Here is a 113834-nt window from a genome sequence, read left to right on the forward strand (position 1 = left end):
CCCCGGAACCACCCTACACGAGGAAACTCATGTCACCCGCAAACCAGTATTTGCCGATCTATTCATAGTATGTAGATATCCAAATTAGCGTACATAATGTACTCTGTTTTCCTCATAGCGGTCTTCCTGCGGTCGCTCCTCCGCCGGATAGCCACATGGAATCAGCGCAAACGGATTTAATCCGGAAGGTATACCAAGCACTTTTCTGACCGCCTCCATACGTCCTGCATTCGGTGAAATTCCCATCCATACAGCGCCAAGTCCCTGTGCATCTGCCTCTAACAACAGATTTTCAACTGCTGCACTTAAGTCAATGTTAAAATATTCTGGTGCGATTCCCTCCGACCGGAAGCATGGAACAAAGATAACCGGTGCCTCCGCTGCACATTTTGCATATGGTGATGCCTCTGAAAGTGCTTTTATGACATCCTGATTCGTTACCACATAAAACTCCCACGGCTGCTGATTGCATGCGGACGGTGCTGCCATCGCTGCCCTTAATAGTTTTTCGATCTTTTCCTGCTCTACATCCTTTGCCTGATATTTTCTCACACTGATTCTGTGAAATATGCTGTTCATTCTTATTTCTCCCATCCTTTAAAAATCATATCTGACCACTGCACAGTTTTCCACACCAAATGCAGCATACTCTTCATTTGTCATTTCATAAAAATAGGACTGCACCACCCGCGCAATTCCATTATGTGCCACGAGGATATAAGTCTTGTCGGAAGCAGTCACCTCATCTAACAGATTATAGATGCGCTGTGCCAGATGAAGCATCGACTCACCACCCGCGTAACGGTTTATAAACTGTTTTTTAGCCTCTTTAAATTCTTTTCCATCTCTCGGTGTAGATTCATATCTGCCAAAATTCTGCTCTTTCAGCCGCGCTTCCTCTCTTGCAGGAATCCCGGTAATTTCCGAAATGTGAAGTGCTGTATCTTTCGCCCTGATAAGCGGGGAATACAGGATTTCGTCTGCCATGATCCCCTGTTCTAAAATCTTTTTTCCTGTCTCGATCGCCTGTTTATGTCCAAGATCTGTGAGTGCAATATCCGTTGCTCCACAGATCTTATTTTCCACATTCCATATTGTCTGTCCATGGCGGACAAAATAAACCTGTCCCATTTTTATCTCCATTCTTGCGCTGTCCTCCAGCGCATCTTACGTTTGTGCGTAAGCACAAATCTTGTGTATGAAAATGTATTTTACACATTATATCCATGCATAGTCGCCGCCTGTCACAGCAAGTGAAAGAAGTGTATCCATCCGTTCAACCTCTTCGGCTCCTTTTACAACCTGGATCAATTTCGCACTTTCTGCTGCCACCGGCATTTCCTCATCCGGTCCGACCTCCATATCCGGTTCCTCCCCGCAATAAGGACATACAAGCTGTGGTCCTATCTGTAATGACAAAAACCTGTTTCCGCATTCTTTACATTCATAATATCCGCACATCTGCGTGCCATCCGGTACATAATACATTGTCTGATCCTCCATATCTGCCTACATCTCTTTCGTGGCTTTTTGTATTTCTTCCTCTGTAGCTTTCAAAAGTTTTCTTGCCTGTTCAACGGTTCCTCCGTTTTTAAGATAGTCTTTAATAATTCCAAGACGCCCCTCCGACTGTCCTTCTTTTCTCCCCTCTTTGATGCCTTCTTCCAATCCTTCTTCCCTTGCTTCTTCCTTCCAGACCTTTACAGCTTCATCCATATTAAATTCTGTTGCAAACATACCCACTACCTCCGATCCCAAATAAGTTAACTGATCTGTAAGAACTCCTTCTTTGATGCATTCCCGCACTGCGATATCTATCGCCTCTTTCAATTCACTTCCATTTTTACATAAGTGCTTAATTTTATCAACAAAATAACTGTATCCACTTAATAATTTTGTCTGCTGCAATAATTTAGAGTTCTTTCCGTAGTTAATATTATAGACTTTTACTTTCAGATCAATATTAACTTCCACGCCTTCCGGGAACGCATCTGACAAGTGCATTTCCCAGTATTCTTTCTGATTACGGTCTCCATTGTAAAATACCACAAACTCCGGTGCATCCAGTTCTATCCGGCGTTCTTTGTATACGGCATTTGTTGTCATCATCTGATTGTATGTCCTACCCAGATACATCAGAAAACGCAGCGGCATATTTTCATTCAGTGTAGACTGATGTTCCGTCAAAACAATCACACGTTTTTTTCTGACGCGAAATGCCAGATCATTTTTCATCTGTCTTGTAAATACATCTTCAATGGTACAGTCTTCTATCTCGCTTTCATCTGTCAGACAATCATCAAATAATGCATTATACAACTCCAGCATACCCGCTTTTTCTTTGAACAGATACCGGAAAAAAGTATCCTTATACTTTGTATTGGCATACGTTTTGTCTGCAGCGTTACCTGCAGACACCCCATTCATATTTTCACTCATATATTCTTCTCCTGATTGTACGCTAAAATAACCCCATTTACAAATTTAAAATCATGATTCAACATACACCTACCGAAAAATGTAAGTGCAGTTTAACATCATATTTTACATTTGGCAAACAAAAACGTCATTTTGTACAAAAATTTTAAAGTTAAAGTATACAGTGTGCACAAAAATGTGTCATTCAAACTATACAGTATACAAAAATGGGCGATAACACACACCGTTCTGTGTATTTCGCCCGTTACACTCCTTCTTCCGTTTATCCCCATAAATTACACAGGTAAATCAGAAATGTCGGAGACAAAACCCCCTCGTCCATTCCAAGCTGCATAATCTTCATAATTTCCTCATTTCCATGTAAAAACCTCCGAACCACAAATGCTATCATCGCATTTCTTGTTTCCAAATCCACATCATACTTTATAGAATATAAAATCAGCAAGTGGGATGATACCAGATTGCACAATACGCATGCAAGATAATTTTTCAGTAATTTTCTTTCCTTCTGCGGTGCAAAAGCAGTCCGCATCCAATTATAGACAAGCATGTTTTCCCACTGCTGTTCATCTTCCTGTGCCGTCCATTTTTCTCTGGCACGGTTCCATTCCTCAAACGTACATTCCCGGTTCAAATGCAATAACTGCCATATCTTATCACAAGTGCCAAATTTATCTGCAAACATTGTTCCAAGGATAATTTTTTCATAGGCATTCACTGTTCCACACAATGACTGAAACTGCTGCTCGCGGTTGACCTCCATATCCTTTATTCCCTCATACATTGCCTGATAAAATGACGGATTAAAAAAGTGCGTTATCTGCGCTTCTACCGCTTTAAAATCCTGCTGTCCTATCTGTGAACTCATTTTTTCTATCGTATAAGCCCCATAAAATTCACGAAACCATAGTGGCAGTTCTGTATTCCGTATAAAATCTGTAACTGCTTCCCTTACTGCAAGATTGATTTTCATTACATCATTATATATTGGAATATTTTCCATATTAAGATCAGGATCACGCTCTGATATAAAAGTTAACTTGTCCTTTACTTCAAACAATAACTGCACTGCTTTCGGGCAGCCGAGAAATATATATTTTTCATCCGTATCATATGAACGGACTGTTTCTCTTGGAAATACCACACAGGTACGACATAATTTTTCTGCTCCTTTATCCAATACAATTTTGCACAACTGGTCTTCATCCAGCATCGGGCACATACCATCCGTCTCCCGCAAATTTACTACACTGCCTTGCAGATTTTGATCATATTTTACACATTTTTTTGCAAATCTCCCAATCTCGCCGCCCATCATCCTGTAATCTTTTAATGTTTTCTCATCTATTACGATTGACCATCCCCCACAGCAGGTCAGTGGACACTCTGCTCCCATACAGGAAAACTCATCGTAAAACGTTGCCTTTAACAGGTTCATTTTTAACTCCTTTTCTACGAAAAATGCCCCGGAGCGTAACGCCCCAGGACATCTTTACATTGCATATAATAATTACCGTTTTGCTGAAATTACTGTAATAAGGAGAGTACACCCTGTGTAGACTGGTTCGCCTGTGCAAGCATAGACTGACCTGCCTGTGCAAGAATGTTGTTCTTGGAGTACTCAACCATCTCTTCTGCCATATCTGTATCACGGATACGGGACTCTGCAGTCTGGGTATTCTCTGCTGCTGTATCAAGGTTGCTGATGGTGTGCTCCAGACGGTTCTGGATCGCACCCATTCTACCACGCTGTGCAGATACTTTCTTGATTGCTGCATCAATGGTATCAGTTGCTTTCTGTGCGCCAGCCTGTGTGCTTAAATCAACTTTGTTGCCATCTACGCCAAGTGCTCTTGCACTCATGTCATCGATAGAGAAACTCATGGTCTGACCTTCATTTGCACCAATCTGCAAGGTAATGCCAGCACCAGAAGATACACTGTCATAACCAGCTTGCCCCCACATAGCATCTGTACTTCCAAGACCAGCTCCGGTGGTGCCAGCACCCATTGTAATATCAGTCACAGTTGATGCGCCACTGGTTGCAAATAAAGTATTTGGCTCATCTGGTGTATTTCCACTTAATTTAACATCAAAGTCGAATCCTGCCGTTTTAAGAACATCCTCTAAATCTTCTGCCGTATATTCTTTGCCTGCTGCAAGATGAATTGTATATTCACCTGCTGTTACCGCATTTGCTCCATCAATTTCAATTGCTGTATTTGTCTCTACTTCTTCTTTGCCTGCTGCCTTATCAAATTTGAGTTTAAATACAGTATCATTGAACTCTGCTCCATACTTATTTGCCGTAAATGAAATTGTATCTGCACCAACAAATCCAGTTACTGTTCCTGCATCAGATACTGCCTTCACACCACCGGCTGTTACAGTTCCGGCAGTTGTGTCTGCATCTGCATTAAAAATACCATTCTTTAAAGATACTTTCACTTCAGCCGGTGCACCCGTTGCAGAACTGTCTTCCTGTTTTGCATTTGCGATCAAGTCATCAATTTCGTCCTGTGTATATACCTTATTTTTCGAAAGATTTAAAGTTAATGTCTTTCCATCAGCAGCCCAGATAGCAGTCTCCTGACCTGCCTTTGTTGTTGTGGCAGCTGCTGTTGCTACTTTAATACCTTTCACGTTAGATGTTACAAGTGCACCGTCTAATGTTGCATCTACAACACCAAACTTCGGACCTGACCCGGTTGAAGATGTACTTCCACTCTGAGAACCATCCAGCAGCTTCATCGTGTTGAACTCTGTTGTCTCAGAAATTCTTGTCAGCTCTTCCTGTAACTGGGAAACCTCGTTCTGTACTGCCTCGCGGTCGTCATCTGTCTCTGTACCGTTGGCTGCCTGTACGGATAACTCTCTCATTCTCTGTAAGATAGAGTGGGATTCATTTAATGCGCCCTCAGCGGTCTGGATTAAAGAGATACCATCCTGTGCATTGTCAGATGCTTTATTTAAACCGCGGATCTGGCTTCTCATCTTCTCAGAAATAGAAAGTCCTGCTGCATCATCTGCTGCACGGTTGATCTTGTAACCAGAAGATAACTTCTCGGATGATTTTGCCTGCATTCCTGTTGTAACGCCTAAATTTCTGTTCGCATTCATTGCGGACATATTGTGCTGTACTACCATTGCCATAATATTTACCTCCGTGTGATAAAAAATGTGTCCTGCCGTTACCCGGCATCCGGGAATCCTTTCCCTTTTTTTCCGTGATATGCGGAAATATTTCTTGATTTTTAAGACATACGTCTTAAAAAGATTTATAATAAGCCCGACCCCTAGGTTAGCCTGACCTTATTACCAAGCATTACTTTGCATTGCTATGCCTTGCCTGTTACCTGCCCTCGCCCGCTCTGCTGTGGCGTTCCCTCATCAGAATTGCAGCAATCTCTTTCTGTGCCTGTTCCGAAATGCCCTGTTCCTTATAGTAGTGAGTGCGGTTGCTTTTTCTTTCTGCAGAACTACGCGCAATATTCATCTCTCTCGGCGCATCTACCAGAAGATGAATGTTATTTGCAGAACCGCCGGAAAAAACGACCCTGATGTTTTCACCGATGTCAATATAGTCACCGGGCTTTAACGTTAACTTGAGCATAAAATCTGTTTTCCTCCCTGATTATCTGTTTCTCCCTGAATGCAACATTCCATATAAAATGTTGCGTTTACAGGCTTGCGGTATTTTCCGCAGAAAGGAGTCATTATGGGTACAACACAACCGATCCGTGACAAGGACGAACTAAAAAATTTCATTGCATATTACGAGGCTGCACATCCGAATATCCGCAATTATACGATGATCATTCTTGGACTCTACACCGCATTGCGCATCAGTGATGTATTGAATTTAAAATGGAAAGATGTGTATTATTTTGAGAAAGACTGTTTCTTAGATCATCTTCTGATCCATGAACAGAAAACAGGAAAGGTCAATGAGATTGCCTTAAATTCACATGTTATCAAGGCACTGGACTGTTACCGGAAAACAAGAAAACCTGACGCAGAGGATTATATTTTTTCAAAACAGACTAATCCCACGCAGCCACTCTGCCGCTCCCAGGCATATCGTATTGTACGCAGAGCAGCGGACGAAACCTTATGTGAAACGCATATCAGCTGTCATTCGCTCCGTAAGACGTTCGGTTATCATGCATGGAAACAGGGAATTTCGCCGGTTCTTCTGATGGATCTGTATAATCATTCTTCGTTTTATATCACAAAGCGTTATCTGGGAATTTCTCAGGACGAGCGGGACAGTATTTTTCATACCATTAATTTCTGAACAGATTTAAAAAAATTTAGATTTTGGGGTTAAGTTTCTTTTTGTTATGCCGAAATAATAATTGTAAATAAAAAACGCAACATTTTATATGAAATGTTGCGTTTTTTATTTATTATGGCATAACTTTAAATTTATTATGTGTTATTGTTTGAATTATCAGACTTTGTTATAATTTTTTAAATAAAAAAGTGGATCAACTGGTCAAAGGAGTCATAGATCTTATGAAAGAAAATATTGCAACCATCCCTTTAATCAAAGCATTCAACGCCAAAGACGAATGCCCTTTCTGCAATTTAGAGCGCGAAGCCGAGCAGCATGCGGTCTCATTTATTTTAGGTTCCGCCTATATGGAGGATGATATCCGTGAAAAAACAGATGCAACCGGATTCTGCCGCCATCACTTTAAAATGATGTACGATTACGGCAATCGACTTGGAAATGCATTGATCTTAAGCACGCATTTGAAGAAACTGAATCAGGAACTCGCAAAAGAAATGTCCGATTTTGCCCCAGGCAAATCAAGTCTGTTAAAACGCATGAAACGCACAGACGCAACCGCAGAGCATGAACCGCAGACCGCGCTTGGCGCATGGATCTCCAAAAAGACGACGGACTGCTATGTCTGCGATCATTTCCGCAAAATCTATGGCAGATATCTGGATACCTTTTTCGACCTGTATCTGAAAAATGAAGAATTCCGCCAGCTTTTTGAAGAGGGCAAAGGATTTTGCCTGCCTCATTTCGGGGATCTGATCGAGACTGCGGAAAACAAATTGAACGATGCGCAGAAAAGGGAATTCTACCCGAAGGCATTTGCACTGATGCAGGAAAATATGGAACGCCTGCAAAAAGAAGTTGCATGGTTTGTAGAAAAAAATGACTACCGGAACAAAGATAAAGACTGGGGAAATTCCGCTGACAGCATTCAGCGAGGCATGCAGAAATGTGCCGGCGGCTATCCGGCAGATGAAGTGTTCCGGGCAAAGTTGTAAAATGAGGTCTTTTTGATTCATGGAACATAATTTCCAATAAATCAAAAAAAGCATAATGGTTCAGGTGAAAAACATTTCTCGTCTTCCCTGAATCATTATGCCTTTTTCCCTAGAACGGAAGTCCTCCAAGACCACCCATGCCGCCGGTGATTTTTGACATGGAATCCGAAGAGAACTCTTCTAACTGACGAAGTGCCTCATTGGTTGCCGCCATGATCAGATCCTCTAACATCTCGATGTCATCCGGATCAACTACTTCCTCGGATAATTTTACTTTTGTAATCTCTCTCTTACCGGAAACAGTAACTTCAACAGCTCCACCACCTGCTGCTGCTGTAATCTCTTTTTCTTCTAATTCTTTCTGTGCCTCTTCCATCTGACGCTGCATTTTCTGCGCCTGTTTCATAAGGTTGTTCATGTTGCCCGGCATACCGCCCGGGAAACCGCCTCTTTTTGCCATGTGAATCCTCCTTGTTTTGCGGAGCAAAATGCGACTGCCTATGCAGGAGCAGAGGATTTTACTCCTAAAAATCGTCTTCTTCTATTTCAAAATTAATCAACTGGCGCAAATCAGGGTATATTTCCCCGCTTGGCGTGCCAGTGTCATTTAATTTTACCAGAATCTCTACCTCTTTGCCAAGTCTTTCTGCAACTGCTGCCCGAAATTCATCCTGACAGTTGGAACGGTTCTCTTCTATATAAGTATACGCGTTGGCATCCTCAAATGCCAGTATCAGCGTACTGCCCTCTCCTAATGTCGGAACTGCTTTTTTGAGATAGGTTCTTGTAATTCCTGTCAGCTGTGATAAAATGCCGCTCCAGCTGCTCATGACCTGCTTAATATCTTCAGGGATTGCCTTGGGAAGTTCCTTTTTTTTTAACACTTCCGATGCGGCAGAAGAACCTGTTGTCCCCGCAGCCATCTCACCGGATGTCTGCGTCACTACAACGCCCTTCTCCAGCTTTTTTTCGAGACTGTCCACGCGGTCGATCAGTGAACCATAATCTTTTTCCATCTCTGGTTTACATAATTTAATCACTGCAATCTCGATCAGAATACGTTTCTGCACTGCATAACGGATCTGATTACTTAATTCCGAAAAAATACGGATGTAACGCATAAGAATATCCGTATCGACCATCTGCGCCTCTTCTTTTAACAGAGCAAGGTTTTCCGTTGAAATATCGAGCACATCCTCCATATCATCCGAGCTCTGCACAAGCATGAGATTCCTCAGATACCAGGTAAAGTCATTGACAAACTGCCCTAATTCCCTGCCCTCAATGACCATCTCATCGATCACACCGATCGCACCGGTCACATTTTTCTCTAAAATCTGGCGGAGCAGTCTGCTGAAAATCTCGGTATCAACCGCACCAAGTGTCTCAAGCACCTTGTCGTAAGTAAGATCCTGACCAAGATAAAAAGCAATACACTGATCTAACAGACTAAGCGCATCGCGCATGGAGCCGTCCGCTGCTTTTGCGATATAGCGGATCGCGCGCTCCTCCACTGTGACATGTTCTTTCTCCATCAGCTCCATCAGTCTCGCTGAAATCGTTTCGATGGAAATACGTCTGAAATCATATCTCTGGCACCGTGATAGAATCGTAATCGGAATCTTATGAGCCTCCGTCGTTGCAAGAATAAAGATCACATATGACGGCGGTTCTTCGAGTGTCTTTAACAGTGCATTAAACGCACCTATGGAAAGCATATGAACCTCATCGATGATGTAGACTTTGTATTTTCCTTCCGTCGGGCGGTATTCCACCTCCTCACGGATCTGACGGATATTATCCACACCGTTATTCGACGCCGCATCGATCTCTATCACATTCATGGAGTTGCCCGCTGCAATCGCCTTACAGGTCGGACACTCTCCACATGGGCTGCCGTCTACGGGATGCTCACAGTTAACCGCTTTTGCAAATATCTTTGCAATGGTGGTCTTACCGGTTCCCCTCGTTCCACAAAACAGATATGCATGCCCGATTCTGTCTGCTTTGATCTGATTTTTTAATGTTGTAACAATGTGTTCCTGTCCTTTGACGTCCTCAAACTCCTGCGGACGGAACTTTCGATATAATGCTGTATATGACATCTTAATCCCCGAAACTGATTCCGATCCGTTTTGCCTCTTTGATCATCTGGCAATCCGGATCTACTGTTTTTAATTTGCCTGCCACTTCACCTAATGGCACGCGCTTTGTCTTTCCATTGATCATGGCGATCATATTGCCGTAATCCTCATCCATAATAGCCTGTGCTGCTGCGGAACCAAGTCTGGTGCAGAGTACACGGTCATAAGGGCATGGACTTCCACCCCTTTGTGTATGTCCCGGAACAGTCACACGTACTTCCACTCCTGTTTCCTTAAAAATCTGGTCTGCAATCTCATAGGAAACGGACGGATATTTGCGTTTTGCCACTTTCTCTTTGTATTCTTTCTTGGATAATGCCGCGTCCTCCTTGGAAATTGCTCCCTCTGCAACTGCAAGGATAGTAAATCCTTTTCCTGCCTTGGTACGCTTATTGATCGCTGCAATCACTTTTTCAATATCATATGGGATCTCCGGCAGCAAAATGATATCTGCACCACCGGCAACCCCTGCATAAAGAGTCAGCCAGCCAACTTTATGTCCCATAACTTCCACGATAAATACACGGTTATGTGAAGCTGCTGTTGTGTGGATACAGTCGATCGCATCTGTTGCAATATTGATCGCACTCTGAAATCCGAATGTAACATCTGTTCCATAAATATCGTTATCAATAGTCTTCGGAAGATGAATCACGTTTAAACCTTCCTCGCGGAGCAGATTCGCTGTTTTCTCTGTCCCATTACCGCCTAAGATAACCAGACAGTCAAGTCTTAATTTATAATAGGTAGATTTCATAGCTTCTACTTTATCTAATCCATTTGCATCCGGAACGCGCATCTGTTTAAACGGCTGTCTCGAAGATCCGAGGATCGTTCCTCCTTTGGTAAGGATTCCTGAGAAATCCGCTGATGTCAGTAATCTGTAATCTCCGTAGATCAATCCTTTATAACCATTTAAGAAACCGTAAATCTCCAGCTCATCTACGTTTTCACTCAATCCTTTTACCACACCACGCATTGCTGCATTTAATGCCTGGCAATCCCCACCGCTTGTCAACATACCGATTCTCTTCATCTGCGTTTCCTCCTGTATACCCATATTTGCATTGCACAATTTTTACATGTGCAGACTCTGTGTCTTTCGCTCTATTTAAAATATTACCCTTTTCACAGATATTTTGCAATATTTCTGGCAAAATCAAATATCTAAAAATATATTTTTTGACTATACTAAAATTAAATTGTATTATGGATGTATAAGAATCTGCCGAAAAGGAGGTACACGCCATGCCATTATCAAAAGAAAACACTTTTACAACCAAATATATCTATTCCCTTCCAGAAGGGAAACGCGCAGAGCTGATCGATGGTGTTATTTATGATATGCCACCTCCAAACAGACTGCATCAGGAACTTGTGATGAATTTATCAGCAGAAATTCGTGATTATATCAAAAAAAATAATGGTTCCTGCAAAGTCTATCCGGCACCATTTGCCGTTTTTCTGAATCAGGACGATAAAACTTACGTTGAACCGGATATCAGCGTTATTTGTGACAAATCAAAACTTGACGACCGTGGGTGTAACGGTGCACCGGACTGGATCATTGAGATTGCATCTTCCAGCACAAAGCGCCTCGATTTTGGAATAAAATTATTCAAATACCGTTCTGCCGGAGTCCGTGAATACTGGATTGTAAATCCGCTCACCAAAACAGTAAACGTGTTTGATTTGGAAAAAGAGGAATTAAGTGACCAGTACAATTTTGACGATGATATACAGGTATGTATTTATGATGATCTGACAATTAATATTACAGAGTTGCTGAAATAAGAAAGCATTCTGCTTAAAGCAAAATAGCCGGAAAGCCTTGATTTTACTGCAAAATCTCGACTTTCCGGCTGTTTTATTTCATCGGGGTAACAGGATTTGAACCTGCGACCTCACGGCCCCCAGCCGTGCGCGCTACCAAACTACGCCATACCCCGCAAATAACGATCCTATATTAATATATGAAGCCGTCAGAGATTCAGTATACCATATTTACATGTTTTTTTAAAGTTTGAAATGAATTTTGTATTTTTTTTATTGTTTTTACGCTTTTTTTATTTTCTGGTAGAAAAAAAATTCAGATTGTGTTAAGATTTAACCTTGCAAAAAGACTATCTATTGACATTTTTTTGCAATCAACAAATAATGATATGAATTTATATATCATAGAATTTGGAGGCTGATTTTATGAAAAAGTTACTTGCTCTTTGTGGAAGCATCGCAACTATGCTGCTTTTCACACCGCTAACGATTCTCGCAGCAGAATCCGGCGAAAGCAGTACTGCAACCGTTCCGGTATGGCTTTGTATCCCATTTGCCGGTCTGTTACTCTGTATCGCAGTACTTCCGCTTGTAAAACCGGAATGGTGGGAGAAAAACCAGCCGCTTGCCGTAGCTGCTTGGTCCCTGTTATTTATTATTCCATTTGCAGTGACCTATAGTGCCGGCGATGCGGTCGAAACAGTACTTGAGTGTATTTTAAACGATTACCTGACTTTTATCGTCCTGTTATTTGGTCTGTTCTGTGTTGCCGGTAACATCACTTTAGAAGGCGATCTCGCAGGTTCCCCGCGTGTCAACGTAATCTTCCTTGCAATCGGTACCTTACTTTCCAGCTGTATCGGTACAACGGGTGCCAGTATGTTAATGGTACGTCCGATGATCAAGATGAACTCCTGGCGTCAGCACAAGAGTCACATTATGGTATTCTTCATTTTCCTGATCTCGAATATGGGAGGATGCTTAACCCCAATCGGTGATCCGCCACTTTTAATGGGATTTATGCGTGGTGTTCCGTTCTTCTGGAGCATGCATCTGTTCCTGACTTTAATCTTTAATATGGTAATTTTACTGACTGTATTTTATCTCTTAGACCGTCACAATTACCGCAAAGATATCGCAAACGGCAGAAAACCGGATATCAGCAAAGCCGGTACTACTTTAAAAATCGATGGTCTGCACAACATCATCTTCCTGGTTATGATCGTTGCTGCCGTTATTTTAAGCGGAACACTTCCAAACCTTGCCGCATTTCAGGATGCAGCCGGAAATGTACGTGGTATCCGTATATTCCGTGAAGTAACTCTTGGTTTTCCTTCTATTATTGAGGTTGCCATCATCCTGCTTGCCGCTTTACTTTCCTTTAAAACAACAGACCCGCAGATCCGTACCAGCAACCACTTTACCTGGGGTGCGATCAAAGAAGTTGCCGTTCTCTTCATCGGTATTTTTATTACCATGCAGCCGGCGCTGATGCTTCTTAAATCCATGGGACCGGAGCTTGGTCTTTCCAAACCATTTGAAATGTTCTGGGCAACCGGTGCACTTTCCAGTTTCCTTGATAACACACCGACCTATCTGGTATTCCTGACAACCGCAGGTACACTTGGTTTTACGCAGGGCATTGCAACTACAGTCGGAACAATTCCGGTCAAGATGCTCACTGCGATCTCCTGTGGTGCCGTATTTATGGGTGCAAACACTTATATCGGAAATGCACCAAACTTTATGGTAAAATCCATCTCTGACGAGAACGGTGTGCGCATGCCATCGTTCTTCGGATACTTATTATGGTCAATCGTATTTTTAGTTCCGGTGTTTATCATTGACACTCTGGTATTCTTTTTATAAAGGGGGGATTTCACAATGGAAAATAATATCGAAACATCACGGGCACTTGCTACCCGCATTTATGATCTCGACAGTGAAGTTTACCGTCTGATAGGTTCTTCCCTTGGACGCACTTTTACCGGCGACAAAGAAACAAGCATTCGTAACCTGACAACCCTGATCTCCACACACCCGCAGGGACACCTGCTCCGCAGTGAGATTGCTTTAATCGGTAATATGGCACGTACGATCCGCAATAAAGAAGACCGCAGCCGTATGATGCATGAATACAATGAAATTTTACATCAGATTGCAGAACTGCCGGAAAGTTTTGGTTCGGTTGATATCCTTGACCAGAATCTTGCTTCCTTAAATACATCCAACCTGCACCAGAAATTTTCCAAAGACGATCATCTGATCATCTGTATCGGAAGAACACACGGAAGTGCCGGTACTGATATCGGTTTTGCACTTGCAGATGCATTAAAGATCAACTACTATGATGTTGAGATTTTCAACCGCGTATTAGAGCGTTTAGAGGCAGAAAAAGATTCCGTTACAGACCGCGACAGTTTTACAGCCAAACTTGATAAAGTAGCTAAACACGATACCAACGCCAAGCGTTTCTTAAAAGATTTCAGCCGTTATCACGGTCTGCCAAAAAAAGATGCAGTATTTTTCAATCAGAGTGATCTGATCGTGGAAATGGCAAAAAAAGAAGACTTTATCGTAATGGGACGCTGTGCAGATGTGATTCTGACAAACAACCGCATCCCACACATCAGTATCTTCATCACCGCTCCGTTTGAACAGCGTGTGCACCGTATGATGGAGGTAAACAATCTTCCACTCAGGGAAGCCGTTCGCCGTTTGAAAAAGATTGATAAAGGACATGAGCAGTACTATCATTTTTATACCGGACGTAAATGGGGCGATGCCGTAAACTATGATCTTTGTATCAACAGTGCATGCTACGGTATCGAAGAATCCGTAGAACTGATTGAGCGTATGATCGACAGACATCCTGAAAAATAATACCTAAAAACAAGAGACATATTGCAAAAACCAATTAAGGTAACTGCGATATGTCTCTTTTTTATATTTTATGTATATTTTCCTTTTATTTTACATATAATTTATAATTGTGCAACAAATTTACTGTTTTCCACTATTATACACTCTTATCCACATTATCCACAGAGTTATCCACTTATTATCTAAATTTTCATTTTTATTTTATATATTGTCGCACAATTTTTATTTGCCTGTATATCTAGGTTTTTCAATCTATAACTTCTCATACAACACGTTTATTGAGCCATTTTCCCCGCTTATACCGTATTACAAACAGGAGTGAACGGAACACCCAGTCCACATACATTCCGATCCATACACCAAGAACTCCCATTTTTAACGTACCCGCAAAGAAATAACTGCTTGCAACTCGGAATACCCACATGGAAAATACGCTGACCTCCATGGTATATTTTGCATCTCCCGCAGCACGCAGGACATTCGGCAATGCAAAACTTAATGGCCAGATCAGCATGGCACAAATGGAAAATGTCCGCAGAAGCTGCACTGTAATCGTAAATGCCTCCCCGGAAAGAGAAAAACAGCCAACCAATGGCCGAACCAGGATCAATAACGTAATGTCCGTCAGACACATGCCGCCATATGCAAGTCCCAGCAGTTTTTTACTGTACCGTTTTGCCTGTTCTTTTTCCCCTGCACCGATACATCGTCCGATTACTGTGACCATTGCAAGCCCGATGGCAATTCCCGGAATATTTGCAAAGCCTGCGATGCTGTTTGCTACGGCATTTGCTGCGATCGCAGCCGTTCCAAATGTTGCAGTCAGGCTTGATACTAAAAGTTTGCCGATCTGAAACATTCCATTTTCAATACCACTTGGAATACCGATCTTAAGAATTTTCCCGATCACGTCTTTCTTTGGACGCATACATCCCGGTGTCGTGATGCAGAGCGGATTATCTTTTTTCGACAACAACACTACCATAACAAGTGCAGATACCATTCGTGCGATCAGTGTCGCAAGCGCCGCACCTGTCACACCGATTCCAAACCCATAGATCAAAATCGCATTGCCTCCGATATTGATCACGTTCATAACAAGGCTTGTATACATGCTGATCTTACTATTCCCTATGCTTCGAAACAGTGCTGCTCCTGCATTATACACGCCGAGGAACGGATAAGATATCGCAGAGATCAGAAAATAAATCTGAGCTGCGTCCATAACATCTGCTTCGATCTGTCCGAAAATTGCACGCAATAAAAAACGGTGCAGAAACAGTACCAGTATCATCACAGTACCAGATGATGTGAGCATGATAAACATCAACTGACCCGCCGAAAGTTTTGCTTTCTCCGGCATTTTTTTACCGAGATACTGGCTGCACACAACAGCTCCACCGGTCGCAAGCGCCGACAATATCTGGATCAACAGCACACTGATACTGTCTACAAGCGATACGCCCGAAACCGCAGCTTCCCCGCAGGATGACACCATTAAAGTATCAAACAGACCAATGCTGAGTGCCAGCATCTGTTCAATGATCAGTGGTATGATCAGTTTTTTTAAATCTTCTCTTGTAAAAAGCGGCTGCTCCATATTTCTCCTCATTTCCTGCATATAAAAATCTTATTTTAAAATTTATCCCCATGCAAAACGTGGCACAGCTTACGCCATGCCACGTTACTCTCTCGTCATACTGACATTTTATTTAAAATATACTGTTATGCACTGGATTGATTCATGCCAACAGTTTCTTACACATTATCTTATGCAAGTGCTGCTGTAATGATAGCCATAGAATAAACTTCTGCTGCATTACATCCACGGGACAAATCGTTGATCGGAGCATTTAATCCAAGTAAGATCGGTCCATAAGCCTCGAAGTTACCAAGACGCTGTGCAATCTTGTATCCGATATTTCCTGCATTGATATCCGGGAAGATAAATGTGTTTGCATGACCTGCAACCGGATTACCCGGGCATTTAGTACGTGCTACACGCGGAGAAACTGCTGCGTCGAACTGAAGTTCTCCTTCAATTGGAAGATCCGGGTATTTTGCTTTTGCTTTGCTTGCTGCGTTGCGCATTTTGTCTACATCCTCACCTTTACCGGAACCGAGTGTAGAGTAGCTTAAGAATGCAACCTTAGGATCAACACCGAAAATCTTCGCACACTGTGCTGTCTCACCTGCGATCTCAACTAACTCATCCTCTGTCGGATGAATATTGATCGCACAGTCACCCATTGCAAGAACTTCGTTCTCACCGGTAGCTGCAGGACGAACCATGATAAAACAGGAAGATACGATTGTATTGCCCGGTTTTGTTTTGATCAGCTGTAATGCCGGACGTACAGTATCTGCTGTTGAATAAGTAGCTCCACCAAGAAGTGCATCAGCAACGCCCATTTTTACAAGCATTGTTCCGAAGTAGTTTGCCTGGGAAAGGATACCTTTTGCCTGCTCCGGTGTCACACCTTTACTCTTACGAAGTTCGCAGAATAAAGAAATCATCTCATCCATTCTGTCGTAGTTAGCCGGATCAATGATCTCTGCTCCACGGATATTAAAACCGCTCTCCTCAGCCTCTACAGCGATTTTCTCCGGGTCACCGATTAAGATCGGATGAAGGAATGTTCCTGCTAACAGACGGGAAGCAGCTTCTAAAATACGAGGATCATCGCCTTCTGTAAATACGATTTTCTTAGGATCTTTTTTTAAGATGTCGATCAGTTGTCCAAATCCAAACATGATTATTTCCTCACTTTTTATATAATGTAATTGGCGCTCTCTACCAGCGCGTGTCATGTTTTCATTATATAGCAGTTTTTTTGAAATTCAATATTTGTATTCAAATAAATGCAGTTTTATTTGACATATTCTCTCAATTTTGATATACTGTCAGTATCTTTGTGAAAAAATTAACGTAAATTGTATTTTTCTTCATACAAAAAGGTACCGCAGATCAGATTATGACCTGCGGTACCTTTTATTTATCACATGAAAACCCGTTTACTCTTCACTGTCTGCGGATTCTCTCTCCTTTTTATTTCCTGCATTTCGGATTGCCCCAAAAAGTTCCGGCACATGCTGCTCTTTATCCGGTTTTGTTGCAAGCATGAATCTGCGGAAGAAAAATAATATTCCAATGCTGACAACCGAAAGCAGATCTTCCAGTGCTGATGTTTTCTGCACGATCATATGGCGCGCGATCAAAAAGATCAACACTTCCATGATATTCTGGGAACTCGGTTTGCAGAGCATCTTGATAAACTCCAACCCGATCACCACATCAAAAACGGCATCAAGAAAGATAAGAAACGCTTCCGCGTCCGTCCGGTTCTGCCAGTATAATAAGAGTTCCGGAAAAAGATTAAGTGTTGCAATGACCACACCGATCACGGCAACTAATGCTATGATGAGTTCTAAACCTTCACTTACCTGATACAGTCCTTTTCTGAGTTTATCCACTGTTATTCCTTTCAACTATCAAAATCAATCCAATCAATGCACGCTCTGCGAACATTCCGATTGTCATAAATTAAAACCGAGCGCCTCCCATCGAATCCAGACCACAGACGTTACCTCCACAGTTAACTCGGCCCAGGCACCCTTACGGCACACAAGAGCTTCTGCTTAGGGCTGCTCCATTCCTGACCTGACCCGGTTCACAGATTCCTGTTGCGTAAGACCCAAACTTCAACGCCACTTATGAAGGGCAGCTCCACAATCTGACAACCCTCCGTTCGGCATCACCCCAGCTATAGCGGATTGCTGGTTCAGGGTACCGCTACCACCCCGGCTGCTCGGAGATTTAAGTATAGCCTATTTTGCCCTGTATTGTCAAGACAGATACAGCTCTTTGGACTTCTTTTTCTGGCGAAGTTCCTTGAAAAATGTGGAAAGCATTTCCGAACACTCTTCTCCTAACACTCCTTTTTCAATCTCGACCTGATGGTTGAACTGCTGCATCTGAAGCAGATTTAGCACCGAACCGGCACATCCCGCCTTCGGATTCATGCTTCCGATCACCACTTTTTTCATCCGGCTCTGAACGATCGCCCCTGCACACATCTGGCACGGCTCTAACGTCACATACATCGTACAGTCCTCTAACCGCCAGTCTCCCGTTTTCCTGCTTGCCTTCCGTATGGCAGTCAGTTCCGCATGTGCTAACGTATTGCCTTCTGTATTTCTTCTGTTATACCCGCGTGCAATGATCTTATCATCCTGCACGATCACGCAGCCGATCGGTACTTCATCTAAGGCGTATGCTTTCCTTGCCTGCCGGATCGCCGCTTTCATGTATTTTTCATCCTGATTCATGGACAGTTTCCCCAAAATGTTATACTATATAATATGCAGTATTTTACCGCACTTTTTCATTTTTGTCGAGAAGGGAGCACCTTGCATGCAGCGAAAAAACGCTTCTTTAAAATATGAATTTGAGACAGAGCGCCTGTTCCTAAAAGTCCTGACTCCAAACTACGCCAATGCAGTCTTAAATTTCCAAAACCGCAACCGCGAAAGTTTTGAAGCCTATGAACCGGCTAGACTGGATAATTTTTATACTGCATCCTACCAGCAGGCTGTTTTGAAATGTGAATGGGATCTCGCCCTGAAACAGCAGTGCATCCGTTTCTATGTTTTCCGGAAAGAAGATCCCCTGACGATCATCGGAACCGTATGCCTTCATGACATCCGCTTTGCCGCATATTCCTGTACAGAAATTGGCTATAAATTTGACGCAGCATTTCGTCACATGGGGTATGCCACAGAAGCTGTCAAAGGTGCTATGCGTCTTGCCTTTTATGATCTCCATCTTCACCGCGTGTTTGCTCGCGTTATGCCGGAAAATAAAGCATCCATATATCTTTTAGAATCAATTGGTTTCCAATACGAAGGTGTAGAACGCGGCTGCTTTCTCATTCAGAACCGCTGGGAAGACCATCTGCGCTACGCATACCTCAACCCATCTGATGAAAGCTAAGGATTATTTACTTATAATTATTCCTCTATAAAACGATACCAGCAGCCAAACCGGTTTTCCACCTGCTCCGGCATAAATTCCGGAAACCCAAAGATGATCGCCATAACACGCTCCTGATTCTGATAAATTCCAGGCACTCCGAGAAACCATTTATCTTCGTTATCTTCTTCTATTTTTCCAAGCACAAGATATCTGTAATTAAAAAATCCATGCAGCAAAAAACTATTATTTCCAAGATACCAGTATTTCCTCGGAAGCTCTCTGATATCCTTTAATTCAATTTTAATGCAGGTAATATTCTTTTCTGAAAAAGGCATGCTTGCCGGATGACTTTTTAAAAACTGTTCCCAGATATCCTTCCACTGGTACTGTGGGAAGAAATTACGGGCTGGAAGTTCGGTTGCTCTGAGTTCATTGTCAGATTCCCTGTCAAATTGGGCGGTCTGAATTTTATTTTCCTGTTGTTTTTTCATATTGTCCTGCACAGGTGTTTTGCCTGCTTCTGGTTTATTTTCTGTTTCTGATATGATATTTTCTGTTTCATACAGATTTTTTTCTACATGTTGTTTTTTTTCTGCACGTATGTTTTCTCTTGCATGCATATTTTCTTTTACATGCATATTTTCTTCTGCATACATATTTTCTTCTACATGCAGACTTTCTTCTGCATATATATTTTCTTCCGTCTGCTCTGCCTTCCACTCTATGAAGTGTTCCATATCCACAGTAAGTGGCTCTCCCTCTGTCCATCGGCTCATAAAAATACGTCCATCTTCACTGCACAAAAAAATTCCTTCCATCTCAAAAAAGCTAAGCAATGATGTCGGTATATGTGCTGTTTTCATAATTACGCTAAAATCCCCTGCACCATTACGGACATCCATTTCTCCAATCAGGCTTCCTTCTATCCCACTGCCCTGTTTACGGAACAAATAAATCTTACAATGAGTCTGTGCCGCATAGACACCCCGCAGATGGATTTCTAATCTGCATTCTTCTCCACGCAGCTCGATTCGGGCAAATCCTGTATTTCCTGCTTTTTTTGTATTTTCATAGGCATATATATATGTAATAAACCGTTTCATTCCCGCCATAGGCACTCTCTGTTACTTTTTTTCTATTTATATGCTGATTTTTCTGTTCTATGTCAAATTATACTGTTGACTTTTTTTATTAATTATCATATGATAATTTTAGTAACAATTACTATTATCAAGAAAGGATGGTATTATGCTGAAACGAAGTAAGCAGCGGGAATCCATCAAGAAGTTTTTAATCTCGCGTTATGACCACCCTACCGCAGAGACCGTCTATATGAATATCAAGGAAGAATTTCCGAATATCAGCCTTGGCACGGTATACCGCAATCTCTCATTGCTTGCAGATATCGGTGAGATCCAGAAGCTGTCTACAGGAATCGGACCTGATCGTTTTGACGGTAATCCAAAACCACATTACCATTTTATCTGTAAAGAATGTGGAAGCGTTCTGGATCTTAATGTAACAGGACTGGATCATATCAATGTTCTTGCCGCACAGGACTTTGACGGCGAGATTGAAGGACATGTAACATATTTTTATGGAAAATGCCCTTCCTGCAAAGGCAAAATACAGACTTCCTGATTGTTTTCCCTCAAAAACTTCAAAAATGACGCAAAAATAGTCTTGACAAAAAGAAGTTTTTCATTTAAAATCAGTAATAGTTACTGATATCAATTTAAAGCACACAGTAATAGATTTCAAATAAGCGGGGAAATCTATTACAGCAGACAAATAACATTTTTCAAAGAAAAGGAGATTAAAATTATGGCAAAGTATGTATGTACAGTATGTGGTTATGTTTATGAAGGCGATGCAGCTCCGGAGATCTGCCCGGTATGTAAAGCTCCAGCTGAGAAGTTCAAATTGCAGGAAGGTGAGAAAGTATGGGCTGCTGAGCACGTAGTTGGTGTTGCAAAAGGAGTAAGTGAGGATATCGTATCCGATTTAAGAGCAAACTTCGAGGGTGAGTGCTCTGAGGTTGGTATGTATCTTGCAATGGCTCGTGTTGCTTACCGTGAAGGTTATCCGGAAGTTGGTTCCTACTATGAAAAAGCTGCATGGGAAGAAGCAGAACACGCTGCTAAGTTTGCAGAGCTGCTCGGTGAAGTTGTAACAGACAGCACCAAGAAGAACCTTCAGATGAGAGTTGACGCTGAGAACGGCGCAACAGCAGGAAAAACTGATCTTGCAAAACGTGCAAAAGCTGCAAACCTTGATGCAATCCATGATACCGTTCATGAGATGGCTCGTGACGAGGCTCGTCATGGTAAAGCATTTGAAGGACTGTTGAACAGATACTTCGGTTAATCTTTAAACCGCATAGACAATAAGCATTTCATAGGATAGACAGTTGTCAGCTGTCTATCCTTTTCGTTTGAAAATCAATATATATACTTTATGCCGGTTCCCCAAGTATGATCCGTATCAGGTTTTTATCCAGCATGATCGTCCGGTTCCACGGATTCACAATAATTCCCTTTGCCTCTTCTGCGGCAAGTACCGCGCGGAATGCCTGCTCTATCCCCGTTAAAAATGTGGACATCACGCTGCCGCTTCCCTTTAATTCTTCCTCAAAACTGGTAAATGCCGCCCACCAGCTATTGCCGTCCGGCGTCTGAACTGCCTGTATCTGCATCTGGCCGCCACCCGTCGGCGGTTCCACCGCTATGATAAACTGACCGCCCTCTTTCATGCGTCTGCGTATCACTGTCAGGGTATGCGCTAACATCTCTTCGCTTGCCTTCTGCTGCAGTGCCGCGACTGCGGTTTCTATTTTCTCATTTCCCTGTAATCCCCCATCGATTTTATTGTTATCCATAAAAGCTCCATTTCTATATGTAAAAAATTTTATTTTTTATACTATTGCCACTTGATTCAACTGATTATTTTACAACCACTTTTGTTTTATCTGTTTCATAAGCTGCTCTCCCTTTTCCCTACATATTATACCCTCCAATTTTCCTTTTCACAATCTGCTTTTCGCCGCACAGGGACAAAGAGTCACTTGCGAGTTACTGTTCACAGGCAGGCATTTTCTGAACTGAAAATGCCATATGATACAGTGGTGGCAGCAGATTTTGCCAATTTGGAATACGAAGCATCGGCAAAATCCGTTACTGGAACGAGGTACGAGTGAACAGTAACACTTGCGCCTCTTTCGCGCCCGGGCGGTGCTGTTTACAGCAAACTTCTTCTCCGCGAGGTGCGCATCCCGCCCGGAGGGCTTTTTCATTCATAGGACGTAATTTCCTATGAATGAAAAAAGCATGGCATCCCTCTGGACAACCATGCTTTTGGGTTATTGTTTGCACCTGTAGTGCAACTTCCAACAATTACAGTTCTTCGATTTTTTCTTTTGTTTCTTTCTCTGCCGACTCGGCAAATCCGAGCACAACCTTAAACAGATCTCCATCCACATACAGACGGAATGTGCCACCCATAAGATCCATCAGACTGTTTGCAATGGAAAGTCCAAGTCCGCTTCCTTCCGTATTTCTGGATTCATCGCCTCTCACAAAACGCTCCATCAGTTCTTCGCTGCTGATATTGAGCGGGTATTTTGAAGTATTGCGGAAGGTGATGGACACCTGTGCCTCTTTTACCTCAAGGTTGATGTAGACACGCGTTCCGTTCTGGGCATATTTGCAGATATTATTCATCAGATTATCGATAACACGCCAGAAATGTCTGCTGTCTGCCATAATATAGACTGGTGTATCCGGCTTTTCGATCACAAGATCAAGTCCTGCAGCTTTTGTCTTTTCCTCAAATTCCCCGACGGTCTGCGTCATAAATATTCCGGCTTCCAACTTTTCCAAATGTACCGGAAGGTTTCCGGTAGATGCCTTTGATGCCTCGATCAGATCCTCGATCAATTTCTTTAAACGTCCCGACTGACGATCTAATACCTCTAAATATTCCTGCGCTGTCTCGTTGTGCAGATCTTCTTTTTCCAACAGATCAACGTAATTGATGATAGATGTCAGCGGTGTCTTGATATCGTGGGAAACATTTGTGATCAGTTCTGTCTTAAACCGTTCACTCTTCATCCTCTCCTCGATCGCATGCGTCATGCCATCACTGATGTGATTGATCTGCTCTCCCTGTTCCTTAAATATACCGGTCATATGCTTTGTACCGATCTGATAGCCCGGCTCGCCGCCAGCAATTTTTTCCGTTCCGGTTTTTAACTGATTTAACTGTACACAGTACCACAGAATGAGTGGATATAAAATCAGTTTTTCCACCAGCCAGAGAAAGAAAGCAATGCCTGTATTCAAAAACATGAGCACTGCAATTCCTTCAAGAAACGCAAGCACCAGCATGACTAAAATCACTTTCCATAAAAATCCGATATTTTCCCATATCATATGAAAAAATTTTCTGATTTTGCTGCAGATCTGGTAACACAGAGTATGTCTCCACCATTTTCCAAGTTTTACCCGCACTGCAAAACTCAATAAAAACAGTAACAGCAGCCATCCCATACAAAGACTTGCAATCGCAGTCACAAACAGGATAAATGGCAGATACATAATATCTATATTTGCCAGAAACATAAATGCCACGTAAAATATAAATACCTCTGCCAGCACAATAAGTACTGCAAAAACATCAAACCACATGTGATCCCAGACGGTCGTAACAATCTTATCTGTCCCCTTACGGTGTCCCGCTGCGCACATCAGAAATACAAACGCTGCAACTCCGATGATAAAACTGAAAAACATCACAACCAGCGCTGTATAGCGCATGCTGTATACAAAATCCAGCAGGGTATTTGCCTGTACATACCAGTCTGTGCTGTTCTTGTCTATTCCCACATTTTGCGGAAGAAGTACGATCAACTGATAAGTGATTTTTGGTGTCTTCTGCCCCATATTTACCCAGAGTGTATAATTACCATCCAGATAATAATCACCATATGTTGTATAAGAAATATCTGCATTTTCCGCGTTTTTTTCAGAGGAATCTACCCGGTCAATCTCATCCATGGATATCCCACGAACACCGTCTAACAGCAGATAATCCCAGTTTTTCACATCCCACTGTGTGCCATCAAGCATATCAAATGTGATATATTCCTGATCCAGCACATCCATTTTAATCGGTTCTTCTGTGGATTCTGCTGCAACTTTTTCGTTTTCCTTTACATCTGTAATTGCTTCTTCCGTTGACTCTGCAGAAACATACTCACCTGACACATCCGTGATGGAGGATTCTGTAGATTCTGCTATATCATACTCTCCTGTCCCATCTGTCATAAACCCGCTGTCTGTTGTCTGTGTCTGCTCATTCCAGTACATTTTTTTCTCTGCATCATAAGTAAAAATCAGATTGCCGGATTTTTCTGATTCCACCTCGATCTGCTGCACCGGGTAATACTCATTTCCTGCCAGATATACAAAAATGCCTTTCGCTTCATCATAACAGATCCGGTCCGCATAAATGCTGACATATGAATTATCCCCGGAATACATGAGTTCCACACCGCCGCCGGTCAGGAAATTTCCATTTGTATAAACGATCTGATCCTCATCCGACAGCTCCACACTGTTCGTATATACATCATCTATGCTTATCTTATCGGAAAAATTGCGGACTGCATACGATTTCTCATCGTTTAAGTCGATTCCGTCCAAGCTCTCTGCCTTGATAATTCCATATTTAAAATACGGACTTGTATCCATACCTTCTGTCCGCTCTCTCCTTAGATCATCGATTGCAGACAACCCATATTGAAAGGATACCTGTTCAAACCACTGCTTTCTTATATCATCTTTTGAATTGTTATAAACACCTTCCTCTATCATAAAAACTGAGCCTGCCGCACCAAATATAAAACAAAGTGCACTTGCACTCAGCACGATCCAGGCAATGATCTTTGCCATGATCGAACCTTTCCACTTTTCCACTTTTTACACCTGTCCTTCCATTTTATAACCACGTCCCCACACAACTTTCAGATACCGCGGCTCTGCCGGATTATATTCTACTTTTTCCCGCAGATGTCTGATATGTACTGCTACGGTATTCTCTGTTCCGTATGGATTGTCCTGCCATACCTGCTCGTAAATCTGATTCGGGGAAAACACCTCTCCGGGATGCTCCATCAGAAGTTTTAAAATATCGTATTCCGTGCGCGTCAGCGAGATTTTTTCGCCATCAAGCGACACCTCTTTGCTGCGGTCGTCAAGTTCGATCCCGCCAATTGAGAGAACATCTTTTTTGACAGCTCCGCCTCCAAGCTGCATATAGCGTCTGAGCTGTGATTTCACACGTGCCTGAACTTCCACCGGATTAAATGGTTTTGTGATATAATCATCCGCTCCGACCGTGAGTCCTAAAACTTTGTCTGTATCCTCACTTTTTGCCGTCAGTAAGATCACCGGAACATTGCTTGTTTCCCGGATTTTTACCATGGCAGAGATTCCATCCATCTCAGGCATCATGATATCCATCAGTACCAGATGGATGTCATGCGACTTTAACACCTCAAGCACTTCTTTTCCGTTATATGCCTCAAATACCTGATAGCCATCTGCCATCAGATAGATTTTTAATGCCGAAACAATATCTTTTTCATCATCGCACACCAGTATACTGTACATGTTGTCCCCTTTTCCGCAGGTTTCTGATAGATTTTTACATAAACCTGTCTCTTTATGATCATGCTCTTATTGTAACGGAATAATTATGAATTTCCAATCAGTCAAAACATTAAGATTTGATGAAGTTGTACCTTGTATTCAGATAGAAGGAATGCTAATATAGGAAAGTAGTGCTCCCGGAAGTTTTTTATTTTCCGGGAGTAAATTATGGGAATTTTTACAAAGGAGCTTTTATATGGAAGAAAATAAAATGGGCGTCATGCCGATTGACAAACTTATTATCTCAATGTCCCTGCCGATCATGATCTCCATGCTTGTGCAGGCACTCTACAATATTGTTGACAGTATTTTTGTTGCCATGATCAGTGAAAATGCACTGACTGCCGTATCTATGGCTTTCCCGATTCAGAACCTTATGATCGCTGTCGGTGTCGGAACCGCCGTCGGTGTCAATGCACTTTTAGCCCGCTCCTTAGGAGAAAAGGATACAGAAAAAGTGAATAAGATCGCAGAAAACGCTGTATTTTTAATTGTTGTCAGCTATCTGCTCTTTCTGATCATCGGTCTGTTTTTCGCAGAGCCGTTTTTCCGCAGCCAGACAGATATTGAAGAAATCATTGTTTACGGAAAACAGTATCTGACGATCTGCTGCTGTCTTTCTTTCGGTATTTTTACGCAGCTTATGTTTGAGCGTATGCTGCAGGCAACCGGAAAAACCATTTATACCATGTATACACAGGGTGTCGGTGCGATCATCAATATCGCTCTCGATCCGGTTCTCATCTTTGGTCTGTTTGGTCTCCCGAAAATGGGCATTTCCGGTGCTGCTGCTGCAACCGTCATCGGACAGATGATTGCCGGTATTTTGGCAGTTGTTTTAAACCACACAAAAAATAAGGAAGTACAGATTGACCTGCACCATTTCCGCCCGGACAAAAATATTATCGGACAGATTTATGTGATCGGTGTTCCTTCTATTGTAATGCAGGCGATCGGTTCCGTGATGAACTACGGTATGAACCGTATCCTGATCGCGTTTTCCTCCACTGCAACCGCGGTGTTCGGCGTTTACTTTAAACTGCAGAGCTTCGTATTTATGCCGGCTTTTGGTTTAAACAACGGTGTCATCCCGGTTATGGCATACAACTACGGTGCCGGAAACAAAGAGCGTGTCACAAAAACTTTAAAGCACTGTGTCGCTTATGCAGTCAGCATCATGGCAGTCGGCCTGCTTTTATTCCAGCTCTTTCCAAAGCAGCTTCTCTCCATGTTTCAGGCTTCCGACACAATGCTCTCCATCGGTGTCCCTGCGCTGCGTATCATCAGTTTAAGTTTCCTGCTTGCCGGTTTTGGAATTTCCTGCAGCAGTATTTTCCAGGCACTTGGAAAAGCAGTCTACAGTATGTGCATATCCATTGCAAGACAGTTAGTGATCCTGCTCCCGGCAGCATACCTGTTAGCACAGTCCGGCAATGTCAATCTGGTATGGTGGGCATTCCCGATCGCAGAACTGGTATCTGTGTGTGCAACTGCATTTTTCTTAATGAAGATCAACCGCACGATCGTAAGTAAAATTGGGCAGTAATCTTCTACGAAGTTTCGGGTGTAAAAAAGTGGTTCACAATCCTATAACCAAAAAAATCCCGTGGGAAACTGATTTATAAAATCATTTCCCACGGGATTTTTTTGACCGGAAATATATTCACTCATGGACTTAAACTTTTTATTTCTGGTTTGCCGGCTCCATATTGACGGAGCGGCCTTTGATCTTTGCATTTTTCATGGCTTCTAAAACTTCTTTTCCGTATTCTCTCGGCACTTCCACGAATGTATATTTATCATACATATCGATCGCTCCGACAAGTTTACCCGGCATGCCGGATTCGCCTGCAACCGCACCTAAGATATCGCCTGGTTTCACGCGGTCTTTTTTACCGATGTTGATAAACAGACGCACCATGCCCTCTTCCGCTCCGGTATTATCAAAGTCAAAAGAATCATCTCTGTCATTATCAAGATTGATCTGACCAAGTGCCTGTTTTAAAAATGCTGCAGCAATATCCATTGCGGTATAATCGGATTCATTGATCTGCTTCTCGATGATATCGATCGTGTCTTTTAAATTTTCCTCATCGATAATCCTTCCGATCTCTTCCATGACCTTTTCAGCCTTGATCTGTGCCACATCATCCGTGGACGGGATCGGCATTGCAACGATCTTGGTCTTGCAGTAACGCATGATATCTTTTAATTTATATACTTCTTTTCCTTTGACGAAAGTAAATGCACGTCCTGTTCTTCCGGCACGTCCTGTTCTTCCGATACGGTGTACATAATATTCATCATCCTGCGGAATATCATAATTAAATACCGCTTCCACATCATCTACATCAATGCCTCTCGCTGCAACATCAGTAGCGATCAGTATTTCTGTCTTTCCGGTACGGAAACCGCGCATTACACGATCTCGCTGTGTCTGCTTCATATCTCCGTGCAGTCCCTCAGCAAAATATCCGCGTCCCTGCAATTCCTCGGTAAGTTCATCCACCATACGTTTTGTGTTACAGAACACGAGGGAAAGTTTCGGATTATAATAATCAAGGAGTCTGGTTAAAACTTCGATCTTGTCTTTTCTCTTTACGTCATAATAATACTGCTCGATATTTGGAACGGTCAGCTCTTTTTTTACTACTTTGATCGTCACCGCGTCATGCTGATATTTTTTGGTAATATCCAAGATTGGCTTTGGCATGGTAGCAGAAAATAATACTGTCTGTCTGCCTTCTTCCGGAATATACTCCAAAATTGTTTCAATGTCCTCACGGAATCCCATGTTTAACATTTCATCCGCTTCGTCAAGTACGATCGTATTCACTGCCTCACAGCGGATCGTTTTTCTTCGCAGATGATCCATAACACGTCCCGGTGTACCGATAATAATCTGTGCTCCACCCTTCAACGCTTTGATCTGACGGCTGATCTCCTGTCCGCCGTATACCGGAAGGATTTTCACTCCATGCATATATTTTGCAAGTTTACGGATCTCATCTGCCACCTGAATTGCAAGTTCTCTTGTAGGTGATAAGATGATAACCTGTGTTTTTTTATTATTCGGATCTACTTTATGCAGTACCGGGATTCCAAATGATGCTGTCTTTCCTGTTCCTGTCTGTGCCTGTCCAATGACGTCCACACCGGACATCACAACTGGAATTGCCTGACTCTGTATCGGTGTTGCCTCTTCAAATCCCATTTCTGCTATTGCACGCAATACCTGCGGATATAAATCTAACTGGTCGAATCTAACTGTTTCCATATATTTCCTTTCTATAGAAACGTGCGCCATAGGCGCGCGTAAAACAAGGGGCTGATCAACAGCCCCCATAAGCGCAACAGTCTGAATGATAACACGGTGCCCGTACTTTTGTCAAGAAATTCCCCGGTTCAACGTTCATTTCAACCGCGGATTTTCGGGAATTATGTACCCCAAACCACGACATCTGGCAGAATCTGTCACAAGGCCTCTGGTCCGGGTATTACTTCCTATTTAAAAGCAATCGACAATCCTGTATCTTATCCATTCTACTGCATCAATTTTTACTTCCGGTTTTCCGTGTGAAAAACTCGATTGCGGATTTTTGTTTGTATCTGTTATATTCTATGCCGCATTTTCAGAAATGTTTCCTGTTTTATTTATCGCTTGCATCCGCTAAATGTCCTATTGCAAGATCATTTCTGGATTTTTTCTTAACATGATAAAGCATTGCATCCGCCGCATGTAAAAAGTCCCAGCTTTTTGTATCATCTTTCGGAATATCATAACAGATTCCCTGGGAGATCGTCACAATAGACATTGTCTGCGAATATGCATGCCGGATCGCAAGATCCATAATCCTCTGTCTCAACCCTTCTGCCGCATGTCTGACTTCTTCTTCTGTCATGTTCTGGTAAAGGATAATAAACTCATCCCCACCATACCTTGCACAGAAAATCCTGTCATTCTGCATCATCTCAAGCTGTCCGGCAATCCGCTTAATGCACTCATCCCCTGCCTGATGTCCATAATTATCATTATACTGCTTAAAATAATCAATATCCAAAATCTCCATCGCAAGTGCTGTCTGATCCGACTGTGCCCGTTCAAATGCGTTGTCTAAATAATCATTCAGACGGAATCTGTTTGCTAAACGTGTCAGTGCATCCGTTTCTGATTTTTCCTGAAGTCTGATATTTGCTTCTTCGATCTCGCGTCTTTTTTTATTTGCACGCTCTAAAGATTCACGGACATCAAGCATATTTGCGATCATCGCCTGCTTTTCTTTTTCCATGACCTCAGACAACTCATAATACTGCCCTGCTGCCTCTAAATATGCATCATTATTTTTATGCATACGGTAAAACTTGATCTTTAAGGAAATGATCTGTCTCTGCAGATTAACAATCTTTGACTGCCACGTCAATGGCTCTAAGATTCCCATAACCCGCAAAAAAGCATCATCATTTCCTATATCAAGCAGCAGCTGGCTGATTTCATAAAGATCTCCGAAAATATCCATGATCGGAATATCTGTATTGATCTCCTCACAGATTAACCGGATACATTCATCACGTGCCTCTGCCTTTCCAGTCGCATGACATACACGTGCCTTAAAACAGCGAAAACTAAGGAGTTCTATGCCATCAATCCGACCTGCGCACTCGTCAGAAATAAGCTCCACATAATGTGCTGCCCGATCCGGCATGTCGCGGAACAAAAAACCTGTTCCCATGCCAATATAAACACAGGTGATCAGACGATTGTTTCTGTCATCATTCACATATTTTTTTACATGCTGTCCGCAATGTTCAAAATATCTCTGTGCTTCTAAATATTGTCCACATGATAGATATAAATTTCCAAGATTAATATCTATCATGGTTTCCTCTTCTTTTAACTGATATTTTGTGCAGAAATTTAATCCGGTCAGATAATAATCAAGCGCAATTGGCTCATTTCCCCGATTGATCGCTGTAATTGCCATCAGATTATATGCACGCGCCACTAGCTTCCACTGATTGGATTCATTCAGATAAGATACGCCTTTGGTAATGCAGAAAAAGAACTTTTCACTTTCATTTAACAGATAATAGGTCTCTGCACTGTAGTAGTATGCAAATCCAAGCAATTTTGCATCGTTTTTTTTCAATGCATACTGTTCGATATCATAACAAAACTTCAATGTCCGTTTCGCATCGTTTCCCCGGCTGTCGTACACTCCCTGTATCCATGCACGGACAACTTCATCATATCCGTCATATTCCATGTGCACTGCCTCCTCTCATTCCACACCAGACATTTTTTCTAAGATTTTCTCCCATAAAAAGAATACTATCTTTTATTATAAAATAGAACTGTGTCTTATTCAAGGAAGAATGCTTTTTGTTTTATTTGATTCTTTTATTCGAAATATGCGATCGGATCAACCGGTATTCCATCTTTATCAAGCTCAAAATACAGATTGCTTCCCTCTACGGTAAAGTATTTTGTCGGCTCACCGATATAACCTAATACATGTCCAGCCTCCACATAATCTCCCTCTGCAAAATTCAGTTCTTTTAACTGACCGTAAACTGCCTCATAACCATCACCCAGATCAACTGTAACCGTACAGCCTGTTACCTCATCATTTTTAATACTCTTGATCTGCCCTTTTGCAACGGCATAGACTTTATCGTTGACTTCTCCTGCGATGATCACTGCCGGATTATACTTATACTGATCCAGTGTCGGAAAATAAACTGTGGAATCCATACTGTAATTAATGACGACATTACCTTCCATCGGCCAGAGCAGTTCCTCGGAAAAATGAAGTGACTGTGCCGTATTTGCGGTCTGAACGGTCTGCTGCTCCGTCTCTTCTGACTCTTCTGTTTCTGCTGTATCATCTTCCTCTGCGATTTCTGCTGTCACTGCAGGGTCGTCTAATTCATTCTCCATCTCATCATAAGACTGTCTGGGTGGAACCAGAGCGGATGCTTCTGCAGACTGCTCCGAATCTTCCTGCGCTGCAATGTCATCTGACTGCTTCTGCATTTCTCTCGCAAGTTCTTCTTCCATCTGCTCCCGTTCTTCTTCCTGTCTGTTGCTGTATAGGGCGGTCGTTCCAACCGCTGCTAAAGCGATCAGCAATCCTGCAATTACATATTGTCTGTACCCAAAAAAACCTTTCTTTTTCATTATTTCTCACCATCCATTATTTATTTTTAACCATAGTGTTGCCACATTCCGGATGGTTTATACGATTGTTTTTTATTTCCTGTCTATAAATCCCCAGCCTGCCCGATCACGGCTCCTTTATAAAAATATTCAAGTATCTCCCGGTAAGCATACCCTTCTTTTGCGAGTTCTTCTGCTGTATTCTGACTTAAGCCAAATCCGTGCCCCATTCCCTTTGCCACGATACGTACATGACCATCCATTTCTGTGATTGAAAAACACGCCGATGGAAGCTCTAAAGCATGACGGAACTGTTCTCCATCATATGTCTCTCCGGCAACATTGATTTTTGTCACATATTCTGCTGCATCACGACTTTTGATCTCAATCTGTCCCGGTTCTGTCAGTTCTGCATCAGGATATGCTGCCCGGCATTTCTCCAGAAACTCCTCTTTTTCATAATAAAACACAGAAAGATAACCTTCCGCAGTGGTATCTGCATGACATTCTGACATAACCAGATATGGCATGTCTGCATCTTCATATAGTTCTGACATGTTGCGTGTCCGTCCGCTGCTAATTGCGTGATACGCTGCATATATGTAAGTTCCATCATATAAAAGCACCTCCCCCGCCGTTGCCTCCACGCAGGATTTTAGTTTTTGATAATTTTTATCATAATTTTCTCCCCATAATTCCTGCTGGCGCTCCGGTGTCATTTTCTCCGGCTCCTTTGTACCTGCCTGCATTGCATCATACAGATTCGTTCTGGCGATCACACACTGTGCCTTTATTGTTTCCGGCGGCTTATCGACACCAATTTCCTGTGCCACAATCTGCAAAATCTTTATCTCAACTGCGTCATCCTCTTCTTTCCTGCCATCGTCTGTCGTCTCTGTCTGTTCCGCTAATAGACTCTTCCTGTTTTCCAGATGCTGCCGGATTTCTCCCTCCATATTTTTTTCACTATCGGCTGTAGTAAAAACTCCCTGCACTCCATCTTTTCCATATATAAGATTTTCCAACTGCATTCTCTGCATCAGTGTCGTGATAAAAACCGGCAATAACAGTATCAGACAGATTCCTGTAAACCATGAATTTGTACGTTTTTTTCTTCGTCTTCCCATAAAAAAATCTCCCTGTCCATTTAATATATGAAACAGAGAGACTTCTCATTCAGATTTTTTACATCATATTCATTACAAGACCAAATGCCTGCATCATGGAAAATCCGATCTCAGCTATGATGAGTAAAGAATACAGTACTGTGTACACGATCGGAAATGCCATTTTTCGTTTCAGAAGATGTGCACGCCACACATAATATCCCGGTTTTAAAAAGATTGCAAACAAGATCAGTCCAAGTATTTTGTAATTCTGCTTATTGATCTTTACAATATCGATTACCACAAAAATAATAAATGCTGCAAGCAATGCATAACTGAGCAGGGAAAATATAACATAATTTCCACTGTACATCACATTCATATAGCTGCCATCCATAATGCTTTCATATGTCATCGACTGAAATATGGATGAGGCAGAAACCATGCTGATGATCTCCCGCAATGGCATTATGATCAGTAACAGATAACAGAAAATATCTGAAACCGGTCCATGCTGTTCCTGCGGTGCCCAGGTATTCTGGTTGTACTGCGGATTTCCATACATCTGCTGTCCATTGTTATACTGCTGGTCCCCATAGGTCTGCTGTCCATTGTTATACTGCTGGTTCCCATAAGTCTGCTGTCCATTGTTATACTGCTGGTCCCCATAAGTCTGCTGTCCATTGTTCATGTTCTGATTTTCGTCCATAATCTTCTCCTTTTTAATGCTATTTTATTTTTTCTGTCTGCTTCCAATGATATTGGAAAGTGTAGCAAACTGCTCTAATGTAAGTGCCTCCCCCCGGATCGTAAGCGGTTCACCAAGCTCTGCGATGCACTGCTGTATCTCTTCCTTGGAAAGATGTACCTGAGGCGCATTTGACAATCCATTTGCAAGTGTTTTTCTTCTCTGATTGAAAGATGCGCGGATAATGCTAAACATCAGTTTTTCATCATCCACCTGCACCGGTACTTCTTCGTGTCTGGTCAGACGGATCACCGCACTGCCGACATTTGGTCTTGGCATAAAACAGTTTGGAGGAACATTCGCAACAATCTCCGGTTTTGCATAAAACTGCACAGCCAAAGACAATGCACCGTAATCTTTTGTTCCCGGTCCTACCTGCATACGGTCTGCAACTTCCTTCTGCACCATAACCGTAATACTGTCGATCGGCACATGGCTCTCAAAAAGTCCCATGATGATCGGCGTTGTAATATAATATGGAAGATTTGCCACAACCTTGATCGGTTTTCCATCATTTCTTTCCATCGCAAGTTTTGCGATATCCAGTTTTAAAATATCCTGATTGATCACCGTCACATTATCATAAGCACTCAGTGTATCCTCTAAGATCGGGATCAGATTGGTATCGATTTCTACCGCAACCACTTCTCTGGCATTTTCACACAGATACTGCGTCATCGTACCGATACCCGGACCGATCTCAAGGACAAAATCTTCTTTTGTCACTCCTGCTGCTTCAACGATCTTCTCTAACACATGCGGATCGATCAGAAAATTCTGTCCGAATTTCTTCTGAAAATTAAAATGATATTTCTGTAAGACCGCAATCGTATTCTGCGGAATCCCTAATGTAGCCATAAAACTCCTTTCAATCTTTCCGGTTACTTAACATTTCCTCAAACAGTGTATCTAAAAACTCTGCATACAATCCGTTAAATGTCTCATGAAAAGTCTGCGCCACACTTGCGTCTCCCTGACCGGTCATCTGTGCTTCCTCAAAAAGTGCAAATGCCGTTTCATAAAGCTCCGGATTCTTATCATAAAATACTTCCGTCAGTCCATCCTGAAAAGCAAACTGCGCCTCCTGAGAAAGATTATCCTTGAAATCTTCCTTGGAAATACAGCCTTTCTCCTCATAATCAGAAAGATAAATATGTCCCTCTGCAGATTTTACAAAATCGCGAAATACCACTGCCACATCCTCGTATGTAACAGGAACATAATTCTCATTCCAGTATTTGTCAAATGTTTCCCTGTCCGGGAACTGTGAAAAAATATCGTTATCCATGTTATTCTCCATTCCTGCGTGTGAAAATTCTTATGTTTCACACTATTCTCCATTTCTGTGCATAAAATATTGTATACAATAGACTGCGCATTCCAGGGGCAGACCTATTGTCATAAATATGCAAACAGGATGCCATCACGGTCTGTCCGTCTCTGACACCCTGCCTCTCATTATATACAAAAATCATATATAAGGCAAAGATTTATTTTTCATCGTGGAACATTTCGATAACACTGTTCAGCCGTACAATATTCTCACGGTTATTGTCCACAAGTGTTTCATTTCCCTGGACAATTCCGGAAACCTCAAGTGTTTTCTGTGCGATATCCGCCACACCGTCAGCCGCCTCGGAAACCGTCGAGCTGACACCCTGCATGGCATCCGCGATTTCAACAATAGATTTTAACAGTGTATTGATCTGTCCGCTGATGGCAGACATGTCATCATCGAACACCGTCGCATCCTTTGTATACTGGTCTGCAACTCCCATAAAATCCTCATAATCTTTAAGCACTGTCTGCTCTAAGAAATCTGTACTCTCTTTTAAGCATCCTGTCATATTCGCCACAGCCTCATTGACCTCAGCTATGATCTCATTAATACTGCCGACAGTCGTGGATGACTGGGTTGCCAGTTTACCGATCTCTCCTGCAACAACTGCAAAACCTTTTCCTGCCTCTCCGGCTCTGGCTGCCTCGATCGACGCATTGAGTGCCAGCAGATTTGTCTGGCTTGAGATCTCAAGGATCGCCTGCGTAAATTGATTGATCTTTTCTACCGCCTTCGCCTGCTCCATGGCAGCCTCTGTTTTCCGCTGTACATTTTCGTACATCTGAACCGTTTTTTCGCTTGCAGCCTGTGTCTTTAATTTGAGCTGATCAGCACGCTCTTTTACCTCAACAGAGGCTTCGCGTCCTTCACTGGAATAACGTTCAATATCTGTTGCACGCTCTTTGATATCGCTGACTGTAGTATTGACTGTCTCCATTGTTGCCGCTGTCTCTTCCATTGCAGCAGCAATTTCCTGTGTTGTATCCGTGTTGACATTACTCATCTCACGCACACGCTTTGTCGTATCCGAAAGCTGTTCCGTCGTATTGTTCAGATCTGCGTATACATGGCGGATATTTCCCACCATTTCCCGCAGATTCTTGCGCATGTTATGAAGTGATATCGCCATTCTTCCGGTTTCATCTTTTCTTTTATAAAGGTGCTGGTTTGCCGGATTGCTCGCAAACTCAAATTCAGCCGTCTGTTTTACGATACCGTCGATCTGGGTGATCGGCTTTGTGATTGTAAATCCGAGTACTGTACCGATAATTATGGTAAGTATCATTGCAAAAGCAGCTCCTCCGAATATCTGTTTTGCAAGCTGTCTGGATTTTTCCTGCAGTTCAGTTTTTGGTGCCGTAAGGACAAATTTCATGCCATTTTCCAATGTCTTATAATACATGACCTTATCTTTTCCCTGATAAGTATAGGAAACGGCAGTCTCCTCCGTCTGCTCATTTCCAAGCGCATCCACTACTGACTGCAGTCCGCTGTCTGCATCCGCAAGATTACTTCCAATCTCAAGATCTTTGTGATACATGACCTCACCGGAATCATTGGCAAGGAAACCATAACCACTGTCAAATATACTTAAAGAATCAATCGTATTTGTAAATTCACTGAAATCAATATCCATTCCAATGATACCAATAGACTCGCCGTCCACCTCGATTGGAATAACGTATGAGATCATATATACACCAATGTTGGAATTTAAGTATGGTTCCATCCAGGTTTCTTTTCCATTCTGTACCGGAATATAATACCATCCGACATGCTCCACATCACTCGGATCATACATGGAAAAGTCCGTTGGCGTCACACTCTCAAACTCACTGTCACTGTTATCTCTTGTTAGAAAAAGTCCGCTTGTTGGTTCCGTAAATTCAGGATTATAACGGATATACGCCGTGAGTGCTCCCTTAGTGTTCTGTGCAGACTGCATCAAAATCGGCAGCATCTGCTTTGTATAAGTATCCACATAATCCTTGCTTGTCCGGAAAGATGCTGCATGTTCCAGTTTGGCAACTGCAATGCTGTATACCATTTCCACTGACTGTGAAACATTCTGCATCATGGTATCAAGTTCACTGCTCTGGCTCACACACTTAAGCTGCATCTCCCGCTGTGAGTCTTCATAAGAAGTACTGACTGAATTAACAATACTGATCGCCCCACAGATAAAAGTTGATACCAGCGAACAAAGTATTACAGTTACAATGATCTTGGTTTTTATTGATTTCATACAAAATTCCCCCTCTGTAAAAATTCCTCCCATTTACTCAATTTTACCATATTCGACTGTATTTTCAATAAAATGCATGCTGTTTCGTTATGTTTTCGTAGATTTTCAATCTTACACTTTTGTTTTCGCATATTTCATCGAACATATTTTCGATTTTTCTGTTGCAAATAAATCTGTCACATGTTATATTAATTTTATCGAACATTAGTTCTTGTTTGTTGATGATATGAGTCGCCCGTCCAAATGGTGTATCGCAGGCTTGTGAGTGGCATCTTGCGCAAGATGCCAGACTTCAGGTTATGAACACCATTGGGGCGGGCGGTTCATCTCAAAATCGGGGTCGTAGGTGCGGATTTTTGATATTCGCACGAATGGAAATATGCTTAAAATCCTAAGGTGCTGTATCATTGATATTCAGCCTAATGACTTGTCTGAATTTTCATCTGCTCTGTTGCATTACACTAATCATTTCATAAATTAACAGACTAATAATGCAGATTACTATTCCAAGTATGTATGGTTAAAAGCATAAGTATAACAGATTGCATCGAGATTTTGCGACATTTTTGAAATGAATGTTACCAAAATTTACGCACCCCCAAGGTTGTAAAATGAGTTCCCCGGCAAAGGGTGGTTCACAACCTTGCGGCTGGCAAATCGCATCAAGCCGGGATTCGTTTTGTGACTTTGGGAGAAAATTAGGCAATCTTAGTCTGCCTGTCCGTAACACAGTGTTGTGCTGCCACGGACGGCAGCACAAGTCTTAATGCCCCCGGACGGGGCGTTTAAGACGCACACGTCACTCCGAGAAACACTAAATCAGGCAGACTAATTTCACTCTGATAATAATCAGAGTGAAATCGATTGCCTTATTTTCGGACAACGGAACAAAACAGTCCCGGCTTGATGCAATTTGCCAATCGAAATCCCCCGGAACCACCCTTCGCCGGGGAACTCATATCCCAACAAACCATCATTTGTTTTGCAGTACATGTTTCGTAATATTTGATGCAAATACCGGATCATAACTTACAATCATATTTTTGACAAAGACCTTAAGGATGGAGATGAAGATCAACATGAACATTCAGCAAAATATGTCTCTTATGGAAAAACTTGCCATACTTACCGACGCTGCAAAGTACGATGTAGCCTGCACTTCAAGCGGAGTAGACCGCAGCGGCAATGGCAGCGGTATGGGAAATTCCCTTGCATGCGGAATCTGTCATACTTTTTCTGCAGATGGACGCTGTATTTCTCTTCTCAAAATACTTTTTACCAATGAATGCATTTTCAACTGCGCCTATTGTCAGAATAATTGTAACTCTGACGTGAAACGGGCTTCTTTTACCCCCGACGAAGTCTGTGAACTGACAATGGAATTTTACCGGCGTAACTATATTGAGGGACTTTTCTTAAGCTCCGGCATCATGGTCAGCCCAAATTACACGATGGATCTGATCTACCAGACACTCTACCGGCTGCGCAATGTCTATCATTTTAACGGCTATATCCATGTCAAGGCTATCCCGGGTGCAGATCCCGTGCTTGTAGAAAAAGCAGGATTTCTTGCCGACCGCATGAGTATCAACTTAGAGCTTCCGACTGCTGACAGCTTAAAGAAGTTGGCTCCCTATAAATCCAGAACCACTATTTTGAAACCAATGCGCCAGATTCAAAACCGTATCACGGAAAATAAAGACGAGCTTGCCATTTACCGCAAAGCACCACGTTTTGTTCCAGCCGGACAGAGCACCCAGATGATCATTGGCGCTACTCCGGAACACGATTATGAGATTATGCGTGTTGCCGAAACGCTTTATCAGAAATTTGACTTAAAGAGAGTGTTCTACTCTGCCTTTGTCAATGTCAACCACAATTCAAATCTGCCGGTTTTGCCGGGTGGCCCGCCTCTTTTACGGGAACATCGGCTTTATCAGGCAGACTGGCTGCTGCGCTATTATGATTTTAAAGTAGATGAATTACTAACAGAAGACCGGCCTGATTTTAATATTTATCTGGACCCCAAATGTGACTGGGCGCTCCGCCATTTAGAATGTTTTCCGGTAGAGATCAACCGTGCAGATTATCGTACACTTCTGCGTGTTCCCGGCATCGGTGCAAAGTCTGCCTCGCGCATCGTAAAGGCAAGACGTATGAATAAGCTCGATTTCTCTGATCTGAAAAAGATCGGTGTCGTACTAAAACGTGCACTATACTTTATTACCTGTTCCGGTCACATGATGTACCCTACAAAGTTAGATGAGGACTATATCTGCCGCAGCCTGATCGCAGACCGCACCCAGATTCCACGTGAAATACGTGAAGCGGGATACCAGCAGCTCAGTTTATTCTCCTGATGACGGAACCTACAGCGATTCATAATTTAGCGGCTGGCAAATTAAAACCTGCTATTTCGCTGTAACATCATCTTAATGATCATTAATCCGATGCATTAATGGCTTTCTATAACGAGGATTTTATAATATGTACACATTTATCTGTGAAGATTCCCCCAATGGAATCTTATCCGGCATCTATGATGCATGGGATTTTAAGGTAAAAGAAAACAAAAAATATTCTGCCCGCAGCACATCGGCTGATAGTTCTTCCAGTGCCCCAAAAAGCGCCTGCACCCACGATGATATCCACATTCTGTGTCATGAACCGGACAATTATCAACTATTTTGTGAGTATATCCATGTGGAAACTTCCTCTGATAAAGCATCGAAAGTCGCTCGCACCATACAGCGCAAACTTGGCAGTGAATTTTACGATACCATTTTAAATGCGATTCTTTCCATTGTTCCGGAAAAAAAGAATAACTTAGACAAAGCGGACGCCATCTACCATACTCTTGTACTTGGTCTGAATACACCTGCCGGAGCACGCGCCATTTGTGATCTTGCCAACCCTTATGTCCACCGCCTGTTTATTCTGTCCCGTGCTACAGCAAATGAGGCACATCACCTGCTCGGTTTTCTTCGTTTTTCAGAACTGGAAAATGGTGTACTGTTTTCCACGATTCACCCCAAAAATAATGCCCTGCCGATATTGGCAGAGCACTTTACCGATCGTCTCCCGCAGGAGAATTTTTTGATATATGACAAGAACCGCCAGCTTGCCGCAGTTCACGCCGCCGGAAAGAATTTTATGTTAGTGGACGCTTCCGGTATAGATCAGGAGCTTTTAAAACATACCTCTGACAGAGAGGCCAAATACCAGAAGCTGTGGCAGACCTTTTTCGACCACATCGCGATCCAGGCACGGATCAATCCAGGACTCCAGGCGCAGAATATCCCGAAGCGCTTCTGGAATGATACCCCGGAACTTGGTAAAAAATAAAGCCCTGTTACCATAAACAGAGCCTCTCTTTATAGATGAAAGAGATTATTTGGCAGGCGTCGCGGCCCCTGCATCTCTTTTAACCCATAGGGTGCGTGGTTGCAACGAAATTTACCACCTCAAATAATCTCTCCTATGTAATTTTGATTGTATATCATCTTTTTCCCTTCTTCCTATAACTCTTTTAGGTTTGTGATTACGCTCTTTTACGCAACCAGTTTATGGTGCTATGATAACATAGACTTTTTATCATGTACAGAACATAAATTACATTATACGAAATAACCGTTCTGCATTCTCCCTGGTCACCTGCTCCACTTCTTCCGGTGTGATTCCTTTTAGTTCTGCGATCTTGGCGATCACAAACGGAATATAGGATGAATCATTCCTCTCTCCGCGATGCGGCTCCGGTGCCATATATGGACAGTCGGTTTCTAAAAGGATTCGTTCCAGCGGGATTTCCTGTACGGTTTCCTTTAACTTTTTGGCATTTTTAAAAGTCACAACACCTCCGACACCGATATAATATCCCATTTTTATAAATTCCTGTGCCATCTCCTTCGAATAAGAATAACAGTGGATGACTCCCGGAATTTCCTCCGCATATACAGATTTCATCACTTCCATGGTATCTGCTGCCGCATCCCTCGAATGAATGATCACAGGAAGTGATACTTCCCTCGCTAACTTCATCTGCTCAGCAAACCAGTATCGCTGCTGTTTTTGTATTTCCGGCTCCTTATCCCAGTAATAATCAAGCCCGATTTCTCCAACTGCAACCACTTTTTCTCTTTTGGTCTGCTCTTTCAGCCATGCAAATGTTTCCTCATTCAGACCACTGATATCACTTGGATGCACTCCGACTGCCGCATAAACAAATTCATACCGCTCTGACAGCGCAAGTGTTGTTTTGGTGGATTCGATCGATGCACCGACATTGATGATCGTTCCAACGCCACGTTCTGGCATGGATGTGATCAATTCCTCTCTGTCCTCTTCAAACCGTTCATCATCATAATGTGCATGTGTCTCAAATATCATAATTGTGTTTCTCCTTTTTTCTTATATGTCAATCATTTTTTCCTACAGTATACACTTTTATAATATCAATATATCATTAACACACGGTAACCGGCAAATTTAATAACCTTTTTCGATGATCTCTTTTTCATAATTTATTTTCTTAATTTAAATGAAAACTCAGTAGATCTTACCGTATGCTCAGAAGAAGCACCTATTGCATGTATCTTATCTAACACTGCATGTCTTCTTCCATTCATCTCATCTACTTTTCCGGATATATGAGCAAGATCCTGTATCATTTGTTCCATAACATCATTCATATTTCCAAATGCCTCTATAGTATGTCCGGCACTTTCTACCTGTACTTTGACAGAATCACCTGCCATAGCCACTTTTTCCACTGCATTCTTAGAACATTCCATTACTTCTTTTATCACAATCTGGATTTCTTTTGCAATTTCACCGGAATTGTCTGCAAGTTTGCGGATCTCCTCTGCAACAATGGAAAATCCTCTGCCATGCTCTCCTGCACGTGCTGCTTCAATCGATGCATTCAAGGATAATAACTTCGTCTGTGATGCAATATCTTCAATATTATTTACAAAATCTGTGATCTGCTCTAATTTTAATCCCAGCATCTCTACCTGAAGTTCAACTTCACCAGTTATATTTGCCGTATCTTTTGACTGCTGCATCATCATATTTACAGTGTTCATTCCACCCTCAATCTGCTGTTTCTGATGTTCAAGTCCTGTAATTGTTCCCTGTACCAGCTCCCGGACCGTTTTTATCTGCCCAGAGAGCTCCTCCATCTGTCCGCTGACACTCTCCACCATTTCATTGACTTTACCGCTTGTCTCCATGACACATTCCCCAGACTGCAATCGAATAGAACTGTGTGGCACAATTAAATCTGCATGATGTAGTTTTCTTTTTTTCGACATAAAAAACCTCCCATCTTTTTTATTTTTATCTTAAAAAGAAGAGAGGTTATATAAAATGTCTTTTTGTTAATTGAGTATCTTTTTTTTATTAAATCGAAATATTAATATTCTCTGTCATTCCCTGCCCTGTGGCAGATGCGCTTCCCGATGGATCACCGGTATAAGAAGCAGACATCCCCTGCGGCAATGCACCGGCAGCATCCGTCAATGTCAGATCTGTCTCTAACTCCGCATCCTGCTGTGCCTGCATCTTGATCTGTGCCTCTGTCATCTGCAGATTTGCAGATTCGGCAGACAGGCTCACGATCACGCCGGAATCAGGAGATATATCAGATGTGTTGTGGTTTTCCATCTGTGCTTTTATATATTTCATATCCGCTTCGCTGATCTTACTCTGCTCCTGACGTCTGTGATTATTGCGCTTCTGCCGTATTTCAACACGCTTTGCCTTTTCCTTTTGTACATTCTGTATTTCTTCAATCGCAATCTTTTCTTTCAACTCACGCTCTTTGTTTGCAGCCCGGCGCCTGATCTCACCTTTTTTCTGCATATTATCCGCCCGGTTCTCGCGTTTATATTTATTGTTTTCGATTTCTTCCTGCTTTAAGTGGCGGACTTTTAACTGTGCGCACTCTACCATTCTTTTCGCATGCGCAACTGCTGCAGATATCTCCTTGCTGTCATATTCCCCGGTTGCTGCACACCGCTGCAAAGTGGCAAGTCTGCTCTTTGCCTTTGTCAGCGCATTTGCTGCGCCCTGCGGCTTCTTCGCACGCAAAAGCTGATTCGAAACTTCCCTGTAATTATAATTTACTTTTTTCTTTGTGCTGCTTTTACTCTTTCCACAGACATAATCAATACGCGCACGTGCATCTTTATTCGCATTTTTAATGGTCAATGTTCCAGCCATTGCCATAGCTCCACTGGTGCTCCCAGCACTATTTACCGAAAATCCCATAGCTCATATTCCTCCCTGAAATCATGACAGGAATCCCAGAATACCTCTTTGCAGATAAATCGTACATTCTGTAAACAAACATTATATGGATCAATTTAAACATGCCCGTCATGAAAATGAATCCGTTCATATATCTTTAACATCGGCAAAACTATGTAAAATGATTACCTTATCCATCTGTTTCTTTTACATAATATGACACATCCAAAGTGTTTCTGCGATATTGACCATGCAAAACATTCCAAGCACAACCATTGAAATCTTCTGAACCAGTACCGGAATTTCTTTTCTGATCTGCCCATACATCTGCCGGATACAAAAAAGACACGTTACCATCAGAATAAAATACAGATAAATATATGGTCTGTCTGCCGATGCATAGATTGTCGGAGAAAATCCCATGACAATGCCGGATGCCAGTCCCACACCAAGCATCACAAGTGTATAAAGATATATTTCCAGCTTCTCTCTCATCAGACAAAACAGTGCATAGGACATCCCCGCCACCGTCACGATCAAAAATAACACCGGAAGCCAGTTCACCGGATCTTTAAAATTCCACCCTGCTGTCTGTTCCGGTATAATAAATATTTTTTCATACCACGGATGCCCGGTGCGGATCAGTGCATATCCAAGAATACAAAATACAGGAACAGATGACAGCAATGTTTTTATCATATTTTTCGTTTTCAGTCCGACCAGTACTGCCAGTATAACCGAGACGATCAGAAAAATACTGTTGACCTGCGCAATAAAAATGCGTTCTATATTTACAACTCCCATATAAATCTTTTCCCAAATGGAAAAATGTGCAAATTCCGGCATACGCCCTTCGACTTCCTGAATGCTGCGGATACTATTTCCCGGACAGCACAAAATCGTAAAAAGTGAAATCAGATCAACGACAAAATATCCGTAAATCCACAGACTCCCCGCTTTTTTTCTGTGCCAGTTATAAAGTAACGCAAGAAAAATCATAACCAGTAAAATTGCTGCCACCTGTTCCTGACTGCTGCAAAAAATACAACAGATCATCCCTGCTGCGCCCTCATACCAGTGCAAAAACTTATTTTGTGCCAGTTTCTGTAAAAGCAGGGCGATATATAAGATTCCAAAAAGCGGCCACAGATAGTTGACCGTCGTTGCGATCCAGCCAGCTGATACCATATCCGAAAATGGGTAAAGCAGCATAAACGCACAGACAAGCCATTTTAATATACTCTTAGATTCTTCCCTGTCTGAATCTTTATCTGACCAGCTTACATTTTCATCAATATATTCCGTGTAATTATTTAATAAGCGGTATAACAATACAGGAATCAGTGTATAAATAATAATATCCAGGATTTTCCACAGCCACGAAACCTGTACCAGTGGTATAAGAACAAATTCGATTGCCATTCTTGAAGACCATGTCGCATAGCGGTGCGCTAAAATCTCCCAGATACTTCTTCCATCCATCAGCGTCTGAAAATAGACAACATCATCACCGGCAGAAATTTTAATGACCAGATGCCAGATAAGTGCCACCATAAACACCAGCACAAATGGCAGGTTTCTTTGAAATATCCCCTGTATTTTTTTTCTCACTCTTTTGTTCCTCCCTGTGTGATATCGAAAAAGAGATAGCGCATACACTATCTCTTTTTCCCTCACAAATCCGGCACAACATCATAGATTTATCGCAACTGTCATGACAGATTTTTATTTTTCAATATGTTAGCAGATCTCTGCTCCACTTGGCATTGCTTTTTCCGGTGTCATCAGCGCAAGATTGCCCTCTGCATCCTCTGCACATAATAACATTCCTTCCGATAAAACTCCGGCAAGTTTTGCTGGTTTTAAGTTTACAAGTACCATGACTTTTTTGCCGACCATCTCTTCCGGTGTGTAATATTTACGGATACCGGAAACAATCTGTTTTACCTGGCTTCCGACTTTTACCTGGGAGCATAATAATTTCTTTGACTTCGGCACTGCTTCACAGGAAATGATCTCTCCGACCTGGAACTGCATTTTTATGAAGTCATCATACTCGATCTCCGGTTTTGCCTCGATATCGATTGCTTCGCCTGCTTCCTCTGTTGTCTCTGGCAATTCACCAAGTACTCTCTGCTCTGCCTCAAATTCTGCTTTCTGTGCTTCACGGATCGCATCGATCTTTGGCATGATCTCTTTTGCATCAAGACGTGCAAAAAGGATTTCCGGTTTTTCTGTTACTTTATTTCCATTCTCATAAAGTCCGAATTTATCGAGATCATCATATTCACGCATACCTGTGTTAAGCTGCGCTAAGATACGGTCTGCTGTCTCCGGTAAAAAGCTCTTTAACAGACATGCTCCGATGGTGATGGATTCTACCAGATTGTAAAGAACTTCTGCCAGACGGTCTTTTGTTGCCTCGTCTTTTGCAAGTACCCATGGTGCTGTCTCATCGATATATTTATTGCAGCGGCGGAATAAGTTAAATACCTCTGTGATTGCATCTGCAACACGCAGGTTTTTCATTTTCTCTGCAACTTTATCCCTTGTAGATGTTACAACTGCCTTTAAGTCTGCATCAACTTCCTCTGTCACACCTGTGCTCTTTACCACACCGTCAAAATATTTATTGCTCATGGAAATGGTACGGTTTACAAGGTTTCCAAGGATATTTGCAAGGTCAGAGTTGTAACGCTCAATGACAAGATCCCAAGTAATGATTCCGTCATTTTCAAACGGCATCTCGTGCAGTACAAAGTAACGTGTCGCATCCACACCGAATAAATCAGCCATATCATCTGCGTAGATCACATTTCCTTTGGATTTACTCATCTTCTCGCCACCCTGTAAAAGCCACGGATGTCCAAATACCTGTTTTGGCAGCGGCAAATCCAGTGCCATCAAAAAGATCGGCCAGTAGATCGTATGGAAACGGATGATATCTTTTCCGATCAGATGTAAGTCTGCAGGCCAGTTTTTGTTGAAGAGCTCACTGGAATTGCCATCTGCGTCATATCCGATCTTTGTGATATAGTTTGTCAGCGCGTCAAGCCATACATATACGACATGTTTCGGATCGAAATCAACCGGAATACCCCAGGAAAATGAGGTTCTGGATACACAAAGATCCTGTAATCCCGGAAGCAGGAAGTTGTTCATCATCTCATTTTTTCTGGAAACCGGCTGGATAAATTCAGGATGCTCATTAATATAATCGATGAGCTTGTCAGCATATTTGCTCATTTTAAAGAAATATGCTTCCTCTTTTGCCGGCTGGACCTCACGTCCGCAGTCCGGGCATTTGCCGTCTACAAGCTGTGACTCTGTCCAGAAAGATTCACACGGAGTACAGTAAAGTCCCTCGTAGGAACCTTTGTAGATGTCACCTTTATCATATAATTTTTTGAAGATCTTTTTTACCTGTTTCTCATGATCTTCATCCGTTGTACGGACAAAATTATCATAAGAAGTGTTCATCAGATCCCAGATACGTTTTACTTCTCCGGCAACGTTGTCTACATATTCCTTCGGAGTGATACCAGCTTTCTCGGCTTTCTCCTGGATCTTCTGACCATGCTCGTCTGTTCCGGTCTGGAAGTAAACATCATAGCCTTCCTGACGGCGAAATCTTGCAATTGCATCTGCAAGTACGATCTCGTAGGTGTTTCCAATGTGTGGCTTGCCTGATGTGTAGGCAATCGCTGTTGTCATATAAAATTTCCCTTTGCTGCTCATGTGTATTTCCTTCTTTCTTAAATAATTTGCTTATGGATGCGGATTATAACAAAAAAGTCCCGTCCTCTAAAAAGAAGACGAGACGTTATCCCGTGGTACCACTCCCATTTACCGGCATAAAATGCCAGCCTCATTCTGATATCTCACGGACTGCCCGGATACATACTGCCCCGGTGCGCATCTGCTGTAATATCTCCCGCTGTAACAGGCGGACCTGTCGGGACTTATCTGTCATTTTCTAAAACAGTTCAGTCCTGCCACTCCAAAGCCATCTTCCATCTATGTCCGCCCGTTTCCTCTCAGCCTCATTCCGGTTCGACCTTTCATTTTCTGTGATACAGGTTTTCTTATTTAAAGTACCTGACTCACATCACCTTTCCCGGAATTATAGAAACTTCTCTGTAAAGTTCCAACAGATGTACTCTCTTTTTCATGGTGTTTTATTTTTTTACGATTATTTTCAATCTAGCATGGAATGTGTAAAAAGTCAAGCGCCTGACCCTTTTTGTGCGATCACGCAATACCAGTTTACCCGCTCAAATTCCGGCATTGGAAAGTATGCCGGGAAGCATTTTACTTCCATATTACGATATCAAAGTACCTTTAATTGATCCAGAAGAACATCTTTGGAGTTTTCTTAACCATGCCGATTACATCATATCCAATCTCTTTTACAGCATGAAGCGTACCTGGAGAGGAAAACCAGCTGTCAAAGAGAACATATTTCGCAGGGATTACCGCCTTTTTAGCAGTTTCCAAAAGCGAAAGCATGGCGGAGGTTCCTTTTTCCATGGACAGTTTCCTGCGTTTGTATCCAATGGTCCTTTTGTCTACATTTGCAGTTTGATTGATTTTGAGCAACTCAATGATATCAAAACCAGACGGTTTCATGCTATATTTGTGCCAGGTATTATTGGATTTTCAAGGTGCATAGGCACTTATTCAAGTGCGGAGTTTGAGTCACTAATATTTAGCAGAAAATAATTTATTTTTTTTATGGATTATTCCAATAAAGTATGCTATCTTTTAATCGTCTATGGACAAATAAATGTTATAAAAGATCAATAATTTACAAAGGAAGGCAAACCATCATGGAAAAGATCAAAAAGCGTATAGTTAACTTAAAGGTTGCAGGAAAATTAAAAGTATATCGAATGACAGTGCTTGTTATGACATTATTTTTAGTGTTGGTGGCGCTGATCTCGACATTAGTGATCCGTTCAAATATAGAGAAGATCACGGAGGTCTGGTCTCCGTCATTGGAATATCTGCAGGATTTAGAGACAATGACTGCGAAATACAGAATCAAACAGTATCAGCATCTGGTAGAATCAGATGCAGCAGTCATGAACTCCTGCGAAGAAGAAATCCAGAAGCTGGAGAGCCAGATTCAGGATACCGATGCGAAGCTGGATGCAATAATGTCTGCAGACAGCGATGCTCAAAAAGGACGGGATGATTATGAAGTGGCAAGCGCTGCATGGGAAAAATATAGGGCTGCTTCCGATGAAATTTTGAAGTTAAGCCGTGAGGGGAAACAGCAGGAGGCAGCGAAGCTGATGACCGGAGAGGTGTATGAAGAATATAAGTCTTTTACTGAGAAATTAACTTCATTGCGTGATGAGTTCCAGGTAGAATTAGATCGGGCAAATACCATGGCCAAGGTATGCACCATAATCATATTTGTTGTGATCGTGGCAGCGGGTCTTGCGATTGCTGTAGTGACGACACTGATCGGAAGCATCATTACCAATTCCATTACAGAGCCGGTAGAACAGATAGAAGCAGCGGTTGCCAGTCTGCGTAAGGGTGAACTGTCTAACGTAGAAATGCTTACCTATGAGTCTGAGGATGAGTTTGGCGATACCATTAGGAATCTGAAAGAAGCCATGGGTATTCTGGCAGATTATGTCAGGGAGATCTCCGCGGAGGTTAAGGCAATCGCGCAGGGTGACCTGACCAGAAATGGTGATGAGATTACAGATTTCCTGGGAGATTTCTCAGAATTGAAGACATCACTGCTGTATATTCTGAAGCGCTTTAACAGTACCCTGACCGAGATCAGCGATCTGGCAGAACAGGTATCATCGAATTCATCCGAGGTGGAAAATGCATCAAAATCCTTGGCGAACGGTGCAACAGAGCAGGCAGGAGTCATCGAGGAATTGAATGCCACCATTGACACTGTCGTGGATCTGGCTGCAGATACAGCGAAAGAAACGCAGAGCGCATCAGCACGTGTAAAAGCTTCTGCAAACAAAGCGAACGAAGAAAAAGAAAAAATGAATGAGCTGCTCACGGAAATGGAGCACATTACAGAAATCTCCAAAGAGATCGGTAATATTATCACCGATATCGAGACTATTGCATCCCAGACCAATCTGTTATCCCTGAATGCTTCCATAGAAGCTGCCAGAGCAGGAGAAGCAGGAAGAGGCTTTGCAGTGGTTGCGGATCAGATCGGCAAGCTGGCAGCAGACAGTGCAAAGTCTGCTGTAAATACGAGAGATCTGATCGATAAGACCTTAGTGGAAATTGAAAAGGGAAATACGATCACAAGAACAACAGCAGACGCATTCAATCAGATCATTGCAGATATGGAGTCCTTTGCAGAGCTTGCACAGAACACCATGGAGAAAGCCAACTCCCAGGCAGAGTCCTTGGAACAGATCGGTCAGGGAATTGAACAGCTGTCCGGTGTGGTACAGGGCAATGCGGCATCATCAGAAGAGAATACTGCGATCAGTATTAATCTGGCAGAGGGAGCAGCCAAGATGCATGACCGCGTGAATATCTTTAAGTTATTCTAGAAAAATGGCAGGGATAGGGTGAAGTTGTCAAAAGGAAGGTACTTGTTGTGATTAATGATATATTTAATGTGTTTGGAGAGCAGACAGCAGAAATCTTATTTGAGATTATTACAGAATGTACGGATGATTATCTGTATATATTTGATCTGCAGAATAATACCTTTGAGATTTCACAGTCAGCTGTGAAACGGTTTAATATGTCGAAAAATCTTCTGACAGATGCTGCAAATGAAGTTATGAAGGTAGTGTATGAGGAAGACCGCAGGATGCTTACAAAGCATCTTGCGAATATATGCGAAGGAAGAGAAAAGGTACATAATCTTCATTACAGGTGGCTTGATAAAGAAGGTATGCCGGTCTGGATCAACTGCCGTGGTATTGTGATCAATGATCCGCAGGGAAAGGCAGAGTATCTGGTCGGATGTCTGAACGAGACCGGCAACAAGAGAAGAGCTGATAATGTCACAGGACTGCTTGGTGGTCCGGAATTCCTTACTTACCTGTGTTCACAAAAGGCACCTATTTCCAAGGGCTTTTTGATGCATGTAGGAATTGATGATTTCGGAGCGATCAATAGCTCCAGGGGAGCTGATTATGGTAATTATATCCTGAAAAGCGTAGCCGGCTGCATGAAGGATTGCCTTTCGGACAAGCAGAGAATTTACCATCTGGTAGCGGATCAGTATGTGATCGTGGATCTGGATGCTTCTTCTGCGGAAGACGCTGTGGCACTGAAAGAAAAGATCACAGATAAACTTTATAATTTTATAGTAGCCGAAAATTATGAAGCTGTATTTTCCGTTTCTATTGGTGTTATAGATGCAGCAACATTTTGTGAGGGGACTGAAGAATGCCGTAAAAAATTTGAATTTGCTCTGAAACAGGCAAAAAGCATGGGTAAAAACGGATTCTATATTTTCGCCCAGGATGACTATGAGGTCTTTTTACGAAAAGGAAGAATCATAGCAGCACTTCGTAATGCTATTGTAAACAATTACGAAGGCTTTGAGGTCAATTATCAGCCGATTGTGGACTGCCAGTCGGAACAGATCATTGGAGCAGAGGCGCTGATGCGTTTTTCCATGATAACGGAAGAAGGACAGAAGCTTGTTTCACCGATGGAATTTATCCCATTGTTGGAAGAGACCGGATTGATTATTCCCGCCGGAAGATATATTTTGAACGAAGCCGCAGCAATGTGCTGTGAAATGCAGAAATATATTCCGGACTTCCGGATGAATGTAAATGTATCCTATGTTCAGATCCTGCAGGGCAATGTAGAGCGGGATATTCTGGATGTGATTCAAAAGTACACTTTAAAGCCGGAATGTTTATGCGTTGAAATGACAGAAAGCGGATTTATGGATATGACACCAGCATTCTGCAAATTCCGTAAGAGCTTGGACACGAACGGGATCCCCTTCGTGATCGATGATTTTGGAACAGGATATTCGAATCTTCATTGTATACGTGATATGAATCCGAGTTATGTGAAAATGGATAGGGATTTTACTGCCAAGGCGATGAACAGTGCCAGGGATTATGAATTATATAAAAATATCATCCCGATGGTACATAGCATTAACGTCAGGATATGCGCAGAAGGCATCGAGGAAAAGGAATGGCTCTTGAAAATGAAAGAAATGAAGGTTGATTATCTGCAGGGATATTATTTGGGCAGACCATGTGGAAAAGAACAGTTTCTACAACAATATGCCAGAGGCATCAACGTTAAGTAAAGAAGGTAAGGCAGACTCAGTTATGTGGGGCTGCCTTATTTTATGGCCTTATCAGAAAGATGAATTCATAACGGCTTCTTTCAGTTTTTCCAGGTCATTGGCATCAGGGTGAGACAATGCACAGTCAAAATTCTGGATCAATACATCCAGATTCTGCGGATGATCGGGAGCCTCCTTCATTTTCAGGTAGCGTTCCCGGACAGACTGCGGCATTCTGCCCTGACACATATACTCACCGACGATAACATTGCCTGCATCAATGAACTGCTTAACCTGACTCAGGATTTTCCGGAAATAGATATCACTGCCACCAAATATGGTTATAAAAATGGAGACCGTCCGGCAAATCTGTTTTTTATGCGCGTGTCTGCGCCTACACTGCTCCTGCCGACTATTTCTATACTGACGATAAAAATCTCTGTGATATTGGAAACTGGTCTGACACCTTAAAAGTTGTTGCACGGATCAGCGATAAAACAGCAAAAATTACAGGAACCAAAGCAACCGCTGCATCCCTGTCCTTTAAATGGGCAGCCGTTTCCGGTGCATCCGGATATAAAGTTGTATATTATCCAAGTGGTCTTTCCGATCTTTCCAAGGAACTTACCACAAGTACAAATTCCTGTACGATTAAAAACTTAAAAGAAGATGGCTCTTATGCAATCTGCGTTTATGCCTTAAACAGCAATTCTGACTTTACGGCTGTTTCTAATACTTACACAGAAACCTACGCCACAACACTTCCAAAGAAAATACGTGATTTTAAAGTGACAACTGCTTATCCCGGAGATGCCAGCTTTGAATGGAAAGGCATTAATGGTGCCAAAGCATTTCAGTTGCAGATAACAAAAGTTTCTGATTCCAAAAAATTTAAAAAACCGATTGTAAACGAAACAAAATTTTACAGTTACCTTGGAACATATACCAATTCAAAAAAAATCAAAGCAGGCACTTTTTATTCAGCAAGAGTCCGTTCCTATGTCACACTTGCAGGCACTAAGCAAAAAGTTTACAGTCCATGGAGTACCGTCATTACTTTTGGCACCTCGCCTAAAAAGATTACTGCAAAACAGTCCGGCTCAGGAATAAAGATCAACTGGTCAAAAGTTTCCGGTGCTTCCGCATATGAAATATACGTTTCCACAAGCTACGATACGAAAACTTTTACAAAAGTAGACACCGTTAAAAGTAAAAACACCAGCTACACCCTGAAAAAATTTAAAAAGAAAAAGTTGAAAAAAAATACCATGTATTACATCAGTGTCAAGCCGGTCTGCAAAGTCGGAAAGAAAAATTGTTCCACAACCGTTTATGTATCCAATCCTACATCAGTATTTTATAGCAAATAAAAAGCTGACCATGAAATGATTGCAAAAACATCCGGGGCGAAACGGATACTCAAAGATATCTGTTTTGCCCCGGATGTTTAAAATTTATTCACACCGCATGTAATCTATAACTTACTCCACATTTTTCGTTGCGATCACATCCACACCTGTCCCTGCAACATCTTTCACAAGCACATCCCCGATGTGCACCGGAGCAGCAACCTCAACATTTTTCAATGCTTTGACACAGTCAAATATTTTTCCTTTCGGAATATCTTCTTTTGTCTTTACAGAAACCATTGCTTCGCTTCCGCCGGTGATCCTTACTGTAGAGGTAACGATTCTGGTTGGATTTGTCACTTCCTTCCTCGCATAGATATCACCGCGCTTACAGGTATTCCCTGTAACACTGACAACTTCACCGTTCTCCATTTTTACAGTCAGCGGACAGCCCATCGGACAACCGATACAGATTAAATTTTTCTCTTCCATTGATATACCTCCATTTTATTCCTGCTCGATCTTGACTGTGATCGTCTTTAGATCCGGGTACTGCAAAAGCTGCTCTTTTGTCAGTTTGATCTCTTCCATTTCTCCCGGTGCCACGACCGGACGTTTTCTGTGGATGACTCTCTCATCACCAAAATAAGCACTGACATAGCAATTCTTGTATACACTACCCACGCGGAAACGAACCGTAAGCTGCTCATCCATACTGGCAACATTGATAGTTCCCGGAACTGTGTATCTGACTCCTTCGACCGGATTTAAAATAATATCGTTATCTCTTGCTGCTTCCACGCCATTTGCTTTTACATAAACTGCTGCATTTTTTCCGGCTGTCTTTGCCTCTTCAGATACAAAATCCACAAGATCATGTACATGCAGTACATTTCCGCAGGCAAACACACCCGGAATATTCGTTTCAAGACTCTCATTTACTTTTGGTCCTGATGTAACCGGGTTCATGTCAACCCCCATACCTTTGGAAATCTCATTTTCCGGGATCAGTCCAACAGAAAGTAAAAGTGTATCGCAGCTATATTCCTCCTCAGTTCCTGGGATCGGTTTTCCCTTGCTGTCAACCTCAGCCAACGTGATTCCCTCTACACGTTCTTTTCCCTTAATATCCACAACCGTGTGGCTTAACTTTAACGGGATTCCATAGTCATCTAAGCACTGTACGATATTACGTTTCAGCCCACCGGAATATGGCATTAATTCTGCCACAACCTTAACCTTTGCGCCCTCAAGTGTCATTCTTCTTGCCATGATCAGACCGATATCGCCGGAACCCAAAATGACAACTTCACGTCCAGGCATAAACCCTTCGATGTTTACCAGACGCTGTGCCGTTCCTGCAGAATAAATTCCTGCCGGTCTGTATCCCGGAATATTTAACGCTCCACGAGGTCTCTCGCGGCATCCCATTGCAAGAATAACTGCTTTTGCCTGAATTTCAAACAGACCGTCTTCGCGGTTCATTGCAGTAACTACTTTTTCATGGCTGATATCCATGACCATGGTATTTAATTTATATTCAATTCCAAGTTCCTTTACCTGCGAGATAAATCTTCCCGCATATTCCGGACCTGTCAGTTCTTCCTTAAATGTATGCAGACCAAAACCATTGTGGATACACTGGTTTAAAATACCGCCTAATTCTTTGTCTCTCTCTAAAATCAATATGTCATCAATTCCGTTATTTTTTGCAGAAACAGCAGCCGCAAGCCCTGCCGGTCCACCTCCGATGATTACGATATCATATGTTTTCATGCTCTGGCTCCTCCCTCTTACAATCTGTCCTTGTTGGTTCCGACAATAATTTTTGAATTTCCGCCTGATTTTGTGATCTCAGACTGACTCACACCGCGCTCTCTTGCTAAGATCTCCATTGTTCTCGGCGAGCAGAATCCCGCCTGACAGCGTCCCATTCCGGCTCTTGTGCGGCGTTTGACACCATCTAGTGATTTTGCACCGAGCGGGCGTCTGATGGCATCAATAATTTCTCCCTCGGTGATCATCTCACAGCGGCAGATAATATTGCCATACTCCGGTTTTTCCTTAATTAAGGCCACTCTTTCTTCTTTGCTTAAAGTATTTGGATTTAAGATGCCTTTGCGCGTTGCGATAAAATCTTTCTTTTCTTCCAAATGCATTTTTTCTTTTAACAGACCTGCAACCATTTCTCCGATCGCCGGACTGCTCGTAAGCCCAGGTGACTCGATTCCGGCACAGTCGATAAAGCCTTTTGCATCTTCTGCCTCTTCAATGATAAACTCATGACCATCTTCATGTGCACGAAGTCCGGCAAAAGAAGTGATAACCTGACGCATCGGAATATTTTTTACATTCAGATTCGCCCCGGCGATAACCTGATCTAAGCCTTCTCTTGTCGTGTTCGTTCCTTCTTTGTCCTCAATATCAATCGCAGTAGGTCCTAATAACAGGTTTCCATGTACCGTCGGCGTGATCAGAATACCTTTTCCATATTTACCTGGAAGTGCAAAGATCGTGTGGCTCACATGGTTTCCGGCACTCTTGTCAAGCAGGCAGTAATCGCCGCGTCTTGGTGTAATATGGATTTTCTTTTCACTGACCATATTGTGAAATTTATCCGCATAAACACCTGCCGCATTGACGACATATTTTGTTTCAAACACGCCCTGATTCGTATGGACCTCCCAGATCTCTCCTGTTTTTTTCAGATCTGTTACTTCCGTATCAAACTTAAATTCCACACCGTTTGCATTTGCATTCTCAGCCAGTGCTATATTTAAATGAAATGGGCAGACAATCCCGGCACTCGGCGCATATAAAGCCGCATAGATATCATCCGAAAGATTTGGCTCCATTTCATGTACTTCCTCTTTCAATAAAATGCGCAGTCCCGGCACACCGTTTGCCACACCGCGGTCATAAAGTGCCTTCAGATTTGACATATCCTCCTCGTCCTTGCAGACAACCAGAGAACCTATCCGCTTAAACGGAAAATCAAGATCTTTGGAAAGCTGCTCCATCAAGGCATTTCCCCGTACATTTAATTTTGCCATCAGGGAACCTTCTTTTGCATCATATCCCGCATGTACGATTGCACTGTTTGCCTTGGATGTGCCGCAGCAGACATCTTCCTCTTTCTCTATCACACATACTTTTGCATTATAACGCGACAATTCTCTCGCCGCTGCTGCGCCGGATACACCGGCTCCGATGATAATTACGTCATACATTTTCCATCTCTCCTTTTTTACTTTGTTCTTCTGGTATCTAACCCGGAGGGCTTTTTCATTCATAAGATGTAATCTCCTATGAATAAAAAAGCCTGACAAGTAAGCGCACCCATGCTGTTGCGATTATCCTGTCAGGCTCTCTTCTCTCTTGCCCCTCAACAATAGATTGCAGGTTCCACATGCACATCTACTGTCATAAATATAAAATTGTCATATAAAGTTACTTATCGCATGACAAACATACGGTCTACCATGGAATTGCTCCATATAGCAGTACTGCAGCAATTGCTCCGATCACCGGTCCCACCAGCGGAACAACTGCATATCCCCAGTTGGATGTTCCTTTTCCCTTAATCGGAAGAACGGCATGTGCAAGACGCGGTCCGATATCTCTTGCCGGATTGATCGCATATCCGGTCAGTCCACCAAGTGACATACCGATCGATACAATGATTCCAAATACAAGAAACTTTCCAAGTCCATCGGTAAGTCCCGGCACATTTGCCATACCCTTGATCGCAAATACAAGGATAAACGTTCCAACTGCCTCACTGAAAATATTCTGTCCCATGTTCGGAATAGAAGGCGCTGTACAGAACACCCCAAGTTTTGTCGCCTGATCCTCTGTTGCATCAAACTGTCCTTTAAACAAAAGATATACGATCACCGCTCCAACAAACGCTCCTGCAAACTGTGCAATGATATATCCCGGAACCATTGCCCAGTCAAAACTTCCGTCAACTGCAAGTGCTAACGTCAGCGCCGGATTAAACGATGCTCCCGATGCTGCTCCGAAAATAAATGCCGGCAGCATAACCGCAAGTCCCCATGCAAATGTGATCTGGACAGTTCCTCCACCCTTCATGCCAGATTTGTTGAGATTTACGTTTGCAACAACTCCATCACCTAAGATGATCAGAATCATAGTTCCCAAAAACTCTGCTATATATGGTAACATACTATCCCCCCTTATTCAATTAACTTTACCAATACATTACAATCTTTACCTTCCCTATACAAAACCTTCTTTTTAATCTTCCTTTGCCCAGCCGTATGCATATTTGACTGCTTTGTTCCAGCCTTTGATCATTTCTTCTCTCTTTGCGGCATCGATCTGCGGCTCAAATGTCTTGTCGATTGCCCAGTTTTTAATAACATCCTCTTTACTTGACCAGTAACCGACTGCCAGACCAGCAAGATATGCAGCGCCCATCGCTGTTGTCTCTACACATTGCGGACGATTTACCGGCGCATCAATAATGTTCGCCTGTGTCTGCATCAGGAAATCATTCGCACTTGCTCCACCGTCAACTTTCAAAGCGGTAAGATCAATTCCGGAATCTGCTTTCATGGCAACCAGAACATCATTCACCTGATATGCCAGAGATTCCAATGTTGCACGGATAATGTGATATTTATTGACGCCACGGGTAATACCTACGATCGTACCTCTTGCATACTGATCCCAGTGAGGTGCACCAAGACCGGTAAATGCCGGAACTACATAACAGCCGTTCGTATCTTTTACTTTCTTTGCCATGTATTCAGAATCAGGTGCAGAATCAATGACTCTTAATTCATCTCTTAACCACTGGATCGCAGCCCCCGCCACGAAAATAGAGCCTTCCAGTGCGTAATTAACTTTTCCATCCAGCCCCCATGCAATCGTAGTTACCAGACCATTCTTGGAAAATACCGGTTTTTCGCCTGTGTTCATTAAAAGGAAACATCCGGTTCCATATGTATTCTTTGCCTCTCCTGCGTTAAAACAGGTCTGACCAAACAATGCTGACTGCTGGTCTCCGGCAGCACCTGCGATCGGGATCGGTCCACCAAGGTAAGAAGGATCTGCCTCCCCGTAAATACAGCTTGACGGTTTCGGCTCCGGCAGCATACATTTTGGAATATTTAACTCTGCTAAAATCTCATCATCCCACTGAAGAGTGTTGATATTAAATAACATTGTTCTGGATGCATTGGAATAATCGGTCACATGAACAGCGCCTTTTGTCAGTTTCCAGATCAGCCAGGTTTCTACCGTTCCGAATAATAATTCACCCTTTTCGGCTCTCTCTCTTGCACCCGGTACATTGTCAAGCAGCCATTTTACCTTCGTGCCTGAAAAATATGCATCAATGACAAGACCTGTTTTTTCCCTGAATTTATCGGTAAGTCCTTTTTCTTTTAAGGTATCGCAATATTCTGAAGTTCTTCGGCACTGCCATACGATCGCATGATGGATCGGCTCTCCTGTTTCCTTATCCCAGACGATCGTTGTCTCTCTCTGGTTGGTAATACCGATTGCTGCAATATCCTCTGCTGTCGCATTGATCATGTTCATCGCCTCAACTGCAACACCGAGCATACTTGCCCAGATTTCATCTGCATCATGTTCCACCCAGCCCGGCTGTGGGAAGTACTGTGTAAATTCCCTCTGTGCCACGCTGCACATCTCACCTTTCTCGTTGAACAGGATACATCTGTTGCTTGTGGTTCCAGCATCCAGTGCCATTACATATTTTGCCATACTTTTTCCTCCTCTTTCTTTTGGCTTTATTTAATATTTAAACTGCTCCCCCCAGAGCATTATAAATATTCGTAAAATTGATTGTTCTTTTTTTCTATTGAAATATATTATTTTTTACCTTACATATTCCAGACTTTATGGTTTGTGGATGATACCGCCATCGCACCCGCTGACAATGCTCCCATCACGTCTTCTTTATCTGTGATCAGCCCTCCCGCAATAATGGGTACTTTTACCGAATGACTGATCTGTGCAATGATCTTTGGCATTACTCCCGGAAGTACCTCGATAAAATCTGGTTTTATCATGTGCTGTTGCTGCCTGATATTTTCAAATGCCATCGAATCCAGTAAAAATACACGAAGTACTGTATACATAGACATTTCTTTTGCTTTTTTGATCAGTGACGGCTTCGTGGAAATAATTCCATCCGCTTCGGTCTGTTCTTTAATAAATTCAACTGCAATCTCCTTTGGACTTAAACCACTGATGAGATCCATATGCACCATTGCAATCTTACCTGCATCCCTGATCGTCTTTACAATTGATCCAATAGAACAGACATCTCCAAATAAAATAAATATGACTCTGATATCATCATGCTTACAGCATTCTGTCACATCTTCCATATTTTTTACCGCTGCAATGATGGGATTATCCACTACTGCTTCATAAAAATTCTGATTCATGCTTTCCCCTTCCCAGACACCTTTTTCCTAATTCATATGTATACAACTAATGGTCACCTCATGACGTTTTTTCATTGCAGTTTTAATATAACATAAAAAAGAGCGACAATACCAACGGCTTCATCGGCCGTTCTATTCGCTCTCCTGTCATAGCTCTCTTATTAAACTGACTGCATCATATCATAATACACAATGCAATGCAATACTTTCTTGATGCTTTTTATCATTTTTGTTTGTGTTTTACAGTTTTATTCGTTTTATTTTATATATAATGCATAATTCCGTTTCTTTATCCAGAGCCTCTTTGTTATATTTTTATCAATATATAACATTTCGTTTCATTCTATCTAAAAATCATCCAAATCAAACTTTTTACCTGTCATTTTATCCGATCTGTTATGATGCTCCGTCCATACTGTTTAACTTTTCCTCACATGCCTGCGCCGTGCGTGCTCCCATGCCTAAATCCATACCAAAGATTCCATATTCGTCTCCTGCGGAAAGTCCGACGATCTTACTACGCCGCCAGCACTCCAAGCACTGCCTCCGCCAGCTTTTTGTGACCTTCCTTATTCAGATGTTCTCTGTCCTCTTTACTCGGCTCTGCCACATCGGATGCTGCAAGGAAATCACAGTCATATTTTTCTGCAACTTTCTGATAAACTGCTTTCAGTCCCTTCGATACCTCCACGGACTTTTCATTAAACTCCGGATCATATCCCGGCTCCCAGACACCTTCCCCAAGCTGTATCGGGGAGATCAGTAAAATCCGGATATTCTGATCTGCCTTACGTATCTGCTCCACCAGACGTTCCACACCAAGACCGATCACCTCTGCTGAGGCATTGTAAAATGTCTTGCAGTCATTCGTTCCAAGCATCAAAACGACACGATCCACCGGTGCATGACTCTCTAAAAGAGTTGGCAGCAATGCAGCTCCTTTTCTTCCCTCACGCAGCTCATCCTCAAAAACCGTTGTCCTGCCGCACAATCCTTCCTCAATGATGCGGTAGCCTTTCCCATACAGCTCCTGCTCGATCAGTCCCGTCCATCTTGTATCTCTATCGTAACGTTTTTTCGTTCCAGGAATCAAACCATAAGTATTAGAATCTCCAAAGCATAATATTTCTTTCATAGTAATCTCCCTTGCTTGTGAAAAATGTATTTTTCACACTATCCTTTTCTGTTCTGTCTTTTATCTGAAGTATTGTATATTTTTGTTTTCTTATTTCCTACTATATTAATATGAATACTATGTTTTGTCAACAAAAAAATATGGTGACAGAAAACCCTGTCCTTAACAGGACAGGGTTACAAATCCAATATTTATAAGGCAGATCAATGCAAGCAGTGTCACCGCCAGCTTTCCACCTGTCTGCTTTAATTTTTCTTCCACAGCATCTTCCATACGGTAAATGCAAAACATTGTCACAAACAGCAATATAAAATACAGGGTAATATAAACACGCTCACCGGAAACATAGATCGTCGCCATAAATCCAAGGATCATGCCTGCACCAAATCCGCATCCCAACATAAGAAGCGCGTAAATATACTCTATCGGCTGCTCTCCCAGGATGATCCACAATGCATAGAGCATTGCCGCCACTGTGACTGCAAGATACACCATCGGAAGCCAGGTAGAAAGCGTGCTCCAGCTCCATTCTGTGATCTCCTGCGGCATGACAAACAGACCTGATAATCCCGGATAAGCAGTACGCATTGCCGTCTGCCCGAATAAAATCAAGACCGGTAACGCAGAAATAATGGTCTTTTTATAGTCATCCGTTTTTACATAGACAAGCATTGCAAGCACCAATACAACTGTCAGAAATACGGCATCGCAGTTTGCTATAAACACACGCTCAATACTGAGCAGACCAAGATACAGTTTATCTCCAAATCCATATGTCTCAAAAATTGGAAGATCTGCAATGCTGACCGCATTTCTTCCGGCATTTCCCGGACAGAGCAGGATTGAGATCAGTGTTATGATATTAACAAGTACCATTCCTGCCAGATACAGATTATTGCTGTGTATCACTTTTTTGTCTGTCAGCGTGCTTCCAGCAGAATCCTGCACCAAAGGCGTCTTTTTAGATTTCCCACAAATCAGATAAATGCCATACAATATAAAAACCACAAACAGGATCACCGCTACCTGCTCATGACTGCTTGCGATCACACAGACAAGTACCCCTGCAATGCCTTCCACAATATTGATTTTCTTATGTACCAGCATTTTTTTCAGCAAAAATCCAACAAAGAACATTCCCCAGACCGGCCAGAAATAATTTACCGTTGTGGTAATCCAGCCTGCCGTTCCCATATCATGAAACGGATATAAAAGAACCGCCGCTGCCGCACACCAGTCCATCAGTTTTCCGCCATCAAATATTTTTGAGATTAATACTGGAAACGAAATAAAAAGCGTCAGATCAATGAGTCTCCACAAAATTGGATACTTTATGATCCAGACAAGAAGAAACTCTATCACAAACCGGGATGTCCACGTCTCATAACGCTGTATCAGATAATCCCACAATCCAAGCTCTGACGTTGCCTGCGAAAAAAATACATCATCTCCCGCCATCGGACGGATCCTCAGATGATAAATAATCCCCACAAAAGCCACAATGAAAAAAGGCATTAACTGACGCAGATCTGCCCGGGCTTTATTCTGATTTTCCACGCATCCGGCTCCTATTCCTCAAATATATCGTCCATTTTTGTTCCGCAGCTACTGCAGAATGCTGCTCCCTGTGGCATTTTGGCACCACATTTCGGACATTCCACGGCTCCCTGAAGTTTAAATATTTCTGCGCGCATGCGCTCAATCTCTCCAAGCGCCTCCGTGATCAGGAAAAAGTGCTCCTGTTCCGGTGTCTTTTCTTCGCTTTCTGCGCTCTCTTCATCCTTGTGTTTCTCATAATATGCTTTTCCAAGTTCCGCATACTGTTTTTCCACAAAATCTTCTTTGGATCTGATATCCATCTTTAACTTTGCGATCCCGGATACATCCTTCGCTTTCTGACCAACATCCTTACCTGCACTCACGATTGTCTCGCTTAACTTATCAAAAAACTCCATACTGTACTACCTCCCTGAATTGGTTTCCTGATTGTTTCTATACTACGCAGTACCTGTTTTGACACTGCTCATTGCTTACGCACATTATACTCTTTTCCTAATATATCTTCAATAAATAAGGTCTTAACTTTATATAAAATGGGGTTAATCGCTGCTGATTACACAGTACGATTGATATGAGATGCCCGTTCAAATGTTGTGTCGCAGGCTTATGAGTGGCATCCCTCGCAAAGCCGGAGTAATTTTTGTTCCGTTGTACGAAAATAAGGCAATCTAAATGTGCCTGATGTAGGTTTTCTCGGAGTGACGTGACCGGCAGACCAAGATTTTCTAATTTTCTCCCAAAGTCACCAAAATCTGCTCCGGCTTTTGTCAATGAATGTTTCGTTAAAAAAATATTACCTTATGCAGTCCATACTTTTTTTACCAGACAATCTAATAATATCAGTATGATTGCGCACAAAATTATATATGTGGAATTTAATGGTGTTATACAACCGATGATTACCATTATACTTGATATAAATAACACTGCATTATGTATTTTCTTATGTCTTGAACAATCAATCTTTTTCCATATATAGCATGCAATAAGATATACTATAATTAAAATTATGATTCTATCCATTATTTCACTCCTGAATACATATCTTCTTTACGTCTAATACTGGTATATTTAATTCCTCATTGTAACACTTATGCAATTGTTCCTGTAACATATGCTACAGAAATAGACACACCTTCGGAATAAGTATATGTGTCCTCCGGCATTAAACAATATACTGTCTCCGCCGGAGCATATATATCAATTTTTTCTCCATATCCAGAAAACTCATATATTTTACCATTTATCCCCAAACCTCCTACACATATAACATTGGGTAACTCAAAACAACCTGGATACACATGTTATTCATCTACATTAGAACTATTTTTCCCACCTGAGCAAACAAAAATTGCATCTGAACATTCTTTCATTATTGTATATAATTTTTCACTATATACTTCCATATCCCAACTACAATTAAAAAGACGAATTCCCTTATTATATCCATATTTAATTGCATTAACCACATCATCAACTTGATTATTAGAAATTTCTTGATCGTTATGATATATTACACTTTGTAAATCAGAAGATGTAATATCTATACCATTATCTATAATTCCCACAATAATGTTTTCATTTCCATATGTTTCCTTCCAAACATCTTCTATATGTATTTTATTTTTTCAATATTCAGTCTGTTCGCATCCTGCAGTCTGTATAAATAATGAAGCAAAAATTATATTTGCATCCTTTCGCTGGTGTTCCATCTGCTAATGCTTGTTTACTTCCTTTTGATGTTTTAGCCCATTTAAACGATGGTAGTGTTCCTAGCATATTATAATACGTTATGCTTTTTGAATTTGTACTATAGGCAAAACCTCCACTCCATGCAACACCAATTGTGTCTGTATAACTCCAAGGATAATAACACTTTAGCCAATTAAATGATTCTGTAACTTTATATTTAGAATTTTTTCGCTTTCCATCTTTATATGTTGATTGATTGAATACTGTTTGTGAAAAACTTAGTTTTGAAGTAGCAATTGATGAGAGCGATTTAATTTTTTAAACTGTCAAAACAGAATTATACTCTTTTCCCTGTATTTCTTCAATAAACACCTTTTTCATCTTATACATTATCTTTCTTATCTCGTACAGATATATATCAGATATCCTGCATAACATGCAAGCAGCACCACACCTTCTTTTTTCTCTATATGAAGCCTGCTCCATGCAAACACCCATACAAGAATGCTTACCAGCACCAGAAGTATACTGTCCACCACATTTTCCATAATAAACGCTACCGGACTTATCGTTGCTGTCACTCCCAGAATAAACAGAATATTAAAAATATTTGATCCGATCACATTTCCAAATGCCATATCAACTTCATTTTTTCTTGCAGCTACCACAGAGGTGACGAATTCCGGCAGGCTGGTTCCCATTGCAACGATCGTAAGTCCAATCAGATTCTGGCTTAACCCGGCTTTTACGGCAATCGCTGACGCACCATCTACAACAAAATCCCCGCCAAATTTAATAGCCACTGCACCACCCACAATATATAATGCACATTTCCATGCAGGATAAATTTTATATTCACCGGAAGGATCTTCTGCTTCTGCCGATGCCGCATGCGCTTTTAATGCTGACCGTACCATCCATACCAAAAATCCAATAAAAAGAAGTAACAATATCACACCATCTGTTCTTCCTATCTCCATGCCGGAAATTCCCAGAACAAACAAAAGCACCGCGCACAGAACAGAAACTGGTATTTCTTTTTTTAATGTATCTTTCTGTACGATCAACGGTGCAAATAATGCACATGCCCCGCATACAAACATTAAATTAAAAAGGTTAGAACCTATCACATTGCTGACTGCTAATGCATTGTTACCGGCAACGGAAGCTGTTACACTGACAGCAAGTTCCGGCAGGCTCGTCCCCATTGCAACGATCGTGAGTCCGACAATCATAGACGGAATCCGCAGCGCCCTTGCAACGGAAGAACTTCCCTCAACAAAAAAATCTGCACCTTTGATCAATAAAACAAATCCCACCATCAATAAAGCTATTGACTGCATCATCGCCACCATACACATTTCCTCCTTCGTTTTTCCTGTTATTTATATCCTGTTATTTATAAAATTCCCAGATGTGTCAAAAGGATTCTGACACCGAGCAATACTAAGATCAGTCCGCCGGCAAACTCTGCTTTCTTTTCGTACTTGTTTCCAAAAAAGTTTCCAACATAAACCCCGCCAATCGAGATACAAAAGGTGGTGATTCCAATGATCGTGATTGCCTCCACGATCGGATAGTCCAGAAATGCAAATGTGATCCCGACTGCAAGTGCATCAATACTTGTCGCAACTGCAAGCACAAACATCTCTTTGAGATCGAGTGGCGCATCCAGTTCTTTTACCTCATCCTCTTCCTGATCCGGTTTTATGGATTCGATGATCATTTTACCACCGATCACTCCAAGAAGTATAAATGCGATCCAATGGTCAATGCTTGTGATATATTTTTCAAACTGACTTCCCAAAAGCCATCCGATAAGAGGCATCAATGCCTGAAAACCTCCAAAAAATAATCCGATCACAAGTGCCTGTTTCTTGTTGACCTTACGCATCCCAAGTCCTTTGCAGATCGACACTGCAAATGCATCCATGGACAGCCCGACGCCCATCAGGAACAATTCAATAAAAATAGCCATCTTTTTTTACCCGCTTTCTTTTTGTATCAGACATTTTCCGTGATGTTTCCTCAGTTATTTTGTACTGTATGCGTCATTCCTGCAGTGATTTCCAATTTCTGACATACTTTAAATGATAATATTTCTCAAATAAATACGACAAAAAAGAGACTCCACGTATATTCCTGTACCGGATATCCTCGCAGATATCCCTACAAAAATATACATGAGTCTCATTCTTTAAGATTTGCCAGGTTCTTTTCGTGTGTGCCCACCAAAAGAAACCGGTATGTTGACAAACCACGCGATCACGCGAACTACTCCCTCACGGTTTCACAGACTGCTTTCCTTCAAAACAGCCTGTGCTCATCATAAGTTTTTCACTTATGCCAAACGCTGTTTTCACATCATATCTTATACACCATGATTTGTCAATGAATGTTTCGTTAAAAAAACATTACACCGCTGCAAGCGCGATTCCAAGGAACACATAAAACAACAGCAGTGCAAGAAGTGACAGCAATCCTGTCTGCACCCAGTGCGCGAGGAAATCATTGTGCGCACGCTCCATGATCCTGCCGGTGCTCTCCGCATAGATCATCTTTCCAACATAATCATTTTGCGGAAACACTTCTGCAAAGGTGTCCGGACCGCTCCCTTTTAAGATATAATGTTTTAACATTGGGAGTATCCTTGACCAGATGTAAAGGCGGCCGCTTCCTAAATATTCCAGTCCGTGGAAATTAGCATGCGGTATTTCCACCATCTCATCCGCTTTTCCCCATTCTGTCTCATAATAATATCCCGCAGCAAGTTTTGAAAATTCCAGTGTATAATCATCCAGCCAAAATATTAATTCTTCTTTTGCATCCATCTGTATTGCATTTGCTATCCTCCCCCCAATGCGTTTTTGATGCACTGAGGGGATTAGTTTTTCCCAGGCGGTCATCCTCCGTATCGTCATCTTCGTAGTCTACATCAGAAAATGCCACCAATTCCTCGTTTTCGTCCTCGTCGTCTGTATTATCAGAAGCAACAGAAGCGATTTCCGGGTATTCGATTTCATCGTCCTGCACACCAAACAGAACCACATGAGCGTTGACTCCGTCCCAGATAACCTTACGCACGATGGTGCGGATGGCTGCTCGTTTCTGCTCAACTGTCATTTCGTCAATACCATCCTTGAAGACAGTCAGCAGCTGACGCATCAAGTCAAACTCAATATCGCTGAGAGCATGCTGTGTGGTCAGACCCTCCAGCTCCTGAATACGTTTTTCAAGGGACTGGTATTCCTCGTTCAACTGCTCAATTCGTTTGGTTACATGCGCCTTGGCAGGGCTGTCACCCATATCTACAAGGGCGTCTACCAGAGAATTGATTTTCTTCTCGGTTTCTGCCTTTTCCTTTCTCATTTCATCAAGTCGCTGCTCATAGTCCATGCGATTGCCGGTATAGAATCTACGGCTCTGTTCCAACTGTGCAATGAAAGTATCCTTATCCTCCGCAAGCATTTTAATCTGCTCGACCACAGCCATATCCAATGTATTGCCATTGGCATTCTTGCTGTTGCATACAGACCTCTGACTGCGTTCCTTCATTTTGCATACATAGGTATAAATTACTTTTCCATCCGCAGTTTTGCGCTTGCTCATTTTCGGATACATACGCTCACCGCAGCTACAGAATAGCAAGCCAGTCAGAAGCGCTTCATTACTGCGTGGCTTCCTAAAGGATTTGGATTTATTGCGTTCCAAAGATTCTTGAATCTGTACCCACGCTTTACCCGGAATCAGCCCCGGATGCTTGCCAACAGATACAATCCATTCACTTGCAGGAAGGTACTTTGTTGCTCTGCCTTTTTCCTGATCGGTACGGTTGTAAGCCATAATACCATGCTTGTTGTCAAAGGCATCTTTGTCTGAAAACAAGTCCGTATCATGCTGAGTAAAGAATTGATAGGCATCTTCATCCGCAATGCTGCGGAAGAAATCGTCTTAAATGAATTGATATATTGTTAAAAATGAAGACCATCACTGGTTCTCTATTTGAGAACCCGTGATGGTCTTTATCTTAATGCGAATTTAATGCCATAACCAGCACGCTAATGCCCATTTTATGGTTGAAATGCAATAATACAATTAAGAAAACGAACGTTGGAGGTGTTGAGATGGGGAAACTGGAACGTAAATTATCCTCCTCACAGATGATCATTCTTGGTTTTGCCGCTGTCATATTGTTGGGTGCGCTGCTTCTGATGTTGCCGGTATCCAGTAAAGGTGGAGAGATTACACCGTTTCTGGATTGTCTGCTGACATCGACTTCGGCGGTTTGTGTGACCGGACTTGTGGTTTATGATACGGCGGCACATTGGACAGTGTTTGGGCAGGCAATCATTATTGTGTTAATTCAAATCGGCGGCATGGGCGTTATCACAGTAGCTGCTGCGATTACAATGGCAGCAGGAAAGAAAATCTCCTTGATGCAAAGAAGCACAATGCAGGATGCAATTTCCGCACCGCAGGTTGGCGGCATTGTCCGATTCACTGGTTTCATCTTGAAAGGCATCGTAATTATTGAGCTTTTGGGCGCAGCGATCATGGCTCCTGTGTTCATCAGGGATTACGGATTTGGCGAAGGTCTTTGGATGGCAGTATTTCACTCTATCTCAGCCTTCTGTAATGCCGGTTTTGACATTGTAAATGATGGTATTCTGTTTAATTCTTTGATGGGATATGCTGCAAATCCAATTATCAATCTGGCAATCATGCTACTGATTATCATCGGCGGACTTGGATTTTTGACTTGGAGAGATATTTGCACCAACGGCATCCACATAAAGCGATACCGTATGCAAAGCAAAGTTATCCTTACTGTTACCTCAGGATTGATACTGATTCCAACGGTCTACTTCTTCTTTTTCGAACTGGCACATCTTCCGTTTGCAGAACGCTTTTGGGGAGCCTTGTTCCAAGCTGTTACGCCGAGAACAGCAGGCTTTAACACCGTGGACTTGAATGCAATGAGCGAAACTGGACAGATGATTACATCATTGTTGATGATCATCGGCGGTGCGCCCGGTTCTACGGCAGGAGGTATGAAAGTTACTACCTTTGCAGTAATGATATCTGTCGCAGCGGCAGTCTTTCAAAAACGTCAGAATGGTTGTTTCTTCGGGCGACGCATCGATGATGATACCGTAAAAAATGCGGCAACGGTGTTCTTTATGTATATTTCGTTATTTCTTCTTGGTGGCATAGCAATCAGTAAACTGGAAAATCTTCCGCTTGTAACTTGCCTGTATGAAAGTGCATCGGCGGTTGGCACAGTCGGTTTGACACTGGGTATCACACCGGAACTTGGGGCTATAAGCAAACTGATTCTGATTGCACAGATGTATATCGGCAGAGTTGGTGGGCTGACGCTGATCTTCGCTACACTGCCGGCAACAAAAAACACATTATCAAAACTCCCTGTCGAGAAAATCTCGGTAGGTTAAGAACAAGGAGGTTCTGTTATGAAATCGATATTATTGATTGGTCTTGGACGATTTGGCAAGTTTATTGCTATGAAGCTGCACACTATGGGACATCAGGTTATGGCAGTAGATACCAGTGAGGAACGTGTAAATGCACTGCTTCCTTATGTTACAAATGCACAGATTGGGGACAGCACCAATGAAGAATTCCTCGCTTCTCTGGGTATTGGCAATTACGATTCCTGTATTGTTGCCATTGGAGATAACTTCCAAAACTCTTTGGAAACCGCTTATCTGCTGAAAGAATTGGGCGCTAAAAAGGTTATTGCCCGTGCATCTCGTGAGATACAGGAAAAGTTTCTGCTACGTAATGGCGCAGATGAAGTGGTCTACCCTGAAAAGCAGTTGGCTGCATGGACAGCAGTCCGTTGTTCCTCTGAGAATATCTTGGAGTACATTGAACTGGATAACGAATACGCTATTTTCGAATTGGAAATCCCACTTGAGTGGAACGGAAAAACCATTGTACAGTTAGACATTCGTAAAAAGTTTGGCATCAACATCCTTGGTATCCGTGAGAACGGAAGATTAAATATGAGCATTACGCCGGATACCGTGCTTGGTCGAAATAAATCGATTCTTGTGTTAGGACAGGAAAAAGCCGTCCACAAGTGCTTCCGCATATAATCAATCCTTTTTTAATCAGGCTAAGGAGGTGTTCTTGATGAAGGATCTGTTTTTAATACTAATTCTGTTGGCAACTTTTGCATTTGGATACTATGTTGTTGCAAGATTCGGAGATTTCATTGAAGAAAACCAACGCCTAATCGCCGAAGGTAACCGAAATAGCCAATGCAAGATTCATATTGCAGCAGAAAACCCGATTCTGTTAAATTTCATTGCATCTGCATTAGAGAGCTGTTCTGAATCTGCTCCTCATATTGAGTTCTTTCTCAGTAGCGGACAAATCAATCATCTCTTAGATAAGCTAATAAATGAACGTATCGACATTCTTCTTCTGGCAGATGACAGCACAGAACCTTTGGGGCAACAATATGCTTCTGTTCGGATTCCATACGAAAAGACAAAGATGCTGGTAACCACGCTTGGTCTAACGGTTGAAAATTTGGATGAGGAAAAATGGATTCGTGTTGTTTGGAAAAAGAGTTTGAAATCCAAAAATCGTGACCGAGTAATTACAGCATTGGAAATGGAACATTGTAGACTAAAATGCGGATATGCTGACTATTTAGACTGATCGTTCACATTTTCGAGGTAGAAATCAGGACTTTTGTATGGTAGAATCTATTACAAAATTGGAGGTGAGGATCATGAACAAACTAAATAACATTAACAGCAAGCAGGATCATATCCTCGCCTGTCTGTCATCGGCACCGTCCAATGCAAAGATCATTCGTACCGCCGCAAGAATGGCAAAAGCCTTTGACAGTCAGTTTACAGCATTATTCGTTGAAACACCGGATTTTGCAGTGGCTACCGACGAAAACAAAAAGCGATTAGAGGAAAACCGCAAGTTGGCTGAACAGCTTGGAGCGACTATCGAAACGGTATATGGCGACGATGTTCCGTACCAAATTGCAGAGTTTGCCCGCATCTCCGGTATTACTCGAATTGTTTTGGGCCAAAGCTCCGCTATCCAAAAGCATCTGTTTGGAAAGCCGACATTAACACAACTTCTGTTGTCCTATGTACCAGAGCTGGATATTCATATCATTCCAGATAAAGCAGCAGATACGACCTATCATCCCAAAAAGGCGAGGAAATACCATCACGAGCAAATCATAAAAAACACTGTAAAGAGCGCTCTGATTCTGTTTGCGGCAACATTACTCAGTTTGTTGTTTCACGAGATAGGCTTTACCGATGCAAATATTATAATGGTGTATATTCTTGGTGTGTTGTTGACATCTATTGCCACATCCCATCAGATATACAGCTTGATTTCATCCATAGTCAGTGTATTTATCTTTAATTATCTGTTTACAGCACCTCGATTCTCGCTCGCAGCTTACGGTACCGGTTATCCGGTAACATTCGTAGTTATGTTTTTAACGGCGTACATCACAGGTACATTTGCCATTCGATATAAAGAACAGGCACGACAATCAGAGAAAATCGCCAAACGAACAAAGGTACTTTTTGATACAGATCAGCTTTTGTCTAAGGCAGAAAACAAATTAGCCATTCTGCAAACTGCCGGACAGCAGATCAACAAGCTGCTCGGACGAAGTATAGTCATTTTTGACCACGAAGGTGGACGATTATCTGAGCCGATACGTTTCATTTCGGATGAACAGCGCTTTTACGATGAAGAAACAGAACTTGCGATTGCAGAGTGGGTTCTTCAGAACAATCATAATGCCGGAGCTACAACAAAGAACTTCCCAGATGCACAGTATCTGTATTTTGCTGTTCGTGTCAATGAACGAATATATGGTGTCGTGGGAATTGATGCAATGGCAGGTGCTTTGGATGCATCAGAGCAGGGCATCCTTTTGTCTATTCTCGGTGAAACAGCGCTTGCACTGGAAAATGAGAAGAATATCAGGGAAAAAGAAGCTGCAGCAATTCTGGCAGAGAGTGAACAACTTAGAGCTAATCTGCTGCGAACCATCTCCCATGACTTACGCACTCCGCTGACAACGATTTCCGGTAATGCAGGCAATCTTTTACACAACAGTCATAGCTTTGATGATGAAACCAAACAGCAGATTTATGCAGATATTTACGATGACTCCATGTGGTTGACCAACCTGGTGGAAAATCTTTTGTACTCTACTCGTATCGAAGAAGGTCGCATGATGCTGAAAACCTCTCCAGAGCTGGTTTCTGAAATCATCGAGGAAGCGATGCAGCATATCCGCCCCAATGCAAAAAAGCATTCCATCACTTTGAATTATGGGGATGATTTACTGATGGTACGGGCAGATGCAAAGCTGATCGTACAGGTCATCATCAATCTTGTGGACAATGCACTGAAATACACACCTTCGGACACCTTGATTAGTATCAGTGCTGAATGCAAGAACGGGATGGCGGAAATCAAAATCGCTGACACCGGCAAGGGCATCAGCGACGTGGAAAAAGGAAAAATATTTGATAAATTTTACAGCGGCGAACATAAAATAGCGGATAATCGCCGCAGTCTTGGACTGGGTCTGTACCTCTGCAAGGCTATTGTGGAGGCACATGGCGGATCAATCCACATTACGGACAATTTACCGCATGGTTCTGTGTTCCGTTTTACCCTTCCGCTGGAGGAGGTAATAATACATGAATAACTTTCAAATCCTCGTTGTGGAGGATGATGCTCCGGTACGCAATCTAATAACTACAACATTAAGAGCACATGATTACCGCTTTATTGCATCAGGCACCGGTGAAGGAGCCGTGATGGAAGTAGCTTCTCATAATCCTGACATAATTTTACTGGATTTGGGACTACCAGATATTGATGGAGTGGAAGTAATACGCCGTGTCCGTAGCTGGTCAAACGTTCCAATCATTGTTATCAGCGCAAGAGCTGAGGATAATGATAAAATTGATGCACTGGATGCCGGTGCAGATGATTATTTAACAAAACCGTTCTCTGTTGAAGAATTACTAGCACGTCTGCGTGTTACCCAGCGCCGCCTTGCGCTGATGCAAAATGTGAGCAATGAACAGGCAGTCTATCAAAACGGTCCACTTCGAATTGACTATTCTGTGGGTTGTGCTTATCTGGGTGACGATGAGCTGTCTCTGACTGCAACGGAATACAAGCTGCTGTGTTTACTTGCACGAAACACAGGCAAGGTATTGACACATCGTTTTATTTTACAAAATGCATGGGGAAGCAGTTGGGAGAATGACATTGGTTCTCTGCGTGTTTTTATGGCAACTCTGCGAAAAAAGCTGGAGAAAACCCCTGGCGCTCCACAATTCATCCAGACTCATATTGGCGTTGGATATAGGATGCAGAAAGTGGAATAATGCTAAGAAACAGTTAAAAAATCTCTACTTACACTTTGTTGATGGAGCAATTGGTGACATAGCCAGAGAGCTATTCTATAATAAAAAATATTATATTGTGGGAAAGAAGGTGGAATCACAAAATGGATACAAGCGACAGTTGTCCTGACCCTAACCGATGCAATTACAAAATCTATTTGTTCAGATATAGAAGTTAAGACACGACTCGTGCATTGGAATCCATGCATGGGATGTGTCTTTTGCTTTTTTTGAAGATAGTATATTGTTATTGCAGAAAAAGGTTAAAATGTTAGTATTGTTTTTATTACAGATTATATTGATTGCATTAAATGCAGTTTTTGCTTGTGCAGAGATTGCGGTACTTTCCATAAACGAAACAAAATTGGAAAGGATGGCGGATCAAGGAGATAAACGAGCAAAACGCCTGTTCCGTCTGACAAGAGAGCCTGCCAAGTTTCTGGCAACCATTCAGGTTGCCATCACATTGTCTGGCTTCCTGGGTTCCGCATTTGCGGCGGATAACTTCTCTCTCATAGACTGAAATACCGAGGGAGGTGCGTGGTATCGCAAGAAAGAGTGCTCCAATCAATGTAATTGTCCATTATCCAAAAGCTGAAGAAACGGTAAGATTTACCTTCATAAGTGATTGTCACGCCATCCTGGGACGTAACGATTGACTCTAAACGGTTATCTTTCTTCTGATCCAGCATCCTGCTTAAATATCTGCCGCGACCACAACCAGTGCCACGATCGCCGCTCTCGTATATGTAAACCAGCACAAAATCCATGCGTCCACAAGGAAAATACTTCTCCGGTAACAGGTATAAAAATCCGGTATCATGCTGTAATCTGAATTCCAGTTATACTGGCTAAATCCGGTATCATACTCCGCTAAATACACCACAAATGGCAAAACACACAATACCAGGATCACCGGCAGCAGCAAATCATTAAAATGTCCTGCCGTTTTTCTCTTTTCCCTTACTGCTTTTTTCACTGGTTATCTCCTATCATCCAAGCAATTCAAGAATCTCTTCTTTTGTGAAGCTTGCAGAATCCATTCCTTCGCCCTCAAGCACCTGCTCGGCAAGCTTCTTTTTCCGCTCCTGGATGTCGATGATCTTCTCCTCGATGGTTCCCTCTGCCACAAGTTTGTATACTGTCACGACGTGCTTCTGTCCGATACGGTGTGCACGGTCTGTCGCCTGATTCTGTACCGCAACATTCCACCATGGATCATAGTGGATCACGATGTCCGCAGAGGTAAGGTTTAATCCGGTTCCACCTGCTTTTAAGCTGATACAGAATACCGGAACATCATCATTATTAAAACTATCTACCATCTGCATACGTTTTTCTTTATTGACAGAACCGGTCAGAAGATAATAATCAATACCTTCCTTTTTCAGACGATCTGTCAGACGATCTAACATGGATGTAAACTGTGAGAACAAAAGGATCTTGTGTCCTGCTCCGACTGCATTTACGATCAGTTCCATACACATATCCGTCTTTGCCGATTCCCCCTGGTAATCTTCTAACAGAAGTCCCGGATCACAGCAGAGCTGACGCAGTTTTGTAAGTTCTGACAATATCTGCATCTTTCCTTTCTGAAATTCTTTGTCATTCTGCCGGCTTAACATCTCTTTCATTCTGGTTGCATAAGCATCATATAGCTGCATCTGCTCGCCGTCTAACCTTGCAAATACGTTTTCTTCGATCTTCTCCGGAAGATCTTTTAACACGTCCCCCTTCAGACGTCTTAGAATAAACGGTCGGATCATGCGCTGTAAGCGCTCCATCTTGTTTGCATCCTGATTCACCGCGATCGGAAGTTCAATTTCCTCCCGGAATTTCTGATAAGTATATAAAAATCCCGGCATCAGATAATCAAAAATACTCCACAGCTCGCTGAGCCTGTTTTCGATCGGTGTTCCTGTCAGAGCCAGCTTGAATGCCGCAGTGATCTTTTTGACACCTTTTGCCGCCTGTGTGGATGGATTTTTGATATACTGGGCTTCATCAATGACCTGAATTGCGAATACAAATTTCTGGTACACTTCTGCATCTCGCTTTAACAGATCATACGAGGTAATAAGGATCTCGCCCTCTTTACTGTGTCTTATGATCGATGCACGCTCCGGTACACTGCCGGCTACTATGACAGTCTGCAACTGCGGGGCAAACCGCGAGATCTCCTTCTGCCAGTTATAAACCAAAGATGCCGGACACACGATCAGCGAACGCCGCAGCTCCTTTTCCCCGGACTGCATCTCTTCCTGTTCTGCTGTCAGGAGACTGATGACCTGAAGCGTCTTTCCAAGTCCCATATCATCCGCTAAAATACCGCCAAATCCATTTTCACGGAGTGTCTTTAACCACAGGAAACCATTCTTCTGGTAACTTCTCATGATCGAATTTAACGTTTCCGGCACTTCATAGTCACTGTCCTCGATCGTTTTCATATTACGGACCATGCCCTTGAACTCTTTATTTTTCTCGATCGATAGAAGCTGATTGTTCTTTAATGCCGCATCAAGATACATTGCGCGGTATTTTGGAACAATTACAGTGCCTTTTTTCAGGTTTGTTTCTGTCAGGCGCAGATCCTCGCTGACTTCCGCTAATGTACTCAGTCCATCTTCTTCAATATTTAGAAAATCACCGTTTTTCAGACGGATATACTTCTTTTTCCGGTCATATTTTGAAAGCAGATATGCAAGTTCTTCCCTTGACATTTCATCGGAATGAATTTTTAATTCCAGAAGATCGCTCTTTAACGAAATGCCCACAGAAACAGCCGGTGAAGATACAACCTTTAAATTACGGAAATTCTCCGTCGTATATATGGTCATAAATTCGCCCAGTCTTCTGAGACCGCCTGAAACAAGCTGGTAAAGCATTTCCTCATTATGTGACAGCACAAACACGGTCTGTGCCATGGCGTATTCATTGAAATACGGTTCTACAAGATTTTTGATGCGGAGTTCCTCTGCAAGGTCACGCACTTCCCCCGGTGCGATCTTCTCAAGGACATTATATTTATCATCCCCGTAAACAGCCATCAGTTTCGCGCCTACCGTATTCATATCCTGTCTGTCTAAGTAAAGTTCAAACTCCGGCTTTGGCGGCACATAAAGGCTCTCATCAAATCCGGCCTCTTTCTCCACCTTAAAATATTTCTTGAGCAAAGGAAGAAGGTCACGGCAGAACATTGCAAGTTCGTCTGCAGCAATATAGGTCTGTCCTCCGGTCTGGCGGTGCATAAATTCAAAAAACTCCCCGACTGTCTCCTTCATTCCTGCAGGACTGCGGTAGATCATATCCGCATCATAAAAATAAAAATATTTTTCACCTATGATCACAGAATCATCTTCCAGCAGCAGAAAGATGCCGGCACCACCCTGACGGATGACCAGTTTCGGCTTTTTCTCTTCCGGTGAAAACGTATAGGTATCCTCCGGTAAAAATCCTACCTCCGCCTCAAACGGCATGTCACCAACTGCCTCAAAAAAGCGGTCGATTCCCACACCATCTAACTCCATTGTGCGCTCATAGCTGCCTGTATACGCATAATACGCATGGAACTGGCTCTGACGCCTTTTGTCCATTTCCTGCTGTTCCATAAATGTGATGATGCGTTTTGCAGATTCCGTAAATGCATCTAAATGATGATAAAATTCCAGTTTTTTTCCATAACGGACTTTTTCGTTAATTTTGATCGAATGTAAAAATGCAGAAATATTTTTGAGAACATATTTCTGTTCCATTCCGATCTTAAATTCTACTGTCGCGTAACTGTATTCCATTTTAAAGTATGGCTCTAACTCCACCTTACCGTAAATATTTTCCGGTAGAAGATAAGTAGAACCTGCACGCATGGAATAACGGTTTAACAGATTTTTCAGCGACGTATCTGTCTTTAACTCTTTTTCCGCATAAGGCTTTGTCTCCTTCTCAGGAGTGATGCCAAGTTTTGCATTCAAAATATCTTTTGCCTGTCTGCGGTTCACATAAGCGAGTGCAATGGCAACGCAGTGTTTGCAGATGCCCTCATAGTTACAGAATGCCTCACAGTTGCAGCGGCTCTCTGAAACTTCCGCATATTCTTCATCTATCACAAGCCGGACATCATAATGATCCTCGACTTGTCCTTTTACTTTTCCAGTTAATTCTGCCTTTGGAACGCCATCTTCCGTGTATACATCATAGGAAAATTCCTGTACAAGTCCCTGCTCATACAATTCCTTTCCCCGGCGGTATGCTGCCGGATATGCTTCCTGTTTAATGTCTGATATGGAAAACATGTCTGCTTTGCTCCTCAATCGTATATTTCTTGCATCTTTTTATTGTAGCATAAATTTGAGGATTCGGTTAGACTTTTTTTACTAAAAACTGCTTCTAAAACACAACTTTGATCTCTGTTCCCACACCGACTTCACTCGTCATTGAAATCTGTGCATCATGCTGGGCAACAATGTGTTTTACGATGGCAAGTCCAAGACCTGTACCGCCGGTAGATTTTGACCGACTCTTGTCGACACGGTAGAAACGCTCAAAGACGCGCTCCTGCTGTTCCTTTGGGATTCCGATACCGGTATCTTTTACGATCAGTACCGGTCTTGTATTTTCGATGGCAGTCACGATCGTGACACTGCCGCCTTTTTTGTTGTAGCGCACCGCATTACTGCAAAGGTTAAACAACAGTTCCTCAAGCAGTGTCTTATTCCCGCTCATCGGAACAGACGTCCCCTCTAATTGCAATGTCACCTCGTTTTTCTCTGCCTGCATCTGCATGGAGCTGACGCACTGCTCTCCAAGCTCATGCAGATCAACCGTCTCAAATTCAAGTTTTAGATCACTGTCATCTAATTCTGACAGCTTAATAATATCATTGATCAGCGACTGCAGCCGCTCCGCGCTCTTATGGATCTCATTTGCAAAATGCACGGTATCCTCACCGCCTGTCATTCCGCTTGCGATCAGTTCTGCATATCCGGAGATAGCTGTCAACGGCGTTTTTAATTCATGTGAGACATTGGCTGTAAATTCCTGCCGCATCTGCGCATGGTTTAAGATATCCATATGCTGCTTTTTGATCATGGAAATAAATGGCTGCATTTCCTCATAAACTTCTGTCTCATCCACGAGAACGATATTGTCTGCCATCTTCTCGATCGGTGCCATCAGTCTCCGCGTCAGGCGGTATGAATAAAATACACACATCAGAAATACCATCAGTCCAACCGCCAAGATCAGCCCCGACATCGTAGACACCAGATGATAAATGCTTCCGCTCTCTTTTGCCACACGCACAACACTTCCATCTTCTTTTCTGAGTGCATAATAAAAAGTATGCTTCGACGAAGTGGATGAGACACGGATTGATTTTCCCTCACCATTTTTCATTGCTTCTGCGATCTCCGGACGTTCTTTATGATTTTCCATGGAAGATACATCTTCCATGCTGTCATATTCCACATCACCATTTTCATCCACGCATGTAATGCGCAGTCCATCGGTTTCCAAAGAATAAGTGATGTCTTTCGATAACTGATCCGGACTTATCACTGAAACAACATGTGCATTTGCCTTTAGATCATCAAATATCTGTTCTTCTAAAATCTGATAAAACAGAAACATAGAACAAACGGCAGTCACCACAATGGCGATTGCCGCAATCAACATAAACCCGGTATTGATCTTTTTCTTCATTCTATCATGTACCCCACATTCCGCACGGTCTTGATACAGCTTCCCGCTGCACCAAGTTTCTGCCGCAGTGTTTTGATATGCATATCAACGGTACGGCTCTCACCCTCATACTCGAAGCCCCATACCTGATCCATGATCTTATCTCTTGATAAAACGATTCCCTGATTGAGCATCAGGTACTTCAGTAATTCAAACTCTTTAAACGTCAGTTCACACGTCTGCCCTGCAACGGTAACAGCATGTTTATCCATATCCATAAGAATATCTTCATGAATCAGCTGTGAATCTTCATGCACGCGGCTTGTTCTTCTAAGCATTGCCTTCACACGGGAGATCAGCTCCATCACACCAAACGGTTTTGTGATATAATCATCCGCTCCAAGATCAAGTCCTTTTACTTTATCAAGTTCACTTGTCTTTGCCGTTACCATGATGACCGGAACCTCTGCAGTTGCCTTATCTGCCCTTATCTTTGTTAAAATATCCAGTCCGTCCTCCCCCGGAAGCATGATATCTAAAAGGATCAGTGACGGAATATTTTTTTCCAGACGCTTAAAAAATGGTGCACTGCCCTCAAATTCTTCCACTTCATAGCCACTGTTTTTGAGTGCATACCGCTCAATTTCACGAATATTAATATCGTCTTCCACTATATAGATTGTTGCCATATTTTCCCTCAATCTCCATTTTCAAGCGTCTTTTTTGTACACCAACTGTGTTCCATGCAAATATTCGATTGCTAAAAATCCTTCACACTTAAATCTGATACATCTTCTCGAACTCGTTTAACTGTTTTGTAAACTCTGCACTCTCCTCAGCATCCATCTGCTCGGTAAAACTGTGTTCCTCTAACTGGGTATCCTCTAACTGCATCATATATACCGCGATATTCGAACAATGGTCTGCAACACGCTCATAGTTCATTGCAAGATCTGACAATACAAGACCAAGCTCAATGGTACATTTCCCTTTTCTAAGACGCTTCATATGGTTTTTCTTTACTTTCTTGTTTAACTCATCAATAACTTCTTCTAACGGTTCTACCGTACGTGCCAGTGCTTCATCCCCCTCCACGAACGCATTTGTGGTACGCTCTAAGATATCGCGGAGTGCCGCACTGTATACCAGCATTTCTTCTTTTGCTTTCTTAGAAAATACGGCTCCCTCTTTTACCATCTGCTGTGCATTTTCCACTACGTTGATGGAATGGTCGGAAATACGCTCAAAATCTGTCAGACAGTGAAGCAGAGATGTCACCTTCAGACTGTCTTTGTAAGATAAATTCTGGCTGCTTAACTTTGTTAAGTATGCGCTGAGTTTATCATCATAGGTATCTACGATATTTTCTTTTGCAATAACATCCCCGACCTTTTCTTCGGAGTATTCATCGAGTACGGTCATAGCCTCTAAAAATCCTTCATGTGTGATCTTCGCCATCTGGTTTGCCAGAGAGTGACACTGCTCAATTGCAAATGCAGGACTGCTTAAGAAGCGGTCGTCTAAGATCACAAATACATCCTCTTTCTGATTCTGTTCCTCTGCAGTTTTCGGGATCGTTAAGTATGCCAGTTTCTCCAATCCCTTTGTAAATGGAAGTAAAACCAGGGTTGCGAACACATTAAATATGGTGTGGATCATTGCGATTCCCGCTGCTCCAACGACTTCATTGGTAAATTCAAATCCGATCAGCGCATTGCCTGTATAAAACAATACCAGAAACAGGATCGTACCGATCACATTAAAATAAAGATGCACGAATGCCGTTCTCTTTGCACCTCTGTTTGCGCCGACTGCTGAGATCATCGCCGTCACACAGGTACCGATATTCTGTCCCATAATGATCGGGATCACAGAACCATAGGTAAATGCTCCTGTTACAGACAGTGCCTGTAAAATTCCGACCGATGCAGAGGAACTCTGGATGATCGCAGTAAGTACAGCTCCTGCTAATACACCAAGGAACGGATTATGGAACATCGTTAAGATATTCGTAAATTCCGGCACGTCTGCAAGCGGTTCTACCGCCCCGCTCATGCTCTCCATACCGTACATCAATACTGCAAATCCAAGTAAGATCTCGCCGATATCTTTTTTCTTGTCGCTCTTTTTCGACATACAAAGTATGATACCGATCATTGCAAGGATCGGTGAGAAGGAGGATGGTTTTAACATCTGGATAAAAAAGTTATCCCCCTGCAGTCCACTTAAGCTCAAAAGCCATGACGTTACCGTTGTTCCGATATTTGCACCCATAATGATGCCGACTGCCTGTGACAGCTTCATAATACCGGAATTTACAAAACCAACCACCATAACCGTCGTCGCCGATGACGACTGGATCACTGCCGTTACACCTGCACCAAGCAACACTGCCTTGATCGGGTTTGATGTCAGAGTCTCTAAGATCTTCTCTAATTTACCTCCTGACATCTTCTCCAGTCCGGCACCCATTACATTCATTCCGTACAGGAACAGTGCCAATCCGCCAATGAGGGTCAGTACTCCAAAAATATCCATCTCAATCTCCTTTTGTATGCCGCTTTTCTTATTCTTTACGTTTTTTTGACATATAATTTATTTATACAGCATTTTTCGTCATTTTGCAATTAGCATAAAAAGGAGTATGTAAATTCGCCGTCAACTTTATGTAAAATCTATGTAAAATCTCAAAGAAACCATTTATTTTTGTCTATTTTTAATTTTCATGCTGCCCGGTAATAGAATAAATTACCCACTCTGCAATATTGGTCGCATGGTCTCCGATACGCTCAAAATATTTTGCTACCATCAGCATATCTGTTGCCTGTTCACCATTTTTTACATTTTCATTGATCTTTTTAATGAGCTGCTGTCTGAACTGGTTAAACAGATCATCCACCATATCATCTTCTTTGATGACCCAGTGTGCTAAATCCATGTCTTTCTGCACGAATGCATCCACACTCTTGATCACCATATTTGTTGTCTCTTTTGCCATTGCCTTGATAAGGTCAAGATTGATCGGATCACCGGTTTCATAGGATGCATCTGCCATTAAGATCGTCATCTCCGAAATATCGGATGCATGATCTCCGATACGCTCCATATCTGTGATCATTTTAAGTGCTGCAGAGATCAGGCGCAGATCTTTTGCCACCGGCTGCTGCTGCAGTAATAATTTCATACAAAGACTTTCAATATCCCGCTCCTGATGATCGATCTCCTCATCAAAGCTGATCGCTTTTTCCGCTTTTTCCACATCCTGTTTCACAAGTGCAGAACATGCCATCTCGATTGCCTGCTCGATCAAGCCTCCCATTTCTATTAATTCGTCATTCAATGTCTGAAGCTGTCTGTCAAACCTGTTTCTCATGATTTTCCACTTCCTTCTTTCTTTTCACTGTAATATGTTAATGTGCATTTTCTTACGCTTTTTGTATGTTATAAGCAATGAAACCTGAGGTATCATCCAAAACGTCCGGTAATGTAATCCTCTGTTCTCTTATCCTGCGGAACTGAGAATAACCGCTCTGTATCACCGGCTTCAATGACTTCTCCTAAAAGGAAAAATACCGTCTTATCCGATACACGGACTGCCTGCTGCATGTTATGCGTTACCATAATGATCGTATACTGTTTTTTCAGTTCAATGACAAGATCCTCGATCTTTGATGTTGAAATAGGATCAAGCGCAGAAGTCGGCTCATCCATTAAGATAACTTCCGGATTGACTGCAAGTGCCCTTGCAATACAGAGTCTCTGCTGCTGTCCACCGGACATACCAAATGCACTTTTTTTCAGTCTGTCTTTGACTTCATCCCAGATTGCTGCATCCCGCAGGGATTTTTCCACAATCTCGTCTAATTTTGCCTTGGAACGGATACCGTGTGTTCTCGGCCCATAGGCAATATTGTCATAAATGCTCATTGGAAACGGATTTGGTTTCTGGAATACCATCCCGACACGCTTTCTTAAAAGATTGACGTCCATGCCATTGTAAATATCTTCTCCATCCAAAAGAACGCTTCCGGTGATCTTACATCCTTCCACTAAATCATTCATTCTGTTTAAACTTTTTAAAAAGGTGGATTTTCCGCAGCCGCTCGGTCCGATAAAAGCGGTAATTTCATTCGAGCCGATCGACATATTGATATCTTTTAATGCATGAAAATCACCATAATATAAATCAAGGTTTGAAATTTTAAATTTTTCTGACATGTTTTCTCCTCTATTTTTGTCTGCAAATCTTTTTCACATCACTGCTTCGGTGCTTCAAACTTCTTTGCGATCAGGGAAGATACCCCGTTGATGATCAGTACCACGACAAGAAGTACAACTGCCGTCGCATATGCCTCATTTGTATGCATACCCTCACGAGACAGCGAATACATGTGAATTGCCAGGGTACGTCCGGAATCGAAAAATCCCGCAAGATTTGCAACTGTGCCTGATGTATAAATAAGTGCCGCCGTCTCTCCTACGATTCGTCCGATTGCTAAGATGATGCCGGATAAAATACCCGGAATTGCACTTGGTAGCACGATCTTAAATATGGTACGCAGTTTTCCTGCGCCGAGTCCGAAACTTCCTTCGCGAAATGAATCAGGGACACACAAAAGTGCTTCCTCCGTCGTTCTCATGATGACCGGGAGTACCATGATCGCGAGTGTTGCAGCACCTGCCATCATCGAATACCCCCACTTTAATGCAGTCACAAAAAACAGCATACCAAACAGTCCATAAATGATAGACGGAATACCGGACAGCGTCTCTGCCGTAACACGAATGATCCCAACCAGCTTATTTCCTTTTTTTGCATATTCTACAAGGTAGATCGCTGCACCTACGCCAAACGGCACGGATAACAAAAGTGCCAGCACTGTCATAAACAGTGTATTGATCATTGCCGGAAGCATTGACACGTTATCTGAGTTATATGTCCATGCAAACAGCGATGGTTTTAAGTACGGGATACCGCGGATTAAAATATACCCCACCAGAAACACTAAAACGCCTACGGTCAGCACTGCTGCTATCAGCACTAAAAGCAGCAATATGAATGAACCCGGATGTTTCATATATGATTTGATCTTGTCTTTCAAAGACTGCTGATTGATCGCAGCAATCTCAGATTCCATATGTTTTTCCATCTGATTCCGCCCTTTCTAATTATCCTTTGTACGTCTCTTTAAAATAGAGAAAGAGACATTGATGATGAGGATAAACACAAACAGTACCACACCGGTTGCGATCAATGCTTCCCGGTGAAGATCCGTTGCGTATCCCATTTCCATTACAATATTTGCCGTTAAGGTACGGACTCCTTTAAAAATACTCGATGGCACTCTTGCCTGATTTCCTGCAACCATCATAACCGCCATTGTCTCACCAATCGCACGTCCGACACCGAGCACGACCGCTGCCATAATACCGGATTTTGCTGCTGGAACGATTACAGTAAAAACACTTCTCTCATGTGTTGCACCAAGTGCAAGTGCTCCTTCATAATAGCTGTTTTCCACGGCACGGATCGCTGATTCCGATACGCCTATAATTGTCGGCAGGATCATAATTCCAAGCAGGATCGACGCTGTTAAGATACTGTTTCCATTTCCTTTAAAATGCTCTCTGATAAATGGAACTAACACAACCAGACCGAAAAATCCGTATACGATCGAAGGAATACCTGCTAAGAGATCCACGATCGGTTTTAATATCCGGTACAGTTTTTCCGGACAGAAACGTGCCATAAAGATCGACATCAGAATTCCGATCGGAACACCGATCAGGAGAGCTCCTCCGGTTACATAAATACTTCCTAAGATCATCGGAAAGATTCCGAATATGTTATTCGTCGGTTTCCACACTTTTCCCGACAAGAACTGCCATACGCCGATTTTCTGCATTGCCGGAAATCCGTTTGCAAACAAGAACACACAGATTAAGGCTACTGCGATAATGGATATGACTGCCGTAAAAAGGAAAACGCCTTCCATTACTTTTTCTTTGATATGATTCATTATTTTTCTCCAGACTGATAAAAAGTTGTGTACGTTATTTATGTAAAGACCGGCAGAGTAACTGTCTCTCCCGGTCTTTACCTGATGTTTTATAATAAGGAATTCTATGAAATATGTTGTTTGTATCTGTCTGTATTACTCTGTAACGCCATCCCAGGATGTGATCTCGCCTGTATAGATGCCTTTTACAGTATCTTTGGAAAGATCTGTAGTCGGGTTGTCATTGTTTACGATCACTGCAATACCATCCATAGCGATCACGGTTGCTGTTAAGCCACCCTCTGTCTCAGAATCTTTTAATTCACGGGAAGCCATACCGATATCACAGGTTCCATCCATAGCTGCTGTCATACCTGTGGTGGAATCGCTCTCCTGGATCTCGATCTCTGCACCGCTGTTGACTGCAGCATATGCCTCTTTCAATTTTTCCATAACAGGTGTTACGGAAGAAGATCCTGCTACAACAACTTTTCCGCTTGCGCCGTTTGACTCAAATGCTGCTGCACCGTCATCTACCGGGATGTATTTGTTATCAGAAATAACTGCCTGTCCGTCTGCGCTCATGATGAAGTTGATAAAATCCTGTGCTACATCACTTGGTGTTCCTTTTGTTGCAATATTAAACGGTCTTGCGATCGTGTAATCCCCGCTCTTAATATTATCTACGGTAGCTTCTGCTCCATCGATGGAAACTGCTTTTACACTGTCATTTAAGGAACCAAGTGATACATATCCGATCGAGTATTCATCACCTGCAACAGTTGTTAACATAACATCCGTACTGTTTGTAATGATCGCTTCATCTGTTGTATTATCGATTTTCTCACCGGCATCGTTTTTCTCTTCTACACCGAACAGCTCGATGAATGCTCCTCTTGTACCGGAACCATCCTCACGGGATACAACGTTGATGTACTCACTGTTGTCAAAATCTCCGGATTCTGCTGCCGCACTTGCTGCTGTCGTATCTGGTGTGACATCTGCTGACTGATCTGTGGAATTATCTGCAGCGCCTGATGCGTCTGTGCTTGCATCTGTATTTGTATCTGCTCCTGCATTTGCACTTGCATTTCCACTGTTACCACAACCTGCGATCATACTGGCTGCCATCATACCTGTTAATAACATACACATTACTTTCTTTTTCATTTTTTAATCCTCTCTTTTTTCAATTTGCAGGTTGTCTGCTTTCCTGCTGTTTTCTTTTCATTTCCTTTTGACAGTTTTTACTTTAAAGCACTTATGTAAAATACATGAGAGAGGTTTAGTAAAATGTATGTAAAATAATGGTAAATGTTTCGCTTACTTTTACATCTTCTCGATCTGTCTGCGCAGTTCTAACATCTGGTTATCTACTTTTGCGATCACATCAGAATAATTTTTTGTTGCCTGCTCCACATTTTCAATCTGTCCTGCATTTTTCTTGTAGCACATCTGGTTATCCAGTTCTGCCCAGTAGTCCATGGCAAACGAACGGATCTGTATCTCCACCCGCACCTCTGTTGTTTTTTCCAGATAAGTAACAGGAACACCCACGATCAGATGGATGCTCTGATAACCGCTTTTTTTGGGATTTTTTACATAATCCTTCTCCTTGAGCAGTTTAATGTCCTTCTGTTTCTTTATATAATCCGCCACGCGGTAAATATCATCACAGAAAAAACAGACGACACGGATTCCGGCAATATCGTTTAAAGTATCTACCGCTGCCTGAAACGTTACCTCTCTTCCCTTCCGCATCAGTTTTTTTACAATACTGTCTGTCTGCTTGATCCGTCCCGTCATAGTACGAATAACCTGACGGCCAAATTGCTCTGTCAGGTCCGCATTGATCATTTTTAATTTTGCCTGCACCACATCCATCGCATATGTATAAGAAATCCGTACCATAGGTGCTTCAATCTGTTCTTTTAATTGTTTTTCCATGAGCAAGGTATCTGCTCCCGCTAAATTCTCTTTTATTCCTATGCGTTTTTTCTGTTTTTTAGAATCTTTCTTCGGCAAAATCCATATCTCCTATTTCGTAATCATCTTCGTCTTCATAATAATCATTTTGATCTTCTGCTTCGAACTCATCCCGTACATTTTTCTGTGCAAAATCCTTTTCTTTGTGCTGCATCGCATTTGCCTGAAGCTTAAAAACGACAAACCCGATCACAAACATTGCTGCGATCACGATAACACCGGCTTTTGAAGTATGAAAAATCTGCGTGGAGATTCCCATGAGCATCGTTCCCATAAAAGATGCTCCCTTTCCAAAAATATCAAAAATTCCAAAATATTCACTGGATTTTTCTTTCGGTATGATCCTCGCATAATAAGAACGCGATAATGCCTGGATCGCTCCCTGAAATACTCCGACAAATGTTGCCATCATCCAGAATTTCCACGCCGCATCAAGCCAGAGCGCATAAACGGCACACAGCTTCCGATATATCCCCATGCATATCCCTGCGAGGATACATCATCCATGCGCTCATCTGTCGTCACATCCACGAGCATGGAATCATAAAAGATGAGACTGCCGGAAAATCCGACTTTGGTGATCTCAAATACCACCAGAAATAACATGGCACTCTTCGGAAGTGCAAGTGCGGCACATCCAATAACTCCTACCATCATAAAAAGTGTAAATAACGGTTTCTTCCGGTTCTTTCCATCTGCAACCGTTCCGAGCACTGGTCCTAAAATTGCCACGATCAAAGTGGAAATTGAGATCGCATAGCTTAAATATGCCGTAGAGTCAGCAGCCGATATGCCATTCTGTGTTGCCATATTTTTAAAATAGATCGGTATGATCGTGGACACTAAAAGTGCAAAGGCAGAGTTTCCGACATCATACATTACCCAGTATTTTTCAAGTTTATTCAATTTCTGTTTCATTTTCACTAACCTCGATTCTTCATGATAAAATCAAAAATTTCATGATAATATCTGCATCTTGTTTTATAATCTGCATTAAAAATTTCATGTTTGGATGCCGGCATACAGACCAATGAAGCTGTATCCACGTGATTTGCAAAAACTGCGATCTTTTTGCCGCGATCCGGGTAATTTGTGATCATTGCATCCACACGCATTGCGCAGACAAGGCGCATATACTTCCTCTAATGTGGGAATCTGTGCATGCTCATATTCCGGATGCGTGCGGTTGAAATTATGCTTTATCAACTTCGCATAAGTAAAATCTTTTACCCAGCCGCTTCCATCGCTCACACGGTCAATCGTTTCATCGTGGATGACAACAAGTTCTCCGTCTTTTGTAAGCTGCACATCCAGCTCGATCCCGTCTGCACCAAGCTCCACCGCTTTCTCAAAAGCTGCCATTGTATTTTCCGGTGCGTATCCGCTCGCACCACGGTGTCCCCACACGAGTGTTCTTTCCATCTTTTACTCCATTCCTGCCGGTTTCTTCTTTTTTCTGATGGTTTTTCTTTTCCAGAATTTTTATCCTGCCTGTTTTTCCTTCTGCCCGGCTTTTTTGCTTTTCTCTTTTTTCCTTATCTTAAGCGGTGACTGTAAAATGAGTGTGGAGTATTATGTAAAAAATGGGTAAAAAAATACAGAACCACATTTCTGTGATTCTGTAACATGCCTTTATTTCTTCCTGTGATTCCTTTTTCCCTGATGATTCTAATCCTTATGCGCAGCCTCATAAACGTTATAGCATGCAGCAGCCCCGATCACGAGCGCAGCCCCGATAAACGCCGTGCGTCCGATCGTCTCTCCGCAAAAGATCGCAACAAGAATCGGGTTCAAGATCGGCTCTAATGTAGAAGTTAAGGATGCCGTAACCGGTGAAACACAATCTAAGCCCCTCGATAAAAAGATGTAGGATAATCCAAACTGGATCACACCGAGAAGGATAATGCAGATCCATGCCTTCGCAGAATGATCGGTCTCCCCTAAAAACGACGGCAAACCGATACATAAACTCATAACATGGGATGCTAAAAGTGACGACTCAAAATCAGAGCCAGGGAAACCTTTCATCATCATAACCAATGCATAGGTAAATCCTGAAAATACAGCAAGCAGATTTCCTGCCATTCCGCCGGCACTTAAGGAATCTAAAAAGAAACACAATATCCCTGCGAACACGACCGCGCACGCGATCACTGCCGCCTTTTTCGGTTTCTTCTTATATAATATCCACATCAGCAGGATCACAAAGATCGGCTCTGTAAACTGGAGCACGATCGCATTTGCCGCCGTTGTCATCTTTGTCGCAGAGACAAACGTCAGTGCCATAACTGTATTGCAGATGGCACCAAACAGTACCGTCTTATTCCATACAAATTTTCGTTTTGTGACCACCATATAAGAGGCGATCAGCATAAATGAAAAAATACTGCGGATTCCCTGGATCGTAATGGAACTCCACGGAATCGATTTTATCAGAACACCTCCAGTACTGAAACATACTGCAGAGAGCAGCACATAAATGGTTCCTTTCATACTTTCTTTATCTAACTGTTTTTCCCGCATTTTAATCCTCATTTCTGCTTCACCTCATTACCAGTGCGGGCAGCACAAGCACAGCAAGGAATATGATATTTGCCAGATGAAACCACAACAGATAATACCCCTTTGTTCGGTTATAATTATGTGCATAGATCTTATAGGAGATCAGACTCGCCATGGAAGCGATCAGTGTACCAAGCCCTCCTAAATTCACGCCCAGTAAAAGCTGCTTTAAATCACTTGAAAATCCAGATAACAACAATGCCGCCGGGACATTACTGATCACCTGGCTTGCCACAAGTCCAACGAAAAGCTCCCTTCCATTTACCAATGTCTGCAATGTTTTCTGAAACACCGGCAGCCGTCCGATATTTCCGGTAAAAATAAAGAAAGCGATAAAGGTAAAAATCAGACAATAGTCCACCTGTGCAAGCACCTTTCTATCTGCCAGAAATACCGCTAAAACCACTGCCGCAAGCAAAATATAATATGGCAGGATTCTTGCCACAACAAGAAGTGCCATCACAAATAAAACCACATACATGACTGTCAGCTTTTTGTTCATTTCCTTTTTCTCTTCCGAAAAATGACATTCGGTCAGTCTGATCTTCCTTTTTCTCGCACTTAAAACAAAAATAGTCAGTGCAAGCAGTACACCGGAAATAACGGTATATGGAAGCATAAATACGATAAATTCCCCGACATTCATTCCGGAGAGATTATAAAGATACAGATTCTGTGGATTTCCGATCGGCGTCAGCATACTGCCAAGATTTGCTGCTATCGTCTGAAGTACGATGACCGGAACCATAAGACGCTCCTGACCGCATTTTTGCAAAGTCAGAAGTGCAAACGGAACAAACGTCAGAAGCGCAACATCATTTGTAATGACCATACTGGAAAAAAAACACAAAAAAACAAGCACAAATGCCAGTTGGGCTGTATTTTTCGTATGCGCTAAAAGCCTCCGCCCGATTTCATCAAAAATCCCGTTATTCTGTACCCCCGCCATAATGATCATCAGTGAAAGCAATATTCCCAGTACACGAAAATCAATATAATTCACATACTGCTGATCCGGATGCACAAAAAAAGCGGATATTACCGCTAAAATTGCTGCAACGGCCAGCACTGTTTCTTTTTTTACAAATGCTATGATTTTTTCTTTCATATATAACACCACCCATAAAACTTACCTGTCTATTCTAATCACTTTCCCCCCGAATGTAAAGATACCAGGCTTAAATAAAAGGCATACATAATTTCCTGCATTCCGTGCACACTATAAGCATCATTGATATTTTATCTAATGACTGCTGTGCATGCAAATTTACATGTCACAAAACCGGACAAAAATGGAGGATCTTATGTACCCACCTGTAACACTCCCTGTCACAAATGAATACGGTTATTTTGAAATACGGTTAGAGAGTATCGGCGGTCTCGGCGCAAATCTCTGTGGAAAAATGCTCGGCGAACTCGGTGCCTTATACCTTTCCTTAAACTCCTTGAGTTTTTCCAGCTACGGTTCCGAAAAACGCGGTTCGCCGGTAAAATCCTATATCCGCTGGAGTCCTGCTTCCACCCCGCTTCGCATCAACAGTCCTGTCTTAAGACCGCATGTACTTGGCATTTTCCACGAAGGACTGATCGGTACTTATCCGGTATTAGACGGAATTTCCGCCGACACAAAAATTGTTCTAAATACACCTTTGTCATGCGATGAAGCGGCAGAAAAATACAATATTTCCATTGGAACACTATATTGTCTGGACGCACTCTCTATCGCCATGAAATCCAGATCCCGCATCAACATGGTCATGCTCGGGGCGATTGCAAAAGCCTGTCCCTTTATCCCGATGGAATCTGTCGAATCACTCTGCAAAAATACGGTTGGGAAAAAATATCCGGCTCTGATCGAAGCAAACCTGCTTGGTTTAAAAATGGGGTATGAAAAAACTTCCGAACAAAAACTTTCCCATAGATCCAAACACGCCTCTGACATGGTCTTAGACTCCCCCGCCTCCTCTGCTCTCGCAAAAGAGACCTATGTCTGGGGATATAAAAATGCTCCGATCGGCGGGATCAATACGCGTCCCGGAAGCACCGTATCAAACGATCTCTCCCCGTCCCGTGAAGGTTATATTCCTCTCTTTCTGCAGGAACGTTGTATCAACTGCGGACTGTGTGACTCCACCTGCCCGGATATGGTATTTCAGTTTGCTCCTGGCACTTATAAAGGAAAAAATTCCATGGTAAACAAGGGGCTTGATTACCGGCACTGCAAAGGATGTCTGCGCTGTGTCGATGTCTGTCCGACACATGCCCTCGTAAAGGCGCTTGAAAAAGATTACCCGGAAAAACCATATTCTATGCCGGATCAGGATCTGCTGCCTGCAGGCATCCAGTATCAGAAGACAGGTGCAAACTCCTGGATCACCAGTGATTCTTATCTTGATGAAAAACGTATTGACGGAGGTATCGTATAATGTCGGATCAGCAGCAATCAACAACACAGGCTTTTCTAATTTCAGATCAACAGCCACAACAAAAATCGCAGACTTTCGTAAAGAAAACTGCTGCGCAGCGAGAACTCTATGAAAGTGGAAATGAGCTTGCCGCCTACGCCGCAAAGCAGATCAATTATCATATCATGGGCTATTATCCGATCACGCCCTCCACACAGATTGCGGAAAATCTCGATCTCTCGGGTGCAAGAGGCGAGCACAACATCCGCCTGATCGCCGCTGAAGGAGAACACAGTGCCGCAGGTATCTGTTATGGTGCCTCTGCCGGCGGCGGGCGTGTATTTAATGCCACAAGCGCCAACGGCCTGCTCTATGCCTTAGAACAGTTTCCGGTGCAGTCCGGGACACGCATGCCAATGGTCATGAATGTAGCCTGCCGTACTGTGTCTGGTCCTCTATGCATCAAAGGGGACCACAGCGACATCATGTATCTGCTCAATACCGGATGGATCATTTTATTTGCAGATGACCCGCAGATGGTCTATGACTTCAACCTGATTGCCTTAAAACTGGCTGAAAAAGTAAATTTGCCGGTTGCCGTTGCCTTTGATGGTTTCTTTACCAGCCATCAGAAACAAAAATGCATGGTTTTTTCTGATAATGAAACTGTACAGAATTTTATCGGTAAAAAACTTTCCTGCGACAATCCGGATATTTCTTCTTTCGCAGGAAATGACTCAACCGGTGAAAATCATTTTTTCAGTGTACTTGACCTGAATCATCCGATCTCTGTCGGCTCTTATATGAATGAACCGGATATCATCAACAATAAATACCAGCTTTCCCTTGCCATGGAAGAAACAAGAAAAAAACTCCCGGTACTGTTTGATGAGTTTGCCTCCCTCTCCGGCAGAATGTATACTTTTTGCCGCGGATACAGGTATGAAGATGCAGATATTATCCTTTTTCTGCTTGGCTCTTCTTTTCACACTGCAACCGTTGCCGCCGATACACTGCGTAAAGAAGGCATCCGCGCCGGCGTTATCACCTTAAATGTGCTCCGCCCATTTCCAGCGGATGAACTGCGTAAACTCTGTATGCATGCGCAGACAATTATTGCCGCAGACCGTCAGGACAGCTACGGTGCCGGCGGCGGAAATATGTCCTTAGAGCTGCGCGCCGCACTGCAGGATACCACGGACTCTGCGCATCCGATCCGCGTACTGACACGTATTTACGGTCTTGGCGGTAAGGACTTTTTTGTAGAAGATGCGGTTTCACTGTTTCGTGAAGGACTTTCTTCTGACGCCAAATCTTTTGATTATTACGGTATTACACCGGGCAAGACAGGAAATCCACAGCCACAATATTTTGCGCCGCTCACAAAAGAACGCCAGTCTCCGGGTGTCACAGCCTGCACTTTTGATCCCGAAACCGGAAAAATGATCGTAAAAGGCGGACTCATCAAAGATGCCACCGCCATGCCAAAACGTATCGCTCCTGGAATCGGAACCTGCCCCGGATGCGGCATCCCGGTAAACTTAAACCTTCTGCTAAAAGGCATCGAGGGAAATGTGGTCTTTCTCTTCCAGACCGGCTGTGGCATGGTGACAACCACTGCATATCCTAAAACAGCTTTCCGCATTCCGTATATCCACAACCTGTTTCAAAATGGAGCTGCAACTCTAAGCGGACTGGTGGAAGTGTTTGAAGAACGGCAAAAACGCGGCGAATACCCTAAAGGTGAAATCACCTTTATCATGGCAAGCGGTGACGGCGGCATGGATATCGGCATGGGTTCCGCGCTTGGGACTGCGCTGCGCGGTCATCATCTGCTCATGTTTGAATATGACAACGGCGGATATATGAATACCGGCTACCAGCTCTCCTACTCTACCCCGATGGGTGCAAAAAGTTCCACCTCCCATCTCGGAAAAACACAATTTGGAAAAACTTTTTTTCACAAAGACATGCCGGAGATCATGGCTGCAACCCACCTGCCCTATGTGGCAACCGTTGCAGAGTCGAACCCGAATGATTTTATCAAAAAAGCTGCAAAAGCCGCTGCCTACGCAAGGGAATCTGGCACTGCCTATGTAAAAGCGCTTTCCGCCTGCCCACTAAACTGGAATGACCGCCCCGACACAGAACGAAAAGTTATTGCTGCCGCCGTAGACTGCTGTTATTTTCCGCTCTATGAAATTGAACGCGGCATCACATCACTTAGCTATGACCCACAGAAAGCGCATAAAAAAATCCCCATCACAGAATGGTTTTCCATGATGGGGCGTACAAAACATCTCGCCACCGAAGAATATAAACCAGTTGCAGACCAGATCCAGGCAGAGGTCGACAGGCGCTATGAACGTCTATTGGCGCGTGCCGGACATCCACTGCTGTAGCTTTTATGTCAAAGATTTAACCACCGACACGATTCCTGCGATCAAAAGCAGTATCAGTGCAATATAAACCAGTCCTGAGAAAAATAACCCGATCAGAAACAATGGGAAGATAATGATCGTAAGTAAAACTTTTAAAATCCCCCAGGATGCTTTAAATGCAAATATGATCATTTTACCAAATACAGCAAACATCAAAATAATAAACAGCGCTGTTAACATAGTCCTCTCTCCTTTTTCATACAGAATTTTTGCCTTAAATCACTGTAATTGTGATATGTCTGCAATAACAGTTTTGTTAATCCTATGTTAACAGTTGTCTGTCTAATGTCAAGTCCCTGCTTTAACCTCTGCGAAACCATTCTTTCATCACATCAAAAATCTGCACAAGTTCGTCTTCCTCTATAATATAAGGAACCATGGAATACATATATTTTAAGAACGGACGGCAAAAAACGCCTCTCTCGTATGCAAACTGCTGGAATCCTTCCAGTGTCGCACCATCATATACTTCCACACAGGTACAGCCACCCATCACACGCACTTCTTTGATTCTTTGATCGGTAAATCCGTCCATCTCACGATGTGAGATTTCTTCAATGCGTTTGATTTTTCCCATATAATTTTCCCGCTCAAAGATCTCAATTCCTTTCAGAGCTACGGCACAGGCAAGCGCATTTCCCATAAAAGTCGGTCCATGCATCAGCGCATGGCGGTCATTATCACTGTAAAATGCATCAAATACCTTATGGTTTGCCACTGTTACCGCATGTCCGATATAACCTCCGGTCAATGCTTTTCCAAGCACTAAAATATCCGGCAGCACCAGATCTGCAACAAAACGGTTGCCGGTTCTTCCAAATCCCGTTGCAACTTCGTCAAAGATCAAAAGCACGTCATACTGATCACACAATTCCCGTGCGCGTTTCAGAAAAGAAATATCATACATACGCATCCCGCCAGCTCCCTGCAGCAGCGGTTCTACGATAAAGCAGTTTAACCTGTCATGATATTTTTCAAATGCCTCCTCTAATGCCGGTATTTCTGTCGGAATGTGAACCACTCCTGTTTTTTCCTCAAACGCAAAATGATAATCCTCATCATCCCCTACTTCCATTGCCTTAAATGTATCCCCATGGTACGCATGCTCTAATGCCAGTACAAGCGGACGTTTTCTGCCCTGATTTGTGTTGTACTGCAATGCCATTTTTAAGGAAACTTCCACTGCAACACTTCCGGAATCCGAGAAAAAACAATAGTCTAAATCTCCCGGTAAATATTCCTGCAATTTATCCGAAAGCTTCTGCACCGGTTCATGTGTCAGTCCGCCAAGCATCACATGGCAGAAATGATCTGCCTGCTCCTTGATGGCAGCGGTCAGTTCCGGATGCTTATAGCCATGGATCATGCACCACCAGGACGATACTGAATCGATCAGTTTCTGATCTTTTGTGTAAAGATAAACACCTTTTGCATCTAAAATTTTATACGGTTCCCGCATAGTTTTCATCTGTTCATATGGATACCAGATCATATTTTTTCCTCTTTTCTATCATTTCCTGCTGTTTTCAGATACATATTCCGTAAATAACCAGACCAGATATCTTATTCATATAATGCCGCAAGTGTTTCCACATCCATCTTAAGCTCCGTATCCCCGTCCTGCACCTTCGCAAGTGTCGGCAGTCCTGTCATGTATTCGCACATATAAATATTGTCGTCCTCCATCACATCACCCGGATGATAATGGTTAAATATGATTCCTTTTAACGGCAAATGATGCGCTTTCATATATTCTGCCGTCAGAACCACACTGTTGATCGTACCAAGTCCTGCATCTGCGATCAGAATACTGTTAAGTCCAAGCTCTGACACCACATCTTCCAGCTGGATCTTCGCTTCATCGAAGCAGATCGGGCATAAAATACCGCCGCTTCCCTCCACCGTCACATAATCATACGTATCACATACAGCTTTATATCCATTTTTCACCACATCCATCTGCACCGGATGCCCCTCGATCCTTGAAGCAAGATGCGGTGAATATGCATGTTCATATACATAAGGGCACATTTCCTCAAGCGGCTGCGCAATCCCCGACATTTTCTGCACAAAAAGAGCATCCCCCGGTATCAGAGAGCCATCCTCCCGACGGTCATTTCCACTCATTGCCGCTTTATAGTAGGCAGCAGATTTCCCGGCTTCTGCCAGTTTTTTTACGATCAGTCCTGTCACATATGTTTTTCCGATATCCGTACCTGTTCCTGTGATAAATAAAGCCTTGCTCATATCCATCCTCTTTTCTGTGCATTTTACTTCTTCATTCCTGCACAACTTTTTGTAACGCTTTCCCAATATATGCTGCGTATTTCTATGCTTCCTTTTTTTCCTCTTTCCAGTATTCCGGTGTGACATCGCGGCCTAAATCCTCAAGCAGCTGTCTGTCGCTGCGGATCGTTGCGCATGCCACCGTTGTCAGCATGTTTCCGGTAATGGATGCGGATGCTCCTGACTGGAAAGCAATCTCCCCATCGTTTGTCAAAAGTGCTCTTCCCGCTGCAAGACGGATATTGGCATCCGGGTTGATATAACGGAAAAATGCGATTGTGCGCAAAATATCAGCCTCCGACAGTCTTGACAGGTGTTCTAACGGTGTTCCCGGTATCGGCATCAGCGCATTAATCGGGATGGAGTCAATTCCCAGTTCCGCAAGGCTTATCGCCATATCAAGTCTGTCCTCCCATGTTTCTCCCATACCGATGATTCCTCCGGAGCAGGCGCACATGCCCTCTGCTTTTACTTTTTTTAAAGTTTCGATCTTCATATCGTAAGTATGTGTCGTGCAGATATTCGGGAAATTACGTCTTGACGTCTCAATATTGTGATGATAACTGGTGACACCCGCTTCATGCAGTCTGTGCAGCTGCTCTGCAGAAAGGAACCCCATAGATGCACACAGATCGATCTTACATTCTTTTTTCATCGTCTCATATGCATGGATCGCCTTGTCAAATTCCTCTCCCGTCAGTGCTCTTCCCGCCGTAACGATGGAAAAACGGTCAACACCTTCCCTCTCGTTCATTTTGCAGGCCGCCAAAATCTCTTCCTCCGGAAGGAAATCATACTCCTCACAGTTCGTATGATGGTGCGCCGACTGTGCACAATATTTACAGTCCTCCGGGCATCTTCCGCTGCGCCCGTTGATGATCGAGCACAGGTCTACCTTATCCCCGATCCTTACTTCTCTGATCCTGTCTGCTCCCTCACAAAGCTCCTCTAAATCACAGGTCAGAAAAAATGACAGATCATCTTCCCTTGTGATTCTTCTTCCGTTAATAATTTCTTCTGCTAATGTAAGTGCATTCATTTCCTTTTCTCCCTCTCATTTTGTCGGATACCGTGAATTTTTCACGATCTCATCCTCACCACCTCATATGCAAGCACCGGTCTGACACGCTTTGCCACCACTGCCCCAAGAATACTTAAAGCAATATCCCCCGGTACAGCCAGAACAAAGCAGTACAAAAACAATGGTCCTACGGCGATCGGCGTATCGATCACAAAGTTACAGATGATATAGTAATAAATCATGCCGATTGCATACACGCAGAAAAGTCCCGCCAGATTTGCAATCAGATACCGCGTTATGGTCTTTTTTTCCATGTGTTCTGCGATCCACCCGGTTACAAATGTTCCTACGGCAAATCCGATGATATATCCAAAACTCGGCTTAAACACATACCAGATTCCGCCCCCCTCTGAAAAAATGGGAAGTCCGGCAAGTCCAAGCAGCATATACGAGAGCACAGACAATGTTCCAAGCCTTGATCCAAGCAGCAGCCCCGCCAGCATTGTAAACAGATATTGCAGGGTAAACGGCACGACCGGTATCGGGATCTTGATAAATGCTCCAACTGCGATCAGTGCCGTGAATAGTCCACAGTAAATCACACCTTTTGTTTTCATTTTTGTTAGCCTCCAATGTTCTTATAGTTAACAATATTAGTTAAAAAACGGGATAATGTCAACTCTTTTTATTTTATAAGTTAACATTATCCCATTTTATTAAAACAATTTGTATCATCATAATCACATACAATATACACTTTTAAACATTTTCAATATCAGGATTCATAAGACATACATGTATGCTTTACCTGTCATACCCGGCATCCGCCGCACATTTCCTTATCACTTTGGGAATATTCGCCTGATTATAAGAAAGCACTTCGATCTTTACACCCATTGCATACTGCTCTTCCCCTTCGAGCTTCTGCACACCGCCTTTTATCACTACTTTCGGACGTTTTACATCAAAACTGTATTCCATTCCAGTCAGAACACCTGATTTATTAATGGTATATACAATACGCTCATTCTGGTAACCGGTCTTCTGATACTGCTCATAATAAACAGACATCTTATCCATCTGTTCTGTATCGTCCTGTTCCTTAAACCCCGCCGGTTCTATTAAGTCAAGTGCCTGATCTCTTTTTTCTTTTAACTGCTGCCCAGACAAAGAAAAGATGATCTGCTTTGCTCCATCATCCAAATCTGCCGTCTCTGCAGAAACAATATCTTCCTCCCGATAACCCGGATTGGTAAGTGCCTGATAATTGGGGATATCTGTTGTCGTGCTGTAACCATTCCATTCACTCCAGGTTCCTGCCTGGTAGGAATTTACCGTAACACCATCGCAAAATTCTTTCACATACGTCATGGCTCCATCTGCATCTGTATTCTTATATTCCACCATCCAGGTTTCATCTAACAGATCAGCCCAGACTTCCTGCGTCTGCTGCACAATATCCTGATTTCCGGAATAACTGTTCGTCACCAGATAATGCACATTATTTACTCTGCGCAGCCCCCGCATGGCATCTAAGACTTTACCAGTCTCCTCACTTGCGACCCCGCCTGCAAACATACTTTCCAAAAATAACACCCCGGAAAAAATAGTGACTAAAACTGCCTGAACTGATTTTTTATCCATAGGGCTCCTCCGATCTCATCACGACTTCATTCGTGATTTTACTTGCACCATTTCATGGTATCATCATTTTCCATCAAATACAATCGTTTATCAGCCCAAGCCGCTCAAATGCATGTAAAATTCCATCCTCATCAATATGGTCTGTTACCATGTCCGCTAACCTTTTTACCTCATCTCTGGCATTCCCCATTGCAACACTGATCCCGGCGTACTCCATCATCTGGAGATCATTCGGTCCGTCACCAACTGCAATGCAATTCTCCCGTGAAATGCCGACATGATTTAAATAACGCTCCATACCGGTCGCCTTATTAATTCCATTAATTCCGATCTCGCCCGCAAAATCGCCCATTCCATCCAGGCTGATCGCCACCGCATCAAAATACGGTTCCATATCCGCATGTACCTTAGCAACCGGAAACGGTGCACCATAATAAATGATCTTCTCATTTTTTTCATTTTCCCATGGCTTCTCGGTCAGATGCATCCGTCCGATCAGACGGTCTAAGCGCTCTTTACTCATTCCGGCATCCCGGTATACCTTTAACATGCCGTCACAGCTTCTCTGGTTTAGCACCACGCCGTCATCCGCCTGATAGCAGAATAAAAATCCATTACTCTCTAAATAGTCAAAACTGGTTTTTCTGTGCTCCTCATCAATATAGGCATGATAAAACTCTTTTCCTTCGTCTTCCACAAAAGCACCCGCTCCACCGACAATGCCGGAAAATCCAAGTTCTAACAGCCCGTCATAAATCTGAAAACGGCTCCGTCCGCTACATACCACCATCCGGTGGCCGTTTGCCTGCGCTGTGCGGACTGCGTACTGTGCAGACTCCGGGATCTCGCCCTTTTCATTGACCATTGTTCCATCTACATCAAGAAATACTACTTTTTTATCCATTTTCCACATCACCAGCCCGTAAATTCATCTACACTCTAAAGTTCCTTTTTACCGACGGACCCTTTCCTAACCTGATCATTTACACTATTATTTTATCTTATCATGCATTTCACAGGCTTTCAATATACATTCCTCCTTACATCAAAGCTGTATTTAAAATGGATTGTAATCACTGCTGCTTTCTGTTCACATATAAATAATAGATCACATTGAGAACAATTCCAAATATCGTTGCTGCCGGAGCCGCAAAACCAATCTTTGTAAGACTTGCGTCCGGCTGGATGCTCATATAATATGCTAACGGCAAGCGCACCAGCAGTGTCTGGACAAGCCCCTGCACCATAACCCAGACTGTCTTATCGTGTCCATTAAAATAACCGATTATGCTGAATAAAATAGCTGTCACGATCGTTTCTAACGCAAAACCTTTTAGATAATCATAACCATTCTGCACAACGGCTGCATCTGTTGTAAAAATTCCAGTCAGAAGATTTCCTTTAAACCAGACAAGCGTAAATACGATACATCCGATCACAAGTCCAACACCCATGCCTGTAAACATTGCCTTTTTTGCTCTCTTTTCGTTGCCTGCACCCACATTCTGCGATACAAAGGATGCCATGGACTGCATGAGGGAACTTGGGATGAGCATTGCAAAATTGACAATCTTACAGGCAACTCCGTATCCGGAAGACGCTTCAAGTCCGAGCCGGTTGACAAATGCGCAGAGTGCAAGAAAAGATATCTGCGTCAGAAATTCCTGCAAGGCAAGCGGCAGACCGATCTTTAAGGCTCTCACACAGTGCATATTGATTTTAAAATCGTGTTTACTGATTTCAAATGGCAGTTCTCTTTTTACCAGCAGGAATAATGCAAACACAACACTGACTGCCTGTGCTGCTACCGTTGCGATCGCAGCTCCAGCTGCATCCAGATGCAGTCCTGCAACTAAAATCAGATCTCCTGCAATATTAACCACACAGGCAACCGCAACAAATAATAATGGGGATTTGCTGTCTCCAAGACCTCTGAAAATAGCTGCGAGCAGATTATACGCAACAATGAAAAAGATTCCGCCGCCGCAGATGCGCACATAAGTGGAAGTCAATTCCACTGCTTCTTCCGGTGCCTGCATCAATACTGCAATCGGCTGTGAAAACCCAATCATGATTACAAAAAGCACCGCAGAAACGATTGCAAAAATAATTGTCGCGCCACCGATCAAAGCCCCTATATACTGCGGTTTTTTCTCCCCGATATACCGTGCGATCAATACTGTGATACCCATTGCAAACTGCGTGATCACAAACGTAACTAAGTTAAGCACCTGACTTCCTGTCGATACAGCTGAAAGCCCGGAGGTTGTTCCAAACCTTCCCACGACTAAAAGATCTACTGCACCATAAGCCGCCTGAAGCACCAGTGCACCTAATATCGGCATCATAAATGGCAGTAATTTTCCCAAAATACTTCCCTGTGTAAAATCTGATTTTGAATTATTCAATGTCAACTCTCCTTTTACTCATGACTTCATAAAATTTTTCAATAGTCTGAATCATACAGTCTGCTTCTTCTTCGGAAATATGATCCATATATTTTAAAAGCCGGCTGTAATAATTTTTATCGTACTTATCCCACAATTCTTCACCTTTTTCTGTAATCGCAACATATGTGATTCTCCCATCTTCCTCCGATGCATATTTGGTGAGATAACCCTTTTTTTCCATCTCCTTGACCGTTCTTGTAACCCCCGGTCTTGGCAGCTTTAAGGTATCACTGATATCTGATACTTTTACTCTTTCCTTACTCTCCTGCTGACTGTGGATCACATCCATATACTGAATATATGCCGGTGTTACTCCTTCTGGCAGTTCCGGGAGCAGTTCCCGGATTCTTTTTGCAAGATAACAGGCATCTAACATTCTTTTTATCTTTTCTGCTGTCATTCTTTCACTTCCTTTTTCTGTTCTGCTCTATATAATTACTCTTGGTAATTACCATTGGTAATTATACGGCAGTATATATAGATTGTCAATAAGATTTTGATACCTCATACACAAGATAAACTCTTTATTTTCCAATAAAAATACCCCGAAAGCAGCTTCCAGTTATTGGATCTGTCTGCTTTCGGGGTATTCTGTCCGATTTCGGTCATTTCTTTATATTCTCTTTTTACTGCCGGATATCCACAAGTCCCTGCTCTAAATCCTGTTCCATAAATTCATAACCACAGCCTGACGTACTGGTATTTAAATAAAGATACGGAAGCACATCTTCATCCACAACAAATCCGACATGTAACGTTTTTGTCTCCCCCGCTTTGATACTGTCAAAATAATTATTTCCCCGCTCTCCGCCGGTCACATCAAAATATCTCATCTCCTCACCATATTCTAAACTGCTGCTGTCAGAGCTGACCGTATCCCATGTTTCTCCCTCTTTCGGCTGCTCTGCACCGCAGATTTCATAAATTCCGTTCTCTTCTTTGATTTTCATGACAGAATTAAAAAATAAAATGTCTTTCATCTCTGTATCCCCGGTATTGCTGTATTCTAACGTAACATATACTAATTTCTTCGGTACCTCCCTGCTGCTTATAACCTCATCAAGTGTATTCACTCCATCTCCGGATTTGATATAAGAAACCGTATCCGGTATCAGTTTTCCATTTTCATCTGTGCCAATCATATCCCTGTCCACAAAAGCCGGATCAAGGATTCCGGTATCATCCGTTACTTTCACATCTGTTACTTTGATCCACAGATTCTTAGCTTCTCCGCCAGTTTCTCCCTGCACTGCAAATTCTTCTCCAATCTTATGCAGATTTTTCATTTCATCTGCAGTTGCAGTTGTTTTTAACTCCCCATCTTCGGAATCCTCTTTCATATCCTCTACCACAGTCGCCTCATAATCACTCCAGTTATATGGATGAATGACCGTGCCATCCGAAAGTTCCTCTGCAGATGCTAAAACAATCCCCTCTGCCACCTTGCAGGCTTCCTCTTTTGTCACATCATGACCGATATACATCTGCATTACATAATGATACTCCGGATAAGCCACATAGATCATCTGATCAAATGCTTTATCCTGATCAGATGTATTTTGCTTTTTTATATAGACACCATCATGATTTCCAACCTGGATATTTTCACTTTCCGTCACATAATCATCCTGCATCCCAAAAGATTCATCCCCTGTATCCATCTGATAAAATACAATGGAGATTCCCCCCTGTCCCGGTGTCTGTTCATAGCTGTATTTTCCTTCTTCTGTCTCTTTCATTCCATCCGGCAGATAAGATAATTTCATTGCAACCGGTGCTACATTTTGTGTCGCATTCTGCGCAGTAAGCTGTGACGCCTGATCATCTGTTTTTCCGGTATTTTCTGTCCCATCTGTCTTTTCAATTGCTGTCATTCTGCCGTAATTTCCCTGCGGACTGCTGCTCATACGGTATAATTTTGTTCCCGCAAAAATCGTCGTTCCAAGTACAAACGTTGCCGCCAGTGACGCCACCACTGCTTTTTTCAATGAAAAATATCCTTTCTGCGGTGTTACTTTTACCTGTTTCTCCACTTCTTTTTCTATCATATCCCGCATGCTCTGTGGCATTTTCGGAAATTCCTGTTCCATATTTTCAATATTCATACTCAACTCTCCATTCCGTAACTGTTTTCCCGTTCCAATTCGTTTTTCAATCTCGCCCTTGCACGCGACAGACGGTTCTTTACGGTGCTCTCTGTCACACCTAATATTCCCGCTATCTCCCGCACACTGTACCCCTCCATGTAATACAATGTGACAGAAAGCCGCGCATCCTCTGACAGACGACTGATCGCCTCATATAATTCCGAATAATCTCTTGTCTCTGTGGCGCACTCCTCCATCTGATAATCTTCAAGCGACACCACTTTCTTCTCTTTCCTCATCACAGTGTAACACTCGTTGATAAGGATTCTTGTCAGCCACGTTTTCGCATAGGCATCTGATTTTAATGTGTGTAATTTGGAAAATGCTTTCACGATCGTTTCCTGGATTGCATCTGCACAGTCCGCATCCCGATACAGCAGTGTTTTCGCCACATGATACATCATATCTTCCGATGCGATGATCAGCTCTCCCAATTCTTCTTTTTTCATAACTTTCCTTTCCGCCGGCTTACATATTCTGTATATTCTGTTGTTTCTTCGTTACTGTTCACTCGCAAGTTTGACACTTGCTGTCAAACTGTGCGCCAAAGACTATATTTTGCCAGATTACAGCCCCATGCATCGAAGATGCATTTCAAATGGGCTGTAATTGATACTGCTCACACAGTGTGTGAACAATAGCGTTTCTTATGAGCTCATAGAATGGCATGTCATTGCATATCCCATGCTGCCTTTACCTCTGAGTATACAATTTTTCATGCTATTTGTATCATCCAGTGGAAACATTCTGACCACTGAACCTTTACATAGATTAGACGCATGGAAAATAAAAAAGGTCGCAGCTTTAAAAAAATTATTTTCTTGACAAATTTTATTTATCATGCCTATAATGACGTTAATTGAAGCAGAACAACAGCTTTGACGGGAAGAAGTAAAAATAAGCGGAACGAACAGAAAGCAACCGGCTGATGAGAGGTGCACGGAAAACTTATTTCGAATACATCCCCGAGCTTCACACCAAATTCGTATTTTTGAAAGATGCGATAGTAGGCTGTGACGTAGCGGCGCACGTTACAAGCGCCTGAGTGTTGTCGGACACTCGATAAGGCAGACAATGTGAATTGCCTGCGAACAAAGGTGGTAACACGGGTTTTTATCCTCGTCCTTTTTTAGGACGGGGATTTTTTTATGTAACAGGAAATATTGCTCTAAAAGAGCTGATCTATTGTTATAAACGATTCAATTTAATTTTAGGAGGATTTACAATTATGACATTGTACGATGAATTAGTTGCCAGAGGTCTGATCGCCCAGGTAACTGACGAAGCAGAAATCAAAGATCTGATCAACAACGGAAAAGCTACTTTTTACATTGGCTTTGATCCAACCGCAGACAGTCTTCATGTAGGACATTTTATGGCATTATGCTTAATGAAACGTCTCCAGATGGCAGGCAACAAACCGATCGCTTTAATCGGCGGCGGAACCGCCATGATCGGAGATCCATCCGGCCGTACCGACATGCGCCAGATGATGACACCGGAAACAATCCAGCACAACTGTGACTGCTTCAAGAAACAGATGAGCCGTTTCATCGATTTTTCCGATGGAAAAGCACTTATGGTAAACAACGCAGACTGGCTGATGGACTTAAATTATATCGATGTACTGCGTGAAGTTGGTGCTCATTTCTCCGTTAACCGTATGTTAACCGCAGAGTGCTACAAACAGCGTATGGAAAAAGGTTTAAGTTTCTTAGAGTTCAACTACATGATCATGCAGAGCTACGACTTCTACACCTTATACCAGAAATACGGCTGCAACATGGAGTTCGGCGGTGACGACCAGTGGAGCAACATGTTAGGCGGTACTGAACTGATCCGCAGAAAACTTGGAAAAGACGCTTACGCAATGACCATCAACCTCCTTCTTAATTCGGAAGGCAAAAAAATGGGAAAAACACAGTCCGGTGCTGTATGGCTTGATCCGAACAAGACTTCTCCGTTTGACTTCTTCCAGTACTGGAGAAACGTTTCTGATGCAGACGTATTAAAATGCATCCGTATGCTGACATTCCTTCCATTAGAAGAAATCGATGCAATGGAAAGCTGGGAAGGCGCACAGCTTAACCAGGCAAAAGAAATTCTTGCATTTGAGCTGACGAAACTGGTACACGGTGAAGAGGAAGCAAACAAGGCAAAAGAAGCTTCCCACGCTTTATTCGCAGGTGGTGGCGATTCTGCCCACATGCCAACCTTAGAACTGACTGCTGCTGACTTTGCAGATGGAGACTTAGATATCCTTGCACTTTTAGTAAAAGCAGAACTTGCTCCATCCCGCTCCGACGCAAGACGTGCCGTACAGCAGGGTGGTGTCTCAGTTGCCGATGAAAAAATAACAGACATCCAGACCACTTACAATGCAGATTCCTTCGGTGCTGACGGACTCGTGGTAAAACGTGGTAAAAAGAAATTTGTAAAAATTATTGTAAAATAATTTTTTACTTATCCCGGAGTGCGATCAGCCACCTCTTTGCCAACGGCAGCCAGCTCTCGCACTCCTGCTGGATTCCTGTACCATCCCGCATTGCTGTGAGCCTGCTGCAGGTACTGAGACCATGTTTCCCGACCGGATACATATGAAATTCCACCGGTATCTCATATTTTTTCATTGCCTCGATCAAAAGCAGGGAATTTTGCACCGGGACTGACTGATCTGTGTAAGTATGCCAGATAAATGCCGGCGGTGTATACTCTGTCACCTGTTTTTCAAGAGAAAGCAATTCTAACATTTCTTCTGTCTCATTGCCACCGAGAAGCTGCTTAAAAGATCCACGATGTGCATATTCCCCGGATGTGATAACCGGATAATTTAAAAGCATTGCCGCAGGTTTTAATATCTCATTCATCACACCGGCAGCCTCAGCCAGCCACTTCGTATGCCAGAACATAGAAAGGCATGCTGCAAGGTGTCCGCCCGCGGAAGACCCTTGGACAACGATCTTATCTGTATCCACATGCCACTCTTTTGCATGCTCATGAATCAGCTTCATGGATGCGGCCGCCTCTAAAAGTGCCGTCGGATAAACTGCCGGTGCCACCGAATAACGCAGCACCGCCACATGATATCCTATACTTAAAAAATGCATGGCAAGCGGCTCTGATTCCCTGTCAGACGTGTGTTCATAACCGCCACCCGGACAGATCAGCATCATAGGACGCTTATCAATCGCAATGGAATCCGAATCGTCCAGTATATAAGTACAAAGTCTTGCATCCGCAAGTGAACCTTTTTCGTGTAAATGAAAAACTTCCGTTAACATAATTTCTTCTCCATTTATATTTTCTGCTATAAATTACTTTTACTATAACAGAATGCATGCTCCATAAACATTCTATTATCAAGAATAAAAAAAACAAAACCTCGAAAATAGATATTTTCGAGGTTTTAAGAGGCACGGACCGGATTCGAACCGGTGATGACGGTGTTGCAGACCGGAGCCTTACCGCTTGGCTACCGCGCCATATGATGTTATAACAGATGCTGTCTCTTCTGTTATTTTTAACTTCCAATCTCTCGCAGAAGTTCTGTTAAGATTTTATCAGAACAAAACTTCTGCGTCAAGACCGATTTTAATTTTCTACTTAAAATCTATGCTTTTTTGCATACAATATTCCTGTGTTCTGTCGTAAGAGATGATTTTTTCAGTACTTACAATATAAAACATATCTCCCGCATAAATTCCCCTATATGCTGATGTATCTGCCGCTTTGGACTGATCCGGATTTCCCGCCTTATCAGTCAGACTTTGTGACAGCAGAGTTTCAAATTTTTCCCCATTCCATGTAAGTAAAAGATACGTAACACTCTCCCCATCACCATAAGACTGCAGTGCAAATCCAAGCAGATTTTCGTCCGCATCTGCAAGTACACATTTATAATTGTAGAGCGCCTCACTGTAATTATAATCCTTTAAAACAAGGCTCTCCACCTGTTTTAAATCTGCAGGATCTGAAATATCAAACATTGTGATCTTAATACCTGTATGTTCTCCTGTCTTTTCATCCGTCTCATATCCAATCCCGATCAGTTTATCATCGCCCCAGAAATGCAGATATTCTGAAAAACCACTTATCTTTAATTCTCCAAGTACCTTTGGATTTCTATCATCCGATAAATCTACAGCAAAAAGCGGATCTGTATTGCGATAGGTAACAAAATATGCCATATTTCCCAGATAACGCGCAGCATAGATTTCCTCTCCCTGTGCAAGGCCTTCTATTTTGCCTGTAAGACTCAGATTTTTATCAAACAAATAAAGATTATTCGTGTCCTCTCCATTCACTGAATCCTGGCTGGTCGTTAAAACACGCAATTTTCCGCTCTGTTCATTTATCGCAAATGTATCTGTAATTCTCCCGTTCACTGAAACTGCTCCATCAGCATCCATCTTCCCATCAGCAAGCCCAAATTTTGCAATCTGTGTTACCGCATCATTCCAGGAACCTTTTATCTGATATACATAAAACGCACTTTCACTCACATAGATATCCACATACTGACTTAAAATCATGGTATTATCCACAACCTGATCCGGATTTTTCACATTTACTGAGGATATCAGCAGACTGTTGCTTCCTCCACCGCCATTGTCCACGTAAATATCTTCTGCATCTACCGCATTATCATTGACTAACGGAATCCATCCACTTACATTTTCTTCCGTAACGGCTTCTTCTTTTGTCTGTTGTGGCATACTGATTCTTTTATTGGTAAAAAGATAAATAATATTTCCGATCTTTCTTGATGTCTGATACCTTCCATCCTGCGTCACACACCCGGTTTTTACAGGCTTTTCCGGATCACTGATATCATAGGTAAGAACCTGTGTCTGTGTTCCCTCACTAAAATAATAAATACAGTCTTCCGTATAATTTTCTGTATCATCTGCCTGCATTTCCAGTCCGGAATCTTCACTTTCCACGATCACGCTTAAAATATCACCATCCACATACATCTCAAGCACACGGTCGGATGAAGTTTCAGAAATCTGTATTTTTCCGATCTGTTTTAATGCTTTTTTCCGGATATCCGTAATCAATATTTCATTGTGGCTTACCGTGTAAATATAAGAACCATCTGTTTTGACAAAATCGCTCTCATCCACGCCTTGCGTCTGCAGATTTGTCCCGGAATACCGCTGTTTTGCCGTATCTGATGATATATCTGCCGCTGTCTGTCCCTCCTGTGCTCCTGCGCCCTTTATCATCTGTGTACCGCCGATTTCTTCCACTCCGTCTACAGCCGCACCCACGGTATCTGATGTGTCATCCATAATATATGTCGCTGCATCACCAGAGTTAGAACTATCTCCCTCCGCAACCGCTATTCCGTCTGCTTCCTTTTCCTGACCACTGCCAGACCAGATTGCATCATAGACCTCTCCATAATTTTTTGCGACTGTATACAAAGATCCTGCATCTTTTTTTTGTGCATTTTTCTCTACGCCTGCAGTCGCTCCATCTTTTAATTCGCTGCTGCCTTCTGATCCTTCATCTGACTTTTGCCCGGATGCCGCTTTTTCTATACCCACCGGCGCCGTCATAAGCCCTGTGCCGCCCCCGGTAACCGCATGGATTCCTCCTGCTGCGCCAATGACAAGCACAAGTGCCGCCGCTGCTACAGCCCCGTAATAAGTGATCCCGCTTCTCCGTTTTACCTTGTTTTTCTGGTTCTCCTTTAATTTTCTTTTGATCTGCTCCGGTTCAATATTCTCTGGAATTTTTTCCTGTGCGGCAGATTTTTCTATTTTATCTAAAATTTCTTTTTCTGACATTTGACATACACCTCCATCTTATAACTGCTCGCCCATTTTCTTTAAAGCGCGGCTTTCTTTGGAACGCACGGTATTTTCATTCATATGTAATATTTCAGCAATCTCACGGCTCGTATAACCTGCAAACTGATGCATACTGATGATCAGACGTTCTTCATCCGCAAGTTCAAAAAAAAGTTTTCGAACCTGTATACACTCTGTCATCTCCAGACTAGAATCAACCGTAAGCTCTGCCATATCATCCATCCCAGTCTCCCTTTTACATGCATATTCCCGCAGCTTATCCTTACATTTATTTGACAGGATACGGAACAGCCAGCTCTTAAATGCTTCTTCACTGCGCAGCTTCCGGATCGACGCAAATGCATCAGTAACTGCATCACTTACCGCATCCTCGGCATCGTTTGTATTTCGCAGTATATACAATGCAAAACGATACATATTCTCATATATTCCGGCATATAACTCAGCAAATGCATCAATATCTCCACGCTTTGCCCGCCTCACAAGCTTTATATAATTTTCCATAAATATTTTCTCCATGGGATTTTCATTAGATACTTATTTTTCTGTCATATATATAGTCTAAATAAAGGCAGGTTTTGTTGCAAGAAAATAAAAAAAGCCGGCTGCTGATTAGTACGCCGCTTACGACATAAAAATGGGGAAAGCACTCTATACTTTCCCCATTTAACATAATTTTTTTATTCTGTTTTAAATACTGAAATCTCCGATTTCAGATCATTCATATTATCACCCAGTGACTGAGCCGTCTGATTCATGGTATCTACATTCTCCTGAAGTTTTGCAGCAACACTCTGAACCAGTTTTGTTCCCTCTGCTGTTTCTGCAATAATATCCGAAATATTCTTTACTGCAGCCAAAGTATCTTCACGCTCTTTATCCGCCTGCTCTGTACTGGATACGATTTCTTTCAATCCATCAAACAGCTTCTGCATACACTGATTCATGTCATCAAAAACTCCAACAACTTCCTGTACAGCTTCTGTCTGAAGTGCAACCATGTCTCGTGCCTGTTTTGCATTTTCTACACTGTTTACCGTCTGGTCACTGATATGAGCTACATTGTTCTGAATTTCTCCGGCTGCCTCTGCAGAATGATCTGCAAGCTTTCTGATCTCCTCAGCAACCACTGCAAATCCTCTTCCTGCCTCTCCTGCTCTCGCCGCTTCAATAGAAGCATTTAAAGAAAGCAGATTCGTCTGTTCAGAAATATCTGTGATTGTTTCCACAAACTCATTGATAATCTCAGATTCCTTTTTGAGCTCCTCAATACTGGTCTCTACCTTTATGGTTACATCTGTTGTTTTTGTTGCACGTTCACCCAACGTCTGAACCATCTCCATACCATGACTAATCATACTTTCTGCCTCAGAGACAAGTTTCTCGACCTGACCTACAATGCTGCTGACATTTTGAATTTCCTCTGAAAGCGTATCTGTCTTTCTTACACACTCTTCTGCATGTTCAGACTGCTTTGTTATACCATCATTAATCTCATCTATCGCCTGGATAATGTTCGCAGAATAATCTTTCATAACATCTGATGCCTGTCTTACTTCCTGCGCAGATGACTCTAACGTGTCGGTTGCTCCACTTACTTTCTGAACCAGCTTTTTATTATTATTGATCATATTATTTGCAACAACTGCAAGATTGTTAAATTCATCATGACCTTTAACGCTGACCTTAGTTGTAAGATTTCCCTCTGCAACCTCTTCAAGTCTTCCGGAAATACGTATCATATTCTTCTGTATTCCGGTACTGATGATAATACCGATCATTACTGCAACAATACATGCAATTACTACTACTGCGATCGTCACATTGCGGATCTCATCTGCCTGTCCATTGACAATCTCCATTGGTACAAGTGCACATACCGCAGCATTTGTACGCTCCATCCGGCTGTAAAAGAACAGGTAGTTCTTTCCATTTATGCTGACCTCTTTGGTAGTCTGCTGGTCTTCAATATTATTAAAGAAATCCTGTCCATAGAATACTGTCTCACCATCCGCTCTGGTACTCTCCTGACCTTCCGGAAGTTTTTCGGAAATGATTTCTCTTCCTGACTTAGTAACAAAACCAATGATACTACCTTCTCCCATATCAAGGCTATCTAAAAATTCCTGAATAGCAGATGCTTTGATATCAATTACAATAAATCCTTTACCAGACTGTGGCGTTGTTTGATATGCCATAATATAATCTGACTGTTTTAAACCAAGGGTTTCGTCTAAAGTCTTATGATAATCAACCCATTCTGGTAATTTTTTTTCATTATCAGAATATCCAAGCATTTCATCCTTATACTCTTTGTAGATACCCATTGCAGTTCCGCCTGCCCTTGTGGATAACATCTGGATATCTTCAATTGTCACAATATGTATATTGCTGATAAACTCATTTCCTGCCTGAGATGCACGGATACTTGATCCCACACTGTTAATAACAGATTTTTTCTGCGTGGAATCAGTCTCATACAGACCTATCATATATTTCCCAAGATCTGACTGAAATGCATACTTTAATGCCTCTGCCTCAATAAAAGAGTTACTTACATCAATATACTGGTTTGCCATATTGATTGTCTGTTCATTTGAATCCCGGAATGTATCATACATACCAGCAGCTGCTTTTTTATAAGAAAATACCCCAACCAAAATCAAAAATAGGATCGGAACCAGAAAACATAAAAAAATCTTCGCACGTATACTAAACAGTACGCCTTTCTTCTGTTCCTTTTTTTGAACCATTGTCTGTTTCGGAACTTTTTTTGACCTTTGTGATCTTACACCTTTTACAGGTGATTTTTTGTTCTTATTGGCCATAACACTACCCTCTTGAGCAGAATCTTCTGCTGCCTCTCCAACATAATAATATTTAGAATATATACTAGAATATCACAAAAAATGAGTTTTAAAAAGTCAATTTTTGTAAATTTTTACTTTTTATTGCGCTTTTTGTTCTGTTTATATTTATAAATACAACAAAGAGCTCTAGAAAATCCTAAAGCTCTCTACTTTTCAGAGGCGACAATCGGAATCGAACCGATGATAAGGGTGTTGCAGACCCGTGCCTTACCGCTTGGCTATGTCGCCATATAATATTGTAAGTGACTCCGACGGGAATCGAACCCGTGTTACCGCCGTGAAAGGGCGATGTCTTAACCGCTTGACCACGGAGCCGGAGTATGATCCGGATAAACACAAACTATGATTTACCGGATAAAAAAACTCCCCGAGTAGGACTCGAACCTACGACAGCGCGGTTAACAGCCGCGTGCTCTACCAACTGAGCTATCGAGGAATATTAAATATATAACAAAACGACGTATTTGATACGTCATTTTTATCATATGTATTAAAAGTTAGTACCTTCAAAACTTCATACAGAACTCCGATTCTATTTGGTCAAGCCCTCGATCGATTAGTAACAGTCAGCTCCACACGT

At 42.5% G+C, this 113834-nt stretch carries 98 protein-coding genes, 5 tRNA genes, 1 other RNA gene and 5 pseudogenes; 24 read left to right on the forward strand and 85 right to left on the reverse strand.

Annotated elements, in window-relative coordinates:
* Positions 1 to 84: 84 nt before the first annotated feature.
* The 7 genes from DXA60_RS08140 to DXA60_RS08170 all read right to left on the reverse strand — a co-directional run bounded on the left by DXA60_RS08140 (position 85) and on the right by DXA60_RS08170 (position 6052).
* Positions 85 to 579, reverse strand: coding sequence for a nitroreductase family protein (locus DXA60_RS08140; RefSeq protein WP_117920789.1), 495 nt, complete (start codon positions 577 to 579; stop codon positions 85 to 87).
* Between the two features lie 18 nt (positions 580 to 597).
* Positions 598 to 1131: a histidine phosphatase family protein gene (locus DXA60_RS08145; RefSeq protein WP_186899861.1), complete on the reverse strand. Its 534-nt coding sequence runs from the start codon at positions 1129 to 1131 to the stop codon at positions 598 to 600.
* A gap of 87 nt (positions 1132 to 1218) precedes the next feature.
* Complete coding sequence (locus DXA60_RS08150; RefSeq protein WP_117920791.1) at positions 1219 to 1488, reverse strand: hypothetical protein; 270 nt, start codon at positions 1486 to 1488, stop codon at positions 1219 to 1221.
* 21 nt (positions 1489 to 1509) lie between these two features.
* Positions 1510 to 2439 carry an Rpn family recombination-promoting nuclease/putative transposase gene (locus DXA60_RS08155; protein ID WP_117920792.1) on the reverse strand — a complete coding sequence of 310 codons (930 nt, stop codon included), beginning with the start codon at positions 2437 to 2439 and terminating at the stop codon, positions 1510 to 1512.
* Positions 2440 to 2701: 262 nt separating this feature from the next.
* Positions 2702 to 3877 (reverse strand): flagellin lysine-N-methylase, encoded by a 1176-nt coding sequence (fliB, locus tag DXA60_RS08160; protein WP_117920793.1) that lies wholly within the window; start codon positions 3875 to 3877, stop codon positions 2702 to 2704.
* Between the two features lie 89 nt (positions 3878 to 3966).
* Positions 3967 to 5592: a flagellin N-terminal helical domain-containing protein gene (locus tag DXA60_RS19455; RefSeq protein WP_117920794.1), complete on the reverse strand. Its 1626-nt coding sequence runs from the start codon at positions 5590 to 5592 to the stop codon at positions 3967 to 3969.
* 199 nt (positions 5593 to 5791) lie between these two features.
* Entirely contained in the window at positions 5792 to 6052 is a 261-nt protein-coding gene (locus DXA60_RS08170) for a carbon storage regulator (protein ID WP_117920795.1), read from the reverse strand.
* A 105-nt stretch (positions 6053 to 6157) separates the two neighbouring features.
* Between DXA60_RS08170 and DXA60_RS08175 the strand changes: the two genes are divergently transcribed.
* Positions 6158 to 6736 carry a tyrosine-type recombinase/integrase gene (locus DXA60_RS08175; RefSeq protein WP_117920796.1) on the forward strand — a complete coding sequence of 193 codons (579 nt, stop codon included), beginning with the start codon at positions 6158 to 6160 and terminating at the stop codon, positions 6734 to 6736.
* A gap of 221 nt (positions 6737 to 6957) precedes the next feature.
* On the forward strand, positions 6958 to 7728 hold the full coding sequence (locus tag DXA60_RS08180) for a DUF6062 family protein (RefSeq protein WP_117920797.1): 771 nt from the start codon (positions 6958 to 6960) through the stop codon (positions 7726 to 7728).
* Positions 7729 to 7837: 109 nt separating this feature from the next.
* Here the strand turns inward: DXA60_RS08180 and DXA60_RS08185 are convergent, their stop codons facing one another.
* The 3 genes from DXA60_RS08185 to DXA60_RS08195 form a co-directional block, all read right to left on the reverse strand.
* On the reverse strand, positions 7838 to 8188 hold the full coding sequence (locus DXA60_RS08185; protein ID WP_006858706.1) for a YbaB/EbfC family nucleoid-associated protein: 351 nt from the start codon (positions 8186 to 8188) through the stop codon (positions 7838 to 7840).
* 64 nt (positions 8189 to 8252) lie between these two features.
* On the reverse strand, positions 8253 to 9833 hold the full coding sequence (gene dnaX / locus DXA60_RS08190; RefSeq protein WP_117920798.1) for a DNA polymerase III subunit gamma/tau: 1581 nt from the start codon (positions 9831 to 9833) through the stop codon (positions 8253 to 8255).
* Position 9834: 1 nt separating this feature from the next.
* On the reverse strand, positions 9835 to 10908 hold the full coding sequence (locus DXA60_RS08195) for a 6-phosphofructokinase (RefSeq protein WP_117920799.1): 1074 nt from the start codon (positions 10906 to 10908) through the stop codon (positions 9835 to 9837).
* 212 nt (positions 10909 to 11120) lie between these two features.
* Between DXA60_RS08195 and DXA60_RS08200 the strand changes: the two genes are divergently transcribed.
* The gene (locus DXA60_RS08200) at positions 11121 to 11666 is read left to right on the forward strand and encodes a Uma2 family endonuclease (protein ID WP_117920800.1); all 546 of its coding nucleotides are present in this window, start codon (positions 11121 to 11123) and stop codon (positions 11664 to 11666) included.
* Positions 11667 to 11747: 81 nt separating this feature from the next.
* Here DXA60_RS08200 and DXA60_RS08205 read toward each other — a convergent pair.
* A tRNA-Pro gene (locus DXA60_RS08205) sits at positions 11748 to 11821 on the reverse strand.
* 250 nt (positions 11822 to 12071) lie between these two features.
* Between DXA60_RS08205 and DXA60_RS08210 the strand changes: the two genes are divergently transcribed.
* Together DXA60_RS08210 and DXA60_RS08215 are read left to right on the forward strand one after the other, a co-directional pair.
* On the forward strand, positions 12072 to 13514 hold the full coding sequence (locus DXA60_RS08210; RefSeq protein ID WP_117920801.1) for a sodium:proton antiporter: 1443 nt from the start codon (positions 12072 to 12074) through the stop codon (positions 13512 to 13514).
* A gap of 15 nt (positions 13515 to 13529) precedes the next feature.
* The gene (locus DXA60_RS08215) at positions 13530 to 14528 is read left to right on the forward strand and encodes a cytidylate kinase-like family protein (protein ID WP_117920802.1); all 999 of its coding nucleotides are present in this window, start codon (positions 13530 to 13532) and stop codon (positions 14526 to 14528) included.
* A gap of 262 nt (positions 14529 to 14790) precedes the next feature.
* On the opposite strand, the gene DXA60_RS08220 is transcribed toward DXA60_RS08215, so the two are convergent.
* The 5 genes from DXA60_RS08220 to tadA all read right to left on the reverse strand — a co-directional run bounded on the left by DXA60_RS08220 (position 14791) and on the right by tadA (position 18857).
* Positions 14791 to 16128: an MATE family efflux transporter gene (locus DXA60_RS08220; protein WP_186899824.1), complete on the reverse strand. Its 1338-nt coding sequence runs from the start codon at positions 16126 to 16128 to the stop codon at positions 14791 to 14793.
* A gap of 170 nt (positions 16129 to 16298) precedes the next feature.
* On the reverse strand, positions 16299 to 17282 hold the full coding sequence (pta, locus tag DXA60_RS08225; RefSeq protein WP_117920804.1) for a phosphate acetyltransferase: 984 nt from the start codon (positions 17280 to 17282) through the stop codon (positions 16299 to 16301).
* Between the two features lie 261 nt (positions 17283 to 17543).
* Positions 17544 to 18002, reverse strand: a complete 459-nt coding sequence (locus DXA60_RS08230) for a hypothetical protein (RefSeq protein ID WP_241070811.1) — start codon at positions 18000 to 18002, stop codon at positions 17544 to 17546.
* A 76-nt stretch (positions 18003 to 18078) separates the two neighbouring features.
* Positions 18079 to 18341: signal recognition particle sRNA large type (ffs, locus tag DXA60_RS08235), an RNA gene on the reverse strand.
* A 33-nt stretch (positions 18342 to 18374) separates the two neighbouring features.
* Positions 18375 to 18857 (reverse strand): tRNA adenosine(34) deaminase TadA, encoded by a 483-nt coding sequence (gene tadA / locus DXA60_RS08240; protein ID WP_117920806.1) that lies wholly within the window; start codon positions 18855 to 18857, stop codon positions 18375 to 18377.
* 85 nt (positions 18858 to 18942) lie between these two features.
* Here tadA and DXA60_RS08245 point away from each other — a divergent pair, with 85 nt between their 5' ends.
* Positions 18943 to 19521: a GNAT family N-acetyltransferase gene (locus tag DXA60_RS08245; RefSeq protein ID WP_241070812.1), complete on the forward strand. Its 579-nt coding sequence runs from the start codon at positions 18943 to 18945 to the stop codon at positions 19519 to 19521.
* A gap of 17 nt (positions 19522 to 19538) precedes the next feature.
* Here the strand turns inward: DXA60_RS08245 and DXA60_RS08250 are convergent, their stop codons facing one another.
* A complete protein-coding gene (locus tag DXA60_RS08250) occupies positions 19539 to 20615 on the reverse strand; it encodes a DUF6128 domain-containing protein (protein WP_117920808.1) in 1077 nt (358 codons plus the stop codon).
* Positions 20616 to 20751: 136 nt separating this feature from the next.
* Here DXA60_RS08250 and DXA60_RS08255 point away from each other — a divergent pair, with 136 nt between their 5' ends.
* The gene (locus DXA60_RS08255) at positions 20752 to 21144 is read left to right on the forward strand and encodes a Fur family transcriptional regulator (protein WP_117920809.1); all 393 of its coding nucleotides are present in this window, start codon (positions 20752 to 20754) and stop codon (positions 21142 to 21144) included.
* Between the two features lie 183 nt (positions 21145 to 21327).
* Positions 21328 to 21870: an NADH peroxidase gene (locus DXA60_RS08260; protein WP_006857073.1), complete on the forward strand. Its 543-nt coding sequence runs from the start codon at positions 21328 to 21330 to the stop codon at positions 21868 to 21870.
* Between the two features lie 88 nt (positions 21871 to 21958).
* Here the strand turns inward: DXA60_RS08260 and DXA60_RS08265 are convergent, their stop codons facing one another.
* The 3 genes from DXA60_RS08265 to DXA60_RS08280 all read right to left on the reverse strand — a co-directional run bounded on the left by DXA60_RS08265 (position 21959) and on the right by DXA60_RS08280 (position 26174).
* The gene (locus DXA60_RS08265; protein ID WP_117920810.1) at positions 21959 to 22381 is read right to left on the reverse strand and encodes an SseB family protein; all 423 of its coding nucleotides are present in this window, start codon (positions 22379 to 22381) and stop codon (positions 21959 to 21961) included.
* A 514-nt stretch (positions 22382 to 22895) separates the two neighbouring features.
* A complete protein-coding gene (locus DXA60_RS08275) occupies positions 22896 to 25478 on the reverse strand; it encodes a sensor histidine kinase (RefSeq protein ID WP_117920812.1) in 2583 nt (860 codons plus the stop codon).
* 3 nt (positions 25479 to 25481) lie between these two features.
* On the reverse strand, positions 25482 to 26174 hold the full coding sequence (locus tag DXA60_RS08280) for a response regulator transcription factor (protein ID WP_117920813.1): 693 nt from the start codon (positions 26172 to 26174) through the stop codon (positions 25482 to 25484).
* A gap of 235 nt (positions 26175 to 26409) precedes the next feature.
* Between DXA60_RS08280 and DXA60_RS08285 the strand changes: the two genes are divergently transcribed.
* The gene (locus tag DXA60_RS08285) at positions 26410 to 27759 is read left to right on the forward strand and encodes an MATE family efflux transporter (RefSeq protein ID WP_117920814.1); all 1350 of its coding nucleotides are present in this window, start codon (positions 26410 to 26412) and stop codon (positions 27757 to 27759) included.
* Positions 27760 to 27897: 138 nt separating this feature from the next.
* Here DXA60_RS08285 and DXA60_RS08290 read toward each other — a convergent pair whose 3' ends face one another.
* From DXA60_RS08290 to DXA60_RS08325, 8 genes are all read right to left on the reverse strand, one after another.
* Entirely contained in the window at positions 27898 to 29490 is a 1593-nt protein-coding gene (locus tag DXA60_RS08290) for a DEAD/DEAH box helicase (protein ID WP_117920815.1), read from the reverse strand.
* Positions 29491 to 29863: 373 nt separating this feature from the next.
* Positions 29864 to 31477 carry a GGDEF domain-containing protein gene (locus DXA60_RS08295; protein WP_117920816.1) on the reverse strand — a complete coding sequence of 538 codons (1614 nt, stop codon included), beginning with the start codon at positions 31475 to 31477 and terminating at the stop codon, positions 29864 to 29866.
* A gap of 134 nt (positions 31478 to 31611) precedes the next feature.
* A complete protein-coding gene (locus DXA60_RS08300; RefSeq protein ID WP_117920817.1) occupies positions 31612 to 32391 on the reverse strand; it encodes a M23 family metallopeptidase in 780 nt (259 codons plus the stop codon).
* A gap of 83 nt (positions 32392 to 32474) precedes the next feature.
* Positions 32475 to 33497, reverse strand: a complete 1023-nt coding sequence (locus DXA60_RS08305; protein ID WP_117920818.1) for a SpoIID/LytB domain-containing protein — start codon at positions 33495 to 33497, stop codon at positions 32475 to 32477.
* A gap of 58 nt (positions 33498 to 33555) precedes the next feature.
* Complete coding sequence (locus DXA60_RS08310) at positions 33556 to 34185, reverse strand: hypothetical protein (protein ID WP_117920819.1); 630 nt, start codon at positions 34183 to 34185, stop codon at positions 33556 to 33558.
* Positions 34186 to 34209: 24 nt separating this feature from the next.
* Positions 34210 to 35082, reverse strand: coding sequence for a 16S rRNA (adenine(1518)-N(6)/adenine(1519)-N(6))-dimethyltransferase RsmA (rsmA, locus tag DXA60_RS08315; protein WP_117920820.1), 873 nt, complete (start codon positions 35080 to 35082; stop codon positions 34210 to 34212).
* Between the two features lie 10 nt (positions 35083 to 35092).
* The gene (locus DXA60_RS08320) at positions 35093 to 35512 is read right to left on the reverse strand and encodes a serine/threonine protein phosphatase (protein ID WP_241070813.1); all 420 of its coding nucleotides are present in this window, start codon (positions 35510 to 35512) and stop codon (positions 35093 to 35095) included.
* Between the two features lie 202 nt (positions 35513 to 35714).
* Positions 35715 to 37808 carry a methyl-accepting chemotaxis protein gene (locus DXA60_RS08325; protein ID WP_117920822.1) on the reverse strand — a complete coding sequence of 698 codons (2094 nt, stop codon included), beginning with the start codon at positions 37806 to 37808 and terminating at the stop codon, positions 35715 to 35717.
* 1079 nt (positions 37809 to 38887) lie between these two features.
* Between DXA60_RS08325 and DXA60_RS08330 the strand changes: the two genes are divergently transcribed.
* Entirely contained in the window at positions 38888 to 40168 is a 1281-nt protein-coding gene (locus DXA60_RS08330) for a putative DNA modification/repair radical SAM protein (protein ID WP_186899835.1), read from the forward strand.
* A gap of 127 nt (positions 40169 to 40295) precedes the next feature.
* The gene (locus tag DXA60_RS08335; RefSeq protein ID WP_117920823.1) at positions 40296 to 41153 is read left to right on the forward strand and encodes a TIGR03915 family putative DNA repair protein; all 858 of its coding nucleotides are present in this window, start codon (positions 40296 to 40298) and stop codon (positions 41151 to 41153) included.
* 267 nt (positions 41154 to 41420) lie between these two features.
* On the opposite strand, the gene DXA60_RS08340 is transcribed toward DXA60_RS08335, so the two are convergent.
* The 6 genes and pseudogenes from DXA60_RS08340 to DXA60_RS08365 all read right to left on the reverse strand — a co-directional run.
* Positions 41421 to 42194 (reverse strand): TatD family hydrolase, encoded by a 774-nt coding sequence (locus tag DXA60_RS08340; protein WP_117920824.1) that lies wholly within the window; start codon positions 42192 to 42194, stop codon positions 41421 to 41423.
* A 134-nt stretch (positions 42195 to 42328) separates the two neighbouring features.
* Positions 42329 to 43120 carry a methyl-accepting chemotaxis protein gene (locus tag DXA60_RS08345; protein ID WP_117920825.1) on the reverse strand — a complete coding sequence of 264 codons (792 nt, stop codon included), beginning with the start codon at positions 43118 to 43120 and terminating at the stop codon, positions 42329 to 42331.
* Between the two features lie 88 nt (positions 43121 to 43208).
* Positions 43209 to 44078 (reverse strand): hypothetical protein, encoded by an 870-nt coding sequence (locus DXA60_RS08350; protein WP_117920826.1) that lies wholly within the window; start codon positions 44076 to 44078, stop codon positions 43209 to 43211.
* Positions 44079 to 44264: 186 nt separating this feature from the next.
* On the reverse strand, positions 44265 to 45668 hold the full coding sequence (locus tag DXA60_RS08355) for a DUF6056 family protein (protein WP_117920827.1): 1404 nt from the start codon (positions 45666 to 45668) through the stop codon (positions 44265 to 44267).
* 129 nt (positions 45669 to 45797) lie between these two features.
* Positions 45798 to 47795, reverse strand: a complete 1998-nt coding sequence (gene metG / locus DXA60_RS08360; RefSeq protein ID WP_117920828.1) for a methionine--tRNA ligase — start codon at positions 47793 to 47795, stop codon at positions 45798 to 45800.
* Positions 47796 to 48401: 606 nt separating this feature from the next.
* Positions 48402 to 48635: pseudogene (locus tag DXA60_RS08365) on the reverse strand (IS4 family transposase); the annotation flags it as partial.
* A gap of 251 nt (positions 48636 to 48886) precedes the next feature.
* Between DXA60_RS08365 and DXA60_RS08370 the strand changes: the two are divergent.
* The gene (locus DXA60_RS08370) at positions 48887 to 50605 is read left to right on the forward strand and encodes a methyl-accepting chemotaxis protein (protein WP_117920829.1); all 1719 of its coding nucleotides are present in this window, start codon (positions 48887 to 48889) and stop codon (positions 50603 to 50605) included.
* A 47-nt stretch (positions 50606 to 50652) separates the two neighbouring features.
* The gene (locus tag DXA60_RS08375) at positions 50653 to 52344 is read left to right on the forward strand and encodes an EAL domain-containing protein (protein WP_117920830.1); all 1692 of its coding nucleotides are present in this window, start codon (positions 50653 to 50655) and stop codon (positions 52342 to 52344) included.
* A gap of 51 nt (positions 52345 to 52395) precedes the next feature.
* Here DXA60_RS08375 and DXA60_RS08380 read toward each other — a convergent pair whose 3' ends face one another.
* Positions 52396 to 52692 carry a flavodoxin family protein gene (locus DXA60_RS08380; RefSeq protein ID WP_442969714.1) on the reverse strand — a complete coding sequence of 99 codons (297 nt, stop codon included), beginning with the start codon at positions 52690 to 52692 and terminating at the stop codon, positions 52396 to 52398.
* Between the two features lie 137 nt (positions 52693 to 52829).
* Between DXA60_RS08380 and DXA60_RS19910 the strand changes: the two are divergent.
* Together DXA60_RS19910 and DXA60_RS19215 are read left to right on the forward strand one after the other, a co-directional pair.
* A pseudogene (locus DXA60_RS19910) lies at positions 52830 to 53024 on the forward strand (fibronectin type III domain-containing protein); the annotation flags it as partial.
* Positions 53025 to 53111: 87 nt separating this feature from the next.
* On the forward strand, positions 53112 to 53693 hold the full coding sequence (locus DXA60_RS19215; RefSeq protein WP_243006822.1) for a fibronectin type III domain-containing protein: 582 nt from the start codon (positions 53112 to 53114) through the stop codon (positions 53691 to 53693).
* Between the two features lie 111 nt (positions 53694 to 53804).
* On the opposite strand, the gene DXA60_RS08390 is transcribed toward DXA60_RS19215, so the two are convergent.
* From DXA60_RS08390 to DXA60_RS08465, 16 genes are all read right to left on the reverse strand, one after another.
* Entirely contained in the window at positions 53805 to 54164 is a 360-nt protein-coding gene (locus DXA60_RS08390; protein WP_006857089.1) for a DUF1667 domain-containing protein, read from the reverse strand.
* A 15-nt stretch (positions 54165 to 54179) separates the two neighbouring features.
* On the reverse strand, positions 54180 to 55448 hold the full coding sequence (locus tag DXA60_RS08395; protein WP_117920831.1) for an NAD(P)/FAD-dependent oxidoreductase: 1269 nt from the start codon (positions 55446 to 55448) through the stop codon (positions 54180 to 54182).
* 17 nt (positions 55449 to 55465) lie between these two features.
* Complete coding sequence (locus DXA60_RS08400) at positions 55466 to 56902, reverse strand: NAD(P)/FAD-dependent oxidoreductase (RefSeq protein WP_199536201.1); 1437 nt, start codon at positions 56900 to 56902, stop codon at positions 55466 to 55468.
* 247 nt (positions 56903 to 57149) lie between these two features.
* A complete protein-coding gene (locus DXA60_RS08405) occupies positions 57150 to 57860 on the reverse strand; it encodes an MIP/aquaporin family protein (protein ID WP_117920833.1) in 711 nt (236 codons plus the stop codon).
* Positions 57861 to 57932: 72 nt separating this feature from the next.
* Positions 57933 to 59429 carry a glycerol kinase GlpK gene (gene glpK / locus DXA60_RS08410; RefSeq protein ID WP_015519905.1) on the reverse strand — a complete coding sequence of 499 codons (1497 nt, stop codon included), beginning with the start codon at positions 59427 to 59429 and terminating at the stop codon, positions 57933 to 57935.
* Between the two features lie 119 nt (positions 59430 to 59548).
* Positions 59549 to 60118, reverse strand: a complete 570-nt coding sequence (locus DXA60_RS08415) for a glycerol-3-phosphate responsive antiterminator (protein WP_117920834.1) — start codon at positions 60116 to 60118, stop codon at positions 59549 to 59551.
* A 396-nt stretch (positions 60119 to 60514) separates the two neighbouring features.
* Positions 60515 to 60655 (reverse strand): hypothetical protein, encoded by a 141-nt coding sequence (locus DXA60_RS08420; RefSeq protein WP_243006823.1) that lies wholly within the window; start codon positions 60653 to 60655, stop codon positions 60515 to 60517.
* Positions 60636 to 61253, reverse strand: coding sequence for an SGNH/GDSL hydrolase family protein (locus tag DXA60_RS08425; RefSeq protein ID WP_117920835.1), 618 nt, complete (start codon positions 61251 to 61253; stop codon positions 60636 to 60638). Before DXA60_RS08425 ends, DXA60_RS08420 begins: the two co-directional genes overlap by 20 nt.
* A 162-nt stretch (positions 61254 to 61415) precedes the next feature.
* Complete coding sequence (locus DXA60_RS08430) at positions 61416 to 62810, reverse strand: hypothetical protein (RefSeq protein WP_117920836.1); 1395 nt, start codon at positions 62808 to 62810, stop codon at positions 61416 to 61418.
* A gap of 11 nt (positions 62811 to 62821) precedes the next feature.
* On the reverse strand, positions 62822 to 63208 hold the full coding sequence (locus DXA60_RS08435) for a zinc ribbon domain-containing protein (protein ID WP_117920837.1): 387 nt from the start codon (positions 63206 to 63208) through the stop codon (positions 62822 to 62824).
* A 696-nt stretch (positions 63209 to 63904) separates the two neighbouring features.
* Positions 63905 to 64114 (reverse strand): S8 family serine peptidase, encoded by a 210-nt coding sequence (locus DXA60_RS19915; RefSeq protein WP_117920838.1) that lies wholly within the window; start codon positions 64112 to 64114, stop codon positions 63905 to 63907.
* Positions 64115 to 64117: 3 nt separating this feature from the next.
* Positions 64118 to 64381, reverse strand: coding sequence for a hypothetical protein (locus DXA60_RS08445; RefSeq protein ID WP_117920839.1), 264 nt, complete (start codon positions 64379 to 64381; stop codon positions 64118 to 64120).
* 522 nt (positions 64382 to 64903) lie between these two features.
* Entirely contained in the window at positions 64904 to 65860 is a 957-nt protein-coding gene (locus tag DXA60_RS08450; RefSeq protein WP_117920840.1) for a calcium/sodium antiporter, read from the reverse strand.
* 44 nt (positions 65861 to 65904) lie between these two features.
* Positions 65905 to 66483: a manganese efflux pump MntP gene (locus DXA60_RS08455; protein ID WP_117920841.1), complete on the reverse strand. Its 579-nt coding sequence runs from the start codon at positions 66481 to 66483 to the stop codon at positions 65905 to 65907.
* Between the two features lie 436 nt (positions 66484 to 66919).
* On the reverse strand, positions 66920 to 67336 hold the full coding sequence (locus DXA60_RS08460) for an O-antigen ligase family protein (protein WP_158570868.1): 417 nt from the start codon (positions 67334 to 67336) through the stop codon (positions 66920 to 66922).
* Positions 67299 to 68390, reverse strand: coding sequence for a recombinase zinc beta ribbon domain-containing protein (locus DXA60_RS08465; RefSeq protein ID WP_243006824.1), 1092 nt, complete (start codon positions 68388 to 68390; stop codon positions 67299 to 67301). Before DXA60_RS08465 ends, DXA60_RS08460 begins: the two co-directional genes overlap by 38 nt.
* A gap of 239 nt (positions 68391 to 68629) precedes the next feature.
* Here DXA60_RS08465 and DXA60_RS08470 point away from each other — a divergent pair, with 239 nt between their 5' ends.
* The 6 genes and pseudogenes from DXA60_RS08470 to DXA60_RS08495 form a co-directional block, all read left to right on the forward strand.
* Positions 68630 to 69958: a TrkH family potassium uptake protein gene (locus tag DXA60_RS08470; RefSeq protein WP_243006825.1), complete on the forward strand. Its 1329-nt coding sequence runs from the start codon at positions 68630 to 68632 to the stop codon at positions 69956 to 69958.
* Positions 69959 to 69976: 18 nt separating this feature from the next.
* Positions 69977 to 70624 carry a potassium channel family protein gene (locus tag DXA60_RS08475; protein WP_117920843.1) on the forward strand — a complete coding sequence of 216 codons (648 nt, stop codon included), beginning with the start codon at positions 69977 to 69979 and terminating at the stop codon, positions 70622 to 70624.
* Between the two features lie 37 nt (positions 70625 to 70661).
* The gene (locus DXA60_RS08480; protein WP_117920844.1) at positions 70662 to 71195 is read left to right on the forward strand and encodes a hypothetical protein; all 534 of its coding nucleotides are present in this window, start codon (positions 70662 to 70664) and stop codon (positions 71193 to 71195) included.
* Between the two features lie 73 nt (positions 71196 to 71268).
* A complete protein-coding gene (locus DXA60_RS08485; protein WP_158570869.1) occupies positions 71269 to 73239 on the forward strand; it encodes a DUF4118 domain-containing protein in 1971 nt (656 codons plus the stop codon).
* On the forward strand, positions 73232 to 73930 hold the full coding sequence (locus DXA60_RS08490) for a response regulator transcription factor (RefSeq protein WP_117920846.1): 699 nt from the start codon (positions 73232 to 73234) through the stop codon (positions 73928 to 73930). Before DXA60_RS08485 ends, DXA60_RS08490 begins: the two co-directional genes overlap by 8 nt.
* Before the next feature lie 286 nt (positions 73931 to 74216).
* Positions 74217 to 74459, forward strand: a pseudogene (locus tag DXA60_RS08495) (CNNM domain-containing protein); the annotation flags it as partial.
* 186 nt (positions 74460 to 74645) lie between these two features.
* Here DXA60_RS08495 and DXA60_RS08500 read toward each other — a convergent pair.
* The 15 genes and pseudogenes from DXA60_RS08500 to DXA60_RS08575 form a co-directional block, all read right to left on the reverse strand.
* The gene (locus tag DXA60_RS08500) at positions 74646 to 74927 is read right to left on the reverse strand and encodes a hypothetical protein (RefSeq protein ID WP_117920847.1); all 282 of its coding nucleotides are present in this window, start codon (positions 74925 to 74927) and stop codon (positions 74646 to 74648) included.
* Positions 74928 to 74940: 13 nt separating this feature from the next.
* A complete protein-coding gene (locus DXA60_RS08505) occupies positions 74941 to 78237 on the reverse strand; it encodes a DEAD/DEAH box helicase (protein ID WP_117920848.1) in 3297 nt (1098 codons plus the stop codon).
* Between the two features lie 94 nt (positions 78238 to 78331).
* Positions 78332 to 79645 (reverse strand): ATP-binding protein, encoded by a 1314-nt coding sequence (locus DXA60_RS08510; RefSeq protein WP_117920849.1) that lies wholly within the window; start codon positions 79643 to 79645, stop codon positions 78332 to 78334.
* The gene (locus tag DXA60_RS08515) at positions 79642 to 80313 is read right to left on the reverse strand and encodes a response regulator transcription factor (protein WP_117920850.1); all 672 of its coding nucleotides are present in this window, start codon (positions 80311 to 80313) and stop codon (positions 79642 to 79644) included. Before DXA60_RS08515 ends, DXA60_RS08510 begins: the two co-directional genes overlap by 4 nt.
* Before the next feature lie 88 nt (positions 80314 to 80401).
* Positions 80402 to 82162 (reverse strand): Na/Pi cotransporter family protein, encoded by a 1761-nt coding sequence (locus DXA60_RS08520; RefSeq protein WP_117920851.1) that lies wholly within the window; start codon positions 82160 to 82162, stop codon positions 80402 to 80404.
* 178 nt (positions 82163 to 82340) lie between these two features.
* Entirely contained in the window at positions 82341 to 82997 is a 657-nt protein-coding gene (phoU, locus tag DXA60_RS08525) for a phosphate signaling complex protein PhoU (protein WP_117920852.1), read from the reverse strand.
* Positions 82998 to 83089: 92 nt separating this feature from the next.
* The gene (pstB, locus tag DXA60_RS08530; RefSeq protein WP_117920853.1) at positions 83090 to 83842 is read right to left on the reverse strand and encodes a phosphate ABC transporter ATP-binding protein PstB; all 753 of its coding nucleotides are present in this window, start codon (positions 83840 to 83842) and stop codon (positions 83090 to 83092) included.
* Positions 83843 to 83880: 38 nt separating this feature from the next.
* Positions 83881 to 84774, reverse strand: a complete 894-nt coding sequence (pstA, locus tag DXA60_RS08535) for a phosphate ABC transporter permease PstA (protein WP_117920854.1) — start codon at positions 84772 to 84774, stop codon at positions 83881 to 83883.
* 15 nt (positions 84775 to 84789) lie between these two features.
* On the reverse strand, positions 84790 to 85644 hold the full coding sequence (gene pstC / locus DXA60_RS08540; protein ID WP_117920855.1) for a phosphate ABC transporter permease subunit PstC: 855 nt from the start codon (positions 85642 to 85644) through the stop codon (positions 84790 to 84792).
* 135 nt (positions 85645 to 85779) lie between these two features.
* Positions 85780 to 86793, reverse strand: a complete 1014-nt coding sequence (locus DXA60_RS08545) for a substrate-binding domain-containing protein (protein ID WP_117920856.1) — start codon at positions 86791 to 86793, stop codon at positions 85780 to 85782.
* Positions 86794 to 86952: 159 nt separating this feature from the next.
* On the reverse strand, positions 86953 to 87648 hold the full coding sequence (locus DXA60_RS08550) for a GTP pyrophosphokinase (RefSeq protein WP_186899847.1): 696 nt from the start codon (positions 87646 to 87648) through the stop codon (positions 86953 to 86955).
* Positions 87629 to 88527, reverse strand: a pseudogene (locus tag DXA60_RS19760) (MFS transporter). The gene DXA60_RS08550 and the pseudogene DXA60_RS19760 overlap by 20 nt, the downstream one beginning before the upstream one ends.
* 213 nt (positions 88528 to 88740) lie before the next feature.
* Positions 88741 to 89086, reverse strand: a pseudogene (locus DXA60_RS08565) (glycerophosphodiester phosphodiesterase family protein); the annotation flags it as partial.
* Between the two features lie 191 nt (positions 89087 to 89277).
* Complete coding sequence (locus DXA60_RS08570; RefSeq protein ID WP_243006826.1) at positions 89278 to 90144, reverse strand: DMT family transporter; 867 nt, start codon at positions 90142 to 90144, stop codon at positions 89278 to 89280.
* Between the two features lie 7 nt (positions 90145 to 90151).
* Positions 90152 to 91279 (reverse strand): SLC13 family permease, encoded by a 1128-nt coding sequence (locus DXA60_RS08575; protein ID WP_117920858.1) that lies wholly within the window; start codon positions 91277 to 91279, stop codon positions 90152 to 90154.
* A 196-nt stretch (positions 91280 to 91475) separates the two neighbouring features.
* Between DXA60_RS08575 and DXA60_RS08580 the strand changes: the two genes are divergently transcribed.
* Together DXA60_RS08580 and DXA60_RS08585 are read left to right on the forward strand one after the other, a co-directional pair.
* Entirely contained in the window at positions 91476 to 92597 is a 1122-nt protein-coding gene (locus DXA60_RS08580) for a 2-oxoacid:acceptor oxidoreductase family protein (RefSeq protein ID WP_243006827.1), read from the forward strand.
* A complete protein-coding gene (locus DXA60_RS08585; protein ID WP_117920860.1) occupies positions 92597 to 94978 on the forward strand; it encodes a transketolase C-terminal domain-containing protein in 2382 nt (793 codons plus the stop codon). The genes DXA60_RS08580 and DXA60_RS08585 overlap by 1 nt, the downstream gene beginning before the upstream one ends.
* A gap of 3 nt (positions 94979 to 94981) precedes the next feature.
* On the opposite strand, the gene DXA60_RS08590 is transcribed toward DXA60_RS08585, so the two are convergent.
* From DXA60_RS08590 to DXA60_RS08640, 11 genes are all read right to left on the reverse strand, one after another.
* Entirely contained in the window at positions 94982 to 95197 is a 216-nt protein-coding gene (locus DXA60_RS08590) for a hypothetical protein (protein ID WP_117920861.1), read from the reverse strand.
* A gap of 121 nt (positions 95198 to 95318) precedes the next feature.
* Positions 95319 to 96509 carry an adenosylmethionine--8-amino-7-oxononanoate transaminase gene (gene bioA / locus DXA60_RS08595; RefSeq protein WP_117920862.1) on the reverse strand — a complete coding sequence of 397 codons (1191 nt, stop codon included), beginning with the start codon at positions 96507 to 96509 and terminating at the stop codon, positions 95319 to 95321.
* Between the two features lie 71 nt (positions 96510 to 96580).
* Positions 96581 to 97264, reverse strand: a complete 684-nt coding sequence (bioD, locus tag DXA60_RS08600; RefSeq protein WP_117920881.1) for a dethiobiotin synthase — start codon at positions 97262 to 97264, stop codon at positions 96581 to 96583.
* Between the two features lie 82 nt (positions 97265 to 97346).
* Positions 97347 to 98342 carry a biotin synthase BioB gene (gene bioB, locus DXA60_RS08605; protein WP_117920863.1) on the reverse strand — a complete coding sequence of 332 codons (996 nt, stop codon included), beginning with the start codon at positions 98340 to 98342 and terminating at the stop codon, positions 97347 to 97349.
* Positions 98343 to 98383: 41 nt separating this feature from the next.
* Positions 98384 to 98941, reverse strand: coding sequence for a biotin transporter BioY (locus DXA60_RS08610; RefSeq protein ID WP_117920864.1), 558 nt, complete (start codon positions 98939 to 98941; stop codon positions 98384 to 98386).
* Positions 98942 to 99128: 187 nt separating this feature from the next.
* Positions 99129 to 99968 (reverse strand): hypothetical protein, encoded by an 840-nt coding sequence (locus DXA60_RS08615; protein WP_117920865.1) that lies wholly within the window; start codon positions 99966 to 99968, stop codon positions 99129 to 99131.
* Between the two features lie 73 nt (positions 99969 to 100041).
* Positions 100042 to 100872, reverse strand: a complete 831-nt coding sequence (locus DXA60_RS08620) for an HAD family hydrolase (protein WP_117920866.1) — start codon at positions 100870 to 100872, stop codon at positions 100042 to 100044.
* Between the two features lie 169 nt (positions 100873 to 101041).
* Complete coding sequence (locus DXA60_RS08625) at positions 101042 to 102376, reverse strand: MATE family efflux transporter (RefSeq protein ID WP_117920867.1); 1335 nt, start codon at positions 102374 to 102376, stop codon at positions 101042 to 101044.
* Entirely contained in the window at positions 102369 to 102818 is a 450-nt protein-coding gene (locus DXA60_RS08630) for a MarR family winged helix-turn-helix transcriptional regulator (RefSeq protein WP_117920868.1), read from the reverse strand. The genes DXA60_RS08625 and DXA60_RS08630 overlap by 8 nt, the downstream gene beginning before the upstream one ends.
* 226 nt (positions 102819 to 103044) lie before the next feature.
* Positions 103045 to 104523 (reverse strand): DUF4367 domain-containing protein, encoded by a 1479-nt coding sequence (locus tag DXA60_RS08635; RefSeq protein WP_117920869.1) that lies wholly within the window; start codon positions 104521 to 104523, stop codon positions 103045 to 103047.
* A 2-nt stretch (positions 104524 to 104525) separates the two neighbouring features.
* Positions 104526 to 105014 (reverse strand): RNA polymerase sigma factor, encoded by a 489-nt coding sequence (locus DXA60_RS08640; RefSeq protein ID WP_117920870.1) that lies wholly within the window; start codon positions 105012 to 105014, stop codon positions 104526 to 104528.
* 779 nt (positions 105015 to 105793) lie between these two features.
* Between DXA60_RS08640 and tyrS the strand changes: the two genes are divergently transcribed.
* On the forward strand, positions 105794 to 107020 hold the full coding sequence (tyrS, locus tag DXA60_RS08645; protein ID WP_117920871.1) for a tyrosine--tRNA ligase: 1227 nt from the start codon (positions 105794 to 105796) through the stop codon (positions 107018 to 107020).
* Between the two features lie 4 nt (positions 107021 to 107024).
* Here the strand turns inward: tyrS and DXA60_RS08650 are convergent, their stop codons facing one another.
* From DXA60_RS08650 to DXA60_RS08685, 8 genes are all read right to left on the reverse strand, one after another.
* A complete protein-coding gene (locus DXA60_RS08650; protein WP_117920872.1) occupies positions 107025 to 107846 on the reverse strand; it encodes an alpha/beta hydrolase in 822 nt (273 codons plus the stop codon).
* 130 nt (positions 107847 to 107976) lie between these two features.
* Positions 107977 to 108047: transfer RNA gene (locus DXA60_RS08655), tRNA-Cys, on the reverse strand.
* Between the two features lie 117 nt (positions 108048 to 108164).
* The gene (locus tag DXA60_RS08660; protein WP_117920873.1) at positions 108165 to 110360 is read right to left on the reverse strand and encodes a beta-propeller domain-containing protein; all 2196 of its coding nucleotides are present in this window, start codon (positions 110358 to 110360) and stop codon (positions 108165 to 108167) included.
* 18 nt (positions 110361 to 110378) lie between these two features.
* On the reverse strand, positions 110379 to 110888 hold the full coding sequence (locus DXA60_RS08665; protein ID WP_117920874.1) for an RNA polymerase sigma factor: 510 nt from the start codon (positions 110886 to 110888) through the stop codon (positions 110379 to 110381).
* Positions 110889 to 111064: 176 nt separating this feature from the next.
* The gene (locus DXA60_RS08670; RefSeq protein ID WP_117920875.1) at positions 111065 to 113212 is read right to left on the reverse strand and encodes a methyl-accepting chemotaxis protein; all 2148 of its coding nucleotides are present in this window, start codon (positions 113210 to 113212) and stop codon (positions 111065 to 111067) included.
* Between the two features lie 199 nt (positions 113213 to 113411).
* A tRNA-Cys gene (locus DXA60_RS08675) sits at positions 113412 to 113482 on the reverse strand.
* A gap of 15 nt (positions 113483 to 113497) precedes the next feature.
* A tRNA-Glu gene (locus tag DXA60_RS08680) sits at positions 113498 to 113569 on the reverse strand.
* 48 nt (positions 113570 to 113617) lie between these two features.
* Positions 113618 to 113690 (reverse strand) — tRNA-Asn (locus tag DXA60_RS08685).
* Between the last annotated feature and the right edge of the window lie 144 nt (positions 113691 to 113834).

Origin of the sequence: Roseburia sp. OF03-24 (assembly GCF_003463035.1) — a bacterium.
Lineage (GTDB): Bacteria > Bacillota > Clostridia > Lachnospirales > Lachnospiraceae > Roseburia > Roseburia rectibacter.

Coding starts and splice junctions, on each gene's coding strand:
- DXA60_RS08140 (WP_117920789.1), bottom strand. CDS start 579: ATGAACAGCATATTTCACAGAATCAGTGTGAGAAAATATCAGGCAAAG.
- DXA60_RS08145 (WP_186899861.1), bottom strand. CDS start 1,131: ATGGGACAGGTTTATTTTGTCCGCCATGGACAGACAATATGGAATGTG.
- DXA60_RS08150 (WP_117920791.1), bottom strand. CDS start 1,488: ATGTATTATGTACCGGATGGCACGCAGATGTGCGGATATTATGAATGT.
- DXA60_RS08155 (WP_117920792.1), bottom strand. CDS start 2,439: ATGAGTGAAAATATGAATGGGGTGTCTGCAGGTAACGCTGCAGACAAA.
- fliB (WP_117920793.1), bottom strand. CDS start 3,877: ATGAACCTGTTAAAGGCAACGTTTTACGATGAGTTTTCCTGTATGGGA.
- DXA60_RS19455 (WP_117920794.1), bottom strand. CDS start 5,592: ATGGCAATGGTAGTACAGCACAATATGTCCGCAATGAATGCGAACAGA.
- DXA60_RS08170 (WP_117920795.1), bottom strand. CDS start 6,052: ATGCTCAAGTTAACGTTAAAGCCCGGTGACTATATTGACATCGGTGAA.
- DXA60_RS08175 (WP_117920796.1), top strand. CDS start 6,158: ATGGGTACAACACAACCGATCCGTGACAAGGACGAACTAAAAAATTTC.
- DXA60_RS08180 (WP_117920797.1), top strand. CDS start 6,958: ATGAAAGAAAATATTGCAACCATCCCTTTAATCAAAGCATTCAACGCC.
- DXA60_RS08185 (WP_006858706.1), bottom strand. CDS start 8,188: ATGGCAAAAAGAGGCGGTTTCCCGGGCGGTATGCCGGGCAACATGAAC.
- dnaX (WP_117920798.1), bottom strand. CDS start 9,833: ATGTCATATACAGCATTATATCGAAAGTTCCGTCCGCAGGAGTTTGAG.
- DXA60_RS08195 (WP_117920799.1), bottom strand. CDS start 10,908: ATGAAGAGAATCGGTATGTTGACAAGCGGTGGGGATTGCCAGGCATTA.
- DXA60_RS08200 (WP_117920800.1), top strand. CDS start 11,121: ATGCCATTATCAAAAGAAAACACTTTTACAACCAAATATATCTATTCC.
- DXA60_RS08210 (WP_117920801.1), top strand. CDS start 12,072: ATGAAAAAGTTACTTGCTCTTTGTGGAAGCATCGCAACTATGCTGCTT.
- DXA60_RS08215 (WP_117920802.1), top strand. CDS start 13,530: ATGGAAAATAATATCGAAACATCACGGGCACTTGCTACCCGCATTTAT.
- DXA60_RS08220 (WP_186899824.1), bottom strand. CDS start 16,128: ATGGAGCAGCCGCTTTTTACAAGAGAAGATTTAAAAAAACTGATCATA.
- pta (WP_117920804.1), bottom strand. CDS start 17,282: ATGTTTGGATTTGGACAACTGATCGACATCTTAAAAAAAGATCCTAAG.
- tadA (WP_117920806.1), bottom strand. CDS start 18,857: ATGAATCAGGATGAAAAATACATGAAAGCGGCGATCCGGCAGGCAAGG.
- DXA60_RS08245 (WP_241070812.1), top strand. CDS start 18,943: ATGCAGCGAAAAAACGCTTCTTTAAAATATGAATTTGAGACAGAGCGC.
- DXA60_RS08250 (WP_117920808.1), bottom strand. CDS start 20,615: ATGGCGGGAATGAAACGGTTTATTACATATATATATGCCTATGAAAAT.
- DXA60_RS08255 (WP_117920809.1), top strand. CDS start 20,752: ATGCTGAAACGAAGTAAGCAGCGGGAATCCATCAAGAAGTTTTTAATC.
- DXA60_RS08260 (WP_006857073.1), top strand. CDS start 21,328: ATGGCAAAGTATGTATGTACAGTATGTGGTTATGTTTATGAAGGCGAT.
- DXA60_RS08265 (WP_117920810.1), bottom strand. CDS start 22,381: ATGGATAACAATAAAATCGATGGGGGATTACAGGGAAATGAGAAAATA.
- DXA60_RS08280 (WP_117920813.1), bottom strand. CDS start 26,174: ATGTACAGTATACTGGTGTGCGATGATGAAAAAGATATTGTTTCGGCA.
- DXA60_RS08285 (WP_117920814.1), top strand. CDS start 26,410: ATGGAAGAAAATAAAATGGGCGTCATGCCGATTGACAAACTTATTATC.
- DXA60_RS08290 (WP_117920815.1), bottom strand. CDS start 29,490: ATGGAAACAGTTAGATTCGACCAGTTAGATTTATATCCGCAGGTATTG.
- DXA60_RS08295 (WP_117920816.1), bottom strand. CDS start 31,477: ATGGAATATGACGGATATGATGAAGTTGTCCGTGCATGGATACAGGGA.
- DXA60_RS08300 (WP_117920817.1), bottom strand. CDS start 32,391: ATGAAAAAGAAAGGTTTTTTTGGGTACAGACAATATGTAATTGCAGGA.
- DXA60_RS08305 (WP_117920818.1), bottom strand. CDS start 33,497: ATGGGAAGACGAAGAAAAAAACGTACAAATTCATGGTTTACAGGAATC.
- DXA60_RS08310 (WP_117920819.1), bottom strand. CDS start 34,185: ATGGACGAAAATCAGAACATGAACAATGGACAGCAGACTTATGGGGAC.
- rsmA (WP_117920820.1), bottom strand. CDS start 35,082: ATGGCTACATTAGGGATTCCGCAGAATACGATTGCGGTCTTACAGAAA.
- DXA60_RS08320 (WP_241070813.1), bottom strand. CDS start 35,512: ATGGATAACGATATTTTTTCACAGTTCCCGGACAGGGAAACATTTGAC.
- DXA60_RS08325 (WP_117920822.1), bottom strand. CDS start 37,808: ATGAAATCAATAAAAACCAAGATCATTGTAACTGTAATACTTTGTTCG.
- DXA60_RS08330 (WP_186899835.1), top strand. CDS start 38,888: ATGAACATTCAGCAAAATATGTCTCTTATGGAAAAACTTGCCATACTT.
- DXA60_RS08335 (WP_117920823.1), top strand. CDS start 40,296: ATGTACACATTTATCTGTGAAGATTCCCCCAATGGAATCTTATCCGGC.
- DXA60_RS08340 (WP_117920824.1), bottom strand. CDS start 42,194: ATGATATTTGAGACACATGCACATTATGATGATGAACGGTTTGAAGAG.
- DXA60_RS08345 (WP_117920825.1), bottom strand. CDS start 43,120: ATGTCGAAAAAAAGAAAACTACATCATGCAGATTTAATTGTGCCACAC.
- DXA60_RS08350 (WP_117920826.1), bottom strand. CDS start 44,078: ATGGGATTTTCGGTAAATAGTGCTGGGAGCACCAGTGGAGCTATGGCA.
- metG (WP_117920828.1), bottom strand. CDS start 47,795: ATGAGCAGCAAAGGGAAATTTTATATGACAACAGCGATTGCCTACACA.
- DXA60_RS08370 (WP_117920829.1), top strand. CDS start 48,887: ATGGAAAAGATCAAAAAGCGTATAGTTAACTTAAAGGTTGCAGGAAAA.
- DXA60_RS08390 (WP_006857089.1), bottom strand. CDS start 54,164: ATGGAAGAGAAAAATTTAATCTGTATCGGTTGTCCGATGGGCTGTCCG.
- DXA60_RS08395 (WP_117920831.1), bottom strand. CDS start 55,448: ATGAAAACATATGATATCGTAATCATCGGAGGTGGACCGGCAGGGCTT.
- DXA60_RS08400 (WP_199536201.1), bottom strand. CDS start 56,902: ATGTATGACGTAATTATCATCGGAGCCGGTGTATCCGGCGCAGCAGCG.
- DXA60_RS08405 (WP_117920833.1), bottom strand. CDS start 57,860: ATGTTACCATATATAGCAGAGTTTTTGGGAACTATGATTCTGATCATC.
- glpK (WP_015519905.1), bottom strand. CDS start 59,429: ATGGCAAAATATGTAATGGCACTGGATGCTGGAACCACAAGCAACAGA.
- DXA60_RS08415 (WP_117920834.1), bottom strand. CDS start 60,118: ATGAATCAGAATTTTTATGAAGCAGTAGTGGATAATCCCATCATTGCA.
- DXA60_RS08425 (WP_117920835.1), bottom strand. CDS start 61,253: ATGAAAGAAATATTATGCTTTGGAGATTCTAATACTTATGGTTTGATT.
- DXA60_RS08435 (WP_117920837.1), bottom strand. CDS start 63,208: ATGGAGTTTTTTGATAAGTTAAGCGAGACAATCGTGAGTGCAGGTAAG.
- DXA60_RS08450 (WP_117920840.1), bottom strand. CDS start 65,860: ATGGTGGCGATGATGCAGTCAATAGCTTTATTGATGGTGGGATTTGTT.
- DXA60_RS08455 (WP_117920841.1), bottom strand. CDS start 66,483: ATGGCTATTTTTATTGAATTGTTCCTGATGGGCGTCGGGCTGTCCATG.
- DXA60_RS08460 (WP_158570868.1), bottom strand. CDS start 67,336: ATGGATGCAAAAGAAGAATTAATATTTTGGCTGGATGATTATACACTG.
- DXA60_RS08470 (WP_243006825.1), top strand. CDS start 68,630: ATGGGGAAACTGGAACGTAAATTATCCTCCTCACAGATGATCATTCTT.
- DXA60_RS08475 (WP_117920843.1), top strand. CDS start 69,977: ATGAAATCGATATTATTGATTGGTCTTGGACGATTTGGCAAGTTTATT.
- DXA60_RS08480 (WP_117920844.1), top strand. CDS start 70,662: ATGAAGGATCTGTTTTTAATACTAATTCTGTTGGCAACTTTTGCATTT.
- DXA60_RS08485 (WP_158570869.1), top strand. CDS start 71,269: ATGAACAAACTAAATAACATTAACAGCAAGCAGGATCATATCCTCGCC.
- DXA60_RS08490 (WP_117920846.1), top strand. CDS start 73,232: ATGAATAACTTTCAAATCCTCGTTGTGGAGGATGATGCTCCGGTACGC.
- DXA60_RS08505 (WP_117920848.1), bottom strand. CDS start 78,237: ATGTTTTCCATATCAGACATTAAACAGGAAGCATATCCGGCAGCATAC.
- DXA60_RS08510 (WP_117920849.1), bottom strand. CDS start 79,645: ATGAAGAAAAAGATCAATACCGGGTTTATGTTGATTGCGGCAATCGCC.
- DXA60_RS08515 (WP_117920850.1), bottom strand. CDS start 80,313: ATGGCAACAATCTATATAGTGGAAGACGATATTAATATTCGTGAAATT.
- DXA60_RS08520 (WP_117920851.1), bottom strand. CDS start 82,162: ATGGATATTTTTGGAGTACTGACCCTCATTGGCGGATTGGCACTGTTC.
- phoU (WP_117920852.1), bottom strand. CDS start 82,997: ATGAGAAACAGGTTTGACAGACAGCTTCAGACATTGAATGACGAATTA.
- pstB (WP_117920853.1), bottom strand. CDS start 83,842: ATGTCAGAAAAATTTAAAATTTCAAACCTTGATTTATATTATGGTGAT.
- pstA (WP_117920854.1), bottom strand. CDS start 84,774: ATGGAAAAACATATGGAATCTGAGATTGCTGCGATCAATCAGCAGTCT.
- pstC (WP_117920855.1), bottom strand. CDS start 85,644: ATGAATCATATCAAAGAAAAAGTAATGGAAGGCGTTTTCCTTTTTACG.
- DXA60_RS08545 (WP_117920856.1), bottom strand. CDS start 86,793: ATGAAAAAGAAAGTAATGTGTATGTTATTAACAGGTATGATGGCAGCC.
- DXA60_RS08570 (WP_243006826.1), bottom strand. CDS start 90,144: ATGAGGATTAAAATGCGGGAAAAACAGTTAGATAAAGAAAGTATGAAA.
- DXA60_RS08575 (WP_117920858.1), bottom strand. CDS start 91,279: ATGAAAGAAAAAATCATAGCATTTGTAAAAAAAGAAACAGTGCTGGCC.
- DXA60_RS08580 (WP_243006827.1), top strand. CDS start 91,476: ATGTACCCACCTGTAACACTCCCTGTCACAAATGAATACGGTTATTTT.
- DXA60_RS08585 (WP_117920860.1), top strand. CDS start 92,597: ATGTCGGATCAGCAGCAATCAACAACACAGGCTTTTCTAATTTCAGAT.
- DXA60_RS08590 (WP_117920861.1), bottom strand. CDS start 95,197: ATGTTAACAGCGCTGTTTATTATTTTGATGTTTGCTGTATTTGGTAAA.
- bioA (WP_117920862.1), bottom strand. CDS start 96,509: ATGATCTGGTATCCATATGAACAGATGAAAACTATGCGGGAACCGTAT.
- bioD (WP_117920881.1), bottom strand. CDS start 97,264: ATGAGCAAGGCTTTATTTATCACAGGAACAGGTACGGATATCGGAAAA.
- bioB (WP_117920863.1), bottom strand. CDS start 98,342: ATGAATGCACTTACATTAGCAGAAGAAATTATTAACGGAAGAAGAATC.
- DXA60_RS08610 (WP_117920864.1), bottom strand. CDS start 98,941: ATGAAAACAAAAGGTGTGATTTACTGTGGACTATTCACGGCACTGATC.
- DXA60_RS08615 (WP_117920865.1), bottom strand. CDS start 99,968: ATGGATAAAAAATCAGTTCAGGCAGTTTTAGTCACTATTTTTTCCGGG.
- DXA60_RS08620 (WP_117920866.1), bottom strand. CDS start 100,872: ATGGATAAAAAAGTAGTATTTCTTGATGTAGATGGAACAATGGTCAAT.
- DXA60_RS08630 (WP_117920868.1), bottom strand. CDS start 102,818: ATGACAGCAGAAAAGATAAAAAGAATGTTAGATGCCTGTTATCTTGCA.
- DXA60_RS08635 (WP_117920869.1), bottom strand. CDS start 104,523: ATGAATATTGAAAATATGGAACAGGAATTTCCGAAAATGCCACAGAGC.
- DXA60_RS08640 (WP_117920870.1), bottom strand. CDS start 105,014: ATGAAAAAAGAAGAATTGGGAGAGCTGATCATCGCATCGGAAGATATG.
- tyrS (WP_117920871.1), top strand. CDS start 105,794: ATGACATTGTACGATGAATTAGTTGCCAGAGGTCTGATCGCCCAGGTA.
- DXA60_RS08650 (WP_117920872.1), bottom strand. CDS start 107,846: ATGTTAACGGAAGTTTTTCATTTACACGAAAAAGGTTCACTTGCGGAT.
- DXA60_RS08660 (WP_117920873.1), bottom strand. CDS start 110,360: ATGTCAGAAAAAGAAATTTTAGATAAAATAGAAAAATCTGCCGCACAG.
- DXA60_RS08665 (WP_117920874.1), bottom strand. CDS start 110,888: ATGGAAAATTATATAAAGCTTGTGAGGCGGGCAAAGCGTGGAGATATT.
- DXA60_RS08670 (WP_117920875.1), bottom strand. CDS start 113,212: ATGGCCAATAAGAACAAAAAATCACCTGTAAAAGGTGTAAGATCACAA.